Annotated in this window: 107 protein-coding genes, 6 pseudogenes and 2 CRISPR repeat arrays; of the genes and pseudogenes, 55 read left to right on the forward strand and 58 right to left on the reverse strand. The window is 57.3% G+C overall.

Features of this window, described 5'->3' with window-relative positions; translation table 11 throughout:
* The first annotated feature begins 328 nt into the window (after positions 1-328).
* The 3 genes from tnpA to VI123_RS17765 all read left to right on the forward strand — a co-directional run bounded on the left by tnpA (position 329) and on the right by VI123_RS17765 (position 2607).
* Complete coding sequence (gene tnpA, locus VI123_RS17755; RefSeq protein ID WP_336339516.1) at positions 329-721, forward strand: IS200/IS605 family transposase; 393 nt, start codon at positions 329-331, stop codon at positions 719-721.
* A gap of 1 nt (position 722) precedes the next feature.
* Positions 723-1976: a transposase gene (locus VI123_RS17760; protein ID WP_336339407.1), complete on the forward strand. Its 1254-nt coding sequence runs from the start codon at positions 723-725 to the stop codon at positions 1974-1976.
* Between the two features lie 484 nt (positions 1977-2460).
* On the forward strand, positions 2461-2607 hold the full coding sequence (locus tag VI123_RS17765; RefSeq protein WP_336339408.1) for a hypothetical protein: 147 nt from the start codon (positions 2461-2463) through the stop codon (positions 2605-2607).
* 26 nt (positions 2608-2633) lie between these two features.
* Here the strand turns inward: VI123_RS17765 and VI123_RS17770 are convergent, their stop codons facing one another.
* Positions 2634-3626, reverse strand: a complete 993-nt coding sequence (locus tag VI123_RS17770; protein WP_336339517.1) for a hypothetical protein — start codon at positions 3624-3626, stop codon at positions 2634-2636.
* Positions 3627-4151: 525 nt separating this feature from the next.
* Here VI123_RS17770 and VI123_RS17775 point away from each other — a divergent pair.
* Complete coding sequence (locus tag VI123_RS17775) at positions 4152-4991, forward strand: hypothetical protein (protein WP_336339409.1); 840 nt, start codon at positions 4152-4154, stop codon at positions 4989-4991.
* 495 nt (positions 4992-5486) lie between these two features.
* Here VI123_RS17775 and VI123_RS17780 read toward each other — a convergent pair whose 3' ends face one another.
* The 3 genes from VI123_RS17780 to VI123_RS17790 form a co-directional block, all read right to left on the reverse strand.
* Entirely contained in the window at positions 5487-5786 is a 300-nt protein-coding gene (locus tag VI123_RS17780; protein ID WP_336339410.1) for a hypothetical protein, read from the reverse strand.
* A gap of 983 nt (positions 5787-6769) precedes the next feature.
* On the reverse strand, positions 6770-7129 hold the full coding sequence (locus tag VI123_RS17785; RefSeq protein ID WP_336339411.1) for a DUF7344 domain-containing protein: 360 nt from the start codon (positions 7127-7129) through the stop codon (positions 6770-6772).
* 86 nt (positions 7130-7215) lie between these two features.
* Positions 7216-7872: a helix-turn-helix domain-containing protein gene (locus VI123_RS17790; protein ID WP_336339412.1), complete on the reverse strand. Its 657-nt coding sequence runs from the start codon at positions 7870-7872 to the stop codon at positions 7216-7218.
* A gap of 97 nt (positions 7873-7969) precedes the next feature.
* Between VI123_RS17790 and VI123_RS17795 the strand changes: the two genes are divergently transcribed.
* From VI123_RS17795 to VI123_RS17805, 3 genes and pseudogenes are all read left to right on the forward strand, one after another.
* Complete coding sequence (locus tag VI123_RS17795; protein ID WP_336339413.1) at positions 7970-9547, forward strand: primase-associated protein; 1578 nt, start codon at positions 7970-7972, stop codon at positions 9545-9547.
* Positions 9548-11509: 1962 nt separating this feature from the next.
* Positions 11510-11746, forward strand: a complete 237-nt coding sequence (locus tag VI123_RS17800) for a hypothetical protein (protein WP_336339414.1) — start codon at positions 11510-11512, stop codon at positions 11744-11746.
* Between the two features lie 157 nt (positions 11747-11903).
* Positions 11904-12753: pseudogene (locus tag VI123_RS17805) on the forward strand (DUF955 domain-containing protein).
* Positions 12754-12772: 19 nt separating this feature from the next.
* Here VI123_RS17805 and VI123_RS17810 read toward each other — a convergent pair.
* Positions 12773-14071, reverse strand: a complete 1299-nt coding sequence (locus VI123_RS17810; protein WP_336339415.1) for an HNH endonuclease — start codon at positions 14069-14071, stop codon at positions 12773-12775.
* A 231-nt stretch (positions 14072-14302) separates the two neighbouring features.
* Here VI123_RS17810 and VI123_RS17815 point away from each other — a divergent pair.
* The 3 genes and pseudogenes from VI123_RS17815 to VI123_RS17825 form a co-directional block, all read left to right on the forward strand.
* Positions 14303-14722: pseudogene (locus tag VI123_RS17815) on the forward strand (hypothetical protein); the annotation flags it as partial.
* A gap of 170 nt (positions 14723-14892) precedes the next feature.
* The gene (locus VI123_RS17820) at positions 14893-16233 is read left to right on the forward strand and encodes an RNA-guided endonuclease InsQ/TnpB family protein (protein ID WP_336339417.1); all 1341 of its coding nucleotides are present in this window, start codon (positions 14893-14895) and stop codon (positions 16231-16233) included.
* A 47-nt stretch (positions 16234-16280) separates the two neighbouring features.
* Positions 16281-16688: pseudogene (locus VI123_RS17825) on the forward strand (hypothetical protein); the annotation flags it as partial.
* A gap of 72 nt (positions 16689-16760) precedes the next feature.
* Here the strand turns inward: VI123_RS17825 and VI123_RS17830 are convergent.
* On the reverse strand, positions 16761-17309 hold the full coding sequence (locus VI123_RS17830) for a hypothetical protein (protein WP_336339418.1): 549 nt from the start codon (positions 17307-17309) through the stop codon (positions 16761-16763).
* Positions 17310-17437: 128 nt separating this feature from the next.
* Here VI123_RS17830 and VI123_RS17835 point away from each other — a divergent pair, with 128 nt between their 5' ends.
* Positions 17438-17851: a MarR family transcriptional regulator gene (locus tag VI123_RS17835; protein WP_336339419.1), complete on the forward strand. Its 414-nt coding sequence runs from the start codon at positions 17438-17440 to the stop codon at positions 17849-17851.
* 31 nt (positions 17852-17882) lie between these two features.
* Here the strand turns inward: VI123_RS17835 and VI123_RS17840 are convergent, their stop codons facing one another.
* On the reverse strand, positions 17883-18803 hold the full coding sequence (locus tag VI123_RS17840) for a helix-turn-helix transcriptional regulator (protein ID WP_336339420.1): 921 nt from the start codon (positions 18801-18803) through the stop codon (positions 17883-17885).
* A gap of 138 nt (positions 18804-18941) precedes the next feature.
* On the opposite strand from VI123_RS17840, the gene VI123_RS17845 reads away from it, so the two are divergent.
* Complete coding sequence (locus VI123_RS17845; RefSeq protein ID WP_336339421.1) at positions 18942-19265, forward strand: hypothetical protein; 324 nt, start codon at positions 18942-18944, stop codon at positions 19263-19265.
* 629 nt (positions 19266-19894) lie between these two features.
* Positions 19895-21127 carry a DNA replication protein Orc4 gene (orc4, locus tag VI123_RS17850; RefSeq protein WP_336339422.1) on the forward strand — a complete coding sequence of 411 codons (1233 nt, stop codon included), beginning with the start codon at positions 19895-19897 and terminating at the stop codon, positions 21125-21127.
* Positions 21128-21266: 139 nt separating this feature from the next.
* Here the strand turns inward: orc4 and VI123_RS17855 are convergent, their stop codons facing one another.
* From VI123_RS17855 to VI123_RS17875, 5 genes are all read right to left on the reverse strand, one after another.
* A complete protein-coding gene (locus VI123_RS17855; protein WP_336339423.1) occupies positions 21267-23435 on the reverse strand; it encodes a type B DNA-directed DNA polymerase in 2169 nt (722 codons plus the stop codon).
* 8 nt (positions 23436-23443) lie between these two features.
* Complete coding sequence (locus VI123_RS17860; RefSeq protein WP_336339424.1) at positions 23444-24094, reverse strand: hypothetical protein; 651 nt, start codon at positions 24092-24094, stop codon at positions 23444-23446.
* Entirely contained in the window at positions 24091-24393 is a 303-nt protein-coding gene (locus VI123_RS17865) for a hypothetical protein (RefSeq protein ID WP_336339425.1), read from the reverse strand. The genes VI123_RS17860 and VI123_RS17865 overlap by 4 nt, the downstream gene beginning before the upstream one ends.
* 2 nt (positions 24394-24395) lie before the next feature.
* Entirely contained in the window at positions 24396-25337 is a 942-nt protein-coding gene (locus tag VI123_RS17870; protein WP_407067017.1) for a hypothetical protein, read from the reverse strand.
* Between the two features lie 756 nt (positions 25338-26093).
* Positions 26094-26519: a hypothetical protein gene (locus VI123_RS17875; RefSeq protein WP_336339426.1), complete on the reverse strand. Its 426-nt coding sequence runs from the start codon at positions 26517-26519 to the stop codon at positions 26094-26096.
* A 47-nt stretch (positions 26520-26566) separates the two neighbouring features.
* Between VI123_RS17875 and VI123_RS17880 the strand changes: the two genes are divergently transcribed.
* Positions 26567-26950, forward strand: a complete 384-nt coding sequence (locus VI123_RS17880) for a hypothetical protein (protein WP_336339427.1) — start codon at positions 26567-26569, stop codon at positions 26948-26950.
* Positions 26951-27068: 118 nt separating this feature from the next.
* On the opposite strand, the gene VI123_RS17885 is transcribed toward VI123_RS17880, so the two are convergent.
* Entirely contained in the window at positions 27069-28097 is a 1029-nt protein-coding gene (locus VI123_RS17885; RefSeq protein WP_336339428.1) for a Cdc6/Cdc18 family protein, read from the reverse strand.
* 212 nt (positions 28098-28309) lie between these two features.
* A complete protein-coding gene (locus VI123_RS17890; protein ID WP_336339429.1) occupies positions 28310-28543 on the reverse strand; it encodes a hypothetical protein in 234 nt (77 codons plus the stop codon).
* A 295-nt stretch (positions 28544-28838) separates the two neighbouring features.
* Between VI123_RS17890 and VI123_RS17895 the strand changes: the two genes are divergently transcribed.
* Positions 28839-29255, forward strand: coding sequence for a TRAM domain-containing protein (locus VI123_RS17895; protein WP_336339430.1), 417 nt, complete (start codon positions 28839-28841; stop codon positions 29253-29255).
* Positions 29256-29355: 100 nt separating this feature from the next.
* On the opposite strand, the gene VI123_RS17900 is transcribed toward VI123_RS17895, so the two are convergent.
* Complete coding sequence (locus VI123_RS17900) at positions 29356-30462, reverse strand: tubulin/FtsZ family protein (protein WP_336339431.1); 1107 nt, start codon at positions 30460-30462, stop codon at positions 29356-29358.
* A 534-nt stretch (positions 30463-30996) separates the two neighbouring features.
* Here VI123_RS17900 and VI123_RS17905 point away from each other — a divergent pair.
* Complete coding sequence (locus tag VI123_RS17905) at positions 30997-31833, forward strand: hypothetical protein (RefSeq protein WP_336339432.1); 837 nt, start codon at positions 30997-30999, stop codon at positions 31831-31833.
* 537 nt (positions 31834-32370) lie between these two features.
* Complete coding sequence (locus VI123_RS17910; RefSeq protein ID WP_336339433.1) at positions 32371-33561, forward strand: hypothetical protein; 1191 nt, start codon at positions 32371-32373, stop codon at positions 33559-33561.
* 373 nt (positions 33562-33934) lie between these two features.
* On the opposite strand, the gene VI123_RS17915 is transcribed toward VI123_RS17910, so the two are convergent.
* Entirely contained in the window at positions 33935-34336 is a 402-nt protein-coding gene (locus VI123_RS17915) for a VOC family protein (RefSeq protein ID WP_336339434.1), read from the reverse strand.
* 162 nt (positions 34337-34498) lie between these two features.
* Complete coding sequence (locus tag VI123_RS17920; RefSeq protein ID WP_336339435.1) at positions 34499-35845, reverse strand: cytochrome P450; 1347 nt, start codon at positions 35843-35845, stop codon at positions 34499-34501.
* Positions 35846-36064: 219 nt separating this feature from the next.
* Between VI123_RS17920 and VI123_RS17925 the strand changes: the two genes are divergently transcribed.
* Positions 36065-36661, forward strand: a complete 597-nt coding sequence (locus tag VI123_RS17925) for a hypothetical protein (RefSeq protein ID WP_336339436.1) — start codon at positions 36065-36067, stop codon at positions 36659-36661.
* Positions 36662-36951: 290 nt separating this feature from the next.
* Here the strand turns inward: VI123_RS17925 and VI123_RS17930 are convergent, their stop codons facing one another.
* On the reverse strand, positions 36952-37866 hold the full coding sequence (locus VI123_RS17930) for an amidohydrolase family protein (protein ID WP_336339437.1): 915 nt from the start codon (positions 37864-37866) through the stop codon (positions 36952-36954).
* A 369-nt stretch (positions 37867-38235) separates the two neighbouring features.
* Positions 38236-38901 (reverse strand): PHP domain-containing protein, encoded by a 666-nt coding sequence (locus VI123_RS17935; RefSeq protein WP_336339438.1) that lies wholly within the window; start codon positions 38899-38901, stop codon positions 38236-38238.
* An 83-nt stretch (positions 38902-38984) separates the two neighbouring features.
* On the opposite strand from VI123_RS17935, the gene VI123_RS17940 reads away from it, so the two are divergent.
* On the forward strand, positions 38985-39905 hold the full coding sequence (locus VI123_RS17940) for a diacylglycerol/lipid kinase family protein (RefSeq protein ID WP_336339439.1): 921 nt from the start codon (positions 38985-38987) through the stop codon (positions 39903-39905).
* Positions 39906-40059: 154 nt separating this feature from the next.
* Here the strand turns inward: VI123_RS17940 and VI123_RS17945 are convergent, their stop codons facing one another.
* The 12 genes from VI123_RS17945 to VI123_RS18000 form a co-directional block, all read right to left on the reverse strand.
* Entirely contained in the window at positions 40060-40503 is a 444-nt protein-coding gene (locus VI123_RS17945) for a hypothetical protein (RefSeq protein ID WP_336339440.1), read from the reverse strand.
* Positions 40476-41063 (reverse strand): hypothetical protein, encoded by a 588-nt coding sequence (locus VI123_RS17950; protein ID WP_407067020.1) that lies wholly within the window; start codon positions 41061-41063, stop codon positions 40476-40478. Before VI123_RS17950 ends, VI123_RS17945 begins: the two co-directional genes overlap by 28 nt.
* A 155-nt stretch (positions 41064-41218) precedes the next feature.
* Entirely contained in the window at positions 41219-42637 is a 1419-nt protein-coding gene (pyk, locus tag VI123_RS17955) for a pyruvate kinase (protein ID WP_336339442.1), read from the reverse strand.
* Between the two features lie 336 nt (positions 42638-42973).
* A CRISPR array of direct repeats spans positions 42974-47014; the repeat unit is 30 nt; unit sequence GCTTCAACCCCACGAGGGTTCGTCTGAAAC.
* Positions 47015-47119: 105 nt separating this feature from the next.
* Positions 47120-47380, reverse strand: a complete 261-nt coding sequence (gene cas2, locus VI123_RS17960; protein ID WP_336339443.1) for a CRISPR-associated endonuclease Cas2 — start codon at positions 47378-47380, stop codon at positions 47120-47122.
* Position 47381: 1 nt separating this feature from the next.
* Positions 47382-48377 (reverse strand): type I-B CRISPR-associated endonuclease Cas1b, encoded by a 996-nt coding sequence (gene cas1b / locus VI123_RS17965; protein WP_336339444.1) that lies wholly within the window; start codon positions 48375-48377, stop codon positions 47382-47384.
* Positions 48378-48379: 2 nt separating this feature from the next.
* The gene (gene cas4 / locus VI123_RS17970; RefSeq protein WP_336339445.1) at positions 48380-48928 is read right to left on the reverse strand and encodes a CRISPR-associated protein Cas4; all 549 of its coding nucleotides are present in this window, start codon (positions 48926-48928) and stop codon (positions 48380-48382) included.
* Positions 48925-51642 carry a CRISPR-associated endonuclease Cas3'' gene (locus tag VI123_RS17975; RefSeq protein ID WP_336339446.1) on the reverse strand — a complete coding sequence of 906 codons (2718 nt, stop codon included), beginning with the start codon at positions 51640-51642 and terminating at the stop codon, positions 48925-48927. Before VI123_RS17975 ends, cas4 begins: the two co-directional genes overlap by 4 nt.
* Positions 51639-52469, reverse strand: coding sequence for a type I-B CRISPR-associated protein Cas5b (cas5b, locus tag VI123_RS17980; RefSeq protein WP_407067018.1), 831 nt, complete (start codon positions 52467-52469; stop codon positions 51639-51641). The genes VI123_RS17975 and cas5b overlap by 4 nt, the downstream gene beginning before the upstream one ends.
* 14 nt (positions 52470-52483) lie before the next feature.
* On the reverse strand, positions 52484-53503 hold the full coding sequence (gene cas7b, locus VI123_RS17985; RefSeq protein WP_336339447.1) for a type I-B CRISPR-associated protein Cas7/Csh2: 1020 nt from the start codon (positions 53501-53503) through the stop codon (positions 52484-52486).
* Positions 53496-55532 carry a type I-B CRISPR-associated protein Cas8b/Csh1 gene (cas8b, locus tag VI123_RS17990; protein WP_336339448.1) on the reverse strand — a complete coding sequence of 679 codons (2037 nt, stop codon included), beginning with the start codon at positions 55530-55532 and terminating at the stop codon, positions 53496-53498. Before cas8b ends, cas7b begins: the two co-directional genes overlap by 8 nt.
* Positions 55532-56296, reverse strand: a complete 765-nt coding sequence (cas6, locus tag VI123_RS17995; RefSeq protein WP_336339449.1) for a CRISPR-associated endoribonuclease Cas6 — start codon at positions 56294-56296, stop codon at positions 55532-55534. Before cas6 ends, cas8b begins: the two co-directional genes overlap by 1 nt.
* Before the next feature lie 311 nt (positions 56297-56607).
* Positions 56608-56952 (reverse strand): hypothetical protein, encoded by a 345-nt coding sequence (locus VI123_RS18000; RefSeq protein WP_336339450.1) that lies wholly within the window; start codon positions 56950-56952, stop codon positions 56608-56610.
* A 372-nt stretch (positions 56953-57324) separates the two neighbouring features.
* Here VI123_RS18000 and VI123_RS18005 point away from each other — a divergent pair, with 372 nt between their 5' ends.
* The 4 genes from VI123_RS18005 to VI123_RS18010 all read left to right on the forward strand — a co-directional run bounded on the left by VI123_RS18005 (position 57325) and on the right by VI123_RS18010 (position 61202).
* Positions 57325-58152, forward strand: a complete 828-nt coding sequence (locus VI123_RS18005) for an IS5 family transposase (RefSeq protein ID WP_336339451.1) — start codon at positions 57325-57327, stop codon at positions 58150-58152.
* Between the two features lie 211 nt (positions 58153-58363).
* Positions 58364-58924, forward strand: a complete 561-nt coding sequence (locus VI123_RS19405; protein WP_455429077.1) for a DUF7260 family protein — start codon at positions 58364-58366, stop codon at positions 58922-58924.
* A 636-nt stretch (positions 58925-59560) separates the two neighbouring features.
* Complete coding sequence (locus VI123_RS19335) at positions 59561-60082, forward strand: CPBP family glutamic-type intramembrane protease (RefSeq protein ID WP_407067021.1); 522 nt, start codon at positions 59561-59563, stop codon at positions 60080-60082.
* A 409-nt stretch (positions 60083-60491) separates the two neighbouring features.
* Complete coding sequence (locus VI123_RS18010; RefSeq protein WP_336339452.1) at positions 60492-61202, forward strand: hypothetical protein; 711 nt, start codon at positions 60492-60494, stop codon at positions 61200-61202.
* Between the two features lie 5 nt (positions 61203-61207).
* Here the strand turns inward: VI123_RS18010 and VI123_RS18015 are convergent, their stop codons facing one another.
* Positions 61208-61861 carry a hypothetical protein gene (locus VI123_RS18015; protein WP_336339453.1) on the reverse strand — a complete coding sequence of 218 codons (654 nt, stop codon included), beginning with the start codon at positions 61859-61861 and terminating at the stop codon, positions 61208-61210.
* A gap of 247 nt (positions 61862-62108) precedes the next feature.
* Here VI123_RS18015 and VI123_RS18020 point away from each other — a divergent pair, with 247 nt between their 5' ends.
* From VI123_RS18020 to VI123_RS18085, 14 genes are all read left to right on the forward strand, one after another.
* The gene (locus VI123_RS18020) at positions 62109-63668 is read left to right on the forward strand and encodes an ABC transporter substrate-binding protein (RefSeq protein WP_336339454.1); all 1560 of its coding nucleotides are present in this window, start codon (positions 62109-62111) and stop codon (positions 63666-63668) included.
* An 88-nt stretch (positions 63669-63756) separates the two neighbouring features.
* The gene (locus tag VI123_RS18025; protein WP_336339455.1) at positions 63757-64725 is read left to right on the forward strand and encodes a carbohydrate ABC transporter permease; all 969 of its coding nucleotides are present in this window, start codon (positions 63757-63759) and stop codon (positions 64723-64725) included.
* 43 nt (positions 64726-64768) lie between these two features.
* On the forward strand, positions 64769-65650 hold the full coding sequence (locus VI123_RS18030) for a carbohydrate ABC transporter permease (protein ID WP_336339456.1): 882 nt from the start codon (positions 64769-64771) through the stop codon (positions 65648-65650).
* A gap of 112 nt (positions 65651-65762) precedes the next feature.
* The gene (locus tag VI123_RS18035; RefSeq protein ID WP_336339457.1) at positions 65763-66743 is read left to right on the forward strand and encodes an alpha/beta hydrolase; all 981 of its coding nucleotides are present in this window, start codon (positions 65763-65765) and stop codon (positions 66741-66743) included.
* Between the two features lie 76 nt (positions 66744-66819).
* Positions 66820-67986 (forward strand): ABC transporter ATP-binding protein, encoded by a 1167-nt coding sequence (locus VI123_RS18040; RefSeq protein WP_336339458.1) that lies wholly within the window; start codon positions 66820-66822, stop codon positions 67984-67986.
* Positions 67987-68052: 66 nt separating this feature from the next.
* Complete coding sequence (locus tag VI123_RS18045; protein WP_336339459.1) at positions 68053-68304, forward strand: hypothetical protein; 252 nt, start codon at positions 68053-68055, stop codon at positions 68302-68304.
* Between the two features lie 44 nt (positions 68305-68348).
* Positions 68349-71612: a family 78 glycoside hydrolase catalytic domain gene (locus VI123_RS18050; protein ID WP_336339460.1), complete on the forward strand. Its 3264-nt coding sequence runs from the start codon at positions 68349-68351 to the stop codon at positions 71610-71612.
* A 95-nt stretch (positions 71613-71707) separates the two neighbouring features.
* Positions 71708-71974 (forward strand): aldo-keto reductase family protein, encoded by a 267-nt coding sequence (locus VI123_RS18055; protein ID WP_336339461.1) that lies wholly within the window; start codon positions 71708-71710, stop codon positions 71972-71974.
* Between the two features lie 213 nt (positions 71975-72187).
* Entirely contained in the window at positions 72188-73222 is a 1035-nt protein-coding gene (locus VI123_RS18060) for a zinc-dependent alcohol dehydrogenase (RefSeq protein WP_336339462.1), read from the forward strand.
* Positions 73223-73295: 73 nt separating this feature from the next.
* The gene (gene rhcD / locus VI123_RS18065) at positions 73296-74501 is read left to right on the forward strand and encodes an L-rhamnonate dehydratase (RefSeq protein WP_336339463.1); all 1206 of its coding nucleotides are present in this window, start codon (positions 73296-73298) and stop codon (positions 74499-74501) included.
* Positions 74502-74504: 3 nt separating this feature from the next.
* Positions 74505-75536 (forward strand): LLM class flavin-dependent oxidoreductase, encoded by a 1032-nt coding sequence (locus tag VI123_RS18070; protein ID WP_336339464.1) that lies wholly within the window; start codon positions 74505-74507, stop codon positions 75534-75536.
* Positions 75537-75619: 83 nt separating this feature from the next.
* On the forward strand, positions 75620-76378 hold the full coding sequence (locus VI123_RS18075) for an IclR family transcriptional regulator (RefSeq protein ID WP_336339465.1): 759 nt from the start codon (positions 75620-75622) through the stop codon (positions 76376-76378).
* Between the two features lie 61 nt (positions 76379-76439).
* Positions 76440-77282, forward strand: coding sequence for a fumarylacetoacetate hydrolase family protein (locus tag VI123_RS18080; protein WP_336339466.1), 843 nt, complete (start codon positions 76440-76442; stop codon positions 77280-77282).
* Between the two features lie 2 nt (positions 77283-77284).
* Positions 77285-78082 carry an SDR family NAD(P)-dependent oxidoreductase gene (locus VI123_RS18085; RefSeq protein WP_336339467.1) on the forward strand — a complete coding sequence of 266 codons (798 nt, stop codon included), beginning with the start codon at positions 77285-77287 and terminating at the stop codon, positions 78080-78082.
* Positions 78083-78128: 46 nt separating this feature from the next.
* On the opposite strand, the gene VI123_RS18090 is transcribed toward VI123_RS18085, so the two are convergent.
* Complete coding sequence (locus VI123_RS18090) at positions 78129-79094, reverse strand: aldo/keto reductase (RefSeq protein ID WP_336339468.1); 966 nt, start codon at positions 79092-79094, stop codon at positions 78129-78131.
* Positions 79095-79178: 84 nt separating this feature from the next.
* On the opposite strand from VI123_RS18090, the gene VI123_RS18095 reads away from it, so the two are divergent.
* From VI123_RS18095 to VI123_RS18105, 3 genes are all read left to right on the forward strand, one after another.
* On the forward strand, positions 79179-80051 hold the full coding sequence (locus VI123_RS18095) for an amidohydrolase family protein (protein WP_336339469.1): 873 nt from the start codon (positions 79179-79181) through the stop codon (positions 80049-80051).
* A 518-nt stretch (positions 80052-80569) separates the two neighbouring features.
* On the forward strand, positions 80570-80734 hold the full coding sequence (locus VI123_RS18100) for a hypothetical protein (RefSeq protein ID WP_336339470.1): 165 nt from the start codon (positions 80570-80572) through the stop codon (positions 80732-80734).
* 58 nt (positions 80735-80792) lie between these two features.
* The gene (locus tag VI123_RS18105; RefSeq protein WP_336339471.1) at positions 80793-80999 is read left to right on the forward strand and encodes a hypothetical protein; all 207 of its coding nucleotides are present in this window, start codon (positions 80793-80795) and stop codon (positions 80997-80999) included.
* Between the two features lie 265 nt (positions 81000-81264).
* On the opposite strand, the gene VI123_RS18110 is transcribed toward VI123_RS18105, so the two are convergent.
* The 6 genes from VI123_RS18110 to VI123_RS18135 form a co-directional block, all read right to left on the reverse strand.
* The gene (locus tag VI123_RS18110) at positions 81265-81774 is read right to left on the reverse strand and encodes a hypothetical protein (protein WP_336339472.1); all 510 of its coding nucleotides are present in this window, start codon (positions 81772-81774) and stop codon (positions 81265-81267) included.
* Positions 81771-82370, reverse strand: a complete 600-nt coding sequence (locus VI123_RS18115) for a DUF7437 domain-containing protein (protein WP_336339473.1) — start codon at positions 82368-82370, stop codon at positions 81771-81773. The genes VI123_RS18110 and VI123_RS18115 overlap by 4 nt, the downstream gene beginning before the upstream one ends.
* Before the next feature lie 49 nt (positions 82371-82419).
* Positions 82420-82755: a DUF7558 family protein gene (locus tag VI123_RS18120; RefSeq protein ID WP_336339474.1), complete on the reverse strand. Its 336-nt coding sequence runs from the start codon at positions 82753-82755 to the stop codon at positions 82420-82422.
* Positions 82755-83048 carry a hypothetical protein gene (locus VI123_RS18125; RefSeq protein WP_336339475.1) on the reverse strand — a complete coding sequence of 98 codons (294 nt, stop codon included), beginning with the start codon at positions 83046-83048 and terminating at the stop codon, positions 82755-82757. The genes VI123_RS18120 and VI123_RS18125 overlap by 1 nt, the downstream gene beginning before the upstream one ends.
* 402 nt (positions 83049-83450) lie before the next feature.
* Positions 83451-84827 carry an IS66 family transposase gene (gene tnpC / locus VI123_RS18130; RefSeq protein WP_336339520.1) on the reverse strand — a complete coding sequence of 459 codons (1377 nt, stop codon included), beginning with the start codon at positions 84825-84827 and terminating at the stop codon, positions 83451-83453.
* 142 nt (positions 84828-84969) lie between these two features.
* A complete protein-coding gene (locus VI123_RS18135) occupies positions 84970-86745 on the reverse strand; it encodes a PAS domain-containing protein (RefSeq protein ID WP_336339476.1) in 1776 nt (591 codons plus the stop codon).
* 292 nt (positions 86746-87037) lie between these two features.
* On the opposite strand from VI123_RS18135, the gene VI123_RS18140 reads away from it, so the two are divergent.
* Both VI123_RS18140 and VI123_RS18145 read left to right on the forward strand, forming a co-directional pair.
* The gene (locus tag VI123_RS18140) at positions 87038-87304 is read left to right on the forward strand and encodes an AbrB/MazE/SpoVT family DNA-binding domain-containing protein (protein WP_407067022.1); all 267 of its coding nucleotides are present in this window, start codon (positions 87038-87040) and stop codon (positions 87302-87304) included.
* 3 nt (positions 87305-87307) lie between these two features.
* Positions 87308-87709, forward strand: a complete 402-nt coding sequence (locus VI123_RS18145; RefSeq protein WP_336339478.1) for a PIN domain-containing protein — start codon at positions 87308-87310, stop codon at positions 87707-87709.
* A 309-nt stretch (positions 87710-88018) separates the two neighbouring features.
* Here VI123_RS18145 and VI123_RS18150 read toward each other — a convergent pair whose 3' ends face one another.
* From VI123_RS18150 to VI123_RS18165, 4 genes are all read right to left on the reverse strand, one after another.
* Positions 88019-88900 (reverse strand): hypothetical protein, encoded by an 882-nt coding sequence (locus tag VI123_RS18150; RefSeq protein ID WP_336339479.1) that lies wholly within the window; start codon positions 88898-88900, stop codon positions 88019-88021.
* 280 nt (positions 88901-89180) lie between these two features.
* Positions 89181-89390, reverse strand: coding sequence for a hypothetical protein (locus VI123_RS18155; RefSeq protein ID WP_336339480.1), 210 nt, complete (start codon positions 89388-89390; stop codon positions 89181-89183).
* Positions 89390-89695, reverse strand: coding sequence for a hypothetical protein (locus VI123_RS18160; protein WP_336339481.1), 306 nt, complete (start codon positions 89693-89695; stop codon positions 89390-89392). The genes VI123_RS18155 and VI123_RS18160 overlap by 1 nt, the downstream gene beginning before the upstream one ends.
* 505 nt (positions 89696-90200) lie before the next feature.
* A complete protein-coding gene (locus tag VI123_RS18165; protein WP_336339482.1) occupies positions 90201-90518 on the reverse strand; it encodes a PadR family transcriptional regulator in 318 nt (105 codons plus the stop codon).
* Between the two features lie 433 nt (positions 90519-90951).
* Between VI123_RS18165 and VI123_RS18170 the strand changes: the two genes are divergently transcribed.
* Entirely contained in the window at positions 90952-91200 is a 249-nt protein-coding gene (locus VI123_RS18170; RefSeq protein ID WP_336339483.1) for a winged helix-turn-helix transcriptional regulator, read from the forward strand.
* On the opposite strand, the gene VI123_RS18175 is transcribed toward VI123_RS18170, so the two are convergent.
* Complete coding sequence (locus VI123_RS18175) at positions 91197-91424, reverse strand: winged helix-turn-helix domain-containing protein (protein ID WP_336339484.1); 228 nt, start codon at positions 91422-91424, stop codon at positions 91197-91199. The genes VI123_RS18170 and VI123_RS18175 overlap by 4 nt on opposite strands.
* A gap of 147 nt (positions 91425-91571) precedes the next feature.
* Between VI123_RS18175 and VI123_RS18180 the strand changes: the two genes are divergently transcribed.
* Entirely contained in the window at positions 91572-91868 is a 297-nt protein-coding gene (locus VI123_RS18180; RefSeq protein WP_336339485.1) for a hypothetical protein, read from the forward strand.
* Positions 91865-92131, forward strand: a complete 267-nt coding sequence (locus VI123_RS18185; protein ID WP_336339486.1) for a hypothetical protein — start codon at positions 91865-91867, stop codon at positions 92129-92131. Before VI123_RS18180 ends, VI123_RS18185 begins: the two co-directional genes overlap by 4 nt.
* 116 nt (positions 92132-92247) lie before the next feature.
* Positions 92248-93916: direct repeats of the CRISPR family, unit length 30 nt; unit sequence GTTACAGACGGACCCTTGGGCGGTTGAAGC.
* A gap of 354 nt (positions 93917-94270) precedes the next feature.
* On the opposite strand, the gene VI123_RS18190 is transcribed toward VI123_RS18185, so the two are convergent.
* The 3 genes from VI123_RS18190 to VI123_RS18200 form a co-directional block, all read right to left on the reverse strand.
* Positions 94271-96178 carry a lamin tail domain-containing protein gene (locus VI123_RS18190; RefSeq protein WP_336339487.1) on the reverse strand — a complete coding sequence of 636 codons (1908 nt, stop codon included), beginning with the start codon at positions 96176-96178 and terminating at the stop codon, positions 94271-94273.
* Between the two features lie 651 nt (positions 96179-96829).
* Entirely contained in the window at positions 96830-98047 is a 1218-nt protein-coding gene (locus VI123_RS18195) for a hypothetical protein (RefSeq protein ID WP_336339488.1), read from the reverse strand.
* Between the two features lie 141 nt (positions 98048-98188).
* Entirely contained in the window at positions 98189-98362 is a 174-nt protein-coding gene (locus VI123_RS18200) for a hypothetical protein (protein ID WP_336339489.1), read from the reverse strand.
* Between the two features lie 310 nt (positions 98363-98672).
* Between VI123_RS18200 and VI123_RS18205 the strand changes: the two genes are divergently transcribed.
* Entirely contained in the window at positions 98673-99437 is a 765-nt protein-coding gene (locus VI123_RS18205; protein WP_336339490.1) for a hypothetical protein, read from the forward strand.
* A gap of 132 nt (positions 99438-99569) precedes the next feature.
* Here the strand turns inward: VI123_RS18205 and VI123_RS18210 are convergent, their stop codons facing one another.
* Together VI123_RS18210 and VI123_RS18215 are read right to left on the reverse strand one after the other, a co-directional pair.
* Positions 99570-100739 (reverse strand): three-Cys-motif partner protein TcmP, encoded by a 1170-nt coding sequence (locus VI123_RS18210; RefSeq protein ID WP_336339491.1) that lies wholly within the window; start codon positions 100737-100739, stop codon positions 99570-99572.
* A 107-nt stretch (positions 100740-100846) separates the two neighbouring features.
* Positions 100847-101893 carry an SPL family radical SAM protein gene (locus VI123_RS18215; protein WP_336339492.1) on the reverse strand — a complete coding sequence of 349 codons (1047 nt, stop codon included), beginning with the start codon at positions 101891-101893 and terminating at the stop codon, positions 100847-100849.
* Between the two features lie 133 nt (positions 101894-102026).
* Here VI123_RS18215 and VI123_RS18220 point away from each other — a divergent pair, with 133 nt between their 5' ends.
* Together VI123_RS18220 and VI123_RS18225 are read left to right on the forward strand one after the other, a co-directional pair.
* Positions 102027-103370 carry an SPL family radical SAM protein gene (locus tag VI123_RS18220; RefSeq protein WP_407067019.1) on the forward strand — a complete coding sequence of 448 codons (1344 nt, stop codon included), beginning with the start codon at positions 102027-102029 and terminating at the stop codon, positions 103368-103370.
* A gap of 272 nt (positions 103371-103642) precedes the next feature.
* Positions 103643-103897: a hypothetical protein gene (locus VI123_RS18225; RefSeq protein ID WP_336339493.1), complete on the forward strand. Its 255-nt coding sequence runs from the start codon at positions 103643-103645 to the stop codon at positions 103895-103897.
* A gap of 140 nt (positions 103898-104037) precedes the next feature.
* On the opposite strand, the gene VI123_RS18230 is transcribed toward VI123_RS18225, so the two are convergent.
* Entirely contained in the window at positions 104038-104358 is a 321-nt protein-coding gene (locus VI123_RS18230; RefSeq protein ID WP_336339494.1) for a hypothetical protein, read from the reverse strand.
* A 6-nt stretch (positions 104359-104364) separates the two neighbouring features.
* The gene (locus VI123_RS18235) at positions 104365-104631 is read right to left on the reverse strand and encodes a hypothetical protein (protein ID WP_336339495.1); all 267 of its coding nucleotides are present in this window, start codon (positions 104629-104631) and stop codon (positions 104365-104367) included.
* Positions 104632-104781: 150 nt separating this feature from the next.
* On the opposite strand from VI123_RS18235, the gene VI123_RS18240 reads away from it, so the two are divergent.
* The 7 genes and pseudogenes from VI123_RS18240 (at position 104782) to VI123_RS18265 (ending at position 110901) form a co-directional block, all read left to right on the forward strand.
* Positions 104782-105345: an HTH domain-containing protein gene (locus VI123_RS18240; RefSeq protein ID WP_336339496.1), complete on the forward strand. Its 564-nt coding sequence runs from the start codon at positions 104782-104784 to the stop codon at positions 105343-105345.
* Positions 105346-105458: 113 nt separating this feature from the next.
* Positions 105459-105706 (forward strand): annotated as a pseudogene (locus VI123_RS18245) (hypothetical protein); the annotation flags it as partial.
* Between the two features lie 273 nt (positions 105707-105979).
* Complete coding sequence (locus VI123_RS18250; RefSeq protein WP_336339497.1) at positions 105980-107572, forward strand: Hsp70 family protein; 1593 nt, start codon at positions 105980-105982, stop codon at positions 107570-107572.
* A gap of 9 nt (positions 107573-107581) precedes the next feature.
* A pseudogene (locus tag VI123_RS19340) lies at positions 107582-107761 on the forward strand (DnaJ domain-containing protein); the annotation flags it as partial.
* A 780-nt stretch (positions 107762-108541) separates the two neighbouring features.
* Positions 108542-109249, forward strand: a complete 708-nt coding sequence (locus VI123_RS18255) for a hypothetical protein (RefSeq protein WP_336339498.1) — start codon at positions 108542-108544, stop codon at positions 109247-109249.
* A 406-nt stretch (positions 109250-109655) separates the two neighbouring features.
* Positions 109656-110522, forward strand: coding sequence for a ParA family protein (locus VI123_RS18260; RefSeq protein ID WP_336339499.1), 867 nt, complete (start codon positions 109656-109658; stop codon positions 110520-110522).
* Positions 110515-110901, forward strand: coding sequence for a hypothetical protein (locus VI123_RS18265; protein ID WP_336339500.1), 387 nt, complete (start codon positions 110515-110517; stop codon positions 110899-110901). Before VI123_RS18260 ends, VI123_RS18265 begins: the two co-directional genes overlap by 8 nt.
* Positions 110902-111293: 392 nt before the next feature.
* On the opposite strand, the gene VI123_RS18270 is transcribed toward VI123_RS18265, so the two are convergent.
* The 7 genes and pseudogenes from VI123_RS18270 to VI123_RS18295 form a co-directional block, all read right to left on the reverse strand.
* Positions 111294-111968, reverse strand: coding sequence for a hypothetical protein (locus VI123_RS18270; RefSeq protein WP_336339501.1), 675 nt, complete (start codon positions 111966-111968; stop codon positions 111294-111296).
* Positions 111968-112231: a hypothetical protein gene (locus tag VI123_RS18275; RefSeq protein ID WP_336339502.1), complete on the reverse strand. Its 264-nt coding sequence runs from the start codon at positions 112229-112231 to the stop codon at positions 111968-111970. Before VI123_RS18275 ends, VI123_RS18270 begins: the two co-directional genes overlap by 1 nt.
* A 275-nt stretch (positions 112232-112506) precedes the next feature.
* Positions 112507-112914, reverse strand: a complete 408-nt coding sequence (locus tag VI123_RS18280) for an HVO_A0114 family putative DNA-binding protein (RefSeq protein ID WP_407067023.1) — start codon at positions 112912-112914, stop codon at positions 112507-112509.
* A gap of 27 nt (positions 112915-112941) precedes the next feature.
* Positions 112942-113234, reverse strand: a pseudogene (locus tag VI123_RS19345) (toxin-antitoxin system TumE family protein); the annotation flags it as partial.
* 139 nt (positions 113235-113373) lie between these two features.
* Positions 113374-114012 (reverse strand): hypothetical protein, encoded by a 639-nt coding sequence (locus VI123_RS18285; RefSeq protein WP_336339504.1) that lies wholly within the window; start codon positions 114010-114012, stop codon positions 113374-113376.
* 2 nt (positions 114013-114014) lie between these two features.
* Complete coding sequence (locus tag VI123_RS18290) at positions 114015-114365, reverse strand: putative ATP-dependent zinc protease (protein WP_336339505.1); 351 nt, start codon at positions 114363-114365, stop codon at positions 114015-114017.
* Positions 114362-115300 (reverse strand): poly-gamma-glutamate hydrolase family protein, encoded by a 939-nt coding sequence (locus VI123_RS18295; RefSeq protein WP_336339506.1) that lies wholly within the window; start codon positions 115298-115300, stop codon positions 114362-114364. The genes VI123_RS18290 and VI123_RS18295 overlap by 4 nt, the downstream gene beginning before the upstream one ends.
* Between the last annotated feature and the right edge of the window lie 43 nt (positions 115301-115343).

Genomic DNA, 115343 nt, shown 5'->3' on the forward strand with positions numbered 1-115343 from the left:
CGCACGAACAGAAGTGTTCCTCGCGCTGTGTCTCCGACTCGTCATTGCCATCACCAACTACGAGCGAGGAAACGAACCGGGCTGTGAGAAACTATGAGATGGATTCTATGACACGCTCTAGCGGGCAAAGTGACGCGAGAATCGCCCTCACCTAGCCTCTCGAAACCGTGGTCGCGGAAGCTATCTTGAATCAGCGAGAGAACCCCGCCGTTCACGGCGGGCGTGAATCGCGTAAGCCCGGTGCCACCGTCCACGCGGGTCTACCTGACCGAATACCCACCGGCACAAGAATTATGCAACTTGGGTGTATGGTTTTTGGCAAGGCCAAATAGAGTACCACCTGCAATCCGGGTCGCACACGGTCTACGCGCTCCAATATCACTTTGTGACCGTCACGAAGTACCGAGCCGACATTCTCACCGATGAGCGGCTGGAGCGCGTAGCCGAAGTCGCCCACGAGATTGCAGAGGACTTCGAGGCCGACATTCAGAACGTGGACGGTGGTACCGACCACGTTCACATCCTGTTCACGACCAAACCCACCACAAACCTCACGAAGTTCATCAACTCCCTGAAGGGCGTCACCTCGCGCCGGATTCGGAAGGAGTACCCCGAGGTGAAAGACCGCCTCGAAGATGCCTTCTGGCAACCGGGGTACTTCCTCACCACGACCGGGCAGGTCAGCATCGACGTGTTGATGGACTACGTTGAAAACCAGTAGCATGACCACCACGACTACGAAAACGCTGGAGGCCACGCTCGCCCCACCGACAGCCCACAAAGAGCGCAAACTGTGTGACTTGCTCGACACCTACCGGGCAGGACTCCACGAAGCGTTCGACGCCGGGTGCAAGACGATGACCGCCACCAGCGACGTGGTGACGCCCTACGACCTGCCGTATCAGGCGAAGGCAGCCCTGTGTAACTACGTCCCGCAACTGCACGGCACCTACGACGCTCAGGAGTTAGACGACGACCATCCGATTCGACTCACCAACCAAGCCGCCGAGTTCGACCACTCGCCGGAGCGAGACTACGAGTTTACGTGGTGGGTGCCACAGCCGGGTCGTGGGACGAACTTCTGGATTCCGCTTCGCATCAATCCCGCCCAAGAGGAACTGTGGCACGACCTCGTTGACGGTGAGGCGTCGGCAGGGCAACTTCGCCTGCAACGCCACCGCACGTCGTGGACACTCCACGTCACCGTCGAGTACCCGGTCGAAGAACCTGACTACGACGCGACAGACGACGTGACACCAGTCGGCTTCGATATTGGCGAAGCACACCTGCTCGCGGGCTGTGCCTGCGAGCAGGGCACTCCGACTGACCCACTACTCATCAACGGCGGTCAAGCGCGACACCTCCGCAAAGAGATGTTCACGACGCTCTGCCGCCTGCAAGAGCGTGACGCCGCCCAGTGGCGGATTGACGAGCGATTTGACCACTACCAGAACGCGCTCACGGACATTATCGAGAAGGCCAGCCGGGAAGCCGTCGAGTACGCCCGTCGCTTCGAGAAGCCGGTTATCGTCCTCGAAGATTTGGCCTACATCCGCGAGTCGCTGGACTACGGCGAGTGGATGAACCGACGCCTCCACGCATGGGCGTTCGCTCGCGTTCAACAGCGCATCGAGGACAAAGCACGAGAGACTGGTATCCCGGTCAGATACGTCCGACCGGACTACACGAGTCAGACGTGCCACGAGTGCGGTCACATCGGGTATCGGAATGGCGACGAGTTCCGATGCCAAAACGAGGAGTGTTGGGTCACGGAGTATCACGCAGACATTAACGCGGCGGTCAACATCGCTGACCGCCACGACCCGTGGGGTGAGAGCCTGCCGCTGAAACCGGCGGGCGATGACATTTCACGGGATGGGAGCGCCTGTGACAGCGCCGCGACCCCCACCGAGCAGAGCCAACCTCGGCAGATGACGCTCGGAGAGGTCGGGTCGGAACCCTCTGCCGGTCGGTAGCCGGTATTCCCATGCAGGGAAGCCGCGCCGTTCACGGCGCGGAGGATGTCACGGGCCTGTTCAGTACGAGGCACTGCGCGCGTATTGGCAGGGTGCGGTACTCCTGTTCCCGCTCGGCTTTGGTATGTACCTGCTCGGTCAGGCTGTTGGATTCTTTCCCACTGGAAACGCAGATGTCATCGGACACCTCGTTGGACTCGTGTTGGGTGCTGGGTATGCAGTGGGCCGGGGGTGTGTACAATAAGGACACTCGATATATTCCAGCGTGTCGTCCTTGGTATGCAGTCCTTCTGGCGGTAGAGGCGCAGACATTGGGTCACAGCACTCGCTTCGACAGCCGACAGGCTGGGCCCTCTCAGTCACGAACCGCTCGCTCTCTCTGTCACTGAATGGACTGACTCTCCTCTACGGGTATGTCCCACAAAGTGAACTCGAACCGCAAGGGACCCTCAGATATTTTTGATTGTTGGTTGATCGATAATGCATGAAAGTGACAAACAGAGTGAAAGAAGCGATTAAACAGACCCGACTTGCCAAGCAGGAAGTGGACGACTCCACCGTGTCTAAGGAGCTTGAGCACGCTTTGGAAGCGCTAGAGGACGCGTTGGAGACACTCGAAGACGACGATTGATATAACCGTTGTAGGCGGTGGTTACGCTACCCACCAGCCGAAGAGTCGTGGAATGACCGGCCGGATCGAAATTCGGTCAGTTCAGCGATCCGGTCTTCCAGTTCTTCAATTTCGGTGCGGAGTTCGTCAGCTTCGTCGCCCTCGGTCGCCGCAAGTCGGTCTTTCAGCCCCTGCAGGCGTGTTTCTTTCTCTTGTTCGGCCACATCGGCCTTGCGAACGTACTCGCTCGATTCGATGTCGTAGACATCGGACTCGGAAAGATCGGTCACGTCGAGTGCGTCGTCGACTTTGCTGGAGTCGACCGTCGTCAACCGTTCGCGTTCGATGCCAGCGGACTCGAACGCGTTTAACACTAACTCGTCATCTTTGAGCGACCGGTTCCGACGCGTGGTCCGCTGGACGGACCCAAACTGCCCAGAGACCGGCTGGTCGTGATGAAGTCGGTCAAGCAAGACGCTGCGAACGTCTTTCCGGAGGTCGTCTGCGTTGCGCTGCACGTCCGAGAGCAGGGTGTAGATGTTCACGAGTGCGGGCGTGTCGACAGCATCGAGCGAAGCTATGTCGTGGCGCTCAAGCGCGTCAATCAGCAATAGCGCGTCTGCATATACATCCAGGTCCGGTTCTTCGCGCCCGGTCTCGTCGGATTCCCCACTACGGCTTTGGGCTTCTACCAGCGGCGATCCCGTCGACTGATCGCTTTCGGTCAGTGTTCCAGCTCGGTCGTCCACCTCGAAGCGCGGATGGAGAGATAACACAGTCGCGTACGGTTCCGCGTCCGGCGGCAAGCGGTCAACGTCGAATTCGCCACGAGCGTCGCTCACACGCTGGTATAGCGTCTCAAATTGGTCTTTCTGGAGCGGAATCGTCTCGTCGTCGTCCCGATACTGAATCAGCACTCGATGTTCCTGTACATCCACGATGCTGAAGGCTTTACGCGATAGCGGGGTGACGAGGATTGCATCAGACTGCAGTGCTTCAATGTTCTCAAGTAGGTTGTTCCATGTCGGCCCAAAGGTCATGATCAAGGATATGTGGTGATCGGTGAAAACCATAGGGCAGAGCGGTTGAATCAGATGACTACCGCTTGGCGATATGGAATGAAGACCAATCTTGACTTCTGAGAGACTCTCCTTCCCGAGTCGCGTGGCGTTGTATTTTTGTGTTCCAGGCAGAGTGAGGAGAGTCAGTCGCAGTTGCTCCAGCGTGCATGCTTGATACTGCGCTTGCTGGGATCGGCTCTTCTCGAGGAGAACCATGACACGAGACATCGCATCACCGTTGAGTCGCACTGATACGAAACTAAAGACCGTTCTCGTTCTGTCTTTTGAGAAAACTACTGATAGCCAGGTTCGGCGTGTCCGATACCTTGCCTGTCGTGGGGAAGAAACGATGTGGCGGATCGAAGAGCGTCGTTGCGGTGCTGACTGGCAAATCATCGATACAGAACCCATCACGGACCTCCAGTCAAGCCTCTCCGATCAGGCTCCGAAGGCAGAGCGGCATACGGACGTAGGCGTATGACCAGGCCTTCACCGACAGACGGTTTGGATGATCTCGTCGACAGGACTGCCCTGACGCATTCGGCTGAACAACCGTATGGCGACCATGCACAGGTCTTGTCGCAAGTTGACGATCAATCCGCGCTGCTGGATGTGCCCGTCGCAATCTGTTGTCCGAACTGTGGCGAGGTAGTCACGCTGTACGAACGGGGCCTACCAAGCGATGTCCCGTACTTCGATACTGCATGCACACAATGTGACGTCGACTTACGGACGTGGTGTGCTGTTGGCGTTGACGCAGCCTATCTCCAGATTGTCGAACCCGAACCACTCACGACGATGGTTCAGCAATTCTGGGACGAGTGGCTCTGGAGTGGAATCACCAACAGCAAGGGTGAACCACGTACCGACGAGTATACCGAACGGTTCGCGACGAAAACTGTAGCTTTCGGGTGGGACTGGGAGGTTACCTGTCCACTGTGTCGACGCACACGTACTGATCTTGAACGTGACTCAGCACTCGTCGGCGGGAATCTAGACTATCACCACTGGTCGGACAACCCTGATCAAGGGGTCTGTCTCTGTCGCGAGTGCCACGATATCATCGGCTTCGACACCTATGATACAGAACTTGAGGAGCGAGCGGAATCATGGGGATTTGACTCTCGTCACGACCTGCAGGTCATTCGCCTTGCGCTTCGAGATGCTGCAGTAACCGGTCGGCCAGTTGGAACTCGATCTGCAACTGCTCTCGTCGATCGATATAATCTCCTGCACTCTCCCGAGTGCGTTCGCCAACTCCTCGGAAGTATCAGTACCGATGAGTCGCTCCGAGAACGGTTCCTTGATAAACGCATAGTGGCTGGTATCGAAGCAACCTGCTGACGAGTAACAGATCAGACCGACACAATCGCGTTCCCAACTCACTAAGAGTGTAGCGACCAAGCGATGGAGATTAGACTCTTACCAGCAACGTTGCGTGAACCGCCGCGGGGTCAAGCCCCGAGGCACTCGGCCTGCCCCGCCTGTAGACCAGTGGCCACTGGCTGAGGAGGAATTGCGTCCCAAAATAGGTGGCATAGGACGGTAGTGTTGTGTGCATTCAATAGCGACTGGTTTGCTGGTAAATATGTACACACACCCGCTCTTTCTGCGAGATACTGCCACACTTGTGATGGCTACCGTGCTAATCACCGCTTCATTTTCAGAGTATATCGCCTTCGAAACTGGAGTCGTCTGTCCAATCCGCCGAGTAACTAAAGTTGCTGGCTCTGGATGACAGTGTATAGTTGATTGAGTAGAGCTATGAAGCACACTGGCCAACCGCCTCTCCCAGATTGGATCCAAAGTGCCTATCAGACACTCGAGAGAGCGTATGGTTCAGACACCGACGAACTTTCGAGGACTGACGCACATGAGTTCCTTCTGGCTGAAGCCGAGCATATTGAGGAGCACGCTGATGCAGTATATGCGGTTGATCGACTTCTTGACCGTGGCTGGCTCTACGAGGTCAATGGCCAACTTCGCAAAACCGAATAAACTGTACGTATCCACAGCGACGGTCTCTAACTCTGTATCACCTTTTTGTATTGTAATGGTTGTGATACCCGATTTGTCCGGGAAACGGGGTTCCATGTACAAGGGGTGGAACCCGGAGCGTGTGACAAAGCCGAGTTCCATACTGTTTTCCGAAAGCTGGCAGTATAATAGCTACTAATTGAGTACCAGATTCTATCATCGATACAGTACGTCAGATAGACAACGGCAAACGGTAGATACGCCACCCACACAACTTCGCTACGACCGTCTTTGTCTCATTGCCCGTCGGTTGTGGGAGTCGTCGTTCCCTTCATTGCAACTGTTCGCGGCGTTGGACAGTCACACTCTGTTCTAAGTAGTGCCTTGTGTCCAGGTGCGGTCTGTAAGAGTGCTTCTAAGTCGTCTGTATACACGCCCCGCTCGGTCTCAACGGTCAATACAACCTGTTCGCCACACCGCCGACACGCGCGTCCGAGTGGGATCGCTTCTCCCATATTGTTTCTTTTGGGCGATGGAACCTAGAATGTATCGCCACCGGAGTGAAACTGAAACTGTCGGGTTGTCCGTGCTCACGCAGGCGGTTAACCAACAGCCTCACGAGTACTGGTCGATTGTTGGTTAATGTATGTAAACTATAAGTAAGTGACAATACATACAAGACCGTGCTTTCAGACAGTATTTCTATGCAGACGTCTCTCGGGTGGTCACACCAATCTCCAGCCCAGACTTCGACTACCGAGAGGAAGCCAAGCCACAGTTCCTGACTGACACTGACGCGCCGCTGAGAGACTCACAGTAGCCCCAAACCAATGCAAGTTGACTCGTACAAGAAGGCGTGGGAAGTGCTCGCCTTCGCCGACGAACACTCGAACAGCGAACTTAAACAAGTCCGGCTCTGTTGAAATCCTCAGCCACTGATAGTTTGCTGAGGCCGTGGTGAATACAGCGCGCGTATCGGTCACCAGCGGGTAGCCGAAAACGAGCCGAATGAATCGTTCGATAGAGTCTGTTTTACTCAATCTACGCTGCCTCAGCCGGGTGTACGAATGTGTATTGTTCGTCGTCTTCGTCTTCTCGATGGAGCGATTTTGTACTGAGCGAGAATGGGGAGCGGTTGATCGACGCTATTCGAGTACTGGTTCGAGTGTGGGGTCGGCACCGAGAACCGTAGACAATGTCGACTGCACCCGATCGAGTTGCTCGGTTGGTTCCACGAACTGTCGCTCTGGATCATACGTTATGAGTCCCCCCGAGGCCAACTTCGGGAGGTGGACGTGATGGAGTGAGAGGCGAACATCGGTTAGTACGTCCTTAGACGCCTCTGGAATTGTCGTATGGTGATTGTACTTGAGGACGGCCTCGGTAAGGTCGTCGATCGTGACAGACCGCCGGTCTTCAACGAGCGTCCCGAGGACGATCCGCCGGTACCGATGCTGACATAGGTTGAGTACCGAGTCGAAGGTGAGAGACCCCTTATTCGTCATATTCACATACAGACGACCGACGACAATCATCTTGCCTTTTTCATATACAACCCTTTTTCATACACAACCCGGGCTTACATACCCACTCAGGGTTGGACTGTAAGGGCTGAGAGTGTGCTCCCGAGGACGTGTTTGATTCCCCCACGGAGACGGGAGCCGACGGCCTGCTGTGAGATGCCGAGTTCCTCGCCGAGGGCTTCCAACGTGACCTGGCGGGGCGACTCGTAGTACCCACGTTGGTAGGCAAGCACCAGCGCCTCTAGCTGGGTGTCAGTGAGGTCGGCTTCGGTTGCCGTCTCAACCGGCGTGAGTGCGTGCAGTGCCGTCATCGTTATCGGGATGTCCAGCTCTCGACAGCGTCGTTGAAACTCAACGAGGTCACGTCGGTCATCACAGCGAACCTCGAATGTCCACCATTGGCTTGTCCCGATGGCCTCGATCAGTGTAACACCTGTCTCCGCCAGTACGGTTAGCACGCCTTCGTAGTCTAGCGGCCACTCGACGCGTAACAAGTACTCGTCATCGACAGAGTCGACGAGCCGAATGCTCTTCACGCCCAGGTGCTCGGTGAACGCGCTCTCGATGTCGGTGACTTCGGTTCCCCGCACCCAGAAGTAGGGAATCACCACGCCCTCTGTGGGGATGAGTCGCTCCAGTTCGACCCTCACGTTCGGCAGTTGGTCGAACACTGTCCCCAAGGGGAACTGGTCTGACGGAACCGTGAACCTCGCCTCAGTAGCCATTGTTCATACCGTTTGCGTCCAGCTTGTAAAGGTCTGCCGCGGATTGCACCGTGCTTACGACGCCACACACAATACCGGCTGATTCAGTCGAATCAACGTGGAACCAACATACAACCGGTGCTGCATCCAGCCTCTATATTCAGCAAGCCACTCCTGTCAATTTCAGAGGGTTTCAACAGAGCTACAAGTCCTTGATCGAGGCTTCAAAGAGTACGCCGAAGGGGGCGGCGAAGAAGACCTCATCGAAGACGTCGACACAATTTGCGAGTGGGCATTCGACTCCACAATTCGAACCAAACGATTCGATGAACCCAAGCTCAAAGTCCCAGGCGTCCTTGCAGTCTTGAGCACACTGGCCAGTTGCGCTATCCGCAAACACGAATATCTCGAAAATGCTCCCCCTGAAAAAATCCAGCTGATTCAGCATGTTCAGTACATGCATACGAATTTATTAATGACGATGATGGGGCAATTTGATCCAGACTGGTTCCTTCATATTGGTGATAGACTATACGAAAAAGAGTTGGACCAGGCGCGACCTCACCCCGCCTGTGGAGCCACTGCAATTGTCTTGCACGAAGATGCCGACCCCGAGTTCGACAAGTTCTTCGAGATTCCAATGGTCGCCGCAACCGAGCGCTGCAAGGCCCGCTTCCATGGGGGGAGTTGGGGCGGGCGGTATGGGCCCGAAGACAACGAAGCCGTCGGTGAAACGCACTATCATATTCGTGATAATAACATCTACGTCCTCATCGAACACGCCGAAGCCCTCCTCTGGGAGCGACAAAGTGAGGCGTTCAATGCACTCATCGAGTTCGGGTGGGAAGCCATCCACGAAGACGAAATCCAGACTGTCTTCAACGAGAGTGAGATCATCAAACCGGAGATTGAAGACTTGTTGAAACACGGAGATAAAGACCAACTCTGGACCGACTGGGACCCCCAAGAAAATCTGCTTCGACTCGTCCGAAATGCGGCCAAACAGGTCGACGACCTGGACCCAACCGAGTACAATCAGGCCGGGGACTACTTCGATGCCATAGATAATTACGAGGCCGATGGGTTTGGAGAAAGCAGCGCAAAAACCAAGATAAAGAACACAAAATCCCTGGCAGTAAAACTAACATCTATCTCTGAGTCTGAAGATTTCCCCTCCGTGGATATCAAACGCCACGACCGGGGTCGTGCAGATTATACAGTCGGGTCAGGGGGTGGGAGTGGCAAAGAAATCACCCTCGAATCGCTGGATGATATCTTCGAATTACCGTGTTTCAAAAACATGGTTGAGGCATTAAAATTAGAGAATAGTGGGCCGGTGAGAAAGGACCTGTATAACTTTGTTCGAATGGTGTATTGGCTGGAAGGATATCACGATTTACCGGAGCAAAAACGAGAAGATGCGGTGGTTGATGACATCCACGATCTCTTTGAAAGTAAGTGGGACTGGTACGACCGCGAGACCACCGATTATCAGGCTCGTTATGAATTGCGGAACGGCGATATCAATGGGAACACCCCGTTGCCGATGCACTGCGACAACCCCGATATGCAATCTCACTGCATCGGGAAGCATGCTTGTCCCTACTCGATCTACGGGAGCCTTCCCTTCCCCCAAGAGATGTACGACCAGCTCGAAGACAATGAACGGGGCGGGCAGCAGCGATTGTTTGATTGAGGATTAGCGGATTAATTTTTGAATAGGGGGGACTAATATTATATTTGCCGGTTGTCCAGAGCACCAGGGTTTCAGGATTTGTTTGAATGCAGTGTGAGAAAATAGATTAGATTTATTATAAATTGGAGTCCACCTGTTTCTAAAGAAAGTTCTGGCAACTCAATCCCCATACTCCGGATAAACTGCCTTTTTGCTATATCGGTCACTTCCTCGACCCCTTCTCGGACCATCAAAGTACCGTATTCGGCCGTGTACACTCTTCTATGGTGTGATGAACCCCATTTGTCCCGTTTCTTGCTAATTAGACAATAGAAGCGATTGACACTAATTCTAAAACGCTGAAATTCGCACGTGTACACTCTTCTGAGGCATGTACACTCTTTTCGCCTCAAATTTGTCATGGTGGCCAGTATATTGGACTGGCCAAATTCCTGAATCCTCGTTTTTTGTACGTGTACACTCTTCTGAGGCATGTACACTCTTTTTGCCGGTCACAATAGCCATGCTGAGACCGCTCTAATGCCCAATTTCTCGGTATAGAGGTATAATACGTCCATAATTCCTTCGTGGGAGAACCGGCAAAACGTGGTACACACTCTTTTACCGGATTAGAGCGGATTATAGGCCCTATAAAATCCTTAAAAGAATGTACACTCTGTGTATTCCTAGCCGATTTGTCCAAAGAAAGAGGGGGGAATACGGGAATACGGAGGTGAAGCCGGGCACCGCCGGCAGCGGGCTTCAAACGAGCGCGGATCTGGTGGCCCCCCAGGGGTGGCGATATATCAGGAAGATAAGATAGAATGAAGCCGGTGGGCAGTCGGAGAGAGGGGACCCGCACATGGCCCACAAGAGAGTCTCGATGGTGGGCCAACCCAGACGGCCGGTAGGTGGGATGAGACAACGTCGACGACACTGGGTGGACGCAGAGATCGGTGATGGTGGAACGACAGTGAGTCGAGACAGTGACATGGGTGGAGACAAGGGAGGTGGTGACAGGAGTGACAGACTACCAGTGGGGATAGTGGGAGGTCCATGGGGACAAGCGTGGGTTTGGCAATGGTTCGCGACGTGTGGTTTTTCTCACGATTCTGATACAGGCGAAACGTAGCTCGCAGCCGACGAAAGCCCCTCGGGTGAAGCCGGGGGAACGCCCCTCGATGAACGACCACTGTCGCCCCCTGGAGACACGCCGTGCCCGGGAGGGTGTTCGTGACTGCGATGACGGTGGCCCAGACCTCGAAAGCCCTCGTTCGCTCGACCGACCATTCCGGGGCCCACGCTGCGCTCCTCACTCGCAAGCTCGTTGCGGTGCTTGCGGGGCCCGGGACGGACCGAGCGACCTCGCCCTTTCAGTCCAGCCCAGGCGGACCGCACCCGCTACCGCACCCGCTACCGCAACGGCACTGCAACCGCGACAGCACCACCACCGCGACAGCACTGCAACCGCCACCGCGACGGCGACCACAACAGCACCGCAACAGCACCCGCTACTCCCACCGCAACCAGCTCTGTAGTGCAAGCCTACGATATGTAGATGAAAAACAAGAAAAACGCAAAAAAGTTTGAGCCGGCAGAAACAGAACCCGGACTGAAAATATATACGAAACCTGATGCGTGACCGGTCAAGCAAGTCGCGCTGATTCTGCAAGACGGGTTATACACAGCCCTCACTCAACTGAAGGGTTCAACCGATGACCAGAACAGAATCAGCAGGCAGTCGCACCGGAAGTCAAACTGGACAGTCGCGATATTCAGCAGAGTCGCTGGAGTAGACACATATGAGAAGTAACCTGTTCAAATACGTGATTGTCGCTTGCATCGGCCTCATCTGGATAACCTGGACCGGCGCGGTCCTCGGGGGACTACTGGCATGAGTGACCAAATCGTCGCTGGCATCACGGCCTTCTACGACTCGCTTCTCACGGGAGTGCAGGAACTCATCTGTGGAGGGACCCTCGCATGACGCACCCATCGCCACTGCACACGCTTCGGGGCTACGTCGAGGTCGTCCACTCCCCAACCGGAGAACTGGGAGTCGGGGGCTACTCCACCACCAACGTCGACGAGCTCAAGCAGCGAAGCACCGGGGTCGTTACCAACATGAAGCGAGTCCGCGATATTGCACGTCGCTTCCACAACTGGGACGTGCCGAGCGAAGCCGACCTCCGCCGCGAAGCAATGCGAGGTGGCCGGTGATGGCTGGCCGTCCGGAGCGGTGTCTGCGCGACGACTGCGATGCCGAGGTCACCGACATCTCGCTGGGGACCTCCTCGAGGGTCGGCAGTCGGTCGCGACCAGAGCCGGTCGCCGACTGCAGTGCCGGGCACTCGAAACCAGTGGGGGCAAACTGACGATGGTTCGAGAAGCCCCGACCAGTTGTCTGCGCGACGACTGCGAAGCCAGCGAAGAGTCCCAGGAGTGGCTCGACGTCCAGAGTCGCTTCCACGACTACACCTACCGGAATACGCTCCTCAAAGCGGCAGTGTCCCGAGGCGAGCCGGGTTGCGGGCTACCGGACGTGGCAGGAGAAGTTCGATCGCCACGTCACGGAGGGCGAGTCGGCCATCTGGATCTGGGCGCCGATTATCACGAAGCAGTGCCCGGAGTGCGAGAACTCGCCGAACTACCACGAGGACAGTGACTGTGAGTACGACGAGACGCCGCCCGAGGAGTGGTCCGAGGGTCTGGTCGGGTTCAAGCCCGCGCCGGTGTTCGATGTCTCCCAGACCGAGGGCGAGCCGCTTCCCGACCTGGACACGGAAGCGACCGGCGACGCCGGCGACCTCGTCGACCAGTTGACTGCCGCCGGTGACGACCTTGGCGTGACGGTGCGGATCGTTCCAGCCGAGGAGTGGACGCACGGTGAGGCGAAGGGGATCTGCGAGCAGCTGAGTCTCGTCGATGTCCAACCGCTCGTCGAGGTGCGTGATCGGGCGAACGAGGCCGACCTCGCGCGGACGCTGATTCACGAGTATGCACACGCCCTGCTCCACTTCGATGTCGACGACGACACCGAGCGGGCGAAACGTGAAGTCGAGGCCGAAGCCGTCGCGTACGTCGTCGGGCGCTACTGTGGGTTAGATACCAGCGGGTCGGCGTTCTACCTCGCTGCGTGGGAGTCGGACGATCCTGAGGTCGTTCGCGAGCGCCTCGGCCGGATTAGTCGAACGGCAGAAGAACTCATCGACGTTCTGGAGGACTAGACCTATTTGTTAGTTGAGATTATTTCAGCAGCCCAGACAGGAAGGAAGAAGAGCCGCCAAGGACCCGATCCAGCCGCCAGGTAAACAGTCCACGTGCAGCTGAAACAAGGAGGACAGTTCCAATAACCCAGAGCAATACGCTTCCGAGAACATAGCTTCCAATCAAGATACCGACTTGGCCAATCGCTACGGCTCCAAGGAGTCGTTTTTTCTCTCGTTCGTATATTTCTGAGAGCTTGTTGAACTCATCCAAATCCTCTGGTAAGGAGAAGCCCTTGTTAGCCCCCCGTTTCCAGACAGTCGGGGCCATTGATACGCCCACCAAACCTTCTGGACCACTAGAGACGGTGAGATTTTGCAGATCTATAGTCCATTCAGTATCACATTCCGTACATCGAAGCAACGTGTAAGAATGGTTGGTTACCTCAATAGAACGCCGGATAACGGTCGTCTCTCCGGTGCAGACTGGACAGCTGTCCGGGGTAATCGGTGTTATAGAGGTCGTGTTTGAGTCGATTCGATCCAATTCACTTGCTATCTCCCCGTAGAGTCGATTAATCAGCGCCTCCGACTTCTCCGTATAATCCTCAAGTGCGGCATCGAGATCATCTGCGAGTAGTTTTAAATCTACTAGCGTGGCACGAAGATCCTCATCCTTTGGGCCAGCGGAGAGGTTCTCAAGGGTAGCGCGATACTCTTCGACCACTACTTGTAGTTCTACGCCAGCCTTCTGGAAATCATTATATCTGGAGATCGTACTCTTCGAGTCGGTCCACGAAATCTCCTCATCAAATGTACTAAGTTCAGAATACAGGCTCTGAAGATGGTCATCAAGTTCAGTAACCGTTTCGTCTATCTTCCGCGAGAGTCGATCGGATTCTTTGTCCGCGGGCAGTGACTGAGCAGTCTCAAAGAGCTCGTTCAATTCCTCGATGGCCTCAATAACCCCGTTCACTAATTCATAGGTATTCGCTATCTGATTCCCACACGATATCTCATCGGCGACTGAATAGGGGAATCTGCTCTCGTTCAGGGGGAATTGTAGCTGTGCTTGAGACGAGGTCTCGGAGGGGCGAGCGCTATCGGCTGTCGGAGCCACAGAATTCCCGTGAATAGCATCGTGACAATCTTTACAGAGGGTTTTCAGATTGCTCGTGTTATGGGTTCCACCCTTACTCTTTGGGACAATATGGTGGGCATGAAGCTCTGCATCGCCACGAGGACCACCGACTGCACCGCAGTTCTGACAGGTAAAATCATCTCTGCGGTAAACCTCTTTACGGCGTGATCCCCAATCGCTGGGATACCCCTCACTCATTACCAAATAAATCTTAGACGTAGCGAATAGTGGTTTTGGTGTGGTATTGGCCAAGACTCGCCACCTTCTGAGTTGAGGATGTTTGATTGCCACTGATGTCAGAGGGTCCCAGAAGTATGTATTGGGGGAATGTCGTGTTAACCAACAAATAGCGGACCCTCAGTCGTATCGTTGGTTAACTTTTTCTGCGCCCGCCGAGGGGCGGAGGCGCGTTCTGACCTCCGTCGAATGATGACTGAACCCGATCTCACGACGGTCTTCGAGGAAGCCGAGCACGTTGCCGAGCAGCATGACCAGATCGCACGTACGACAGACAACCAAGCCCACGAGTACCTCCGATACGCCGTTCTTCGGGTGCTCGAAGGCGAGGCGGACCACCTCCCAACAGACTGGACCCCAATCGACGGCGTGACCGTCGGCTACGGGAGCGACGACGCGATGTTCGATAGCTGGGGCTCCAGCGAAGACTGGTGGGAAACTGTCCCGCCCCAGGAGGCGTGTACCCGCTTCCGGGTGTTCTTCCCGGACGACCACCAGACGGTCCCCCGCGACATCGTCGACGTGATGGCCGCGCTCGGTGCCTGGCGAGTGTGGACCGGGAGCGCAGCGGCGTGCGGCTCCTACGACCATCGAGAGCGCCGCGAGGTCCACCTTTGACAGCGAGAGAGTCCTGCCGTTCACGGCGTGCGTGAATCACGTAAGCTCCGATGAGAATCACTGCATCAATGCTGGTCTTGAGCCTCCAACGAGATGATTGGGTTCTACTTTCACCGTGGTTGGCTGACGTTCAAGTTCCAAACGAACATATCTGGAAATGGCTGATGAAGCGCACCAACACGTTCGCCGTGCGTCCCCTCTCCGATACGAGAGAGCTACTGCTACGGGACCTGTTGGACGCTTCCGCCGCTCTCTGGAACGAGGTCAATTATCAGCGCCTCATGCGCTACAACGACGAAGACGGCTTTGAGGACGAGGACGTGTGGAACGCTGACACCGGCAGTCTCGAAGGCAAGTACAAAGGTGTGCTTGGCGCGTCCACCGCCCAACAGGTAATACGCAAAAACAGCGAAGCGTGGCGCGGGTTCTTCGATACAAAGAAGACGTATCACGACGGATCGAACACATCCGTTACGGAACACCCGGAACCGCCGGGCTTCCGTGGTAACAAAGACGATGGGCGTGTCCTCAAAGGCGTCATTCGCAACGACGCATACACTGTTGAGTGGGGCGAGCGATCCCGGCTTGAGATCCTGGTCGAGAGCGAGTTGAAAGACCGATACGATCACACCGGGCGTCTCCGACTCGAAATCGCTGGCGACCCGAATTGGCCCGACTACGAGAAACAAGGACGATTGGACCTGTGGTATGACGAGACTGACAGCATCTTCCGAGCTTCCCAACCCGTGACTGTTACAGATACACGGGAGACTCCACTGGCCGACGAGAAGGCCGCTCTGGATATTGGTGCGAACAATCTCGTCGCCTGTACCACCACGACCGGCGACCAATACCTGTACGAAGGTCGGGACCTGTTCAACCGCTTCCGTGAGACAACGCGAGAAATCGCCCGGTTACAGTCCAAGCTACAGGAAGACCAATACAGTAGCGAGCGTATCCGGCGGCTGTATCGGAAGCGAACCCGCCGCCGCGACCACGCACAGGAAGCGTTGTGTCGTGACCTAATCGAATGGCTGTACGAGGACGGCGTAGACACGGTGTATATCGGTGGACTGACCGACGTGCTGGACACGCATTGGTCGGTCGAAACCAATGCCAAGACCCACAACTTCTGGGCGTTCAAGCAGTTTACTGAGCGGCTAGCATGTACTGCTGAGGAATACGGTATCTCGGTGGAAGTCCAGTCGGAAGCGTGGACAAGCCAGGAGTGCCCGCAGTGCGGTTCAACAGACCGAACGAAACGACATCAGGACACACTAACGTGTCCGTGTGGATTCGAGGGGCATGCCGACCTCACAGCGTCAGAGACGTTCTTGAAGCGGCACACAGAGAAGGCAGTCAGGTCGATGGCACGGCCCGTGCGGTTCGAGTGGGACGACCACAACTGGTCGGGGACACCACACCCTCACGAAAGTCCCAAAGAACAGCGCACAGACCCGAGTACCGTCCACCGTGACGGGAATGTTGCCTCCGGCGAGTCCTAGACCGGCTGAGATTCCCACGGAGGAAACCCCGGCGTAAACGCCGGGGAGGATGTCATCTGTGGCCGGAAGGCCATCCGGTGGAGGAAGTACTTCACGAGCGGCTCAGTGGCCCTGCAGAAACCGTCGCTCCCGACGGTGGCCGAACGGGCGACGTTCGCGACCGACTGGTCGTCGACGAGAACGCACAGTCGAAGGACGATCTCGAGCCCCGCACGAAGCGTGCCGTCGCCGAAGCGATGGACGTCTCACTCCTCTCGAAAGGTTGCCGCTACGAGGTACAGTCCGCGTCCGGCAACAGGTACGAAGTCGACGTCATCGACGAATCGTGTACCTGTCCGGACTGGCAGCAGCGCTCACCCGAAGGTGGCTGCAAGCACCTGCGTCGCGTCGATCACGAAATCAAGCGAGGCCGAGTCCCGCGACCGGATGGTCGTCTCCCGGCTAACGCGGACTGATCTTGATTAACCAACTGACCGGCCTATTCAATTCTGTCGTTGGTTAAGAATGAGTCGCGATCTCACCCGCCGTCACGGGAGTTCTTCTGTCACGTCAGCGAGTTCCTCCTCGGTCTGCCAGCGATACAGGCGTCCCTCTCGATCGAACAGCTCGAAGATGCCGTCCTGCATCCAGCCGAAATGGTGCTCTTCGTCCTCGTACACCCGCTTGAGAACGTGGCTTTTCGCGAAGAACTCCGTCGTGCCGACGAGCAGCCCCTGCTCGACGAGGAAGTCACTCGGCTCCTTCTCGGCGACACCGACGAGATAGGTCACGATGTCGGCGATCAGGCAGAATTTCTGGATGCTGTTGTCCCACTCCCCGCGGATATCGACCATCCGGAAGGCGTAGGCGTCCTGCCGGCGGTTGAGCCGGTCGACAACGAGGTTCAGCCGGCGAATCGGCTCCCGGTCGTAGTTCCCGAGCACGAAGTACGAGCGTTCGTTTTCGTAAACGGGGGTCAGTTCGCTCAGGGCGTGAAGAATCTCCTCGTTGTCGGCCAGCGAGATCTCCTCGTCGTCGAGTTGATCCTTCGCACTCGTGAGGACCTCCTCGGGGACGGGCGGCTCCTCGTCGGACATACTCGACTCCTCTCAGCGTTGTGCGATATGGTTTACGGAGTAAATCACCTACTCAATCGGTCGTGGTTTACTCCAGAGTGATTTACTCAAGGGTAAACTACTTGCCGCCAGGCCGTGTATCGTCTCGTATGAGCACCGACCTGGGAACTGCTGAGGGGATGGAATCTCGTGAACTCGTCCACTTCGTCACTCAGCAGACGCGGTTCGCGCTGATCAACAACATCCTCCAGCACCCCGAGCAGCTCCCCTCGATGTACGAACTCGAGGAGCTCAATCCCAGCGTGAGCGATGCCACCGTCTACAAGCACATCCAGAATCTCATCGACGCCGGTATCGTCAAGGAGGTTGCTCTGGATGACGACCAGCGCCGGCAGGGCTACCCCTGGAAGTTCTACGGCCTCACGTCGGAGGGGCGGGAGTTCCTAGAGGAGCACAACTTGCTCGCCGCAGAGGAGACCCTCCAGCAGATCTACGACACCATCTCAGACAAGCCCGAAAAGATGGTCAAGTACGAGAAGGCTCCCCGTCCCGAAGAAGCGTAACTCCCGAAATTCGTTCCAAATTAGCAGTCGATCACTGTTCGATTTCGTAGTCAGCAGCCAGCTCCTGGAACTCGTCCCACGCCGGGAGCCGGGCATCGTCGACCTCGCCGTGCGTCTCGAGGTAACGAAGCAAGGCGTCGATTTCGTCTTCGAGGCCATACTTCGCCGCCTGCTCTCGGAGATCCGCCTCGTCGACGTCGACGTGGCTGAGGAGAAGGAGACAGTACGAGCGGTGGCGGCTTCCGTCGTCGATCAACAGCGTGTGACAACACAACTCCGCCGGCGAGACTACGTCGAGGTCCTCGGAGTAGACGTAGTAGCGGTGGCCGGTAAGCAGGAACTGGAGGTCGAAGGCTGCGAATCGAGCGAGGCCGGTTTCGTGGAACGCCTCCACGTTGATCTCCGTCTCGGCCTGCGCGAGGAATTCGTCGTAGTCCTCCCAGAGAATCGTGCCCTTCGGGGCGACGGCTTCGAGGCGTTGGCGATGCAGATGGTGTGCGAGTTCACGGGCGAACTCGTGGAGGCGGTCGAAGTCGGCGTTGAACTCGTAGCGGCCATCGGCTGTCCCCACGAGCCCACGGTCGCGAAACCGCTTGAGGATACGGTTGACCGTGTTGCGGTAGTTGTCGCTCCGGTCGGCGATCTCGGAGACGGTTCGCGGCTGATCGAGGTAGTACAGCACCTCGAGTGCCTTCCCGGTCAGCAGTTCGGGGAACTCGATGTGGGAGTGCTGGCGGACGAGGTCTCGATAGAGTTCGACGGCGCGAGCATCCGACGGGACGACTCGTTTTCGCCGGCCATCGCGTTCCGTGTAGACGAGCCCCTTCTCGACGCGGTCGGCGACGGCACGAGAGAGGTAACTCTCGCTGTGGTCGAGCTTCGCCGCGAGCTCGGAGATCGTGTCGCCGCGGTCGACCGTGGCGAGGACCTCGAGTTCGATGCGCCGGAGCACGGTGTAACATAGTACGAAACTTGTATATAAAGAAGTTTCGAGTAGTGTTACAGTCAGCAGGCACGAGAGTCGTCTCCATCGTCTTAACCAACAAAACTATGGATTCGTGGGACGTGTTGGTTAACACGAGAGCAGCCGATGTCCTACGAACCCCCGACCCCACCGGCGAACCTCCCGACGGAAATCGTCAACACGCTCAACGAGTCGGACCCGGAGCAGCTCCAAGACGTTGCTTCGTACGCTGAAGCGCTCGCCGAGCACAAGGAACGAGAGGCCCGTCTCGAGGAGTCGGCAGATCAAGAAGAGGTCAAAGAACGACCAGACGATCTTCCGGACGACGTCCCGGCCAAAGCAACGATCACGATCAAGGAAATCAACGACAATCGCTACTACTACTGGCAGTGGCGGGAGGGAGAGAAGATTCGTTCTCAGTACAAGGGTCCGGTCAACCCGGACGAGTAAAACTCGATGATGGAGGATACCCACCCCACGTTTCCGTCGTAACTGGATGTTGGTGGAGGGGGTGACGCTGATTTCGAAGGGACCACACCCCCCGCGTTTCCGTCGTTTCTCCACGACGGCGTAGGGAGAGGCTACGATAGTGCTATACAGCCACTAATTCTGTTGACCTAGAATCAATCTAGAGATGAACTAACTTCTGCAACACATAGATTAAAGTGGTATAGCTGAGAAACGCTCATTAAGTGTGCTTCGGTCAAAGAGGGGCGAAGTACTTCGCCCCCTCAGCTGAAACAATCCTTTCCAGCTGATTCTGTAGACGGCCAGTATTGGACGGCTAGACCGCTCTCGTCTTTGGTATCTCGTCGTGGACGTCCTCTTCGAGTCCCCTCCCCACCTGTTCGGTGATTACGACGGAAACGTGGGGTGTGTGGGTTTGGGGTTCGACAACAACGCGCCGCTTCCGTCTACGAGTTTCCTCTCTCACGTCGGAAACGCGGCTATATTGTCAGCAATCCAATTCCACCGAATGACGGCATTTTCCCGCTGATATCGGACAAGGAACGTCGGAAACGTGGGGTGGCGTTCTCCACTAGATTTATACTCCCCCCGCTCACACCGTGTGATATTCAATGACGCCCGACTCTTCACCCAGTTCTGTCGACGATCCACTCTTTGAATCCGGGCATCGTATCTTCGCGAACAAGGATCTCCTGAAAATCGGTCACGTGCCGGAGGCTGACCGGATCGTCGGTCGCGACGAGGAAATCTCGAAGCTCGCGAAACGTCTCAACGGTGCTGTCCACGGGTACTCCCCGGAAAACGTGATGATCTACGGGAAAACTGGGACCGGTAAATCTCTCGTTTCAAAACACGTCTGCCAACGAGCTCAGAATGCCGCTCAGGATGGCGTCGAGATTGGAACCGCGTATATCGACTGTGCTGAAGACAACACGGAGACTCAAGCAATCTCCTCACTGGCCGCGAAGCTGAACGATGAATCTTCGACTGGAATCTCCGTCCCACATACCGGCCTCAGTACGTCGAAATACTACAAACTCCTCTGGAAGACGCTCGACACTCAATTCGATTCTGTGATCATCATCCTCGACGAGATCGATCTGATGAACGACGACAGCGTGTTGATGAAACTCTCGCGCGCTGAGGAGGCGGGAAAAATCGACTGTAGCGTCGGTGTCATCGCGATCAGCAACAAGATCCAGTACGTCGACAACGTGAACGAGCGCGTGAAAAGCAGCTTCCAGCACAAGGAGCTGTTCTTCAAGCCATACGACGCCAACCAGCTTCGGGAGATCATGTTCAACCGTGAGGACGCCTTCCAGGACGGCGTCCTTTCCGAGGATGTGATTCCGCTCTCGGCGGCCTTCGCCGCGCAGGAACACGGCGATGCTCGGAAGGCAATCGACATTCTTCGCCACGCCGGCGAGGTCGCCTACGAGGCCGGAGCAGAGCAGGTGACGGAGGAACACGTCCGCCAGGCACAGCAGCACGCCGAAAAGGACCGGTTCAGAGAACTCGTGAACGGCGCACCCACGCAGGCGAAGGCGGCGTTGCTGGCGCTCACAGAACTGAGTGTCAACAGCAACGACGATGCGTTCCTCACGAGCCGGGTGTACGACCAGTACGAACGCATCTGCAACCATCTCGATATGGATATCCTCTCCGTCCGTCGGTTCCGCGACATCCTGAAAGAGCAGGCTTTCCTCGGGGTTGCCGAAATCGAGAAGATCAACAAGGGAAGTGCGGGCGGGATCCACCTCCAGAACCGACTCATCGAAGATCCCCAGGTCGTCCGCGAAACGATCCTTGAGGACAGCCGGATGCAGGACTGGACTCGCGAGTAGTGACCCCCTACTACTGAGTGGGTGCGGACGACGGAAATCCGGGGTGGGGCGTGAGGAAACGACGGAAACGAGGGGGGTCGAAAATTACGTCGGAAACGTGGGGTTGGATCGAAACGACGGAAACCAGGGGTGGGGTCCACTACGACAGTTCGTTGGTGGCTCCGAACGAGCTCAAAACGGCGTCCCTCTCACCGGAGAGCTCCCGGCGAATGTCGGATCGGTCCCATCCGAGCGGTGAAAGCACGCTCTCGACTGCTCTGACCAGCAGCGTTTCGTAGTACGAGGCGTCGTAGGTCTCGCTCGCTTCGTGGGCGAGGGCGACCCGATCTCGCGACGATTTCTCGTCGTCGACGACCACGTACTCGATATCTTGTCCCGGGTGGATTGCCAGATCTTGGTCGCGAGCCCGTTTCAAGGCGGCCACGTTCTGAGTATTCTGTGAGTAGCTTTCCAGGGGCTTGGAGACACGGTTCCGCTCGACGAGCCGCTCTACTGCTACGTTGCCCGCCTGTAGTTCGCCGATTGCTCGTTCGAGACGTCCGAGTACTGCGTCCGGTGACCGCGTGGCATTGAGCCGGTCGAGACAATCCCGCTGGACATCCTCAATGAACGGCGGGGTTGAGCGTTGCCGGGCTTCGATACCTCTGATCTTGAAGTCGTCGTCGCCGTCGACCTTCCCGAAGTACTTCGTCAGCGCGCCGGCGTCGCTCTCGCGCTGCGGCACGAACGCCACCCAGTCGTAGTGGGCTTCGTGTTCGAGCCGAATCTGGACACGTTCCGTGATCTCCGTCGCGAGCGTCTCGAGGTCCTCGCGGTCATCGTCGTCGACGTCGGGGTCCGGCGTCACCCAGATGGAGTCGACGATGCCGTGGACGACGCGCCAGCCGCCAGCTTCCAGTCGCTGTTTCGCCGTCAGCAGAATCTCGCGAGCAAACGCGTTGATCGCCTCGTGGCACTCGATCCGGCCGAATTTCGCATTACTGAACCCTTGATACCCGAAGCAGGCGACGAGAATCCACTTCAGCGCTCCCGACCGCCCCTCGAGCTCCGCCAGTCGGTCCTCGTCGGGATCGTCCCGTTCCTTCTCGCGACGGATGGCCGCCTTGATCTCGTCGCGAGCGTCGATGATCGGCTGCAGCACGTCGACGAGGTAGCCCCGGTCGTCACAGATCGAGTACCCGAGGCCGGGGACGTCGTCGCGGTCGCTGTGGCAGTCACACCGGATAACGTCCGGCGAGACGTTCCGGGTACAGATGATGTTCGGATACAACGAGGAGAAGTCGAGTTCGTGGACGTTCTCGTGGAGGTCGACCTCGGGCGCGAAAATGAAGCCGCCGCGGTCGGCGTCGTGGAGCGTTCCCATCGGCTTGTAGAACTCGTGACGCCAGGAGTTCCACGGGACGAGGACGCCGCGGTCGTGGGCCTCGCAGATTTGGATCGCCGTGAGCACGTTCCCGATCGACGCCCACGCGAGTTCCTGGACGGGCTTTTTCGAGCGCGACACGAGGTCGAGAACGCCGTCGAGGTTCGTCTCCCCGTAGAAGAACGTGTTCGACTCGTCGATGATCGCCCGCCCGGGGACGTTGTACCGCGCTGGCGAATGCCCGACCTGCCCGTAGCTCGTGTACGTCGATTCGCCGGCGAGTTGCTGGTAGTCGACCTCGGGCCACCGACTCAGCGAGAAGTCGTCCACGCCGGCGTCTGTCGCCATCTCGTACAGCGTCGGAATAATCCCGCCCGTCGAGCAGACCAGGATATCCGGGTCGTGGTTTTCGAGCGCTGCTTGCACGGCACTCAGGAGCTCTATCGGTGAGCCAGTAACTGTGTCACCGGCCACCGTTAACTCCCCATAGACGTCGTTGCTCGTTTCGGTCACCGGAACGCTGAGTTGGAGCGGCGACAGTTCCGTCGCCGGCGTTGGGCTGATATCGTTTTCCAGACAGTAGCGGAACTCTCGCGAGAAGTCGACGTTAAAACAGGCGAGGTCCCCGACTGGATACGACGATAGCTGCCGTGCTTGACGTGCGAGCGACGTGACACGGTCGATGTGGCCGACGTCGACGGCGAGAACGGGTTCGTCGTCGCGACGAAAGCCGGGTCGTTGGGTGACGACTTCGGTCCTCACGACATCCGGGTGCCGCTCGTACTGTGTCCGAAGTTCCGCAAGGTCTAGGTCGTCCTCAGGAGACCGTGTCGCTACGTAGAATCGCGGCGTGTAGTCGTTGTGCTCGGTCCGTAGGGCGCCATCAGCCGTGGCTTCCCACTCTAATACACGACCATCGTCCAAGAAATCGATTGTAAACGGCATCGTTGGGGTTAGTTGACTACCGGATCCAGTGATTTCATCGAGAAGTCTGATTTCGAACAGTACCGCTCTGCCAGTTCCATCAGCGCTCGAGTCCGGCGAATATCCGCAACATTGTGCAAAACCAGTGGTTCGAAATTTCCGTTTTCCCAGGCGGTGACCGCTGCTGCACTGTCGGTGAACGGATCCACGTCGCCGAGACCAGCCCCGATGAGTTCCTCGTAGACGCCGTCCAGCGTATCCGCTGTCGTGTTGAACCGTGATTCGAAGACATCCAGTACTTCGACGTACGGAAGGTCGGCGAATGGCCACCCGAGATTGTGGGCGGTCAGCCGCGTTCGGAGGAAGGGCAGGTCGAAGCCACCGTTCCAGGTGTCGCCGTTGTACGCGACTAGTTTGACCTCCTGATCGGCGAGCGTTGAGCCGACAAATTCCGTCATCGCTTCGAGAAGCGCCGCCTCGCTATCGTGAAGTGAGAGTGTTATCGGCGTCTCCAGTTCCTCATTGAGGCGCTGTTCGAGCTTGGGCGGGGACGTCCGTCCGCCGGTATTGAGAAACACGCGAGAGCTAATTGCTGCATCGAATCCGACGACAGTCAGCTGGTCTGTCGTTGCGAACCCCGTCGTCTCGATGTCGAACGCGACAGTCTTGAGGTCCGTCATCGGTCGGTTTCCTCGCGCTGCTGTCGGTCTCGCTGCGTTTCCAGGGTCGCTTCCAGCTCCTCGATTCGCTCCTCGTGGGTATCGAGTCTGGCCTCCTGTTCGAGATCGATGCTAAACAGTGCAGGTACGAGCGGATTCTGGTGGTTCAACAGGCCACTCGCGTCGGCATGCTCGCGAGCGTACTCGAACAGCTGGTCGAAGTGCGGTTGGTCGCGACGGCGGAGTGCCCGCCGAAAATCGGCCCAGCGCTCTTCAATGGCTCGCAGGGCATCACGATACGTTGGATTCGTGCGCCCCATTGCTATTGCCCCCCGGCGCCGGCAGCGGTCCACGCGTCAAGCAGGGGATTGCCCGCGACTGTGACAGTCTCTCCCTCCGTTGTGACGGCCGTACCGACGCCGTCGGAGGTCGTTTGGGGTGAGGTGGTCGTCGGTTCCACCTCGACTTGCGTTGCGCGGGCTTCGATTACCTGCCGCCAATACGCGAACGTCGTCTGATAGTACGCGCCGTCGTCGACAGGGTAGACGAGCGTTTCGAAGTCATCGCCCACGAATCGTGGTCCCATCCGAGTTTGCTTGCACTTCAGATGATGGTCGGCGGCCGTCGCGACCGGCGCCGTGAATTCGTCGCACTCGCACCGAGTGACGAGGACGGGAATATCGTAGCCATCGGCGTATGTCGCTAACCGAGCGAGTGTCCGTGCCTGGAGGGTCTGGGCGTGCTGGTCGCTGAGGGTATCGTCGGCGCGATACTGGGCGTCGACCGCTGGTGCAACGATGAGCGAGGGCGTATGCGGCGACGAGTCGTCTTCCTGCCTGGATGGCTGATGGCTACTTGACTGGGTTGGTTCGGTCGATTGCTGGATGAACTGGTTCACAGCTGTTGAGAGCTCGTCGACGGCGCCGTAGTGCTGGTAGGCTGTGAAGCCACGGGCGACGTGGATGCGGTCTAGCAGCCGCTGACTCGGGGCTATCTGTGCGAGCTTGGTCGTGGTCGCATGCCCGTTGGCGTCAACCCAGAAGGCGGGGCCATCGTGCATGAGGAGATGATCGAGGACGAGCGACTGCAAAATCGGAACACCCCGACTGCCGTCGACGTCCAGCAACGTGATACCGTCGTCAAGAGACGGAAGCAAGATGTCGTCCGTTGCTGGGTTGGCCTGGTCAGCAATAGACTGATTGCGATCAGCGCCACGGGTAGGCTGATCGACCGCCAATCGATTCGATGGTGAGTGGTCTGGCATACTCAACTAAATGTTCACAGTTCCGATAAGGCACGGCGTGTCACTTCCACGTTTCAGGGAATCCTTTGTATCAGTCTGTACCTCCCTGTCATGTCCGGGTTTTCGATTCTTCAGCCCGTTTCCGCGAATCTCTCCGGAATGGTCTGGCAGGCTGTTAACCAACAAACACAGCCGAAGCAGTCCGCCTGTTGGTTAATAACACGGGCTTCTGAGTACTCTGATAAAACAACATTCAGACTACTGATATTGTCACCAGTTATCGTGCAAGACTTAGAGGGTGCATCTCTCACAGACTCCTCGTTTATTCCGTCTTACTGACGTCGAAATAAGTGCTCAGTAACCGTGCTTACCGTTCACGATACCATTCGAACACGTGTATACTGATTCCGAGAGCGAGGCCGCCAAACGTCAGCATCCCAGCCACCGTTGAGGTGAAGCTACTACCGACGGAGAGTTGCCACCCAATGACGATAGCGGTCAGAAATAGGCTCAAAGCCCAATCAGTTGATTTGAGAGACGTGTATGATTCCATCGTTCCTAATTGCGTAGTTGATGTTATGCCGTCAAGTCCGTTAGGTTCATTGTCTGTACGTGGCGATACGCTCTGACCGTATTGAGTGACGAACCGATGACCGATACGCGCCCTGTATTCAGCAACGCCGTTTCAACTTACTCAGAGCCTGTCAGTAACGGTTTGACCGATACAGAGGGTGTAGTCAGCATGACTCTATCGTCAATAAGATAGGTGGTTTCCACCTATTTCCCACCCAGCACATTGGTTGTGTTATATTCGATAGAAATTTGATACGCTAGCTTTCTTTCACCTTCATTTGCAAACTCGTCACCCATAGCTTCTGGCGGATTATTAAGAGTTTTTATCCGTTCGATATCTATTATATTATATTCATCTTTACGATGAGTGGTAAGAACGTCAAAACCCTTGAAATCAATCGGTCGCTGGAAAGTAAACGGATTCCTCGCTCGCCTTTGTATTTCCTGAAATAGCCCATCTTCACCAGAGCTAGTCTTTCCTACATAATAGTACGGATCTTCGTGGTCTTCACGCTCAAATTCCAGCACGTAAAGATAATGTTCGTATCCTGCCTCAAAACCAGGATATTTTTTCAACTGCTCTCTCAATGCAGCCTTCGAACGAACCCAATCGGGCAGCCTCTCGCCCATACTTTATCTGTGAGGTCAATCAAAATATATATGTGGGTAGTTGTCTCATGACAAGAAATATATCAGAGGTTGAAAATAATGCACAGAAAATCAATCAACTATATAGTCTTAGAGAAATGGCAACAATGTATCACGATGTCATATCTACGATTTTTGGAAAGGATGTCCGATCTCCGGATATCGATGGTGCGATCAGATCACAAACAAAAGACTTTCTAGCGGAATCAATAGCTTTAGTTCGAAATGAGGATGCTGAGAAAATTTCAATATACCTTCAAAAAAGCAAAGATGAACTTCGAGAAGAGTTGCATTCTGCACTAAGAGAGTATGGTATTGAACAACCGGAAGTGACTACCAATATCGGACCTACAGTCCCTCATCTTTTGGCAATTGCTTATTATGAATATGATTCAGTAAATTCGCCTGTATGACTGAGAGATATGCGCTGTGTATTCATCACGAAGCGTTCTGTTAGTCTGCATAGAGGACTGCTTCACTGAATTCGGCAAGAGCCACGACAGAATATCCCATCGAATCGTTGTTCAACCCTCACTTCGTCGGTGAACTAATCGACTCGGTGGCTAACGAATACTGTCGATCACGGCTCGTACCTTCGGCTACCAGCAGGTTGTACTGAACCATCTTCGACAAATAGGTTCGGACAGTCCGTTTCGTTCGGGGGTCATCGACGGCATCGCCGTAGCGGTCGTGAATCTTGCTGGGCCCTATTGGTCCGTGTTCGCGTACGATATCGTAGACGGCTTGCTGGTGGGGTGTGAGTGAATCGAGACTCGTCTGTCTGATTTCTGCGCGAGCATCGTCCGCTGCGTCTCGCAACATCTCATCGGTAATGGTCTCGCGGTCTTCTCTGTCGGCTGTACTGGCTGCGATACGGAGAATCCCTATCGCGAGGCGGGCGTCGCCGGCGGCGGCGTCGGCGATGTGGTACAGCTGGTTGTCGGTGATAACATCCTTGTCGAGGCCCCATCTCGCGCGGGCGCTCAGGATGTCGTAGAGCTGCTCGTTGTGGTATTTGTCCATCCGGACGTGTTCGCTGGAGCGGAGTCGGCTTACGAGCCGGTCGTCGACGCGGCTGAACAGTTCCTCTTCCTTGTTAGCAATACAGACCAGCGCGAACTGCTCCAAACTGTGTAGGTCGTAGAGGATGCCCGGGTCTTCCAGTTGATCGACTTCGTCGAGAATGATTACCGTTCGCGGTCCGTCGTACTGTTGGAGTCTGTCGACGAGTTCGTCGTGGGGGGTGGACTGTCGGTGGATATCGATCGTCTGGTCAAGCTCGTCGAGAATCTGGTAGAGCGTTCGGAAGCGAGTGTAGTTGCGCCAGCAGTTGACGTAGGTTGTTTCGACATCCAGCACCTCCTCGCGGAGCCGTTCGGTGACGAACTTCGAGATGCACGTCTTTCCGGCGCCACTGGGGCCGGTGACGATGGCAGTGTCGGCGGGTTCGCCGCTCGTGATGGGTTCCAGAACGCTAGAGAGGTGGTTCACTTCGGCGTCGCGATGCTCTATTTCCTTCGGAATGAACCCCGCCCGAAGTACACGAGCATCGCGAATCATTTGATATCATCAGACCTGTTTTCCGTCGAAGCGTAAAAGGATAGCTGGGCCGTTTCCGGAAAGCGCTCAATTTACTGTTCCTCGCACCCGTTTCCCGGCCGTAGTCTATCGATATTTCCTTCGTGAACAGCGACGTTTCCGGAAACTTCCGGAATTGGTCCCATTCCCGGATAACCGATTACGTTTGCGAGCCTGTGCTGGGATTTCCAAAGTCACTCGGTTTTTCGAAGTCGATCGTTGACTTCGTAGAGCCACCCACGGTCAAGCAAGCGGTCGATGGCATACACAGCATCGGCCTCCTCTTCGATATTCCCGTCTTCTGCAAGAAGGATCTCCTCGGCGTCGGTGCGGGAGAGTTCGTCAATCCCAGACGCGTACTCGGCTTCGAGCGTTTCATACGCTTCCCTGATCCACGTGGGGAGGTCGGGTTCGTCTATATGTCTCATCCTCGGCAACCTGTTTCCCTATCGTCTAGAGGTGATAGGTGGCTATTTCTTCGGCTTGGCAAGTCGGACAGTGATTGCGCTTCGTCTGGAGCGTCCGCCCGCAGTGGCGACACTCGTACCATGAGTCAGGACCAGTCTCGGAGAGGACTGCTCGCAGACGCCCAAGCATGTGTTGCCCTATGAGACCGATTCAGAAATAGCTGGGCTCCAACTGTGTCTGACAAAGTCTGCATACCTCGTTAAGCAAACCATAGAATCAAGTGTACCCACTGGGGAACACTTACAGAAGTTTCTAATGGAGATTCCGACTGAACTACGCACTCTTTTCTCAGCTGAGATTGACCAGCACGAGGGTAGCTTTGTTATCGAGATCCCACAGCAAGAGGTTGATATTGGCGCTATCCAACGCAACGAAACCTATCGGGTAGCGATACTCCCCAGAATGGGCAGTGAAGAGAGTACTGACCATAGCGATGTCGTTTCAGGTGGGAGCCTTGACAATCCGGGCCCGCCTGTTGAAGAGGGTGAACGGCGAACAGTGGAAATAGAACATCTTGGCGACCAAGGTGACGGTATCACGCGCGTCGAGCGTGGATTCGTTGTCATTGTGAGTGCTGCCTCTCCGGGCGAAGAAGTCACCGTCGAAATCACACATGTTCAAGAGAATGTAGCGTTCGCCGACGTAGTGGACCGTCCGGACCAATCCGAGTAATCGGTATCGGGAATCCAGGTTTTGTGAAATACTCTAATCAAAAGCGTTGACGACTCTTTGGGCTGATTCTAATCCCGGCAATAATATCTGCCAAGTTGTCTTACTGCGCTTCTTCGACCAGTGTTTCGAGTTCTGTTAGCCGCGGCATTTCTGTGATGCCGCTGAACAAGACGAGTACTGACAACTTGGACTGATCTGGTGTCGGCATATCACCACTCCGTATCTCAGGTGACTGCAGTTCGTCTGCGAGCCACCGCTGGCCATCGGTAACCGCATCTCGGAGTAACCACGCGGGTGGCCCGGCAAACACGGTCAGGGCACTATCGGCCGAGTCCAGCGTACATTCGGCCGTCAGTTTATCACGCACCGCACGGCGAAGTGTTGTCTCGACGGCATCGTATGCTTCAATTTCATCAATATCGTCAGATTCATCGGCGAAAAACCGGCTTCGGAGTCGGTCGATGACGTTGCTTTCACCGGTGCCTTCGTCGGTTCCCAGTTCCTGACTGGCGTAGCCAAGCGTTGCGAAACGCGAGTCCGAGAGGGTATTAATTATTTCGCTGGCGTCGACGACACTCTGGCCGACAGACTTGGACTCTGTCGCCTCACCTGCCGCAAAGAGTGTCCCGAGTCGAGTCACAAGCGTCCCATTCAGCGATTCGGCAGCTTCATCAACAGTCTGCCCGCTGGTGAGCCAGGCTTCATTATCGAACAAAATTTGTCCATCGACAGTTGCTTCGAGCGTCTTAAGTGCTCGCATCGCGTCCACAGCTTCTTTTTCATCCCACCCGGCAGGCAAGACTGACACACAGTAGATTGGAATCGTGTAGATCTCCGCGAGTGCGTCAGCAATTTGGGCTGTGGCCCCACCACCTGTCCCGCCCGCCAGCCCAGTGACGAGGATAATTGCGTCGATATCGCTGGTTACCAGTGGGTCTATCGCCCGGCGAACTTCGCGCCGTTCGTCTTCGATAGCGGCGATAGCGCTCGTGCGATCGCGGTCGGTCCCATCCCCATCTGTTTCGAGGAGTCCGAAGCTATGGCGCTGGTCACCCGGGAGAGTGTTGAGTCGATTGAGCGCTTGGGTGTCCGTGTCGACTGCACAGGCCGTGCCGAGATACGCCGTCTCGCGACGTTCATAGTCTCGCCACAGCCGATCGACAATCCGGCCCCCAGCACCACCGATTCCAATTGCCGCAACTCGCATACTCTACATCGGGTGCCGACTGATATTAATAATCCGACATCAGTTCACTTACACGCGTTCAGTCGGTATTACGGCGATAATCACGACCAACTTCCTGGAGAGAGCTGATACCGGGAATCATCGTGAGACCGGAAATCGAACAGGAAGATATGGAGTCAACAAACCGTTCTCACAGCGGTGAGTTCAGGACTGGTTGGACGAACCAACTGCTCAGTATATCTACTTACTGACAGCGTGTCATAGAACCGTTCTCAAGTCTCGATACGGTCAACTGTGAATGCTCAGTACAGATGCGAATGGACTACTTTAGATCTTTCCAAATTTCGATGACTCAGAGGGGGGCGTGCTGAAAACACAGCGCGTATGTGGAGCGGGGGTCGGAAGCAAAGTCCACACAAACCACACTACCGGTGGGACAGCCGCTCACCCCATCGACGGAACGGCCAGTCTCACCACCGAGCCACCGTTTCAGCGACCCACTGATTGCAACGGGGCCACCCAAATCGCTTTGTAGCCTCTGAGTGAGCAGTCGGTGTGGTCGATAACGAGCCTGGCGAACGTCGCACTGACGCCACGAATCCGGATCGAACAGTCGAGGAGATCGACAGCTTCAGTGATCATCCGGTGTTGTTTGGCCTCATCACCGGTGGCTACGTGCTCGGGCTCGTCGGCGGCCTCATCGCTGCGTGGGCCGTTCCGTACCTGCTCGGCTACCAACTCGACTGGACGCGACAAGCGACCGGGGTGTTCGCCGCCGACGGAGCGGTAGTTCGGAGTCTCTTCCGGGTTGCGTTTACCTCGTTTCCGATCGTGTTTGCGGTGTGTACCGTTGCAGTTGACCTCATCGCTCTCCGGTCGCTGACCGACCGCTCGATACCGAACAGCCGCGGACTGGCCGCTTGGACGCTTCTCGCGGTGTTCGGACTCGGGACCATGCTATCGGTTATAAACCCGATTTTGCCGCCCTATGGGCTCGTGCAACTGCTCTCAGCCCCTGTCTTCGGGTTTGTTGCGGTTGTCATAGTCACCATCGCCGGTGCCGTTGCTGGCGTGGCAGGACGCTCGATACCGGTGGATCTCGCTCGTGGGCGGATGTCGTTCGTTGCTGCTGGTAAGCGAGCAGTAGCCGAGTTCCGAGCTAGACCGATCGCGGTACTGGGATCGAGTCGGCCCATCGTTGTCGGATGGGGAGTCGGAAGTGGGCTGCTATTCGTCGGCATTGGGTTCCTCGGCCTTGCGCTCGGAATCCCATTCATCGGAATTCTGTTGTTGCCAGTCGTCCCCGTGATATTGGGGATCGCTGCTATCGCCTTCGCTGGCGGTCACCTTCGCTATCGACTCATTACCGTCTCGAACGCCGGCCACGGATGAGGGTCGTGATGGCTGCTGCCGACGTCACGTTCTGTCTCTCACACAGCGCTACTGACATACTGTGGTGATTTTGGCGTCTAGCACTACTACGTGAGTCTCCTGTACTGAATAATTGAGTGTCTCACTTTTTGCTGAAAGCCCGATGACCGATATGCGCCCTGTATGCAGCACGGTCGTAGAAACCTCACCAGTCCCTGTCAGAAGTGTCGTGCGAGATACAGAGCGTGAGTCGGCCACGAGTGAACCAGTTGCCCCGAGTGATAGGGACAGCGAACTGCCGTGTCATATCGAGTCCGAAGCTACCCAGGTCCTGTCAGAATCCGCATGCTGAATACAGGGCGTGATTCGCGCACTCCAACGAACCCAGGACGGGAGAGTAGGCCAGTCTCAATTGGTATCAAACAGCGCCAGACAAAGCCGTCCTGACCGTCAGAATAGGCTGGATTTTATTCCTAACCTTGAGTATTGTATCTTCTCTCAATATCCACCTTCCGACTCTCCTATGGTTTTAATCCGTATGATTGACGATTTCTTATTATGGAATATCAAGAGGGATGGGAAGATCTATTCCCCAAACGATACGGTCACTTTCTAACACTTCATCACAACGATCTAGAAAAAGCCTCATTTGAGGATTATCCTCCATTTGACAAAACTCCTGATCAGACTAGAAGTACGCCGTTCCAAGCAGGTCCTGGCGTCGGTTTTCTAAATTTAGGTGAAGGTCTGGAACTCCCTTTAGAAGCACAGCGGGTACTCCCACGTTATCTTTTATCAATGACTTTGATGACTGATTGGAATGTCGTTGACTCTGGACATTACGAATATTGGAGAGTGACTGGTGCAGCCGCCAGCCTCTATTCGGACTTAATGGATTCTCGACGGGAATCCTTAGAACTCCATGGAGATAACGCCGAATGTTCTGAAAGCCAGATAGCAAAATCATTCGGTTGGTGTATGAAGCAACTAGTATATACATCCGATCTACAAGACTTGATGGTATTGATTCAGATTGGTTTACTAGGGGAGAGACAGAGAGGAAACCCGCCTCTTGATATCGATCGTACTATTCACAAAATCATTACTCATTCTTTCCAAATTGCTAATAGATATGGTTTTCCAGTATTGGAGGCTCTCGCTGATCGAATTAATGACGGAAATCACCGGACATTCCAACCCAGAATCAAAAATTGGTTTCAAGACTCTCCTAATGCCAGTACTCGGAAGACACTTCTCGAATTCCATCGACTTGAAGATGTTAACCCGGAGTACGAGACTCCAAATCACGATCTCGAGGATTTGGAAGATCTTGAGGCTCCTTTGGGCGTGACCGAAGAGAGCCTCACAGAATTTCTAAGTCGGTTCGATGAATTGACAGAACCTGAAGAAATTGAGAATCCTGAAGGAGAATTAAATCCAAACAATGGGCTAGTTCGAGAATTAAAAGAACACCGCAATCCTTCTCAGCATGGGTATGGGGATTATCGAGGAGAGACAATTCACGGGGTCTACAGAGTACCGGCTGTTACAGTAATCACTCTCTCGTGCTTAGCGTTCTGGGATGCGATAACGGTTGATCAGTACCAAGAGCTTCGTGAACTCCTTGGATTGGAAGGAAAGCATTACCCGGATTTCCAGAAAGAGACTCGGCTTATGAAGTGGACGCCCGAGGACTTCTATCCTAAAGAGGTGCTGTCTGAATTAGATGAATATCATCCAGACGATTGAACGCTCCTTTGTGGGTTAGTCTTCTTCACTACGCCAAATTACTATACCGACTAAACAAATTGCCATTACTACCGCAAAGATGTAGACAGAAGCATTTATAATGAGGTCAACTATGAATCAAGTAATATTAGAGAGTGTATTTTGAATATTGGCTGGTAGACAATATCCGGATACGTGTGACTGATATGCGCTGTGTATGCAGCAGTGCCTTCTCGAACTACACAGAGTGTGTCAGTACCGTCGTGACCGATACAGAGGATAGATACAGTATATCTCCGTCGTTTCTTCTAGCCTATTTCTGCGGAATTACCCGAACAGTAGATTTGCGTATCTATGGCCTCCGTGGACGCTGATAGAGACCGACCAATAGCTGCTACTCAGTAGTGAGAGCAGGATATGCCACTTCCCAGAGATGATCGTCAGGGTCAGCAAAATACCCTGAATATCCGCCCCAAAAGGTGTCCTGGGCCGGTTTAACAATACGACCACCTGCTGCTTCGGCTTCCGCAAGCACTGTATCCACTTCCGCTTCACTTGACACGTTGTGTGCTAATGTCACTCCGGAAAATCCGCTTCCGTCGTCGGGGACGTTGGCATCTTCGGCGAGTTTCTCCCTGGGATAGACCGAAAGCCACGTTCCCTCAAGTGTGAAAAAGGCGACGTCACTGTTGGCGTCACGGTCTTGCATTGGGAAGTTGAGTCCGTCTCGATAGAACGTAATGGACTCGTCGATGTCTTCAACGCCAATCGTAACGAGCGTGATTTTCGGATCCATAGCTGTAGAACTCAGCATCAACTGTTAATTGTGTCCTCTATACTGACCGATTCGAGTCGGTGGAATTGTGTTCCGAACCGATGGCCGATATGCGCTGTGTATTCAGCAAGACTGTTGAAACCTATCACTTATTGAGGGTTTCAACAAGGCCAGTTTACTGTATCACTCTCGGACAGTTGGTTTGACGATGATTGGATCCTCGGCTTTTGTCGTCACCGACGGCTTGAGAGTTAGTTCCCTGTTCGACAGCAACTCGAATCGGTACCGCTGTGCTATCGTTGCTACGACAAGCGTCGCCTCCAACATCGCAAAACGCTCACCGACACACCGGCGCGGACCGCCACCGAAGGGGAAATGAGCGAACTGGGGGAGCTCTGCCTCGAAAGCGGATGACCACCTGTCTGGAACGAAGGCCTTTGGGTCCTCGAAGAAGCGCGGATCGCGGTGGACCACAATCTGATTCATTGCGACAGTCGATCCTGCGGGGATGGTGTACCCCCCTATCTCGTCATCCTCGATTGGTTCCCGGAGGATACCGAACACGGGTGGATAGAGCCGCAGCGACTCTTTGAGCACCTTTCGGGTATACGACAGCTTCGGAACGTCACTCAACGTCGGTCGGTCCTCGCCGAGCACCTCGTCCACCTCCGCGTACAGAGTCTCAAACACTGTCGGATGAGTGGCGAGAAGGTACCACGTGAAGGTAAGGGCGACTGCTGTCGTTTCATGGCCAGCGAACAGTAGCGTCATTGCCTCATCGCGGAGCTGTGACGTGTCCAGCTCTTGATTGCTGTCCGACCCGGCTCGGAGTAATGCGGACACGACGTCGTCGCTTGGGTCGGTCCGCCGTTGGGCAATGATCTCGTAGATGAACTCGTCTAACCGGTCGAGAGCTCGTTGGTACCGGCGATTCCGAGGGGTAGGGACCCAGGGTGGAAACGAGACGGGTCTGGCGGTTCGCTTCCGGAACTCGTCGGTGACTGCTTGGAAGTCCTGCCGAATCTGTGGCGCATCGGTCCGAATATCGATGTCGAACAGCGCGGCAGCCACAATCTCAAGCGTGAGTTCTGTCATGTCGGCCCCGATGTCCCGTGGCTCGCCCGGCGTCCAGGTCTCCAGGAGTCGGTCCGTCACCCTCGTCATCATCTCCGCGTAGCCAGCGATACGGTCGGGGTCGAACGCTGGCTCGACGAGGTGGCGCTGTCGTCGCCAGTCATCCCCCTCGTTCAGCAGCAGTCCCTTGCCGAGGAATTCCCCAAACTGGCGTGTGAGAAAAGACCCCTTCGTGTAATTCGTGTTGTTGTCGATGAGCACGTGGCGGATCTGGTCTGGATGGTTCAGCTGATAGAACGGCTGCCCAAGCACCTCAATGGCGACTACATCACCATAATCACGGCGACAGGACTGGAGAAAGTCGAAGGTGTGACGACCAAAGTCGAGGGTGTTTCCCAGTAGTGGCAGTCCGCTGGGGCCGGGCGGTGGTTGCCGGGGCAATTCAGCGTTTTCCATAGGAGATAAAGACATTCAGATTACATAAATGGGTATGCGTACTTGATCAGTATAACCGTCGCGCGGGACTCATTTCCGACTGCCGAAACCTGTTCATTCATACCCGTACTCAAAGAGTATGAGTGTGTAGACCTCCACGTTTAAGATGGCAACTCGTTTACGTTAACATATGTCGAAACGGATGTCACCAAAAGGTCGTCCGCGTGGAGTGTGGTGAGAATGGCACCTGATAGGGACGAACAGGCCCAGACGAGACACTCTGAGACGGCAGGAATTGGGCGCTGGCAGCGTGCGAGTATCCTGAGCGAGATCGTCGGTGGAGCCCTTGTGGGGTTGTCAGGACTAGCACTGTTCTCCGTGCTGAATGAGCGGGAGTTCGAGATTCTCACGCCATTTGCCGTGACCGGCTTCTTCCTGCTCGTCTTCGGGCTGTGGGCCTATTACAAGCGTGAGCATAACTGGTTCGGCCGTCTTGCGAAACCGGCTTTCTGGGCTATGGCTGTCGGCACTGTCGTTACAGCTATCTCGCTTCCGATAGCCGAATATGGGCCCGGCGTCGCGTTTATCGGCTTTCTGCTCGGCCTACTGGTGGCGATGCTCGGTGCACTCGGATTCGGGGTTGCGATGATCCGGGCCGATGTCACCCCACGGAGCGCTGCCTGGCTCCTCATACTGGCTCTTCCAGTGGGGGTGCCGCTCACGATCGCGTTCACCACCTACGTGATGGGCGAAGGCGCTGATCCCTGGGGCGGACCCATGGCCTTCTACGGGTTTGCGTGGGTCCTCTTGGGCTCTCATCTTCGTAGAGGGAAATGAACACCGACACTCTCGGAGTTCTATACGGTAGACGGAGAGCCCAACTCCTGACCGACTCGCGCTCTGTATGCAGCAGCGTCTTTTCGATCTACCCTGGGTCTGTCAGTAACGGTGTGACCGATACAGAGCCTGTATGCAGCACGGAGACAACAACTGTTACACCGAATAATAGGTCTGAATTATTCATGAAGCCTGCGCATTGACCACCGAGTTGACTTCTCAAGCGGGTGTGGAGACTGTCCTCGGCCTCTCGATGGCTGGCGGTGCGGTCTCGGTCGTAATCGAGAACGTCACTCCCAAAGCGACTCGAACGTCCGATAGGAGAGCCATGACAGATCCCGGGCCGAGAGGTACTCAACGGCTTCCGGCCAGGAGAGACACTCTCGATAGGATGCGCAGTTGTCCAGCCAGGGATAATCCGAGCCGAGCATGAGCCGCTCGGGTCCGAACCACGCTAGGAGTTTCCGGACGAACATCCCGGCTGTCTCGTAGGGCCAATCGTCTCCCGACGCCCTCGGAACCGAGCTTACTTTCACGTAGACGTTCTCGTGCTCTGCCAGCGTCTCGATATCGGCCCAGGGCGCTTCGTCAGACTCCATTCCCTCGTCAGGCCAGCCCATATGTTCGAGGACGAACGTGACATGGGGATTGGCCGCTGCGAGCGTGGCGAGCATTGAGTACTGTCCGGGTTTCGCAAGGACAAACACGGCTGCATCCTGCGTGGCGATCTCGTCGTACAGCGGGTCAAGCGCATCGTCGGCGATCCAGTCCGTCTGTCGATCCATCTGACCGGGCGTCTCCCCGTACTCAAAGGCAGCATGGAACCGAATACCGAGCATCCGTTCGTGACCGGTCACGCGGCGAACAGCCTGTCGGAGGTCGGGTTCGTCTTGGAAGTATTCCATAACGCCGACGCCCCACAGACGCTCAGGATGGGCTTCGATCGCCCGGAGTGTGTACTCGTTGGCTCGTTCGTCGCGGCCGTAGATCGTCGTCGGCTGCAACACTCCTTCGTCGACTTCAGCCGCATCCATATCGGCAACAAGGTCAGTGTGGGAATACGGGCCAGACCACTCTGGCGGGAGGTTGGCACCGTACCAAGGCAAGTCGGCGGTATCGGGCCCCCAAACGTGAGTATGTGTATCAACCAGTCGCATACGACCGCAGTGAGCGGTCAGCTTTGTATAGTTGTGGTAAGGTATCATTGCACGGTTAGAAGGAGTCTGCAAGATACAACGCGTGTATCTTGCAGCATTTTCCAGAGTTGCCGGCCAACTTTCAGTATTGGTATGACCGATACAGAGGGTGGCTTCAGCACGGTCGGCGACAATTCGGCCTGGTCGGTCAGCACGAATTCCCGGATCAACAGGACCACATAACGCGACGCGACCGCGTAGACCCACGGACCGGCGTTCCCGGTGACTATCCTGATAGCCCCAGAGCCACTCGTCGGGGAAGTTCGTCGGCGTGGTTGACCATCAGCTCGGGGAGCGGCCGGATCTCCTCGAACCGGGGCCCCTTCAGGATCACCGCCACTACTGTCTGCCGTATCCACTCGACAGGTCGAGTGCGGATTAATCCTCGTGTGAGGACGTATGCCCCTTTATCTCGTGGATGTACGAATAGACTGTTCCGAGAGCTCTGAGTAGTGGTCCATCGCGGAAGACGGGTTCGACCCGTCCGTCTCGAATGGCTGCCGCGACTGTCTCCGGCGTCAGTCGGTCCACGTCGATGCGCGTCGAGATACGGCCAGCCTCGAACGGGAGGTGTGCATCGCTTCCGCCGACCATCGGAAGGTCTCGTTCCCGAGCGATCGTTTCGATCCGACGACGATACTCGGGGTGTTTCCCGTTGACTTCGATCGCGTCGAAATCTGCGTCACACGTCCGGAGGGTGCTGTTGCGAAACGGATGGGCAATGATCGCGGCACAATCGTGGGCGTGTGCTAGCTCTACAGCAGCCTGTGGGGAGAGTTTCCCCCGCTCGGTTCTGGTGGGTGGATCCGGTCCGACAACGAGCAGATGGCCCCGTGTCGTCGATATCTCGATCCCGGGGAGGCAGGCATCACTGACGATCGTATCCGGACGGTAGAAGTCGTGGTTGGTGACAGCGATACCATCGAGTCCCCGGAACGCTGCCATTCGGAGCGTCGCCAGCACCCCGTACGGATCGTACCCCGCCGCGACCTCTGGCTTCCAGTGGAAGAACCGACTGTGGGTGTGGAGGTCGCAGTCGAACATAGCCTTTCTACGGGCAGCGATAGTTAAATCCCCGGACATCACCCACCCGTACAGTTTTCAGTAGCGATGTAGAGTATGTAGCAATGGGTCCGACCCGGGTCGTCGTCAGGAATCCCAACAGCGGCGATGGCAAACGAACAAAGCGTGCGAAAACGATCGCGACCAACCGGGGCTGGGACGTACTCGACAGTCAGGGCGGTGAGCATACCATCGAACTGGCGGCCCAGGCCGCACGACGGGCCGACACGGTCGTCGCCTGTGGCGGTGACGGGACGCTCAACAAGACGGTCCAGGGTGTCCAGAACGCCGGCCTGCTCGACGACGTGTCGCTGGGCGTCCTCCCGGCAGGGACTGGCAACGACTTCGCCGACAACGTCGGTATCCGGGGGATCGACCACGCCTTCGAGGTCATCGAATCCGGCGAGTGCCGACGGCTCGATCTCGGTACGGCCAACGAGAGGCCGTTCCTGAACTCCTGTGTCGGGGGCCTGACCGCCGAGTCGAGTGCGAAGACGTCCCGCCCGCTCAAGCGACGACTGGGCGTCCTCGCGTATGTCCTGACGACGCTGTCTATGGCGCGCGAATTCGAACCGCTCTCCCTGTGGGTGTCCGTGGGTCCGGATCGTGACCCGGCGTGGGTTGGCGAGGCACTGATGTTACTCGTCGGGAACGGTCGACGGTTCCCCGGCGAACAGATGCGACAGGCCAACATGGAGGACGGGATGGTCAACGCCGTCATCATCGAGGACGCGCCAGCCATCGACTATCTCTCGAAAGGCGCAGCCGACAGACTCCTCCGTCGGCGAGCCAGCCACCTCACACGGCTCAAGGCCTCTCACCTCCACGTCACGCACGATGGCGACCCCGTTCAGTTCAGCCTCGACGGTGAGATGATCGAAACGAACGAACTGACGATCGACAGTATTCCGAGCGCGATGCAGTTCTTCGTCGGCGACGACTACGATCCTGATCCGGAAGAATGGGGCAAACCCGTCCAGCAGTGACCTCGTTTCGAACGTGAATTCCACAAGCCGTTCCGTGTTATCGCCTTCGGCCATCTAGCCCTGGCTCTCGGACCGTGAGGCAACAAACGGAGTCTCGGTCGACGATACCCAGCAACAGGGGTCTGCCCAGATTCGAGGGTGCCCTACTCGCCTGTCAGAGCGTGTCATCGATTCGCTCGGTCGTCGTCTCGTTCACGAAGTATGTTGCTTCGTATGGGCGACCGTCGGCGATCCCTGTCGGTTCGCCGGACCCGTCATCGCCGAAGGTCCAGTAGAACCCCACACTTACCACGACCTCGTACCCGTCGTTCCGTTCACGCACCGAGACGACGCCTGCGCCGACTACGATTTCCTGTATCGTTTCCGTCTCTTCGTCGACGATTACGTTGTGACGGTACACCTCCTCGTATGCGGCGACGTACGGCCCAGCAGTCTGTTCGTCCAGCGTCGGTGGTCGATCCGGATACGCTTTCTTGCCGACCGACTCACCCGTCCCGAAACCACCGAGACACCCGCCGAGGCAGACGAGCACGGCGACCGTAAGAGCTGGGAGTGTGCGCGAGGCCATTCTCACTCCAGTAGTATCGTGAATCCCCACAGTGCGGACGCTTCCGACTCTGCGTCGGGCGAGACAATCGAGACAGTGGTTTCGAAGCGGTACTCGCCGACCGGGAGGCACCCGTCCACGTCGGGCGTCGCGTAGAGGTCGACGAGGCGACTCCGTGAACTGCCAGCCTCGATTTCGACCGTCTGGTATTCCTCGGAAACCGGGACCCCCTCTGTGAGCCGCCAGCAGTCTGGTTCTGCGGGGTACTCACGGTCGTTTTCACCTGGGAGGAGCACGAGTGAGCCGGAGTCGTCAGTGACGTACTCGAAGTGAACGGCTCGTCCTTCGCCAACTCGCACCGGGTCGTCGCTGGTATTAGTGAGGGTCGTCCGGAGCCGTGGTGGATACTCGGGCGTGGCCGCCTCTCGGACGATCTCCATCGCGGGTCGAACGGGGAGGTCTGGCTCGTCGTCGGTCGAGACGACGGTGACGCCAGGCCCGCCCGTTCCCGACGGCCGGGTACCGCCAGACTCGCCACTCAAACACCCGGAGTGGAGACCCACCAGCGCGAGTCCGACTCCACTGAGCCAATGACGTCGTGTCGGGGCCATAATCGCTATAGAACCGACAGGGTTGTAATATTGTCTATTAAAGTTAATTATCATTCCGATATAATAAGTGCTGGACGGTCCGGACGATTGCCCGCCAGAAGTCGATCGAACACACGAACCAGTCAGCGGTTGGTGTACCGCGTGTATCCGCGCTCTCAGTCGCGTTCGATCGCAGTGTGGATCTTGAGGACGTTCGAGGTTCCAGTCCCCGCCTCGTCGTTTCGAGGGCCAGAGAGAACGATGATCCGGTCACCCTGCGAGACGACATCGGTATCGAGTGCCGACCCGACAGCGATATAGATTACTTCGTCGGTACTGGTCGCTGTGGCGGTCGGTGGACCAGTAACGATGCCACCAGAGAGCGCGAGGCGACGACAGACGGACCGAGAGGGTGTCGCTGCGATAACCGGAATCGACGGACGGAACTTCGCCACTCGAACTGCTGTCTTCCCCGATGCAGTCGCGACGACGAGCGCGGCTGCATCGGTATCGTGTCCGAGAAGCCCCGCCGAGTGTGCGAGGGCGTCTGACTGTGACCCGGGAGCGGGGACGTGCTGTTTGCGGCTGTCGTCGTAATCAGTCGTCTCTTCGACGCGTCGGATGATCCGGTCCATCGTCTCGACGACGCGGACCGGATGGTCACCCACTGCCGTCTCACCAGATAGCATCACGGCGTCAGTCCCATCCAGGACAGCGTTGGCAACATCGGAGGCTTCTGCACGCGTCGGGCGGCGGGCCCGAATCATCGATTCGAGCATCTCCGTGGCGGTGATGACTGGCGTCCCTGTCTCCCGGCACAGTCGGATGATGTGTTTCTGGACGACTGGCACCGACTCCAGTGGAATCTCGACCCCTAGGTCACCCCGAGCGACCATGATTCCCGAGGCAGTATCGACGATGTCCGTCAGATTCCGAACTGCGACCCCGCGCTCGATTTTTGCGACGAGCGGAATCGTCGCACCACGGTCGGCTAACGCACGCTCGATCGTCCGGATAGAGTCTCCGTCCCGGACGAAACTCGCCGCGACGAAATCGACGCCGTTCTCTGCCGCGATTGTCAGTTCACGCTGGTCACGATCCGTGATCGTCGGTAGGCCGAGTTCGATGCCCGGGACGATCACACCTTTCCGGCCACGAAGCTCTGCGCTGTTCTTGACCCTGGCTGTCACAACGTCACCGTCGACAGCCGTGACTGTCGTCTCGATCCGCCCATCGTCGAGGAGTATCCTGTCACCGGGTTCGACGGCCGTAAGGTCGTGTGAGAGACCGATTCGCTGGGCTGTCGTCGTCGTCCCCTCGACGTACTCGACCGTCGACCCTGCCGCCAGTGTGACTGTCCCGTCCATGGCCGCAGTCCGGACTTTGGGACCGGCGATATCGTGGAGGATCGCTATCGGCCTGTCGAGCGACTGCTCGACAGTCCGGATCGTCTCGATCAAATTCCGTCGGTCCTCGGGCGAACCGTGACTCGAATTCAACCGGGCGACCGACATCCCCGCCTCGGCGAGTCGTCGAATTGATTCCCGTGTGTCAGACGCTGGCCCGATCGTACAGACGATCTTCGTATTTCTCATCGGTGTTCACGTCACTCCGGCTATCCCATCGCGGGGGGAATCGTCGCTGTTCATACAGAGACCACTCGGGGGATCAACAATAGGCTTGGTAACGGTCTAACCTCGGTGACACCTCTCGGAAGGTTGAGTGGGATAGCTTCGGGCCGATATGGTGTGCGTGGTAATTCGATATTACGTACAGATGTCAGCAACGTCAATAATCACCCCGAACTACAGCGGTAAGCCACGACTACACTTATCTACAGCCAGGATGAGAGGGACGGTAACGGAATGTCTCTCATCGACCCGGTTCGTCTGAAACTCCAGGTCAGAGGATGCTCCTCGAGCACGCGCCCAGCTTCAACCCCACGAGGGTTCGTCTGAAACCGGCTCTTGCCAACTGGCGATGGTGGGTGGATAGGGCTTCAACCCCACGAGGGTTCGTCTGAAACGAATGTTGAGGATGTCCGCCGGCGGCGTCTCTCCGCTTCAACCCCACGAGGGTTCGTCTGAAACCGTCAGTCGGGCGTCTCGCCGCTGCCCTGCACGTCGCTTCAACCCCACGAGGGTTCGTCTGAAACTTGCATAATTACCATTTCTCGACCAGGTCAGCGACCAGCTTCAACCCCACGAGGGTTCGTCTGAAACTAGCCGTTGCATACGTGTCTAAACTATACGATGTCCGAGCTTCAACCCCACGAGGGTTCGTCTGAAACTCCTGAATGTCGAGCGTGACCTGCGCGTTGTGGTCGCTTCAACCCCACGAGGGTTCGTCTGAAACCAACTTTGAGGGGTGGATATATTGCGATACCAAAGTGCTTCAACCCCACGAGGGTTCGTCTGAAACCAGCACTGAAAGACAGCTCCGACTGGAACCACGCGATGCTTCAACCCCACGAGGGTTCGTCTGAAACCGGTATCGCATCGCTGGTGAACGAGCATCTACGCGGCTTCAACCCCACGAGGGTTCGTCTGAAACAGGACCTCCACGTCGGTATCTTGGTCCGGCCGTGGGCTTCAACCCCACGAGGGTTCGTCTGAAACCTATCGCCACAAGTTGATGGACCTTCGCTTGTTTGCTTCAACCCCACGAGGGTTCGTCTGAAACGGGCGACGACCAAGAACTTACCCGCGGCTATCAAGGTGCTTCAACCCCACGAGGGTTCGTCTGAAACTGGTCGTTGATTCGCCGTTCAAAGTCGATGATAACCGGCTTCAACCCCACGAGGGTTCGTCTGAAACCTGGAGGACGAGGTCGACGCCGCCAGAGACGAAAAGCTTCAACCCCACGAGGGTTCGTCTGAAACCTGGAGGACGAGGTCGACGCCGCCAGAGACGAAAAGCTTCAACCCCACGAGGGTTCGTCTGAAACCACGCTGCAAGAGGCAGCAGCAGCGGCGAAAAGCGCTTCAACCCCACGAGGGTTCGTCTGAAACACACTTACGGCGGCGCGGCCATCGGATCGATAGCCGCTTCAACCCCACGAGGGTTCGTCTGAAACTCTCTCATCGTAACGGTGTTGAGCCCTGCGACTCGGTGGCTTCAACCCCACGAGGGTTCGTCTGAAACTTGGACCTCCCGGAACCCGAGGACGACGAGGTGGGCGCTTCAACCCCACGAGGGTTCGTCTGAAACGAGTTCTTCGCCGGCCGTGACCGTCTCGCTGACGGGCTTCAACCCCACGAGGGTTCGTCTGAAACTCGGCCGACCGTCCGCTCGACGGAGAGGCCCGCCGTCGGCTTCAACCCCACGAGGGTTCGTCTGAAACCTCGCCTTGGAGGCCCTTCGGGTTGCCGTAGGACAGGCTTCAACCCCACGAGGGTTCGTCTGAAACGGTATTCGTCCTTGCTCGCGCCGGGCTTCATGACGGGGCTTCAACCCCACGAGGGTTCGTCTGAAACGCGTCGGAATCGGGCCGCTCGCCACCGAATGGCAGCCGCTTCAACCCCACGAGGGTTCGTCTGAAACTCGCGTTGAGTCCTGCCATCCTACTGCGCCCCCTCGCTTCAACCCCACGAGGGTTCGTCTGAAACGACCTCGGGGATGTACTCGTCGGCGGCCGTGCCGCCGGCTTCAACCCCACGAGGGTTCGTCTGAAACGCGGCCTCTGCGGGAGCTGTAAACAAGCCGTGAGACAGCTTCAACCCCACGAGGGTTCGTCTGAAACCGGCGCGGGATAAGCGCTCGGCCTTGTCCGCGTCCGCTTCAACCCCACGAGGGTTCGTCTGAAACCATATCTCAGTGGACCTCGGCGTCGAGATGAGCGCCAAGCTTCAACCCCACGAGGGTTCGTCTGAAACCGGAGGTCGTACACGTCGGCGGTAATGTCTGGGTTGCTTCAACCCCACGAGGGTTCGTCTGAAACTCGAGCGCCAGATTCAGGACGTGGGTCGCCGCGTCGAGCTTCAACCCCACGAGGGTTCGTCTGAAACCGTTAGTGATGGACGCCACGGGAAAAACAGCAAGCGCTTCAACCCCACGAGGGTTCGTCTGAAACGTCCACTTCGATAGCCGTACTGACCTCGTTCTTGCCGCTTCAACCCCACGAGGGTTCGTCTGAAACGACATCGGCCCTGGAGACGACGTGGGTGTTCCCCCTGCTTCAACCCCACGAGGGTTCGTCTGAAACCGGCCTCGCCGGCGACCTCGAACACCGGCGGGCCCAGGCTTCAACCCCACGAGGGTTCGTCTGAAACGCCCACACTCTCGGTCGCTGGTCAGCCCGGTGATTGCTTCAACCCCACGAGGGTTCGTCTGAAACCGACCTTATCCTCGAAGCGGAACAGGAGTATCAAGAGCTTCAACCCCACGAGGGTTCGTCTGAAACGCCCAGTTTGCGATAAGGCCCTCGTCACAGACGACGCTTCAACCCCACGAGGGTTCGTCTGAAACGTTTCGCGTCGGGATGATGGGCCGGCGCTTCGGCAAGCTTCAACCCCACGAGGGTTCGTCTGAAACAAATATTTCTTGGTCATGCTCGACATTCATTGACGGCTTCAACCCCACGAGGGTTCGTCTGAAACTGTCAACAATCAGATGTGACGAGTCGGTGGTACGCACTGCTTCAACCCCACGAGGGTTCGTCTGAAACTGCGTTCGCGTTCAAGCAACTCGGGGCTCGGCAGACGCTTCAACCCCACGAGGGTTCGTCTGAAACGCGAGGTCCGTCTCTTCGTCGGTGTCCTCGTCCGGTCGCTTCAACCCCACGAGGGTTCGTCTGAAACGTTCCGCGATAGCGTCAAGCGATACGAGCATGACGTGCTTCAACCCCACGAGGGTTCGTCTGAAACCTGGAGGACGACGCCGATAGTGTCGGAGGCTCGGACGCTTCAACCCCACGAGGGTTCGTCTGAAACCCTCGCTTGACGTTAAGACCCAGCCAGTGCGAGCAGCTTCAACCCCACGAGGGTTCGTCTGAAACCGTAGCGGATCGGGTCTGTCGGACTGACGTTATCCGGGCTTCAACCCCACGAGGGTTCGTCTGAAACCGTTCCGCGATAGCGTCAAACGCTACGAGCATGACGTGCTTCAACCCCACGAGGGTTCGTCTGAAACTCGGGGAATTGTCTGATTATCGTCTCTATGTTGCTGCTTCAACCCCACGAGGGTTCGTCTGAAACTTCCACATTTTCCACGAGATAGACGCGACGAACGCCGGCTTCAACCCCACGAGGGTTCGTCTGAAACACGGTAACGACGGGGCAAACCTTCGGCGGGGAGCGCTTCAACCCCACGAGGGTTCGTCTGAAACGTGAACTGTGTCCCACTTTCGGCCCCGAGGCCAGCGCTTCAACCCCACGAGGGTTCGTCTGAAACGCGACGGACTGGTGGGACCCGGACGGTGGCGGGCTTCAACCCCACGAGGGTTCGTCTGAAACCCGTTGGTTCGATAAGGTAGTCGCCATCTTGGTCGGTGCTTCAACCCCACGAGGGTTCGTCTGAAACTCTTCTTTATCTGTGTCGGTGGGGTCGTATCCAGATGGCTTCAACCCCACGAGGGTTCGTCTGAAACATTGTAAAGTAGCCGCGAGGGCGTAAGGCCCGTTCGGCTTCAACCCCACGAGGGTTCGTCTGAAACGCACGTGGACCGACGGCGACCCGCCGCCAGATCGGGCTTCAACCCCACGAGGGTTCGTCTGAAACAAGAGAAGGCCGAGCGGCAGTGGCAGGGCACGACGGCTTCAACCCCACGAGGGTTCGTCTGAAACGTGTTCGGTCCGGTGTCGACGGCGTTACCCTGGGCTTCAACCCCACGAGGGTTCGTCTGAAACTCCAGCGTAAAGTCGTCTTGGCCCAGTTGGTCCTTGCTTCAACCCCACGAGGGTTCGTCTGAAACACGTGACTGGGTCACGGTCGTTGGACACCGTCGCTTCAACCCCACGAGGGTTCGTCTGAAACCATGCCCGATATACGGGCCATAAGGCTGCTAACGGCGGGTCACAGTAAAGACCTTCCGTCGACCATCAATAGGGTGCTTCCCCCCGGGGGGTCGACGGAAACCGACTATAGAAACCGCTGATCCTCAGTTGGATCGTCGCCGTAGACTGTCCGGTTGAGCAGTGTATCAGAAGACAGCTCGTAGATGATTGCCGATTCACCTGGTTTCAGCAAATCATCAATCTCGTTTTTGAGCTTGGAGAGATCTCCCTCAGAGATTTCGCCTTCAAGAACTGAGTTCTGTACGTGAGTCAGATATCGACGACCAATTTTGAGCGCTTTCTGTGTTCGATCCGCTTCCAAATCGTATACCATCACCACGTACATTTTACCACCACCGTTGGAACGAGTCGTATGCTTCTCCGGTGAGGAGATGCTTTTTCAGTTTGTATGCTTCCAGCCGCATCAGGTACTGATAACTAACTTTTCGGTTGAGCGTCGGGTGTTCAACAGTACGTTCAAGCATTTCTTCGAACGCCTTCGTGTACGTTTTCCGACCAGCTTCGTTCAACAGACAGGAGCCGAGCTCGGTCTCGAAATCACTTTCAGAAATTTGATTCCGATTCACTAACCGGAATAGTACCCGGTCAGCGAGCACAGGTTTGAATAAGTCAGCGATATCAAGAGATAGCGAGTACCGCCGCTCACCGGGCTCGTGTAGGTAGCTAATCGTCGGGTCGAGTGCAGTGGCTCGAATTGCTGAGACGCAGTTGGCGTAGACCAGCGAGTTGCCGAACGAAATGAGGCTATTAATCTCATTCGGTGGTGGGTTGTATTCCCGTTGGGTGAGTTGGAACTCGCTCGGAAGAATTTGGTTGAAGCTGCGGTAGTAGGCCTTTTTTGCGGTCGCCTCGATACCCATCAGTTCGTCAATCGGGAGACTCTCGTCAACGCGTGCTGCTGCGGCTTCCAAGTCCTCAATTACACTGTCGAGATCGTGATCTCGGCCGTTGTAGTAGACCACATTGGTTCGCATATTGTGGATACTCCCCTTCACAATCGCGGCGGCCAGTTGTCGTCGATGTTGACTGTCCTCATATGCTCGAACTTGGTTGACTACAGTTTTCCCAGAAGTTTGGCCACGTTTCGGCATCACCGAGCCAGCGTAGTAATCCTCCCAGCCGAAGACGTGTAGCGCGACCGTTCGATCGTTGAGGAACGACATCAGTCGCGTGTTAAAATCGATCTGGCCGTGTAAGAAGAATGCCTCAGCGTTCTCGATTGGAATATATTGCTTGTCCCCATCATCGTCAGGAACAAGTCTGAGCGTGTCGTCACTGCGTTCGAGTCGACCGTCGGAAAAGACGTGGTAGTTCCTATCCATTGTTAACACCAACAGAAGTCGTGGTACGCACAGGAGTCACAGAACGGTTTCTCCTCGGCCGGCGGTGGCGAAGACTGACTGACGATATCGTGGATTCCGCGGATCGCAGTTTCGACTTTTTCGCTCCGCTCCGTGGTAAGTTCGACCGGCTCTCGCTTTCGTTCCCGTGGATGAGCTAAGACTCCGTCCCGCTGAATATCGGCCACACGGTCAAGATACCATAGGTAGTACGACAACTGCATCTCGGCCGGTTCAGTCAATGTCGAGGACGGTTTGACCTCAACGACACGGCCGTCGTCAAGCAGATCCAGTGAGATCATTCCGAGATGGAGGTTCTCGCGTTTGTCGCTGTAGGCTGTCTCGTCAACACGGGTGCCACGGACGACGGTCGCGTTCTCACGGTCAATTTCGAGGTTCCGGCTTTCGAACCAGAGTTCTCGTTTGCACACGTAGTAGTACTGCACCATCACGCCGGTCACGCGGAACGGCTCGTTGACTGGCTCACCGCGGGCCGTGGCCAGGAGCCGGTCAACAGGATCAGCGACCGTCAAAAGAATCGATCCTCCACACCGTATTCGCTCGGTTGCACGCCATATTCTGGGTCGAATATTGAATTCGATGCAGGGAGAATCCGTTCTGGGTCGTGCCGCTTCTCCTCTTCATCGAGTAACGGCTCCAGACTAAGGATACCGCTCGCTGCATCCGTATTTGCTCTTGGGACCGGAATCGAAACTCGAATCGATGCCAATTCATCCCGTTTTGAATCTACCTTATCGAACTTCCGTTCTTTCATAAGTGATTCAATGGCCGTTGCGGAGTCGTGTTCCTCCTTAGTCCGACACACGTATACCTCAACGGACTGCCGACGTTCGATGAGTGATGCTTCGCGCAGTGTCTTCCCGTCTGCCTGCTCGAATGCAGTCACGAGATCATTGCTCTCGGAGACGCTGTGAACACGTTCTCCAACAGTATCATGGTAGCGTTCGATAGCATCCTTTGCCAGAACCTCGTCAGCAAACGCGGTTCCGTGTTCGTCCCGTACGGTTTCGAGAACGGATCGAGTGTGCATCAGGAGATCAGTCTCCCCTCGGTTTCGGTTCGGTGCGTACACCGCGGTTGATGGAGGTGTGTTGCCTTCGCCGGGAGGTTCGAGCTGCCAGACAGTGGTAACACCAGTTTCCGGTGCGCGTTCGTAGGAGCGGTTACACCGACCCGCCGCCTGTACTATCGAATCTAGGGGGGCGAAGTCGCGGTAGACAGTGTCGAAGCTGATGTCGACCCCAGCTTCAACGAGTTGTGTCGAGATGAGTGCGAATAGAATATCCATCCCGGCGAGGTCGTTCGCAACAGCAAGGAGAAACTGCCTGTCGCACGGGCGCACACGCGTTGTCAAGTGTAGATATGCTGCTGTCTCTTTTGTTCGAAGCTCCTCGACAACAGCGCGAACGAGCCGCCCGCGCTCAATACTCGGTCGTGGCTTGCCGTCGTACTCCTTTGTCGCTGACAGCCCACCGATTTCGTCTTCATCAAGCTGCTCTTCATACAATTCAGAGACAGTGACCGGATCAGTCTTGGATTCTGAGATACTATCCACAAATTCTCTCGTAAGCGTTCGAGTGCTTTCTATCGTGTTGCAGATCGCTAACGTCGTATCTCCGCTTACGATGGTTTCTGCGAGCAGGTTTGCTCCATCTGGGTGGGATAATCGATCCTCGTTTTCGGTGACTAGTGCTGTCGGATGGAGTTGATACTGTACTCTCGATGGTGGGTCACCAGTGAAAGCGGATTGTTCGATCTCGAGCAATTGTTCAGATGGAATAAGTTCGAACGAACCCTCAACGAGAGAGGGTTGGGTAGCGGTCATAAGCAACACCTGCGCATCGAACTGCTCAGTCAGCATATTGATGAGCTTCCGAACGATGGGCCACCAGTGCTGTGGGATCGCCTGTGGCTCATCGATAATAACAGTGCTACCCTGAAGCGCGGACAGTTTGAGCGACTGTCCGTTTCGTGGGCCAGCGAGACTCTCAAACAACTGTACAAAGGTCGTTAGCGTCAGCCCGGTTCGCCAACTCTCTGCCAGTAGCACCTCGTGTGAAGCGTGTTCGTCCGTTTCGTCTTCCTCTTCGTTTTCGGTATCGGTTCTTGTTTCTGCGAGGTGGTGATGTACCGTCAGCAGATTACCGGATGTATCTGTCTCGAAAACTTCCTGTAGGGTTCCCGATGTCTGGTCGATGATCGACGTAAACGGAAGTGCATACACGAGTCGTCCATCGTGGTCATCACAGAGTGTAAGGCCCGCAAGCAGGCCAGCGAATGTTTTTCCGTACCCTGTTGGAAGCGTTAACGTGGCCACCGATTGATTGCTTTCAAGAAATTCGTGTGTCTGTGCCGGGATCTCGTCTTGGACCTCGGTTCTGACCTCGTTTAGCTGATTTTCAATATCGTTTTGCGGTTCTCCTCCAAGCTCATTTAGATGTGTTTCAAGTTTATCGAGTGACGGATACTTACCCCATAGTCGGTTATCATCGGAGCCGATTCCTGCAGCATCCGTCTTATCTGCAAACGTTAGCGCGCCAAACAGGATCAAATGCGTTGTGTATATTGACTCATTGAACCGGGTACCTTTCACTTCCAGTTCCCCAGCGAACCCCCCTTTCTTACCTGCATCTTCCACGATATCTGTAAGAATGGGTGAGTCAGAGACGTATCCGATTTTTTCTAGAAAATCGTTCCAAGCACCTTCACCGACTGCTTCCCTGAACAGATCACGGGCGAACGTCTCGGCATGTTCTTCGATTGTTTTGGCTTGCTCAATTGCCTGAATGGTTTGATTGCTCCCCACAGGATCGATTCGAGGTTCATCGAACGTCTTTCGGATATAGCTCGCTGCATCCGGGACATCGCCGTGGTGTTTAGCAACGGCGAGCATTCCGGCTAACCGAGTTTCTCGCTCATATCCGTTCTGTTCAAGAAAGAAGTAGGCAACCAAACTACCGAGTCTTGCATGGTGTTTTGGAGGGTCATAGAACTCATCTCGGATGTATCGTTGAAATGCCGGTGTAGCCTTCGCAAAATCGTGAGCTAGACCGAGAAGCCGAGCTTTATTACTGAGTGGACTCTCAGTCTGTGATCGTGAGTTCTCGGACACAGCAGCAGCTCGGTCACTTACTCCAGTCAAGTGATCCCAGAGCGGTTTTTGTTCACGATTCGTCTCCGACGGATGGGAAATGATTTCCTGCCCCGAGTCAAGCGTCCACGTCATCTGAACACCACAGTTCGATTGTCAACGCTTGCCGTCGTTGTATCTGAAACGGTGAGTGAATTTCCATCCGGACTATACGTATAGGTCAGGTAGCTCGTCGTTCGCCGTCCCGAGAATTCTCCGGACGCTGTTGTCCGTTCCATGAACGCCGGTGATCGTTCCGTTCCATAGTTGACGTTTGGTTCCGGTATCACGCCATCAGGGTCTGGAACCGCAGAATCGACAGCGTGTGGTTCAGATTGTGCTACCGCTGTTACCTCGTATTCGCCGAGGTATTCGATGTCAGCCAAGTATTCGGAGAGACCAAGCGACGGCGTGTAGTATGCCTTTCCTTCCGCGAGATATTCTCGAAGTTCGTCGTACCGTTCGCCATCAGCAAGCCAAAGATCGATTCGATACTCGGGCTCAACGAGGACTTCGTAATTCGTTCGCTGTCTATCCTCTGTCGGATCTGGATAGTAGACACTGACTTTTCCGTATGTATTGACTCCTTTCAGCCCTTCTTGTGATGTAGTGAGGTTGTTTACTGGGAGATTTATTGTCCGCAGTTCGCTCACCGGCTCAATAGCCATCGCAGATGACTCGGGGCCGAACAGGTCGTAATACTGGTTACGCCCGATACCCAAAACTGCGGCCAAGAGCCCAGCGACGGTTGTTCTTGGGATTATTCGGTACGTGGTTTTCACTGTGTTCCCCTCAACGCGGCGGAAATGCCCCCACGGCCCGGATAGCCGAAACGACAGGCACCGATCTGGAAGAGAACGGGAAGTTGCCTCAGTGTCTTGGCTCGTACTCTCGTCGATGTGGTCGTCCAGTTCTGATTGCATCCCTGTATGATCCGTTAGTGATCGTAGACATCGATTTCGTGGACTGATTCGAAGCGATCTTCGAGCGCACTAACGAATCCGTCGTCAAGTGTCTCGCCTTCAAGTGCTATGTCTAGCGCATCGTCAGCAACGACATGCACGGTCTGAATGCGATCCTCATGGGAATTGAGACGGGAGACGAGGTCCGTCGCATCGACTGTTACGTCTTGGACTGTCCGGTAGGAGCGGGCGTCTTCGTCGTCGCCGACAACATCGAGTTCGTGCGTGAGGCCACCAATATGGAAACTGTCAGTGTCGTACTCGACACGAACGTAGAGCCGTGGCTCCTGTCCGACCTTACTACGGGTGATTGTTTGGTTTTTGATCGCACGCCAACAGGTTGAATCCAGTCGCTCAATATCCTCTGTTTTGAGGTTGGTATCCTCTGCGCCGTGTTCATCAACCAATCCATGGAACCCGATCAGGCCGTATTTGATCCGGTGATCATCCAGATCGAATCCGCCCTGTTCTTTTTCGTCGTCGGTTCCGATAACACTAGTGAGGCTATTGTACTCCTCGTTTACCTCGACAGGGTGGAGCGTCTTTCCGGGTGAGAACTGGACCGGACCCGTAAGATGATCAGGCAGATGCGTTTCCAGGGCTTCTATAAGTTCATCAGCATCGGTGTCAATGCTGAACGTTGCACCGAACAATCGAGCGTCGATTGCATTGTCGAGGAATCTGTCGAAGCCATCGAATCCCTCGTCTTCGATTTCCTCAACGGTCGTCACACCAAACGTATCTTTGAGTAACTCCTCTCGCTCTTTGGCGTATTCTCCGCGTTCGCTCGTAATGTAGACACCCTCACCGTCTGCCTCAAACTGATCGCGGAGGTAGCGTTTCAGCCGAACGTCAGTGACGATTGCCTCGTTGGTTACAGGATCGATTCGCGGTCTGTTCGCTCCACTGAGCGGATTACCGTTTGGGTTCGCATCAACGGCATCGTACAGGAAGACGATTTCCGAACGGTTCTCGACGATATTATCGTTACTCATTGTTAGTCTCCGAAGTGCTGGAATCGTTTTGTCCGTAGGCGATGCCCATCGCGTAGTGGAAGCGAAGATCTTGCGTCGATAGCTCCCAGTCGGTTGGTTCGGCTGTTTCAAGGCCGTCACACACAGTATCCATTAATTCTCCGTACATCGTCCCTGCATATTCATCAGAATAGACGATGTTGCTATCAACAACCTCCGTCGCAATTCGCCTGATATTGTGTTTGGTGAGGTTGTCTATCGGATACTGTTTGACCGCCGTCATGCTCTTACCTTCTCTACTTTGGTACCGGGAAATGCGGCCGACAAGTGCGCCGAGAGCAAATACTCCCTCCCTCGTTTTATCGCTCAATGCTGGGTGGTCTTCGATGAACTGCTCGAACTGTTCTTGACGATTATTTGCCGTCGTCTGTGATGTCTGATCGCTCATGTGTTGTGGCTGTGTTACGAGTCGCTCATCATCTGCGGTGAGCAAGTCACACGCTCTAAGCGCATTAAGCTGCACGTACTGCTGTGCGAGAGTCGCTATCGGGAACGGATATTGGCTGTCCGGATCGAATCGGTCTACCAACTTTGCGACGTACTCTTCAAGTAACTCCTCAACGCGAAGCTGTTTTCCACTGGCAATCGTCGCCGTCCCTCGGAATCGGAAATCGTCACTACTTGGATCATCGGCGTCATCACCGAGACAAGTCTCTCCAAGATATGCGACACTGGAGATAACATTTGAGAGAGGTTCCGGTTCCGTAATACTGAGCAGAGGGAACTTCTCGCGTTTCGGGAATATTTCTTTTTTCTCAACCCATCGGCTATTTTGTACAGTCCGGTGTTGCTGGGTTATTTCTTCAATGATGTGAATTGATGCTGTTGGGGTCGCCGCAAGAACCCGCCACCGATCTTTTTGATATTTGTTAACAATGATGAGCGAGAACCGGATCGTATCTAGTCTATCAAGCTTCTTGAGCCGACGATACTTGTTTCCGACAGGAGATTCTTCATCGTCCGCCTCAACTTGTTCGCTCAGTAGTTCATATACTGCTCTTGCGCTGTCCGCGTCAATCTTCCCCGTCGGATACGGGAGATAGAACGCTGACGTCCCGGGAGCTGGGATAGCACACGCATCAAGGAACGTGTCCGCGTTCTGTGCCCGAATCGCCGCATCACGACCGAGGCCTTGCGTCTGCCACGACTGATCAGCATTGAGAGCGGGGAACTTCTCCATCTGTTTTGAGAGATAGTGCTTCATCGGGTCGTCAACGACACCGTAGACCGTTTCGTCAGTGTCGAAAACGAAGCACGTCCCGTCGCCGGAGGCGTCTTCGGCTTCGTTTTTCGCTCGAAATTTACCCGTCTTGCGAGCCGCCATTGCTTCTTGAAGAACTTCGATTTCACCGGGATAATGCCACATTTCGTCGGGCTGGAACTGCGCCGTTGTGGTCAACACATCATCGTCGAATGCAATAGCGACTGTATGGAGGAGTTGTCCTTCTTTGGAAACGAGTGACTCGACTTCCTCTCGAATTTTTGTTTCGACTGAATCATCTTCTCCCAACTCCGCTAACGTCTCAATTAGCCAGCCGTCATCGTGTTCTGATGCCGCTTCGATTACAGCATCTTCTGTAGGCCAGCGCTCCAATCGCTCGAAAGCATGGTCGCTATGCTTTTCCGGTCCGTTGGTCTGTCCAGACTGATGAGTGATGCTGTGATCAACGCCCATCGCAGCACTGAATTTTGAATGGGCTACACGTGACACCAGATCCTCAGGGAACATTTCGAGCCTGACTGGTGGGTCTCCGAGTGTTGCTTTTTCACCTCTGAGATCGACACGAACGACAACTAGTGTCTCGTTTCCAATCTGATCGGCAGCAGCGTCCGGAGTCAGGTATGCGCCATATGGCCCCGTCAATCCTCGACCGAGCGTATACAGGGCCCCGTAGAGCACCTCGATGTCACGGAGCGATGCGACCGGACGACGTGGAATCGTCGATTCAATCGTTTTGTCAGCCACGTCCTCAAGGGCTTCCGTGTTCATCAGTTTGCCTCCTTGAGATTCACAAATCCGAGCCCCAGCGAGTTCCGTTCACCGAGCCCACAATCCAACGCGAGGTTCAAGTGTCGACGGTGATGATCGTCCCGAACCGTGTACTCGAACTGCCATTTGCTCAGGACGTAGGTCATCTCTTGGCCCTCAGTGACAGTCACTGGGATGGCGAACGTCTTGAGTAGTTCGTAGCCGTCGAACAGGTCGCCGTCGACATCGCTCGGCCCCGGTAAGTAGTCGTGGGCGAAGCGGTCATGTTTCTGATCGAGGTTGTCCTCCAACTGCCTCCGGAGCGGCTCCATCGAATGTTCCGGCCGCCAGAAGACGGCGGTGTCGCCGCCGGGATGGTCGATACCGTACTCGTCGCATCGCCACGGTGGAATCCGAACCAGTAGACCAGTTCCGGTTTCAATTGTCCCGCGCGTGCCCGGCTCGCCGACATCGGGCGACAGCGACGTGACATCGTCAACGCGAAACGGCATTTCGCCGATGTTCAGTTCCGGTTCCTCCAGCAAGTCAGCAGCGACGTGTGCCAGTAACTCCTCCTCTGGCGAGGCGACCAATAGCTTCCGGTCATCACCTGCCTCCATATCGTGGGGAGGGAACGGGTTGGAGTAGGCGAACCCCGGCGGCTGGCCGTCGTCATGGCGTTGATCGTACTTGGTATCGTCAAGCGCGTCCCAGAGCCGGCCACGGAGCTTGTGGTGATAATCGTTCTGATAAGCTGCATCCGTGCGTGCCGACAAATGAGCCATTACACGCACTCGGATGACTCACCGTTACCAATCATACAATCTGTAATATATATTGGCACAATAAAAAAACACAGGTGGTATTGAAAAATATTATACACCAATAATATCAATTTGAGAGAAGATAGCTCTATTGGTCGTGATTACCGCCGCATGCTCCACCGACCAGACTGACGGTCAGTACAAATAGCGGCTCTGTTGAAATCCTATTGTTTCGATAGCTTTCCCGATGAATCTGCCGTTAGATAGGACTGCGTATCTCCCAACGTTCTCGTACCCGCTATTGAATTAAGAAACCGCGCTACGGATCACCGTTAGGCGAGGGAAGTATTTCGTCTATTGTGTACTTGGGAAAGCAAACCGATGACTCCACCAAGAACGAAGACGCCCGCAAGGAGAGTCCACTCTCCATCAAGATATTGCAGGACACCAATTGCGATGAGGGCCCCGTAGAAGATTGGTTGGTAGAGTGGATGATCTCGGACGCCTTCAACCGTTGCTGAGAGCACTAATGGAACAACGATAATCCAGATGAGCACCGAGAATATATTTGGCTGACCAAGATAAACGAACTCAAGGTACGTAGCAATCGCTACAATCGCCAGCATAACCAACAACGCTTTCGGACGGATTCGTTCTCGAAAAGTGGAGGAGGACATTATGCTACTTGCTTCCATATTCTGGTCAATATACTTATGTGGCTCTGTTGAAATCCTATTGGTTCGACACGCCTCCCTGAAACAGCCGTTCGGTAGGACTGCGTATTTATTGATTCACAGGTCTACTATCCGGTGACCTGTTCAAGGATGCGACGGTCGATTCTCCAAGCTACTCCTGCACTTAGTACAGCCATAGCTGCTCCGAGTGTGGCGAGCGGAGCGTATCCGCTCAGTGCAAGTGGAACTCCGAGACCGAGGAGACCATACTGAATCGCCATTCGTTTGTTCCCATTAGGCTCTGGTGAATCGCTGTACGGCGTCGGCTTCGACCGTCAGAACTAGGAAGGTGAAGCGGGAAACCGCAGATGGTTCATGTCTAAGATTTCCCGCTTCACTAGCAAAGCGGTCCAGTTAGCTAAAAATGCTGTTGGAGACCGAGGCGAAGTCGCCGCCCCCGAAGGGGGTGGCGGCTTCGCCGAGTATGCGGTGCTGTCGCTGCACTGTCTGCGGGTTTACTTGGAGAAATCCTACCGAGAATCACTTGATTTGCTGAGCGAGATGCCACATATTCTTGGGGAGATCGGCCTCGAGGCGGCCGATCTCCCACATCACTCGACGCTAGTGAAGTGGTTTGACAGGATCAAGACAGCACTCTGGCGAGTGCTGCTGCGCCTCTCGGCGCAGTTGCACGACCCGAGCGGACACGCTGCTATCGACGCGACGTTCTTCGACCGCGAAAACGCTAGCAATCACTACTGCCGGCGGACGAATTACCGGGTGCAGACGCTCAAAACAACCGCTCTCGTGGACACAGAAAGCCACGCGATTCTGGACGTTCACTGTACGACTGAGAAAACGCACGACACACAGCTCGGCTGGCAGGTCGCCCGCCGCAACGCGGGCGACCTTGCCAGCCTCGCCGCCGACAAGGGCTACGATTGGATGGAGTTACGCGAAAAACTCCGCGAAGAAGGCGTGAGACCACTGATAAAGCATCGTGAGTTCCGGCCCATCGATCCGCGCGTTATGCGCGTGATCGATGGGCCTCGCTACCGGCAACGAGCGCTGTGTGAGACCGTCTTCTCGACGATCAAGCGCACGCTCGGCGACGCCGTGCGTGCGCGAACTTGGTATGGCGAGTTTCGAGAACTCGTGTTGATGTGTGCAGTTTACAACATCAAGCAGGCTGTGAAACCGTGAAATCAAGCACCGTCTGGCGATTCACCACGGCCCATCCAACAGCTACCAGCCCTGTCACTTCCGCTAGTCGCGCTAATTGCACGTACTGACTCTATGACTTCGACATCGTGGCGTTGCACGTAGATAGCGCGGACCGTCCGGACCGCACGCCATGGAACCACTCACCACGTGGCGGAGAGGTGCCATAGAAGTATGGTCTATGTTGACCAGAATGGTGAGCGGTCAAGCAGTTGCTACAGTGCTGTTTCCAGTGAAAGACATAGAGCCAGCGACAGATGGTTGTCGAGGGCTCTCTTGTGAGTTCGCTGGGTTCGTAATCGACCCAAGCGTCGTCGCTGGAATCGTATTCATTGGAGTGGGAGTACTGGTAGGACTGGGACATGTGCGTTCCGCAAGTGAAGCATGTCAGTGTGAACGCCATCGGGTTCTGAACGAATGCGACGCATTCAAAGAGTTTGCGGACCGCGTAGCGGCACTCAATCCTGTCTCTGTGGTGTCAGCAATCGCAACAGCAGGTGGATCGTCTACTAAACACCACCAGACAATACGCTCGGGAAACGCGACGGACAGCACGCTGCGGCGGGTGGTATTGATATACAAGGAGACGGTGATGTCGGTGCCACACTACGAGGCGGGCTATGACGAGACGGTTCCCGAAAGCATGGCGGCCGAGCTGAGCCCGGATACAGCGGCATCGCTGGCAACGAACTCTAGAACATCGTCTTGGTATGCATCACGACGTCGCTCGAGAAACCATATCGCACAACGCTGAGAGGAGTCAAGCTTGTCCGACGAGGAGCCGTCGGTCCCTGAAGAGGTTCTTACCAGTGCGAAGGACCAACTCGATGGCGAAGAGTTCTCGGTGGTCGACAAGCTCGTCGATCCACTGTTCGATGTATGTGTAATTAGCCGGTGAAAGGGTATAGAATATCCGTAGATAGATCTGTATAGGGAAATAGAGCTGTAAGAAAATCTCGGAAAGGGTGGTATCGACAATAAATCTCTTCGGAATGAATACATAGGTTTAGAGAGGGGCGAAATTAGTATGAGATCTACGATTGATATGATGAGTACGGTAGATAGGTTAACATATTTCGATGCCAGGCACAATTATCGGATAGAATTGTCCTTAAACTGGACTGATTTGTGATCGAAGTCGATTGTCTGCCGGTAGGACTTGCCAAGCTCGTACCGGACCGCAAGGAGAGCAAGCCTCACTCATTCGGCTGACTACCGCCGGTATCCACGTGGCAGTCGGGGAGACGCTCGCCACTAGGATGATCCCAGAGAAACTGATCGCGCTCCCCTTTCAATTCGTGTTCGTCGCCCTCGTCGGGGCCGGACTTGACGAAGAGTGGGCTGCGCGGATTCGCTCTCCCGCGGTTACAGGATCGGGTATGATGCCGTGGTGGCCAATCTCGTGTTGGGCGTTCTCTGGCCGTGCTGGCACTATCCGCTGTTTTTCGTCGGCAGCGATATTTTCGCTCAGTCTCCGTTCGAACTGTACCTCTTCGAAACGACAGCCATCTCGTTTGTGCTGGGCTGGATCTACAGTAGCACCGGCGGCAGTCTCCTATTCGCCGTCCTCGCACATACCGCACAGAACCTCACCACGAGCACAGTAGAGAACCTCGTATTCAACCCGTTTCTGGGAGCGCTCTCTTCGTTACAAGACGAACTCATCGAAGCCGGGGTGTGGACCGATGTCGAGTGTGGGGCTGGTCAGCAACTCCGGGACTGTCACCGGGTCGCCGGCTTGGCTGTGCTCTATCGCCGCGCGACTTGGCGAGGTCGTCTGTTAACTCTTCGCGCCGGGGCGTCGAGATACCGAGCTACCTCCCGGTCACCTCCCGTTTTTGCCACCGATCGACGCTGGTGGTGGTCAAATCTGACAACTCTCTTCCGACAATACCGGAATATCACGATCTAGATGGAGCGGGGACAGTGGAGCTATTCTCTACCCCGTCGGTTTCGGCGGATCAGCGGAATTTCGTCCGACGCACGCAGATAGTAATAGTGGTACACTTGTTATTCTAACTGGCCGCCTCGTTAGTTCCCAGTTGGAAGGTTGCTCCCTTTCCGTGTGGTCTCGACAGACAAATATCCGGTATTACCGGACCAAATTCTTGCCTCGGCAGTGGATTGATTACAAATCAGAGCTCTGGTATCGGTTTCACAGGTCGGTATTGACGACAAATTGGCCGAAGTCCGAGACACACCGGACCAGGGACACCGACGCGATTCGGATGAGAATTTTCCGGTGATAGCGGACAAGATCCAACGTACGTTGGATTGGCTGGGACCGCAGGAGTATTGGACGTGGCTCGTCCAGTGTGGGTATGACATACGCCAGCGCAGTCGTCCGCAGTGCGCGGTTGACGGTCCGCAATCCGTTCGCCGTCCTGCTGGTGAGCGTCGGTGTGACGGTCTCATTGCTTCCATTCGTCACCGGAATTCTGGTGGCCGGTGGGGCGGGTGCCCTGATCGGGCTCTGGACGTCGTCGTTCCTGCTAGGGTTCGTCTGGGCGGCCGGTGCCCGATTGATGACGGTCATCCTCGAGCGGGAGGTGTCGCTCGGGACGGATTATTTCTGGGCAGGCTTGCGCGAGGCCAAGTACGTCGGGCCGGTGGTGGGTATCGGGACGTTTCTTGCCTCGGCGCTCGCGATAACGCTACTCTCGATTCCCGGAGGTGACGTTCTAACGCTCAGTCTCGGACTCGTCGGCGTCTACGTGCTGATCGGCTGGTTCGTCCTCGTGACGTACGCACTGACGCTCTGGGCGGCCCTCGAGAATCCGCGGGAAGTCCGTTCGGCGTTTGGCGATGCTATCACGTTGATCCTTGAGGAACCGGTGGCGGCCGGCTGGCTCGTCGTCCAGTCGGCCGGATGGACGCTCCTGGCGATCCCGTTGATCATTGCGCCAGTCCTCGTCCTGCCAGGGTTCGTCCAGCTTGTCGGCACCGAAATCGTCAGGATCGCCGCAACTGAGAGTGAGGGACACGAGCCCATCGGCTCGTCGGACGATACCAGCGGGGAGGAGACCACATGAATGGATCAGCCTGCGGAGTGATCAGCGTCCACGCCTAGTGTGACGTGGGCAGCCAGTAGACAGAGCGTCCCCGGCAGGAACAGTCCGATCGTGATAACTGTCACGCCCGCGAGCAGAACGAACAAGAACGAGGCGGTGAGGAAGACTGCGGCCGCACGCGGTGCGTCGAGCAGTCGGGCGAGGCCAGTCCGGAGTGAGGCGCTGAGCGGCTGGCCAGCGCCCAGTTCGGGCACCGAGAACGCGACGAGCAGGTACCACTCGATCGGAAAGGTCACTGCGATTCCGACGGCAAACGCCCCATACGCTGGCGGTATCACCGAGACGAGTACGAGGCTCCCGGTGGTGATCAGAAACGTGAGCCCACCGAGGGCGAGCCCGGTCATCGGTGTGCCCAGCGTGGCGCGGATCGGCGGAAGAACGGCGATCGGTACGCCTCGTTCCGCGACGGTCGTCGCAAACCGGAACCCGGCAATCAGTGTGATACCAAGCAGGAGGCAACTCGTCCACAGACCACCCAGAACCGCGGGAACCGTCCCAACGGTAGTCGTTGCGGCCAGCGGTAACATCGACAGCGAGACCAGCAGGCTCACAACGACGGTTCCGACCAGGTTCCGATAGCCGTTTCGGAGCGTCGAGCGGAGGCTCTCGACGACGGTCATCTCGCGGTCACCCCCTCGAGCCGATTCGGGGTCGTCCCGTCATTCATAGCCGATACTCACCGGCCGCGGACTTGAGAGCGGCGGTTCGCCCGTCCGTAACAGACTATCAAACGAGTACTGGACTTATGCAAACGTTTATATTCGTTAATTACGTTCACCGATTTGTATGACAGATAGTGACGAAAGCCGTTCCACAGAGCCGAACGTTCGTTCAAAGCGCCATGTGACGCGACGGAATTGGCTCCAGATGGCCACCGCGACTGGCGTCGCTGCTCTTGCCGGCTGTTCCGGCGGCGGTGGCGACGGCGGTGGCGGTGGCGATGGTGAGAACGGAACGACGAACGGCGACTCGGATCAAGTAACCACCATCGAGTACTGGCGGTGGCCCCACTCGACGGACCCCTCGAACGCGGGCGAAGACGAAATCGTCCAAGCCTTCAACGAAGGACCGGGTGCAGAGAAGGGGATCCGGGTCGAGCAGGTAACGAATCCGTACGGCGACCACGGGCAGGCTGTCCGGACGGCGATCGGGTCGGACGACGCACCGGACGTCGCGTGGACGTTCACCCGTCAGTACTACGACCCAGTCGGGAAGGACCGGTCGACGATTGAGGAAGAGTCGCCGTTCTCCTACATCGACAACTACGTCGACGAGGATATCTTGGGGCAGTTCTACGAGCCCTACATGGAACTCCAGCGGTCGTACTTCGGAGGTGTCATCGGTCTTCCGTTTATTTCGGGCGTTCGACCGGGCCTGATGTACGTCAACGTCGACGCCTGGAACGAAGCGGGGCTCGGTGACCTCCCCGAGGGCAGCTGGAGCTGGGAAGAGTACCTCAACGCCGCAGAGCAGATGGATGGGACGGAAGTCAACGGAAGTACCGTCAACGGCGTCGGCCTCGGCCTCTCGGACGCCGCGTCGAACCAGGAGTGGGACAACTTTTGGGGCACGATGTCGCGGACGGCCGGGAGCCTGATCGGGAACGGTTACCAGAACCAGGACAGCCAGACCGTGCTGACGACCGCGTCCGATCCCGAAGTCGAAGCGTGGAACGCGCTCTACGGGACTCCGATCGAGAACGGCTGGACGAACAACCCCGGCGCGTACGAGTGGATCGAGATGCAGGACCCCTTCATGTCGGGCCAGATCGGCCTCCTCAGCCACGCGACTTACTCCCGGGTCCAGTTCTCCAGCGAGGCCGAAATCGAGTGGGACACTATTCCATACCCGACCAAGAACGGCGCAGAGAACTACGGTGTGTACGAGCCCCACACCGGCGTCGCGCTCATCCTCCACACGACGTTCAAGGAGGAGGTGGGTGCGAACCCCGAGGCGGCTGCCGAGTTCATCAAGTACCGCAATAACGCCCAGAACCAGTACAACTGGTTCAACACGTCGTCCCAGACCGTTCCGAACCGCGAGGCGTACCAGCTGATGCAGGACGAGGGCGTCTCCGACTTCGTCGAGCAGTCCAACGGGCTGGACGTCCAGAGGCGTGTCCACCAGAGCATGCAGGACTGGGCATCCATGCAGGAGGCGATACTGAATCGCTACCCTGACATCGCGACGAACGCGGCCGGCAATCCGATTACGACCACTCCCACGAACATCGCCAGTGGACGCGTCCACGATACTATGGGCGGCGCACTGCAGCGACTGGCTCAGAGCAACAATAACGATCCGCAGGGACAGCTCACCCAAGCAGAAGAGCAGTGGGCACAGTACATCCAGCAGTCCGAGGACAACACGGTCGACGAGTCCAGTGTCGGGTACAACGCACCCGAACCGCAGGCTGGCCCGCTGTAATCCACCGTATCACGATTCACACGACGCTCACCGCGCGCTGATCCACCAGAAGCAAAACAACTTTCATGTACAACGCTGAACATCGATTATGGCCTCTGAAACAGAAGAACAGTCGATAGAGCTACCCGAGGACAAGTCGTCCGGGGCCCGCTCCCTCTTCGATAACCTGTCGCTACAGCGTCAGGAAACGATCGAGGGATGGTTATTCGTGGCCCCGAAGGTCGCTATCATCCTCTTCGTGCTCGGCTTCCCGCTCGCCTTCGGGATCTACTTGAGCTTCACCAGTTCGAGCCTGCTCAACCTCCCTGGCGAGTTCGTCGGGCTTGAGAACTACAGGTGGCTAATCAACTACGACGTCTGGTGGACAGCGGTCAAGAACGTCCTGCTCATCGGCGCCGTGAAGATTCCGACCAACATCATCTTCTCGTTCACGGCAGCGCTGATCCTCCGGGAGAAGATCCGTGGGAGCACGCTGTATCGCATCGCGTTCATCATCCCGGTCGCCGGACCGCCGGTCATCTGGGGCATCGTCTGGCGGCTCATGCTGTTCCCCAACGAAGGCGGTATCGTGAACTCGCTGCTGCTTGCAATCGGTGCTGTCGGCGAGTACATTCCCTTCCTGTCGAGCCAGGCCCTGGCGGTCCCGTCGGTCATCATGTCGGTGATCTGGTCGTTCGGTCTCTCGATGCTGATCTACATGGCGGCCCTCTCTGGACTGCCGGCTTCGGTTATGGAGTCCGCGGCGATGGACGGCGCTAACAAGTACCAGCGCGTGCGTCACATCATCTGGCCGCTGATGAAGCCGACGACGCTGTTCCTGGTCGTCATCCAACTGGTCATGGTGACTCGACTCGGGTTCGCGACCGTGTTCGTCATGACCCAGGGCGGACCACTGAACGCCTCGATGGTGCCGTCGTATCTCGTCTACAACCTCGCCTTCACCTACAACGAGTTCGGCCGCGCTTCGACGGTCGCGATCGGGATGTTCATCATCACCGCCCTCCTGGCGCTACTGCTGTACAAACCGCTGCAGGGTAACACGGAGTACTACCAATGACAGGAATCACCACTGACGCACACGCCGGCGAGGTGACCAGTCGATGACGTCTGAACACGAGCGGCTGTTTGAGAGTCCCGACACGCTACAGGGCCGTATCGAGCGCCTCGGCGCACACGTTTACTTGTTGGCCCTGGCACTCCTGACTGCCGGCCCCTACGTCACGATGTTGCTGATCTCGCTCATGGGAGAGGGATGGCAGCCCGTGACGCCCCCGAAGCTAATCCCCGAAGTTTGGTCGTTTATCAACTACACCAACGTCTGGACCGGGAACACGGCGCTGCTCGACGAGCCCTTCATCGGCTTCTTCGTGAATTCCCTCATCTACGCTGTCGGGGCGACCCTCGTTATCCTTGCCATCGACACGCTCGCAGGCTACGCGTTCGCCCGACTGGAGTTCCGGGGACGAGATCTCACATTCCTCGCTATCGTCTCGACACTGATGATCACCCCGATGATCCTGTTCATCCCAGTGTATACGTGGTTCAACCAGTTCGGGCTCGTCAACACGCGCCTGGGGATCATCCTGCCACACACGTACAGCGCCTTCGGGGTATTCCTGATGCGTCAGTTCATCAAGACACTCCCCTCGGACCTAGAGGACGCGGCACTCATCGACGGCTGTTCGCGATTCGGGGTGTTCTGGCGCATCGTCGTCCCGATGCTCAAGCCAGCGCTCGTGACGCTGGGGATCGTCACGTTCATCACGGTCTGGAACTCCTTCCTCTGGCCGCTCATCCTGGCGCGCGACTCGGCGCTGTTCAACCTTCCGGTCGCGCTCGGGTTCTTCCAGGGCCAGACGAACACGCTCTGGGCACCGCTGATGGCGGCGACGGCCATCACCCTCGTGCCGATGATCATCCTGTTCGTCTCGATGCAGAAGTACTACGTCCGCGGGTTCGTCGTCGGCGGCCTCAAGGGCTAACTCGCGACCCAGACGTCCGCTTCTCTCGACGCTTCTCTCCTCACCGCTGCCGTGGATCCGTCGTTTTTTGGCCCGTAGCTTTATCCGACTCCCCCACCCCTTCCAGACCGAGATGAACGACGTCACGGTCCACGAGGGAATCACGTACGCCGACCGCGCGGCCGGCCAACTGAAGCTTGACCTGTACCTCCCGGACAGCGACGCCCCGCCGCTGGTGGTCTACGTCCACGGCGGGGGGTGGGTCGCGGAGACCCGTTCGAACGTCCCGGAGCCGGAGCGGTACGCCGCCGAGTGGGACTGCGCGATCGCTAGCGTCAGTTACCGTCTCCAGAATGTCCCGGACGACTCACCCGTCGAAGAGATGTGCGACCCGTCAAACCCCACGCCCAGGGGCACCTTCCCCGACCACTTCGTGGACGTGAAGGCCGCGATCCGATGGCTCCGTGCCAACGCCGGCGAGTATGGATACGACGCTGAGGCCGTCGCCGCGTGGGGCTCCTCGGCCGGTGGGCACATTGCCCTGCTCGTAGGGGTTGTCGACGACGTGACCGATCTCGGGGACGCATTCTCCGACGAGATTGAGAAGACCGTTGCGCCTGAACAGTCCGGCGCCGTTCAAGCGGTCATCAGCTGGTACGGACTCGCGGACTTCACGCTTACTGAGGACTCTGACGGTATCGTTCCGGTACTGCTCAGCGGGAACCAGTCCGAGCGCCCGAAGCGGTACCGGCAGGCCAGTCCCGTCACCCACGTCACGAGTGAGAGCCCACCCACGCTGCTGATGCACGGCCGGGAAGACGAGGTCGTCGACGTTGAGCAGAGTCGGCGCTTCTTTGCGGCCTTGGACGACGCGGGTGTGAACGCAGTCCGTTACGAGTTACACGATCTGAACCACGTCTGGGCCGAGCACGTCGAGGCCACAGAGTCCGAGCGCGTCGGGATGGACCTGCTCGCGGCGGAGCCGACCCACGCGCAGTCAGTCTACGAGGCTACGCACATGAGGAGGGGAGAGTCGCCGGCCCCGTTGGTCCCTGACCTTGTACCGGCCGGACCAGGGGCTATTCGGCAGTTCCTCGACCGGACGATCCGGTAGGAGTCCCTTTCCGCGGGACGGAGGCCCCCGGGTGATAGAAAAACCTTAATGGTTACGAACTGAAGGACGGATAACGATGGGAGAGCTAAATCTGGAGACCCTTCGGAAGGAGTTCGGAGAAGAGGGCGGCGAACACGTCGTCGCGGTCAACGACCTCGACATCGACATCGAAGACGGTGAGTTCCTGATCCTCGTCGGTCCTTCGGGCTGTGGTAAGTCGACGACGCTGCGCTGTATCGCCGGCCTCGAACAGCCCACGAGCGGCGAAATCGTCCTCGACGGCCAGCCCGTCACCCAGCGCAAGCCCAAGGACCGCAACATGGCGATGGTGTTCCAGAATTACGCGCTGTACCCACACATGACCGCCCGCGAGAACATGGCCTTCGGGCTCCGGATGACGACCGAGATGTCCAACGAGGAAATCGACGAACGGGTCGTCGATGCCGCGGAACTGATGGGGATTGAGGACCTCCTCGAGAAAAAGCCCGGTGAGCTCTCCGGCGGCCAGCAACAGCGCGTCGCGCTCGGGCGGGCAATCGTCCGGGACCCCGAGGTGTTCCTGATGGACGAACCCCTCTCGAATCTGGACGCGAAGCTCCGAACCCAGATGCGGACCGAACTCCAGGACCTCCAGCAGGACCTGGACGTGACGACGATCTACGTCACCCACGACCAGACTGAGGCGATGACGATGGGTGACCGCATCGCCATCCTCAACCACGGCGAACTCCAGCAAATCGGGACACCTAAGGAGTGTTACCAGGAACCGAACAACCAGTTCGTCGCCGGTTTCATCGGCTCTCCCAGCATGAACTTCTTCGACGTCGAACTCGCTGACGACGCGCTCGTCAACGAGGACTTCCGTGTACAGATTCCGAACAGCATTCGGGAAGAGCTCGCCGGGCGGGGTTCCGAGTTTGTCATGGGCATCCGACCGGAGGAGGTCCTGAGCGAAGGGGACGCGACTGGCCACGAGGACGCGTTCGGCATTGACGTCAATGTGGTCGAGCCACTGGGAGACGTCACGTACCTCTACACCGACATCGCCGGCAGCGAATCGACGATCAGCGTCAATCGCAACACCGACATCGAGCCCGGCGACCGAATCCAGATCGCGTTCCCGCAGAGCGAGATCCACGTCTTCGACAGCATGACCGGCGACGCGCTGATCACGCGGGGTGAACCCGCCGGCGAGGACCTAGTTGATGACTCCGAGACTGGCTCGGAAGCTTCGGAAGCCTGACCACGCGCCGACTGGCGCCCGATCGCCCCTGTCAACGTTTTTCACCCGCGGCTCACACGAGGGGCCATGCACACCATCGGTCCGATCTGCGTCGGCTACATCGGGACGGATTTCCTTGATCGACTGCGAGCGGCCGACCCCGACGTGGTCGTCTTCGATATCGCCGGCGAGGCGGTGGCTTGTGCGACCGACCGTGGTGCCTCGGCCGCCGACAACCCTTCGACGGTGGCCGAGCGGACCCACGCCTGCAAGGACCACGCGGCCGCGTTGCTCCGATACTGGAGGACGCTTAACGCGGCCGAGGTCCGCTTCGAGTGAGGCCGGTGGAAAGATTTAACCCGACCGCAGAAGTCCGTTAGGCCATGTCTGCACCTGCCGACGAACAGTCGCAGCGACCGGTGGATTTGCGGGTCGAATTCGAGGACGATCCGATCAACGTCGATCCGACGCGAGCGCCGCGCTTCGGTTGGCGCGTCGAGACGGACGACCGAAACTGCGTCCAGACGGCCTACCGGATCGTCGTCGGCCGCGACCCCGACGCCGTCGCCGACGGTGAGGGAACGATGTGGGACTCGGGTCGAGTCGAATCCGGCGAGGCGACCGACGTCTCATACGGCGGACCGGACCTGGCGGCCGACGCGACCTACTACTGGTCGGTGAAGGTCTGGACGCCCGAGGAGGAAAGTGATTGGGCGGAACCGGCGCGGTTCGGGACCGCACTCGGTCCCGAAGACTGGCACGGTGAGTGGATCGCTCACCAGCCCGGCGAAGGGGATACGAACGGCTGGCGAAGCCGGTGGCACGATCCCGACGAGGACGCCACGGAGTGGGTCCAGGTCGACCTCGGGGAATCGACCGAGATTGCCGAGATCACGCTCCACCCCGCATCGCCGGTCGACGTGGTGCGGACGCCCGACGACACGGCCGTGACGATCTCGTGGGACGCGAACCCCATCGAGGGCTTCGGCTTCCCCGAATCCTACCGGGTCGAGGTCTCCGACGAGCCCGACTTCGCAGACGCGACACTCGTGACGGAGCAGACCGTCGAGCGTGAGGATCCAGACGTCGAAGACATCGACGGCCAGCCCGACGAGGCCGTCGATTCCCAGACTCACGTCACCGACGAGACGACCGCCAGGTACGTTCGCGTGACTGCGACGGACCTTTTCGAGGTCGACCCCGCGACACAGTCTTCACACGTCCGCAGCGCCGATCGCACGGTCGAGCAGGTCCGCACCTGGCAGTGCTTCGCACTTGCCGGCCTCTCGGTAGAGGACGACGACGGGACGGACCTCGCGACTGGCGCAACGGTCGCTGCTTCGTCGTCCGTCGAGTCCGACACCTGGGGCCGCAATCAGCTGGTTAACGACTGCGACGAGTCGACCATGGCGTCGTCGTCGCCACTACTGCGCAACGAGTTCGATCTCGAGGGAACCGTCCGGTCGGCGCGGATCCACGTGGCCGCCGTCGGTTACGGCGAGCTGTACGTCAACGGCAAACGGGTTGGCGACGGCCGGCTCGATCCCGCTTGGACGGACTACGAGAAGCGCGTCCTCTACGCGAGCCACGACGTGACCGATGCGTTGACCGAGGGTGAGAACGCGGTCGGCCTGTGGCTCGGCCGGGGCTGGTACGCCAAGCACAGCTCCTACTGGGTCGGTGACGGCTCGCCGCGGGCACGGGCGACAATGACCGTTGAGTTCGAGGACGGGACCACGCGGACCGTTTCGACAGACGGCGACTGGCGGGCGACCGACAGCCCGATTACAGCCAACGACATCTACGTCGGCGAGCGCTACGACGCGCGCCGTGAACAGGACGGCTGGAGCGAGCCGGACTTCGACGACAGCCACTGGGACGGTGCGACGGCCGTCGACGCTCCCGGTGGCACTCTGCGTCCCCAACGGATCCAATCGATGGGCGTCGTCGACACCTTCGACGTGGAGACCGTCCACGAGCACCCGGAGGGGCCGATACTTGACTTCGGGCAGAACCTCACCGGCTGGCTCGAGATCGAGATCGACGGGGCCAACGAGGGCGACGAGGTCACGTTGCGCCACGCCGAGGCCCTCACCGAGGACGGCGACCTCTCGACGGAGGACCTCCGCAGCGCCGACGCCACCGACACCTACGTCGCAAGCGGTGACGGTGCCGAGACGTACGAACCGCGCTTCACCTACCACGGCTTCCGCTACGCACAGGTTTCGGATTATCCCGGCGAGTTCGAACCTGAGAGTGTGACGGCGAAAGTCGTCCACACTGCCATGGACCGGCGCGGTGAGTTCAGTTGCTCGAACGAGGACCTCAATCAGCTCCAGCACAACTCCGTGTGGGGGCTGCGAAGCAACACCCACTCGATCCCGGAAGACTGTCCTCAGCGCGACGAGCGGTTCGGCTGGACGGGCGACGCTCACATCTCGACGCGGGCGCTGCTGTTCAACTTCGACGCCGCCCGCTTTGACGAGAAGTGGGCGCGCGACCACGACGACGCGGCAAGCGAGATGGGCTACGTCCCCGACGTGATTCCGAACAAAGCCTTCGAGGACCCTGCCGACCCGACGTGGTCGATCACACGCGTGATGATCCCGTGGTACCTCTATCGCCACGACGGCGACGACGGCATCCTCCACGAGCAGTACGAAGACATGCGCGAGTACGTCGACTACTGGTATTCCGTGACGGAGGACGGAATCCTCGGCGACGACTACGGGAAGTTCGGCGACTGGCTCGCCTTCGAGAACACGGATGGTCGGCGGGGACTGCCCCACGACCTGTACAACACGGCCTTCCTCTACCAGGTCGTGGATACCTTCTCGAAGATCGCTCTGGTGGTCGGCAATGAGACCGACGCCGCGAATTACCGCGAGCTGGCTGAGCAGATCGCCACCGCGTTCAACGACGAGTACTTCGATCCCGAGACCGCCGAGTACGGGCCAGGTACGCAGTCTTCGTACTCGGTCCCGCTGTTCCTCGGGCTGGTGCCCGAAGACCACGTAGACGCGGTCGCTGCGAACCTCGCGGAGAAGGTCCGGGCCGACGGCGGGAAGCTCCAGACGGGCTTCCTCGGAACGCGGCCGCTGATCCACACCCTCGCGGATCACGGCTACGAAGAACTGGCCTACGAGGTCGTCACCCAGCCCGAACAGCCCGGCTGGATGTACATGGCCCGCAACGGCGCGACGACGATGTGGGAGCGCTGGGACAGCGACACCCGTGTCGGTGATGGGATGAACTCGCTGAACCACTCGCCGTTCACGCACATCTCCGAGTTTTTCTACGAGGTGTTGGCGGGCATCCGACTGGGTGACGAACCGGTGACCGAACACGTCACAATCGCCCCGGCACTGGTCGACGACCTCGAATGGGTCGACGCCAGCCTCGAGACGCAGGCGGGCGACCTCGAGGTCGTCTGGGAGCGCAACCGGCAGGGGTACGACTGCGGGGTGATGATCCCCTGGAACGGCCAGGCGACGGTCCGACTCCCCGACGCCGCCGACGCTACAGTTTCCGAGTCCGGCGTCCCGCTGTCCGAGGGTGCACCCGACGGCGTTCTCTCGGTCGAGACCGACGGCGACGACCTCGTCCTCGAGGTCGGTTCCGGCGAGTTCGCGTTCTCCGTCGAGTGAGTGACCGCTCGTCCTTCGTTGGGACGACGGTTTAGTCCCGGCCACCGCTCGCCTCGGGCATAGAGATACCATCGCCCGGCACGACCGGCGAACGCGTGAGCGAACTCGCACTGGGCACCATCTACTTCGGCAACACGATCGACTACGAGACCGTCTTCGAGATCCTTGATATACTACGAGGCGGTGGTCGGCTCCTTGACACGGTGAACAACGACGCGGCCTGGCCGGAGGGTTACGACGAGCCACAGAGCGAGTCCTTGCTTGGCGAGTGGTTGGAGGAGCGGGGCGTCCGCGGTTTCTCTGATACCCATCAATCCGGTATCGCCGGACCACCAATACAACAGATGTACTTTTGTTATTGATGGTGTGTCTCACCATGATACCAGCTAACCGGTAGGATATTCGGAGGTGATGTCGAACAAACGAGCTGGCATATTCCGGTATAACCGGAAATATACTCATAGATCGGCGGCGAACCGGCCGGTTTGCGGCCAATGGCCCGGTTTTGCACAAGGGTTATATATTGATCACTGCAACATATTTCCATTCAGGTCGAGCCTGAGGACTCACCAGCTATGAAAGCCATCGTGCAGACTGGTCCCAGAGCAGTCGAGGTACAGGAACGAAAGCAGCCGGAACCGGGGCCCGACGAGATTCTCGTCGAAGTCCACTCGGCGGGGCTCTGTGGCAGTGACGCCGGTGCCTACAGCTACGAGGGCGGGTACGAGTGGATTCCGGTGCCGCGGATAATGGGCCACGAGTACTCCGGTCGGGTCGCGGAAGTCGGCGACGACGTGGAGACGTTCGAGGTCGGGCAGAAGGTCGTCGAGGAGCCGATACACGACTGTGGCCACTGCTTCCAGTGTAAGAACGGTCAGGAGAACGTCTGTCAGAATTTCTCGATTACTGGGATGCACGGCGATGGCGCGTACGCGAACTACACGCTCGTCGAGGAACGCCACCTCCACGCCGTCCCGGAGGGCGTCCCGCTTCGGGAGGCGGCGATAACCGAGCCGACCAGCATCGCGACGCGAGCGGTCCTCGACCAGTCCCGGCTCACGTCGGGCGACAACGTCCTGGTCGAAGGCCCGGGACCAATCGGCGTGCTCACGGCCATCGTCGCCGACTCCGTCGGCGCGAACGTCGTCGTCTCCGGCCTAGAGAAGGACGCGACGTACCGCCTCCCGCTGCTGGAGGAGCAGGGCATCGACACCGTCAACGTTCAGTCGCGGGACCTCGAAGCGGTCCGCGAGGAGCGGACAGACGGCCTGGGTTTCGACCTCGTGTTCGATACGACTGGACACCACACCGGTGTCGAGGAAGCCGTGGATTACGTCCGCAAGGGCGGCCAGATAGTGGTCGTGGGCATCCCCGGAGAGGAGAGCGACATCTTCCTGCCGCCGGTCGTCCGCGGCGAGGTCGATATCAACACCTCGTACGGCTCCAAGTGGCGGAACTTCGAACAGGCACTCAGACTGATGGAGAGCGGCGGAATCGACATCGACGCTATCCTCGACACGTCCTACAGTATCGACGAGGCGGGCGCGGCCTTCGAAGCCTTCCTGGCCTCCGAGACCTGCAAACCGGTGTTTACCTTCTCGGACGGATGACTCGCTGGACAGGTAGCTGGGACCGAAAGCTCAAAGCATAATTACGACGATTCGAAACACACCTTCAGGACACATGGAAATCACAAACGTATCAGCCACGAAAGTCAGCAACGAGTCGTGGGGCGAGTTCATCGAGTTCCCCCTCGTCACAATCATGTCGAAGTACGACGAGTACCGCAACGTCGACGGCGAGAACCCGCAGGCCCGCCGGAAGTGGATGGGGCCGGTCGGCGACGTAGTGGTCGAGGTCGAGACGGACGCCGGCATCACGGGCGTCGGCGTCGGCAACTGGGGCACCGGTGCTATCGCCACCGTCGTCGAGGAGACGCTCTCGAAAATCGTCCTCGGCGAGGACCCGATGCGCCGGGAGCACCTCTGGGAGCAGATGTACCGCGCGACGCTTCCCTTCGGCCGGAAGGGCGTCGCCGTGATGGCCATCAGCGCCGTCGACCAGGCGCTGTGGGACATCGCCGGCAAGGAGGCCGGTAAGCCGGTTTACGAACTGCTCGGCGGGCCGACCAAAGACGAGATTCCCGCCTACGCCTCGAACCTCCACCCGGTCGACATGGAGAAACTGGAGCGCGAGGCCATCGAGTACGCCGAGGCGGGCTTCGACGCGATGAAACTGCGCTTCCTCCACGGGCCGGAGGACGGCCGCTCGGGCATGGAGAAAAACGAGGAAATCGTCAGGACCGTCCGCGACGCCGTCGGCCACGAGATAGACATCGCGGGCGACGCCTACATGGGCTGGTCCGTGAAGTACGCGAAGAAGATGACCCAGCGGCTGGCGAAATACGACATGGCGTGGGTCGAGGAGCCGGTCATCGCCGACGATATCTCCGGATACGCCGAGGTCCGGGAGGCTGCGCCGATGCCCATCTCCGGCGGCGAACACGAGTTCACCCGCTGGGGCCACGAGGACCTGCTCGAACGTGGAGCCGTCGACATCCTCCAGCCCGACGTAGGCCGCGTGGGCGGCATCACGGAGCTCCAGAAGGTCGCGGACATGGCGGAGGTCCACGACGTGCCCGTCATCCCGCACGCCGGCACGAACCCGACGCTGCACGCCATCGCGGGGCACACCAACATGCCGATGGCGGAGTACTTCCCGACGCCGGAGTGGTTCCAGGAACGCCAGGAGGAACAGGAGTCCACATACGCCGACGCCATCTTCGAGAACCCGCCCTCGCCGGAGAACGGCTCGATTCCGCTGCCCGACGAACCCGGTATCAGTACCCAGCTGAACCACGAGGCGCTGGAACACTTCGCCGTGGAGTGAGCCATGACGGACATCAAATTCGAGTACAACGTGCCGGTCTTCGCCGGTGCGCCGGAGACCGGCGACGACGAGCCCGTCCACCGCGACACCCCCGAGTACGAGGCGCTGGACTGGGAGACGACCAGAGCGGGCATCGAGAAAGCCGAAGAGCTGGGCTTCGACGCCGCGTGGGCCCCCGACCACCTGATGCTCGGCCGAGACCACGCGGAATACGAATGCTGGACCCTGCTGTCGGCGATGGCCGGATTCACCGAGGACATCGACGTCGGCTCGCTCGTCCTCTGTAACGACTACCGCAACCCGGCGCTCGTGGCGAAGATGGCCGCGACGCTGGACGTCGTCTCGGAGGGACGGCTCCAGCTCGGCCTCGGCGCGGGCTGGCACGAACCGGAGTACGACGTCTACGGTTGGGAGTACCGCGACGGCTTCGAGCGGCTGATGCGCCTCGACGAGTCGATTCGGCTGATGAAGCGCATGTGGGACGCCGGGAGCGAGGGCGCGAGCTTCGACGGCGACCACTACCAGATTGCGGACGCCTACTGCGCCCCAGAGCCAGTCCAGGACCCGCACCCGGAGATTCTCGTCGGCGGCCAGGGCGAGCAGGTGACGCTGAAGCTCGTCGCCAAGCACGCCGACGTGTGGAACACGGACGTGTTCAACGGCGACGTGGAGACGCTGGAACACAAAATCGGCGTCATCGAAGACCACTGCGAGACGGTCGGGCGCGACCCCGACGACGTCGAGTACTCCTGGGACGGCCACGTCATCTGTACGCGCGACGAGGAGAAACTGGACCGGCTGCTGGACCTGATGCTTCCGATACAGTTCGAGGAAGAGTACCAGGACCAGGCCCCCATCGAGACGGAGGCAGACGCCCGCGAGTACTTCGTCATGGGGACGCCCGAGGAGTGTGCCGAGGCCATCGAGCGCCGCATCGACGCCGGCGTCACGAAGTTCCAGGGCTGGTTCATCGACTTCCCCGACACCGGCGGGATGGAACTGTTCGCCGACGAGGTCATGCCGCAGTTCTCCTGAACCGCCGTCTTCCCCGTTTTCCGCCCCGAACCACTGTTCGAACAGCCGCAACGTCTATACATCCCCCGCCCATCCGTCCGGCTATGACGGACAACGTTCCGGTCAAGGCGGCACAGACCTCCTTTCAGATAATCAACGAGCTCCGGCGGATGGAGGGGGCCGGCGTCTCGGAACTCGCGGCGGCGCTGGACAAGCCGACCAGTACGATTCACGACCACCTGCGCACACTCGAAGAGGAGGAGTACCTCGTCAAGTCGGACGGGGAGTACTACATCGGGACCCGCTTCCTCGGCATCGGCGAACAGGCCCGGGCACGCCAGAAGGTGTACAGCATCGCGCGGCAGGAGGTCGACGACCTCGCCAAGGAGACCGGCGAGCACACGAACCTCATGATAGAGGAGCACGGCCGGGGCGTGTTCCTCTACAAGTCCCGCGGCCCCGACGCCGTGCAACTGGACACCCACGCGGGGATGCGCGTCCCGCTCCAGACGACGGCGCTGGGCAAGTCGATGCTCGCGTTCCGCCCCCGCGAAGAGGTCGACGACATCATCGACCGCCACGGCCTGCCACAGGTCACCGACAAGACGATTACGGACCGCGAGGAGCTGTACGAGAAACTCGACGAGATTCACGAGCGGGGGTACGCCTACGACGACGAGGAGCGCGTCAAGGGGATGCGCTGTGTCGCCGCCCCCATCACGAACGACGAGATGCGCGCCATCGCGGCGATAAGCGTCTCCGGTCCCAAGAGCCGCATGCGCGGCAAGGAGTTCCAAGAGGACATCCCGGACAAGATTCTCTCGAGCGCCAACGTCATCGAAGTGAACCTCACGTACTCGTAGCGCGGGGGCAGCGTCCCCCGAAGGGAAACAGTTAGGATGCTCCCCCGTCCAGAGGTCGGTGATGCAATTCGTTCGATACACCACCGGAGGCCCGGAGCAATGGGGCGTTCGCCGCGACGACGAAATCGTCCCGCTCACGGGCATGCGCGAGGACGTGACGTACCAGCAACTGACCGACGACGGCTTCCTGACGGTCGCCGCGGACGCAGCCGACGCCGCGGCCGACCGGGCAGTCCCGGTCGAGGAGACGCGCCTGCTCGCGCCCGTGCCACGGCCCGGGAAGATAGTCTGTGTGGGCCTGAACTACCACGACCACGCCGAGGAACAGGACGAGGAGGTCCCCGAGCGCCCGCTGCTGTTCGGGAAGGCTCCCACGAGCGTCACCAACCCCGGCGACCCCATCATGAACCCGGCCGAAATCGAGGAACTCGACTACGAGGTCGAACTCGGCGTCGTCATCGGCCGCACCGCGAAAGACGTCCAGGCCGACCAGGCACGTGATTACATCACGGGCTACACCGCTATCAACGACGTGAGCGCCCGCGACGCGCAGTTCGAGGACGAGCAGTTCCTCCGCGGGAAGAGCTACGACACGTTCGCGCCGATGGGGCCGACGCTGGTCCCGGACTCCCACATCGACCCCGGCAGCCTCGACGTCGCCTGCCGGGTCAACGGCGAGACCCTCCAGGAGTCGAACACGGAGCAGTTCATCTTCGGGGTCGAAGAGCTCGTCGAGTACATCAGCGGGGTCATGACGCTCCGGCCGGGCGACGTGATTTCGACCGGGACGCCGGGCGGTGTCGGCATCTTCCGTGACCCGCCGGAACTGCTGGAGGCTGGCGACGAGGTCGACGTGGAGATAGAGGGCGTCGGCACGCTGACCAACCACGTCGTCGACGAGTGAGGATGGACGGAGGCACAGACCGGCGGTTGGCGGGCGACCACGTCGTCGTCACCGGCGGCGCGCGCGGCATCGGTCGCGGCATCGCCGTCCGGTGCGCCCGGGCGGGCGCTGACGTGTCGCTGTTTGACTTGCGGTCCGACGCGGCGAAGGAGACCGCGGCGGCCGTCCGCGAGGAGGGGGGCGACGCCGCCGTCTACGATGTGGACGTGACCGACGAGGCGGCCGTCGAAGCGGCCGTCGCCGAGGCCCGCGACGAACTGGGGCCCATCGACGGGCTGGTCAACAACGCGGGCGTCCAGGAGGCCATCCCCCTGTTGGAGACCAGCGAGGCCGACTGGGACCGCCACATGGACGTCAACGCGAAAGGGACGTTCTTCGTCGCCAAACACGTCGCCACCAGCATGATACGGGACGCGGTGGCGGGCAGCGTGGTCAACGTCTCCTCCGTCGGGGCGGAGCGGCCCTTCGCCGGACAGGGGGCCTACGGCGCGTCCAAGGCCGCGGTGCTGGCCTTTACGACCGTGCTGGCGAAGGAACTGGTCGAACACGACATCACGGTCAACGCCATCAAGCCGGCGACCGTGGACACGCCGATGGTCGAGCAGTGGCTCGAAGAGCGCGCCGGCCAGTACGACAAGACCGAGGACGAACTGCTGGCCGAGGCTGTCGACGAGCACATCCTCGACCGCATCGGCCAGCCGGAGGACGTCGGCCACGTGGCAGTCCTGTTGCTCTCCGAGGAAGGCAACTGGATTACCGGCGAGGCCGTCGCAGTCGACGGTGGATACCTGAAACGGTGACGGAACCGCGGAGCTCGCCCCGAACTGAGCGGTGTCCCCCGGAGCGCTACTCGTGGCCCGAGACCGCAATCGGCTCGTACGGTTCTTCGAGGTACTCCAGGTCAGAGTCCGACAGCGAGATGTCCAGGGCCTCGACGGCGTCTTCGAGGTGTTCGACGCTCGTCGTCCCGACGATGGGGGCGTCGACCCAGTCCTTGTGCAACAGCCACGACAGGCCGATTTGGGCCATCGTGGCACCCTTGTCCGCGGCTAGCTCCTCGACCCGGTTGTTGATTTCTTGGCCGCCGTTCTCGTGGTAGCCGTGGCCGTAGCCTTCGACTTCCTCGCCGCGGGTCGTCGTCTCCAGTTCCTCGTGGGGCCGGGCGAGATAGCCGCCCGCCAGCGGGCTCCACGGGAGGACGCCGACGTTCTCCCGGTCACACAGCGGCAGCATCTCGCGCTCCTCCTCGCGGTAGACGAGGTTGTAGTGGTTCTGCATGGTGACGAACCGCTCCAGGGCCAGGTGCTCGCTCGTGTGGAGCGCGTCGGCGAACTGGTGGGCCCACATCGAGGACGCGCCGATGTACCGTACCTGGTTGCGCCGGACGGCGTCGTCGAGCGCGCGCAAGGTGGTCTCGATAGGGGTGTCGTAGTCCCACCGGTGGGTCTGGTAGAGGTCGACGGTGTCCATCCCCAGCCGGTCCAGCGAATTCGACAGCTCCTGCTCGATGGCCTTCCGCGAGAGCCCTTGGCGGTTGGGGTCATCGCCCATCTCGCCGAACACCTTCGTGGCGACGACCTGCTCGTCGCGGTCGTACCCGTCGAGGGCCGCGCCGAGTATCTCCTCGCTCTCGCCGGTCGAGTAGACGTTGGCCGTATCGAAGAAGTTGATGCCGAGGTCGACGGCGCGGTCGATTATCTCCTGGCTCTCGTCTTCGGACAGCATCCACTCCCTGCCGCTGCCGAAGCTCATGCAGCCGAGACAGAGCCGGCTGACTGTCATACCGGTAGTACCCAGTGTGGTGTACTCCATACTCGACCCTCAAGCGGCTGGGGCTTATACCTGTGTGACGGGTCCCAAGGAAAGATTAAGTAACGCGGTCGGAGTGGGTTCGATATGGTACTGGACTCGCACACACATGCATGGGCAGCGCCGAGCGCGGAGCACCCGTGGACGAACGGGCCACTGCTGGACGTCGTCGACACCTTCGACGTACACACGGTGTACACGGCCGAGCGACTCGTCGCCGACATGGACGAACACGGCGTCGACGAGGCGGTCGTCGTCGGCTACCCCATCTGCGACTGGACCGACAACCACTACACCGTCGAGGTCGCCCGCGAGCACGACCGTCTCTACGGTATCGTGATGCTCGACCAGTTCGCGGACGACGCTGCCACGCAGTTGCGGGAGTCCATGGCCATCGACGGCGTGCTGGGCGTCCGACTGGGTGCAGCCTGCCCCTACGACGAGATGTGGGAGCGGTTCGACCCGAGCGTCGACTGGCTCCGGGACGCTATCGACGAGACCGAGTTCTGGGAGACGGCGGTCGAAACCGACGCCGCGGTCCAGATACTCTGTGACCACACACAGCTGGACCAGGCCCTCGAACTGGTCGAGACCTACCCCGAACTGACGTACCTGTTCGACCACTTCGCCCACGCCGGCCCGGAGACGCCGACCGACGAGGGGTCGTTCGCGCAGTTCGCCGACCTGGCCGAGTACGACAACGTCGCGGTGAAGGTCTCGGAACTCCCCCACATGTCGGAGGAGCCGTTCCCCTACGCCGACATGCACGACCACGTCCGGTGGTTCCTCGACCAGTTCGGCCGGGAGCGCGTTATCTGGGGGTCGGACTACCCGAACGTCAGCGACGTCGCCGGCTACGCGGCGGCGCGCCACTGGCTGGACCACGTGGACGGCCTCTCGGACGCGGACCGGGAGTGGCTCACCGGCCGCGCGTTTCGCGAACACGTCGGTATCGAGTGACGGCCGGCACCGGGAGCCGACACCGACCAACGGCTACGGCGGCACCGACAGCTAGCGTCCGGCTCGCCGGGAGCGACATCTCGCTGACAGACACGGACGGCAACACCCGATTCCCAGCCCGTGAGCATGGCCGCCGGCGAGGCCTTGCAAGACCGGCGCACCGACGCCGAAGCCGCCGACCGCACGGTCGTCGCCGGCGGCACCCGTGTCTCGAACAGCTCGATGACCTGCTGGAACGCCCGACCAGACACCCGGCCGGGATGCTGGCGAGCGACGACTGACCGGGCCGCTCGTCGGCAACGCCGTCGGGACCGCAGCCTCTCGTCAGCCAGTGGCCGCCTTCGCGGACGGTACCGGATGTCTCCGCAGGTGATAGACATACAACCCTTCCGGGAATAGAGATACCATGTACCGCCGTGCTCTCCTCGGAACCGCGGCTGCGCTGTGTGGCCCTCGCCGGGTGTGGTCGGTCGAGCAACGACCAGTCCGGCGCTCGGGCCCCTCGGGCGAGCTTCCGTATGGAATCAGTCACGGACGGCAACATCGCCAGACGGGTGTATGGGACCGTAGCATCCGACGACACGGACGCGGCGCGGGTTCTCGAACAGGCTCGAACGAACGACGCCGCAACGGTGCAGGGGCTCGCGCCCCCACTCCGACGGCCGTCGTATCGTCTACGATGACGCAGTCTACGAGGTGTCGTTGACAGTTACGGACGAAACACCGGTGGTCGTGTTCCCAGTGACTCTCGCGGACCTGGCAGCCGAGCGCGTCACCGTCCGAGGGGACGACAGCCGGGTTCGGTTCGAGACGCTCCCGACCGTCGACCGTGCGGCACTTGTCGCAGCGGGGCTCGGAGACGGCGAGCCGCTGGGAACCCGGACGGAGCTCGTCTACACCGACAGCGAGCGTCTCACTGCCCGAGGAGGCGTTCGCCTACTACAATGAAACCAGCGGCGCGAGCCGTTCGAGACACACCGGACAGCTGATGTCGTCGATGAGGAAGCAGGCCGCTACCTGGCGGACTCAGAAAGGGCGAGGCCGCCTCGGTCGTCCCCCGACCCCGCAAGCACCGCAGGCACGAGGCGCGCAGCGGGGTTCCCGTGAGCGAAGCGAACGGGAGCAAGCGAGACTGCGTCTCGCGTGGTCGCGGGACGTCGAGCGGCCGAGGGCTTTCGAATGTCCTCTCCCGCCGAATCAGACTAGTAATTAGTCAGCTGTTGCCGGCGACCAGGTCCTCTATGAACCGGAAGCCGTTCACGAACGTCACCGAGTCCCCGTATCCTTCACTCGCGAGCACGGTCTCGGCCCCCTCGCCGGCCGCGATATCCGTCGTGTAGATGTACACCTCGGTCGCCGTCCCCGCACTGAGGCGCTGGGCAGCCAGGGCGGCCAGGGCGGCGTCGGCACGCTCTACCTCGTCGGCGGGCCGGTCGTCGGCGTTCGCGATGTACCGCTGGACGCCGTCCATCACCCGCGAGACGATAGGCTCTGAAAACTCCAGCGGCGGCGCGACCGTCGCCCAGCTCTCGTCGATCGCGGTGTCAACTGGCACGTCCTCGACGTCCGGATCGTCGACGGTCAGCTCCTCGTACACTCGTTCGGGGAGGACGAAGGTGATGTCGTTCCGGCCAGCGAACCCCCGAACGGCCTGGTACCGACTATTTGACGGTTCCCCCATCGCGACGAACAGGCCGGTGTCGGCGATGTGGAACGCGCTCACGCGTCGTAGATCGTGTCGCCGTCGCCGACGTTCACCTCATCTAGAGATGCCCCAGCCTCCTTGATGTCGTAGTGTTCGAGGACGACGGGCCGCAGCGCCTGCAGAATCATCTCCGCGGCCAGCGGCGAAATATCGAGGTCCTCGGCCATCAGCCGGTGGGTCACCTCGCCGCGATCCCGAGCGACGGCGTAGGTGAGCGCCGTCGCGAGTCCGGCGACGCCGTGGCGGTCGATGTAGGTGTCGATGTCCGCATTCGTCTCGCGGCGGCCGACGGCGTCGATGAGCGCTGGCGTGATCGTGTACTCGCGGTCGCCCGCGGCCGTCGTCACGGTCAGGTCGATCGGGCGGGCGGCGTACCGACGTGGCTGCCCGTCGTCGGTGACGTCGACGACGCCGGCGTCGACGAGCCGGTTGACGTAGCTGTAGGCGGTCCCCTGGGCAAGTTCGAGGTCGTCCATCACGTCCTGGACCGTCGCCTCGCCTTCCCGAGCGAGGTACGCGTACAGCTGAGCCAGCTGTGGCTCCTCGAGGAGGTCCGCGACCGAGAGGAAGTCGCGGACGATGTCGCCGTCAGCGCGATTTGAAGTGCGTGACACGGATCGTTCTTGATTACAGTTTACAGCGAATCAGTAAAGAGTGTTTGGGTCACTTCGCCGGCGCCGCGACGAGATGCTCCTCGAGGTCGCGCGTCCAGTACGTCGCGAGCCCGCCCGGACTACAGCGGGCGCACAGCTGCAACGGGCCTTCGAGGTGCCCCAGTTCCACGCGGAACCGGGTGAGCGCCGCAAGCGAGTCGACGACCAGCCCACAGCCGTCACAGGCGACGTGATCGCGCTCGTAGGGATCCGGATCCGCCTGAATCGCACAGTCGACGCAGATCGGGTGAGTGACCCGTTCGTCTTGTCCCCAAGTGTGGGCCTCGCCAGTCTCGGTACCGGGCGGAGCGTCGCAGAACGCACAGCCGACAAGCGTTTGCTGCATCACTCTTCCTCCGCATCGGCGTTGTGGCCGGCCGTCCAGTCACGATGGAAGACGGCCAGCTGCGTCAATGAGTCGAATGCGAAGCCGCTCGGCTCGTGAACCAGAACGTGGTCCTCGGGAACCTGCATGACTACGTCCGCGTCGACAGGCTCGTTGATCCACTGTTCGATGTATGTGTAATTAGTCAGCGAACAGGTATAGAACACCCATAGATTGCTCTGTATAGGAAAATATGGACTGTAAGAAAACTTCAAAAGTGTGGAATAGATAATATACACCTTTGAAAGGAACATATGAATCTAGAAAGAGACAAAATTAGTGTAAAATTTGGCATTAATACAGTAAATCTGGCGGGACAGCTAATATATTCCCATATTTGGAACAAACACGGGGCAGAAAGGTCCTAGAACCGAGCTAATATCCGGTCAAAGTCGATTGTCTGGCGGTAGAACTGCCAAACTCGTACCGGATTGCCTGGAGAGCAAGCCTCACTCATTCGGCGAACCCGCCATCCCCTTCGAGGTAGGCGGGTTCGTCTAGATTCTAGGCAACTAATTTCGTCTTGGCAACTGTGACACGAGTGAAGAGGCCAAAATACGATATCGTACCAATCCGTCCGTTCGCTTTCTACGGAGATTATCGCAGTTGCGTCTAGCGATACTACAGAACAAATTCGCTTAAGGTCGCGTACGTGTTTACCCCGAAGGTTCGACGGCAGGCACGGTCTGAGCGGGTGGAGTCATCTCGTTGTTTCGGACGACTCGCCTGAGTTCGTCGTAGGAATTGCGTCCCTGCTGGCGACGTGGCGCCAGCAGGGACAGCACCGTTTCGTGAACGAACATTCCGCGGTCATTGCGGAGTGTGCCGATGATTTTCCGGAGAACGACTGATTCACGAAGTGCGTTCTCGGCGGCGTTGTTCGTTGGTGAGACCGCTGGCTCACCGACGAAGGTGAGCCAGTGGTCGATCCCGCCGTCGATCTTGCCGAGCAGTGTTGCCACTGGTCCGTCGGCATCTGACCGTTCAACGAGTGTTTCAAGCCCGCTCTGGGCGACACGGTGCATCTCGGCTCGTTCTCGATCCGTCGGGTCGGTCTCCAGCCAGGACTGGAGACCGACGAACATCTGCTTGAGATACCGGTAGATCGGCTCAGCCTCGTCATGGTCGGCAGCGACATCCTCGGCCTCACGAAGAATGTGTGCCCAGCACCGCTGGAGATTGTTGCTGAAGGCTGGATACGCCGTCCACCCGTCACAGACAACCGTTCCCGCGAAGTCCTCCCCGAGGACTTCCGCGGGAACATCGTGACCACGACTCTCTCTGACTGCATAGAGCGTGTGCTCGTCGGTTCTGAACGTCCAGATCCATGCTTGCTCACCGTCTCGTTTGACGCCGGTTTCGTCAACGTGGACGAACTCAGCGGTCTGGATCTGGCGGCGGATCTGCTCGTACTCACAGCGACCGGCGCGCGCAGCGCGCTCGGTCGCGTGCCATGCGGATGCACCCGAGAGATTCAGGTCGTGAAGCTGGTCGAGTCGGTCGGCGATCTTCCGGTAGGGAAGGCGGTACTCGTAGCGAGAAATCGCAGCGTTTGCGATGACGTTCACCCCGAACTGCCCCTCATCGGGGCAGTCGGGGTGTGAAGCAACCGTCTGCGTTCCACAAGAGTCGCATTCGTAGTGGTGGCAGTTGTACTGGGTGATCTCTGCCGCCTGTGGATCAGGAATTTCCTCGACGAGTCGAGGGCTGACGCCCTCGGACTCGTCAAAGTGTTCGCCGCATTCAGGACAACACTTGCAGGTAACCTCGATTTCCTCGTCAGGGTCGGCAACAGAGCGCCACTCTGGTTCGTGACCGTCTCTCCGGCCAGGTGTCCCACCATCAGTGCGAAGATCATCGTCATCGTCGTCTTGCTCGGTCGGCGACTCGTCAGTCGCCGACCGTCGCTTGCTGGGTGGAGTGTGTGGATTCTCGTACTTCCGTAGGCGTGTTTCGAGTTCTTCGATCCGCTCGTCCTTCTGGTCGAGTTTCTCCTCCAACTCATCGATCCCACCTCGGAACGGCGACAGCAGGGCCGACGGGATGGTCTCCGCTGCTCGGAGACCATCCCTGAGAAGGCAAACCCGATCCCTGCTGACGCACCATACGTCCCTCGCGTGTCGCTATCTACGAGACAGTGACGAAATCAGCTGGGGCTAAACACGTACCAGAGCTCTATTCAGCAGCGAATTCAACGCCGGTAATCTCGAACCGTGCGCCACCCTCGTCACTCTCGGTTACACGAATATCCCAGCCATGGCCAGTACAGATTCTGGTGACGATTTGAAGCCCGTATCCAGTTCCTTTGGTACTTGTCGAGTATCCTGACTCGAATACCTGCTCGCGGTTGCCTTCAGGGATTCCTGGCCCGTCGTCAGCCACATAGAAGCCGTTCTCTATATCCCCAACCGTCACTGTCACATCGTCTCCTCCGTGTTCGACCGCGTTTCGGTAAAGGTTTTCCAGGAGTTGCTGGAGCTGACTCTGATCGGCGTGAATCGTCCGTTCGGTTTCTACTGTGAGCGTTGCCTCGGTGGTTTCAACATTACCCCAACAATTCTCGGCAGTGAAACTGAAATTCACTGGCTCAATGCTAGCCACATCATTCCCTTCTCGTGATAACGTCAATAGATGGTCAATCAGTGTTTGACTGCGAGCAAGTGCATCCTCAATACTGTCGAGATGCTCGCTGTCACACTCCGCTGATGCCAACCGCAATCGTCCTTGAGCAACGCTCAAGGGATTGCGGAGGTCGTGAGAGACGATACTGGCGAACTGCTCCAACTGGTCATTCTGATGTTCAAGATCGCGCTCCCGACGGCGCTTGTCGGTGATATCGTGGGCAATAAAAAAGCCCCCGATGATCACTCCATCACCATCTCGGATCGGGACAGACCGGAGTTCGAATATTTGATTCTCATGGGTGACCTCGAACGCTTCCTCGTTCCCTGCAAGGGTCGATTTCATGAGCGATTCGAGCCTGCCAACCACCTCTGCCGGGTACACTTCCACCTCGTAGATAGTCTTCCCCGTTAGGTCCTCGGGTGATAAATCGAGGTCATCGAAGCCTCCTCCAGCGACATACTGGTACCGCAGGTCCTCATCGAAGTAATGCACGCCCCCGTTTGGGAAGTTCTCTGCCAGCGCCTGAAACCGCGCTTCAGTCTGTTCGAGTTTTCGTTCACGGTCCTTGCGTTCAGTGATGTCTCGGAAGTACACGGACAGCCCCGTCTCGGATGGGTAGGCTCGGACTTCGAACCACGCATCCAGCGGTTCGGGATAATACTCCTCGAAAGAGACTGTCTCCTGGTTGTACATCGCCCGTTCGTACTTCGGCTTGAACTTTCGCTCAGTTGCGGCCGGAAACTCCTCCCAGACATGCTTTCCTTCAAGATCTCGCCCATCCGAATTGATGATCTCGTGGGCTTGGTTGTTGAGATGGGTAAACTGCCAATTCTTATCGAGTGCAAAAAACGCATCCGAAATCCGGCCGTAGATTTCTTCCAGCCGGTCATTTTGCTGTTTGAGTTCCTGTTTGTACTCCTTGCGGTCGGTAACATCACGCATGACACAGCGTGTGTTGACGAACGCGCCGTCTTCCCGGTTCACGCTTGTGGTGATCAGAACGTGTCGGATGGAGCCGTCCTTACTCACCATCCGTGCCTCGTGCTCTCGGACCTCCTCACCCGACCGTAACCGTTCCAGAATGTCGTCGATCACGTCTTGGTCGGCGTGAAAGTCGGCGATATGATGACCAACATATTCCTCACGAGAGTATCCGAGTGCCTCCAACTCAGCTGTATTCGCGTTTAGAATGGTCCCATCCGGCCCGACCCAGTGCATCGGTATTCCGGCGTTCTCAAAGAAATCGACATACTGTTGATAATCATCAGACTGGGGATCGTCCGCAGTCTTGCGGTTGGAGTCATCGTTAGAGTCCTGCGATCCCATCGTTCTAGTTGACAACTATCTTGGATTGTCATAGACCCTCTGGTGACACTTGAACACTACAGAAGAACGCTATATCAGTCGTTGTGAATACGGTTTCTTTATCCAGATGAGACTCTGAAACTGATACGGCTGTACCGGTTAGTACAGGCGCTACCTTGTATAGCGCTTTGATCGGAGCAAGTCAGTAAATGAGCTTGAGAATTGGTTGGACTGGACGACTCAATATAGACGGGAAATATACTATATTTACGGGAATATTTTTACTCTTTCCCACACTATGGGTGAATACATCATGTCGAAGACAACAGACGAACGAGGACGGATCTACCTCCCGAAGGATGTCCGAGACCGGTTCGGTGACCAGTATCGTATCGTTGAGCTCCCGAGCCACGTCGCACTCTTCCCAGTTGACGAGGACCCGCTAGAGGGCCTTCGAGCGGCCGTTGGTGATGCCTTTGCAGAGGCAGAGGCCGACAAGTTGAAAACTGAATCGCGGAAGGCGATCTCACGAGAGGTTCAAGAGGAAGCGAAAGATCGGACACAGGATGGCGAGGCGTAAGTCGTGTACGTTGAAACTGACTTTCTCACCGCACTGTTGAAGGACGACGACTGGCTTCAGGACGCTGCAATCCGTGCCCTCGAAGAGCACGATGACATACATACCTCGATACTCGCGTACGCCGAGGTTCTGGTGCTGTTCTACGACCGTGAGGCGGCCGAGTACGAGATCGATGCGCCGCGGGCGATTACCAACCTACTCGAACTGGTTCCAATCGTGCCCGAAAAGCACGAGGAGGCGGTTCTGGCCGCCGCAGCGTTCCTCGACGAGTACGATCTTACCCCGTTCGATGCACTCCATGCTGGACTCGTCACAACCGGCGAAGAGCGAGTTCTTTCGACCGAGCAGGACTACGACACTGTCGGCCTCGACCGCACATCGCTGGAACCTGCGCCCTCAGAATGAATCTGGTGGATACACCTGTACTGACCAGAAGGTTCACGAATCGTTGCTTGAAGCCAGAACCCGAGCGATGTCGTTTGAAACGAATACCACAGAACGACGCCCGACCCGTCACAGCCGTTGTGAACGACTGAATCGCTCTGGTCGCTCCGTTCGTGTTACGACCACTCACTACACTCCTGAAACAATGGGGTCGCTCCCGGTTCCTGCAGCTAGCAGACAGCAGCGTCGGCAGCAGCAGGGCACGTGCCACCGCGTCCAACAGCGTTGGTTCAGCGCCGATGCACGTCGTAGCCGGTGCGTGTCACAGGGTTAGGGTGAAGACTCCACCACAACGGGTGTGACGCCACCCGTCGCGGCTTTGTGGTCGCTGCTCTCCAGGAGGTCGAGGCCGACGTAGCGCTTCTCAAGCAGTCCCTCGGCGGTCCCCATATCCATCGCGAGGATTTCCGTTTGCGTTTGCTCCCGTCCGACCTGACGGGTCTTCTCGACGATGTCGTCGCCCCCGATCTCAACCAGTTTCTCCCAGACGCGTTTGATGGTCTGGCGATGTGGCTCCTTTCCGAGTTCGGCGGTCAGGGCTGTCTCCAGGTCGGCCTTGGTCATGAACACGCCGCTGCCGTCGGTTCGCTTCGTGGCAAACTCCGGCCAGCGCTTGGCGATGGTGATGGCGCGGTAGGTGTTCTGGCGGTTCGACCGCTCGACGAACATCGTCTTGACCTTCGACTGGCGACAGTTGGCGAAGAAATCCAGTGGCGAACTACTGGGTTCGATTCCGTCGGGCAGTCCCTCGGCGTCTTCCTGCTGGCCGGGGTCGGCTTCGAGTTGCTGGGCCTTGGCGATGGCACTTTTGGCAACGTCGTGGGTGGCCTCCTGCTGGTCTTCGACCTCGTCAAGCCGCTGTTCGTTCGTGGCGGCGTTGCCGACCGCCGTGGTGGCCACGTCATGCGTCTGTTCGAGGTCTCCTTCGAGAGCCTCGACGCGCTCCTGGAGGTCGTCGATGGTCTCGACCAGTAGCCCAAGAACACTCGAAACGGGGGGTGACACCTCGTCGTCGAGCTGGGCGACGAGTGCCTGCAGGTCGTCGGTGTCCAGGCTTTCGTGCCCGATATCCATGCCGAGTTCATCGGCGAGTGCTTGGTCGGTGGCTGTGCTGTCGGTCCCGCTGTCGGTGGGGGTCGGTTCTCGTGGCATCGTGACCACACTGCCCGTGCCCGGAATCGAACCGGGCAGCGCCGACCACGGCACGGGCTCTCGATGAGGCGGTCGGCGTTATCTGCGGGCCGTTAGTACGGTTGCCTCGTGGCAACGCTGGGCTGAGTGGCGCTGCTTCGTGGCAACTCCGGGGCGACCAGCACCTCTCATGGGTCAGCCCCCACTGTCTGGTGCGTGCCAGCCCACTCACACCGAAGCGAATCTTCGTCGACGCGACTCTCGTCGAGGTCGACGCCGTAGTGATTCCCGTGGCCCACCATCACCCCAGCACCTCCCGGCGCTCAATGGCGACATCGTGGGCGCAGTCACCGCGGCGGTACTGCTCGTAGTAGTTCTCGACGGTCGGGAAGTCGGCCGTCCACTCGGTGTAATGGACGAGACCACCGACCTTGTAGCGGAGTCGCCATTCGTCGGCCTGTGCCGGCGCTGTGTCGCTCCCGGCTGAGTCGGGGGTATCGGCTTTGGCCATCACCGCTCACCTCCTGTGAGTGCCTCGCTGCCCTGTGTGGCCGGGCTGTCACGCTGGCGGAGTTCGGTCACCGGGACACGAAACGTCATGAGGTCCTCGGCTCGGCGGATGGCCGTCGTCAACTCCCGGCGGCGCTGGCGGTTGCCGGCCGTGGCGTCGAGGCGCTGGATGGTTTCAGCGGCCAGGTCAGCCAGCAGGACGCCTGTGACTTCGTCGGCGGCCTCGTAGACGGCGGTGACGAGCAGGTGTGGCTCACTGTCGAGTTCGGTCAGGGTGACAACGTCGCCGACAGTCGGGGTGGTCATGCCGACGCACCTCCTCGTGACTGGGCGGCTGCGGGCCTGAACGAGCAGGGCACTTCAGAAACCGCCCCACCGCTGTCGAATGGGGTCCGGTCCTCGTCATCGAAGCGCCGCACGCGCTCTCTGAGCCCCCTCTCTCCTTTCCCTGAGTCCGGGCCCCAGTTTTCGGGGTAGCGCGTGATGTATTCAGTCTCTAACTCGTAGCGAAAATTACAATAAGAGGGGCTAATTACGGCAGTAGTACCAGCACAAAGTTGACTCCTTTGTACTGGGAAATTGTCAGAGGCACATGATACAGTCGCCCGCCGAAACCGGCGGGCGACTATATTGTGAGTGATCCCGAATTGAGTTCCCTGATAGCAACTGTTATCAAAGAGTTCTGTGTCCATTCTTGGAGGGTACCAGTCGGTACTCACTTGCCCAGTGAGTGCGTGCCTCTGACAGCAGCGACCGACTGTGCCCCTAGTTCTGACCGCTGAGCAACGGCGCTGTGCGGGGCGGTGCGCCATTACTGTGTCCCTCCATCGGCGACGGGCCGAGCTTGCGAAGACAGGCCTGCGAGTGTGTCGGCCTGGCGCTGGAGCAACTGTCTGCCAGCGTCAGTCAGCGTATACACGTTCGTACGAGCATCGAGTTCGTCGCGGTTGACGAGGTCCTGGTCGGCGAGCTGGTCGAGGTTCTGGTAGAGACGGCTGTGGTTGATCGGGTCGGCGTAGCGCTCGTCGAGGTAGTCTTTGAGTGCGAGACCATAGGGGTCGTCGTCGACGGCGGCGATGGCTTCCAACAGATCGCGCTGGAAGCCCGTCAAGTCGTAGTAGGTCGTCATCGGTTGCCTCCAATGGAATGCATCTGGCCAAGGCTGGGAGGTGACTTGGTAAGAGTCTGGGGCGCGCGTGACCGGAAGTGGATTTTCGCGGGTCCATTTTCGTCTCCGGCCCGCTGTGGCGTGGTCGTGGGCCGCTCAGCCGATGAACGGAAAGTGAACGGAAGTGAGCGGAAGTACCGCCGTCTGGTGGTTTCCGAATGAACGGAAGTGCTGGTCGGTGGCGAGCGATGCGACTCTTCGTGGGTGGGCTGGTCTGCTGTCATGGATTCAGTGCGACGTGTTATCAGGTACCAGGATTGGCGAGCCTGATGACTGTCACATGTAGATTTGGTGTACCCTCACCACTTAGTTGTTCCGCAACAACGGTTAATGCGAGACAAACAGAGTTAATCCAACCTTTCTTTGTAACTGCTCCCGGAAAAGAGAACCATCCGTGAGCGATCTAAGTGATGAAGGGGCTGAGACGCTCCTAGTAATCGGCCTTCATGCCGATCCCGTTGTGACTGCTCCAGAATTAGCAGAACAACTCAATATTTCGCCTCAGGCAGTCAATAAGCGACTGGATACTCTGGAACAAGATCAATTTGTAACCTCAAAAAAAGTCGGTGCATCAGCAAAGGTTTACTGGCTTACTGAGGCGGGAGAGCATGAGGTGTCAAATATCGGCCTGAGATGGCTCTAATGCCGAGGAGTCCAGTAGACGACCGCTGCGCCTCCAACCCTTTTTCGCCGAAGCTCATTTCGATCCACGAGCTTCTTGAGTCGGTAATTTGCAGCTTGGGTTGAAACGTCAAAAACATCTGCAACCTCGGGTGCTGTTAAAACTGGATCGTCTGTTTTTCGGAACAATGAGAGAATATTTTCGTAGCTTAGATTCTCCTCAATATCAGCGGATATCATACTCATTGTTTAGTCTTTAGTTGTTCCGGAGCAAAAATCTTATGGAGGAGCCGTTACAACGTATTAGATAGGAACACACGCGCCGCTGGTCGATTTCTCACGAAATCGCCCCGGTGCTGAGACACCGAGGCGCGTGGTTCCAGGTAAGAACCAATGGCAACTACGCAATCCAATCCACAAGAACGTACCGCACGCGAACTACTCACCCAGGGCCGCCCGCTGTTTCTCGGCGTCGACGGAGAGGGTGCCGCGCATTACTGGGACAGCTACGAATTCGCTGTGGCTATCGTTGAGACTGATGGGGCCGCTGAGAAAGTGGAATTGTCGGAGACACCCTTTGAAACGCTCTCGGAGTGGTGTGAGTACACTCGTGGCGAGCGTGGCTGGGACGTTGGTCCGCACGTCGGCGGCTCGCTCGTCGGCGATCTTGTCCGAGGTGTTGAGGCGTGAGCAAACCGAGTGTCAGCTGTACGGTTGAAAACCGCCAGCGAGTCCAGCGCGCTGCGCGTGCGCTCCGGGAGACCGTCCCGACAGTTTTGGTCGAAACGACGCCGCCGGTCCGCTCCGAATACGACGCCTGGACGCTCGATGCCGTGCTTCGGGACTGTGAAGGTGTGCCGCCAGAGGTAATGAGCGAGCTGGCGCTGGCTGGACTAACGTTACAGCCCACGCCGTCGCAGGCTGAGCATCAGCACGTCGTGGCGACGGCATAGGATAATAGAACCATATTTTCGTCGACCCCCCGGGGGTTGCAGGGGTATTGCTGGTCGACGAAAACAGTGAAGTGAAACCGGGCTCGAGATAGGCTGTGTCCCGGAAATCGGGCATGGTTACAGACGGACCCTTGGGCGGTTGAAGCCTTCGTGACGAAGCCGTCCCAGTAGGCGCTGGCGCTGTTACAGACGGACCCTTGGGCGGTTGAAGCCGCGCTCGCTGCCTCTCTAAGTGCCACTCGGCGTGTTACAGACGGACCCTTGGGCGGTTGAAGCCGCTCATGCATCCTCAAACACCTCCACGCCGATGCTTGTTACAGACGGACCCTTGGGCGGTTGAAGCCTGAAACACGACGCCGTCCAAGAGGCGGTCGAGCGGTTACAGACGGACCCTTGGGCGGTTGAAGCCTGAAACACGACGCCGTCCAAGAGGCGGTCGAGCGGTTACAGACGGACCCTTGGGCGGTTGAAGCAAAAACATCACGACGACGCCAGTCCATCTCAACAATAGTTACAGACGGACCCTTGGGCGGTTGAAGCATGCGATTTGTGGCCCTGGGGGGTCAGGTCGTCCCGGTTACAGACGGACCCTTGGGCGGTTGAAGCACCCGCCGCGTCGGAACCCACGCGATACAGTCCTTGTTACAGACGGACCCTTGGGCGGTTGAAGCCTTTGCCGAACGCCAGGTTGCCGCTACCCGCACCCGGGTTACAGACGGACCCTTGGGCGGTTGAAGCTCGGTATTGTCGATTGTCTCTACCGTAGGCATACGGTTACAGACGGACCCTTGGGCGGTTGAAGCAAGCGTAGACTGGCCGGAGCGGCCTCAACAGACGAGAGTTACAGACGGACCCTTGGGCGGTTGAAGCTGTTGCAGAAAGCCACCAACAAGCGGTATTACCACTGTTACAGACGGACCCTTGGGCGGTTGAAGCCAGTTGCGAAGGCACTCAAAGAAAACGAGGACAATCGTTACAGACGGACCCTTGGGCGGTTGAAGCGTCTGAGTCGGATTGAAACGGCTGTAACGTAGGTGTTACAGACGGACCCTTGGGCGGTTGAAGCTTCAGACGACCTGAACGACACAGACGTGGAAATTCTGTTACAGACGGACCCTTGGGCGGTTGAAGCTCCTGTCGGACGTGCATCGACGAGGGCGAGTATCCGTTACAGACGGACCCTTGGGCGGTTGAAGCAAGAACGGCACGCGGATTAACGACGCCGCTGACGCGTTACAGACGGACCCTTGGGCGGTTGAAGCTTTTTTGCACGCAACCGCGTAGCCACGCCCATATGCCGTTACAGACGGACCCTTGGGCGGTTGAAGCGCGGTCATGGAGAGGCTCATGTTGACCCACTCGTGTTACAGACGGACCCTTGGGCGGTTGAAGCCCACCCATCCCCGAGCACGAGCATCTGATACGGGTGTTACAGACGGACCCTTGAGCGGTTGAAGCCCCAACGACTGGTATCACGTCGAAAAGTTAGAAGAGTTACAGACGGACCCTTGGGCGGTTGAAGCGGAGAACGAGAGCTTATCATCCGCTACCTCCGAAAGTTTCAGACGGACCCTTGGGCGGTTGAAGCTTGACAAGCGTGTCCGCGGTCGCCGGAATTAGCTGGGTTTCAGACGGACCCTTGGGCGGTTGAAGCTCTTTGACCATCGACCAGTCGTCGCTGAGGACTGTCGTTTCAGATGGACTCTTGGGCGGTTGAAGTCTCGGTGTCGGGATTCCGCAGAACCTGAAGATTATGTTTCAGACGGACCCTTGAGCGGTTGAAGCCCGATGGCGGCGGCGTAAGCCCGGTATCTACTGCCGGTTTCAGACGGACTTTCGGGTAGCTGAAGCTACTCGTCGGTGATCTCGTTCAGGCGGTTGAAGCATGAGATGCACTGTAGAAGAACGACCAACATATAGGGTGTGGTACTGGTGAGATCAGTCTTTCATCTCCTGCTGAATGTGTGTCTCTCCCTGCTGAATGTGTGTCTCTCTCCGGCTGAAAAGGAGGTGTATAGTGAGTATCCAACGAACACAGTCCCGGTTGTTCCAGACAATCCTTCCGTACCAAGAATTGCCATTTGAAAACTAAGCACATGATTGAGACTGTTTTGTTGACTGCAGAACTCCTTCCTAGGACTACGGATACTCGTGCTCAATCACTTGCGCTCCACTCGCATTGCGGACATAGATGGTGTCACCATTATTATTCCAGATGGCCGCATCTGAACCCCAGTAGAGTTCTGTCTCTGAGTCTGTGCCTGAGCCAGTGTAGAGTGTGATTGTCGCTCCCGAAGCTACTGTTACGTCGCTGGGGACCGTATAGACGTGATCTGCATCATCTTCCACTTCCCAATCCGAAATATCAATAGAGTCTTCATTCGTATTCTTGAACACAATATACTCGTCATTCTCATTCTCATGATCGTTCCCATCGGCATCAGCATGGACTTCCTCTACGACTAGGCCACTCTCTGACTGCCCCGTTGATGGGGTCTCCTGCTCGAACGACCAGACCCCTACATCCGCATCCTGCGCATCTGTTTCAGCGCCACTAAACTGGTCCCGTTTGCTGAATTCTGATTCATATAATCGTGCGTATCCCTGCTCGAGCAGCTCACGGTTGAACAGAGACCCATCGTCATAGACATAGACCAATAGCCGGCCGTAACTACCGCGCCTATCGGCTTTTTCATCGACAACGACACGTATCTCTTCCCCGTACGTGAGTTCGGTACGCGCGAATTCACTCGCCTTGTGGCCCCAATCACGAAGGTGATCCCTGCCGTTGTCAGAATCGGGTATTTCCTCCCACTCATCAGGATCTGTTTCAGTATGTACTTCGGGTGTATCAACGCCAAGTAAACGAATTGTGTCGGTGTCCCCGTTCTGATATCGGATATCTATGGTATCACCATCAATGATTTCCGTAACTGTAACCTCAAACTCAGTTTGATTGGCTCGGTCTGGTGTCGGTGTTGGAGTGGGTGTCGGCGTCGGCGTTGGCGTTGGTGTCGGCGTTGGGGTGGGCGTCGGCGTCGGTGTCGGCGTCGGTGTCGGTGTTGGAGTTGGAGTGGGTGTCGGAGTTGGGGTGGGTGTTGGTGCCGGTGTCGGTGTTGGAGTTGGAGTGGGTGTCGGAGTTGGGGTGGGTGTTGGTGCCGGTGTCGGCGTTGAAGTTGGAGTGGGGGTCGGCGTTGGCGTGGGTGTTGGAGTTGGTGTTGGAGTGGATGCCGGCGTTGGCGTGGGTGTTGGAGTTGGTGTTGGAGTGGATGCCGGCGTTGGAGTTGGTGTCGGGGCCTTTGTTGATCTGGGCTCGGATTTTGGCGGTGGAGTTGACGCTGATGTTGGCTCAGATGTAGCTGTTGGAGATGTGCTCACAGGGGAGCCAGATACTGGAGTTTCTGTCTGTGTTGATCTATACATCTGAGCCTGTTCTGAACTTTGAGCTGGTGCCTGCTCGCCTGACTGCGTGGACGCTGATTCCGAACTGACTGTCGATTCGGGGGTCTGTGTAAGTGCCCCACCATACCGAGAGCCAGAAGAGATGTCCTGAGTACTTGATGATTCAGAGACAGTAATCAATGGTGTTGTGCCAATCATGAGAACCATAGATATCAAAATAAGATACCCAAACGAAGCAAAGGTCGGTTTTATACGTGTGTGGGCCTGAAACCCCGGAACCGCTTTCAAATGCGTATTAACCGTATCACGTATCCCAGAGAGGTTAATCAACACAGCCAGTGGGAAAATAAAAGCACATCCAAAGATGGCTATCCCTAGCATAAAAATGACGCCTGCAACTCCACTAACTAGGAGACCTGTAGATAAATATACAATTATGAAATAAACTGCTACAATAACAAAAAACGCTGATATGGACGCGAATATTCGGCTGTCTGACCTTACACCAGGGATATTTCGTTCCTGGAGGTATGTGTGTAGCCCCAATCCATTCAAAAGTATAACTACTGGCAGCGTTATCGAGAGAATCGTAAAAAGGATACCGAGTAAACCAATGATGGCGGCCCACACAGATTGAATCGCCATTACAGTCCATGGTGTATTGTAAGTGTTTTGTAATATACGGCTTACCGAACTGTAGAAGGTAAGCCACTCCTATTGAAATTACCTCTCGGTTCGGATACTGTCACAACATCTGTATCCCGCAGAACTGGGACATACCGAGCAAAAGATTACACAGGGGCGAAGACGGTTTTACTCCCGAAGAATTTCTCCGTCACTAGGGGCGGGGGCTGCCTCCAAGTCACCAAGCAGTACCATCACTTCATCATGTAGACGCCTTGCGTTAGCTGGAATTGGCCCGAGCGCGAGTCAGTACGACGCCTGGACGCTCGACGCCGTGCTTCGGGATGCTGATGGGGTGCCGCCCGAAGTGCTCAGGGAGCTGGCGCTCGCCGGGTTGACGTTACAGCCGACGCCGTCACAAGCCGAGTATCAGCACGTGGCGGCGACGGTGTAGCGAAAATCGCTAACCAACAAACGTAGGCACTACTGCTTGTTTGTAAGTTAGCCAATTCCCGATCCGCTTTCTGACCGTCGTTTGTTGCTCGGGAGTTCTTCTGAAACAACTTCTCGGTAAGCGTGCGTCTCGCCCAGATGAGAGTCTAGAATACGTATCCAATCTGACTGGCCGTCTGATGTTATAGACGGTAAAAAGCTCACCATCGCCCCACTCGATTATTTCAGGTCGTATACTTTGATAGCGACCTTGACTGGTGCACCTGAATCGATATTGAATCGGTACACTTCGTGATCGTCGTATCCCGGTAACTCTGTCTCAAATTGCTTGTGACTCTTCGTCGCCTCCTCCGCCTTCCCACGTATCTCATCGAACCTCGCTCTCCTAGAGAACATCATCAAACACGCATGCGAATCTCGGACCGTTAGATTCCCCAAGAGCTGGTCGATAGCGTCCACAAACTGAGCCGGTCCAGACCAGAACTTGCACTCTGCAACGAACAGATTCCGGTTTTCGTACGGAAGCAGAATGTCAGTCTTCCCACTTCGGTTGAAAGACTCGCCCTGTGCAATCCCGGCGTAGTGAGAGTTGATCCCTGCGAGAAAAATATCACGGAGGGACTCCTCATCCAGATCTCGAACCCTTTCAGCAGATTGTTCGATATTTACTCCCAGATCATCGATAATCCCTAGAATCTCCAAATAATGTTTATCTGGAACAATATCCGGAGAACTGCTGTCCTCAAGCTTCGGAAGCTCAATACTCCGCTTCTTTTCAGGGACTACGAACCCTTGACTTGTAGAACTGCCTGTGTCAACACCGAGGTCCTCCAGAACCTTCGTCTTGGTTTCAACTTCGCCTTGCCGCCTTTCAATCGCCGAGCGAGCCTTACTTTCAGATTTCTCCCGCATCTGCCTAATGTCGGAATTGAGGTTCTCAACCCACGAGCGGACATCATTCTTCCAATCCTCGATATCAGAATGAAGTTCCTCTTTCACCTCTTCCGCATCCCGGTTCTGCGTCCGGAAATCAAAGTATCTCACAACCTCGCTATTCCTGAGGCTGTCGTACAATGGAGGACTGAAATTGTAGCTGCTAGGCTTGTAGCGGAATAATTTTTTATCTCCATCAAACTGGAACTTTACCTTCAGCCTCTCGTACTTTCTAGTCGATGTACCTCGACCTGGGGTTGGAATCCCATTTCGGTTTTGAACTTCTTTCTCAACCTGTCCTCCGTCCTTTTTGATAACGTCGTGAAGTTCGATCTGAGAAGGAGTATATTTTGAAGAGAAAATTATCGCTAGAGAGTCCGTACTGTTTTCATCTAACTCTTCTGAGGTAAGCGATAAGATCTCGTCCATCATCTCTTCCTGCTTCTCTCTTTTCAGGTCGCGGAAATTATAATCGCAGAATAGAGCATTTCGATTCCTTGCCATTACAGAGACTCACTGATGCAACATATTGGTACTTTCCCCATGCTAAGAACTGCTGACCGATACCGATGATTAGTCGACCCTCTGTACTACTCAGCTCTTAATTCGGGTCACAGTAGGTTCTAAGTTGTGTTGTATTAGTATTCAGGTCCGAATCCGCTTGGCTCGATCCCCAGCATGCGTCATCACTGCGAACGCACAGACGACAATCCCTGAAACCATCATTCGAAACATCGACGTTGGCTCAATATTGACGCCGGCAGTGTGATAGGCGGCAATAGCAGTGCCGGTGACCCCGGCGGCGACGAGATCGATCATTATAGCGGAGTCGTCACAGACACTGAGGAGTTCGAAGCACAGAAACCACCAAATCTTCAACCGGTAAAGAACACTCTGTAGGTGCATGGCCAACGTCATTCTTGGTATCCTATCTTGGTTGCAGGAATGGTCCGCTGTTATCTCTGGCATAGGTACACTCATACTCACATCCTTTCTGGTGATCTTGTACTATCGCCAGAATTCGATACAGGAAGATCAACAAGACCTTCTAAGACGTGAGCTTAACCGAGAGGTTCGGCAAGAGCACTCAGAAACTCTGAAGAAACGAATCCGTGCTTGGCATGGAGATATGGATGAGGTTAGTGTGCCCGAGACAGGGTGGTTCTCTGATGAAACTAATCTTCCGAAGGTTCAAGCTGCGACTGTAGACCCCGCTCCACCGATTATTCAGGTTGTTGGTGAAGATCCAGAATTTCGCGTGGTTCCTGAAGCAATTGAGGATGATCGGTATCTGCAGGATCTTCTGAATAACCATGCATCCGACCTCTATAAACTGAAAGAAGAAATTGAGAGCCAGTATTCTGATTTCGTCAAGGCAAAAGAGGCCTTCGTCACGGCGTACCCTGAAGCGACAGCTATCGAGACAGATAACTACGCTATTCGACCGAGATCTGAGTTTGCGAAGTGGGTGTTCGAGCGAGCAGTCATGCTCAATCGCACTCAGATTGCAAGAGAAAAAGAAAAATTGAAAGATGTCGCCGAAAGTCGGATTCGGGGTACGAATTCCGCGAATTCGGAGAAGGCAATGAAGTTCTACAGCCCCACCGGGATAGATGGTGCAGGTCCATCCACCTACGAAGTTGAGATGGCATCTGATAACTTCAAAGAACTTGACGACCACGAAGATGAGATTATCGAAAAAATCGTGAAGATTCATTGGACGGCTATTGATAACATCGGAGATGACGACCTCTATGACCATGCGGTTGAAGCGGCCGATATGCTGGACTCAATGGCGGGGAACGTTGAGGAGCTAAAAGCAAAATTGGTGGAACACGAGGGCCATCCGATCTATCTTGAAGACTGTGAATACTTAGAAGAGGTCACGGTCTGAGGTACAAGAGATCTCGACATTAACTACTCGTCCACCCCTTCATCGATCCCTTGTCGTCAACACCGATGACTAAATTACACCCGCCAATCTAATTATTGAAACTATTATCAGAGTCTTCCCAATACCCTCGTGTTATCCAGCAAACTTATCCGAATTGTGGAAATCAACTAAGTCGCTTCCTTGAATTCCCGTTTTTTCTGAAGTAATCCGCTGAATGTCAACTTCGCCTTCATCTTCTAACTCATGCAGTGCTTCTCTGTAGTCTGATACTGTCGCATCACTGTACTTTCGTTCTTCGGAGCAAACTTCCACGAGTTTAGAGAAAGTAACAATATACTCTTCGAACCGATCTTGGAGGAACTCCTTTGTCTGGTTATTCCCTATCGGTAGCTGTGCTTGATTTCGATTATATTCTGGCTTCTTAGGGGCGTATGCGAACTTACCGGTTCCACAGTAACTCATCACTTCACGCATGGTTTGAAGCCCAGCAGAGCTGTTGGTTCCGAAAACCAAATAGTAGACCGTTTGCGTCGTCTCAGGTTCGGTAATCATGTATTCGAAGGTCTGACTGGGTCCGTTGGCTTCTAACCGATCAGTATAGTATTCCACTAATGGTACCCAGTTTGAAGCGTCATAGCTGTCAATCTTGGATTGCCATTCATCTTCTCCAAAGACTGTATTCAGGGCTTCTTGGTGGTCTTCAGATCCCAAAAATCTGTTCATATCGCGCGACATAAATGTGATAAGAAATTCAAACTGTGGAGTTGAGCCCAATTCAGTGACAACGTCGTAATCCAAGCTCTGGAACCCAAACGGATCGATAAAAAAGAATGTAGGGCAGTCATTCCCGTCTGTGGACTCAATCACGTTCAAAACCGTGTTCTGAAACTCTCCATGCTTACAGTTGACCGAAATGTCTTGATCGTATCCGCTGGTTCTTTCAATATTCTCTTCTAGGATCTCGTAGTTAGTCAGGTCAGCTTCAATGAAAGTACACTCTGCAGAATCGAACTGATCTGACCGCTCAGTGAGTCGATCAAGAATCAACTGTGGCGAACCAGGGAATTCAGCTGGTGTAGATATGTGTTCCAGGCTGAGCGGGTCAGTATCCTCTGTATCAACATATGAACCACGCCCAGCAAAACAATCTACCACCCGGACTTTATTTTGATCTCCGGACTTAAGATTATATGTCGTGAGTTTGTTTGTCCAAGGCTTGAGGTATTTCCGGAGGACTTCGTGCTTGGCAGCAGTGTGCGAGCGGTAGACCCACTTCCTATCATCATCGTCATCCAGAGGCATAGACAATTATGATTACATTATTACTTTGTACCATTTTATTCTGCCGGCACCTAGAAAGTCTGAAACGGAAGAGTGGCTGTAAATCCTGGAACTGGTGGTGATTTGGCTCAACTCGGTTGAGGGCACTTTGGCGGAGACTTCGACGGCACATCCCGATCCGCAAATTCCTCGGGCGACTGCCGATCTCGCCAAGACTGCAACCACGCTGCTGTCTCTTCGTCGACATGCTTGATCAGTTGCTTGTCGGGCCACAGGTGCACAGGCAGGTCCAACTCCCGTCCAATCTCTTGGACCCACCGTAGATGATTCGTCGCATACTCGACCCACTGCTCACGAGACCGGAGCGCATCCAACTCCTCGGCTAACTCCGTTTCACCAGCATCCCGCGCTGCTTCAACAGTCATCTCGAAGTTCCCACCACGGGGATTGATCGGTTCGTGGAACACCACAGCCGGGTCACATGCAGCGACCCGCTCTAACTGTTCCCGAAGGTCAGCCTTGTCCTGCGTGGGATAGGTCGGACTCATACTGACAAACGTCTGAACGCCATGCTCGTTGAATTCCTTCAGCCCCTTCAACCGCAGCTCCGGTGCTGGAGCACTCGGTTCAATCGCTCCAACTTGCTCAGCGTCCATACACGGAATCGATGAACCAATCGTCACATACTCGCCAGCATCCTGAAAGACATCCAGATCTTGTAGGGCCAGAATCGGGTTCCGCGTCAACACCCGGACATACTCTTCATGGCTTGCGATAGCGTCGACGACATCGCGGGTAATCTTCCCAGCGCGACCGTCCATGTAGCAATCCGTCGAAAAGGACACTCCAACGACGCCCTGCCCACGCTCTGTTTCCCGCCACGTTCGTTTTCGATCCAAATGCCCGTCCAGTCTCTCGCCTAGATCATCCCGATAGAGCACATAGTTCCCCCACTCTTTCTGGCCGTTGTCAACGTCGGCTTCTTCTTTGAGCATGTCCGGCCGCGTCCGAATGTTTGGCGTCGAGGGGACATAGCAGAATTTACAGCCATGCCGACAGCCTGTCGCCACGTTGACAACGTAGTCACACAGATGCTTGCTGTTGAGGCCCGACTCACTGAGAATCGCCTTTGTAGGGTCTTTGCCCGTCCGTACGTCTTCGTGGTCGTCTGTCATATGTTATCTTGTCTTTCTCGTCTACTACTAGATATAACTGTGTGCAACAAATTCTGCGTTCAGTTTCACTTTCACTCCGCGTGGCTGACTTCTAATGGGGTCCAGTATAAAAAAACAGGTAGGAGAGAGACGCATGGAACTCACCTGGGACACCGGCGATAGCTGGTTCGAGCGGACCTACGCCGTCGAACACGCCGGGGAGACGGTCGCTACGTTCGACGACGAGCCAACGCTCGACGAACTTCGTGCACTCTCACGAGACTACGGTGCCCCGACCGAACGACTCGATCTCTGGCAAGCCGGTTTGCTGTGTACCCAGTGCAACGACGAAATCAACGACCGCTTTGCCGCCAACCCACAGGGTGACCTGCTGTGCTGGGACTGTGCCACTGACACCGAGAGCCATGACGAGCAGGGTATCACTGTCAATACTGACCCAACGAAGTCGGTGATGAGCGAGTCCCATCTCCATACCAAGAGCCTCTGCGATCACGTCATCAACGTCGCTACCGGTTGCCGCCACGGCTGTGAATTCTGCTACGTCCCAACCACGCCGGCTATCGATAGTCGTGATGCGATGCTTGCCGAGCAAGCCGACGTTGACGATCCACAAACCGACTGGGGGAGCTATCTACTGTACCGGGACGACCTCCCAGAGCGACTGGGGAACATCCTCGAAGAACGTGACCCCAGCGAGCGCAAGCTGACTGACCGTGGCCGCGGTGTTGTGATGCTATCCAGCGGCACTGACTGTTACCAGGACCGCCGGACCGCTCAGATTACCCGTGGTGCTGTCGCCGAACTCATCACCCACGATATTCCTGTCCGTATCCTCACCCGAAGCCCTGCTGTGACGCGGGATCTTGATCTCTTCCAAGCTGCCGGCGACAGGATTACCGTCGGCTCGTCGATTCCATCCTTCGATGCCACGCTCGTGAAAGCGATGGAACCGAACGCCCCGCCACCGATGACTCGCTGGCAGGCGCTGGATACGCTCCAGCAGGCCGGTGTGTCGGTGTTCGTCTCGATGTCACCCACATACCCGACGATGGGCGAGGACGACTTTCACGAGCTACTCAGCTACTTTAGAGCGCTCGGTGAGGTTGTTGTCTTCCACGAGCCGATCAACCCCCGCGGCGCGAACTTCCAGCAGTGTCTCGACGCCGCCAAGGAAGCCGGCTATGATGACGTTGTCGACGAACTCCAGCAGATGCAGGACAGCCACCAGTACTGGGTCGAATACGCCCTCGAACAATTGAATACGGTCCAGCAGGTCGCAACGCGCTTCGACGGACTCGAAGTGCATTCTTGGCCCGACGATGAGCTGGTGCGTTCGACGAGTGGCCAACTTCGGTCGAAACTCAAAGCGATGCAACAGGCTGTGTCACCGGAGTCGTTCTCCGAACGGACGCCAGATGCATCGCCAGAGCAATCCGAATTAGCTCGCGACGGCGAGTCCGTCGAGCATCTCATCTAACGACCAGCAGTTGTCGGGATGAGACTCATCTTCGCTCTGTCAAAAGCCGGCTTGGACGGTTATTCAGCGCGGCTAACCAACAACTGGAACGGCATTGCCCCAGTGTTAGGTTCGGAGAGTCGTGCCAAGAAGAGGGCGCATATCCCCGCTAGAATATCGTTCTGGCATAAACCTGAAATCTATAATCTACAAGACCAGCAACTGAATGTATGAAAATTATACCAACCGACGCCAGGGACGTTCGGACTCGCGTTCACCTCCGAGCCGGTAGTATGGATGGTGCTGATGTTGTTGCTTATGGAGACGTGGGTATCCTCCCGGAGAACGTAGAACAAGAGCTACGTCAGATTCTCAGCGATCATCCTATTAAACGATATCCTGAGGGAACATATCTCGGTGTGTTTGCCTCGTCCGATTTAGAGAGTAGAGACATCCGTGACCCAGATGCTGTCTTATCAGACCCATACCCACGCAATATCGAGTTGAGCGAATTTCCACCTGAGCAAAACCAACTCTACAAATGGTAACTCCTTTGCGAACGCCTCACCTCGGGCTAGCTGAACTGTGGCGTCGACTCCGGCATTGATCCAGTCTGGCAGCGATGCCACAGTTTGATTGGTATCGTGCGGACCAAGCCACCTCGTCACGCCGAGTCGCTACCAACGGCTCACACCCAGCCGTCCGGGAGGCGTTCGCTGTGGGTCTGGATCAACTCGATAAACGGCTCGATTTCCGCGAACTGTGGGCCCTGACTGACCTCATGGGTCTGTTCGTCCCACACAATGTAGCCAGCCGCGGCCAACCTTGGGAGATGGTTATGAACGTACTCGGCGTGGATCGGTGTCCCCGGTGCTGATTCGTCGGCCCGAAGTTCAGTGAAATGGACCGTCTCAGTGGGCTGGCAAGCAGCGAGCCCGGTCAGCAGCCGGCGGCGAGGCTGTGCCTGCAAGCACTCGAAGAGTGTGTTCCAGGTATTTTCCTCACTCATACGCATCTACTCAATCCCCAGCGCTGCCGCCACTATCACGCTGACAATCAATAGCGCAATGAAACTAGCAGACAGCCACGAGAACCCGGGTACAGCAGCCAGGCTCGATTGTATATCGATGGCTGCCGTCGCCAGGGGGCCTGCGATGACAACGACAACGAAAGCTCCGAGTATGAACCGGCCGTCACTCTGTCCGCGCTGCAGGTTCTGATCAGTGTTCAATACATGTTCTGACGATGTGCAACGTCGTGCACTGTCTTCGTCATCAACCATCGACACCGCAACGGACACTCGCCGGGGGCTAAAACCGGGTAGACCGTTTAGAGAGTCGCTACTGGGGGTTGACGGCCATCAAGGGGCCCCTGTTTCATCGTCAACCCTCTAGCTCATCCCTTTATTTGTCCGGTTATTCAACCGGATGGCATGGCGCAGGTGCCGTCAGAGTTTGAGGAAGAATTCGAAGCGAAGAAGGAGACCTTCTTCGGCATCGCTGAGTTGCTCTACGCCAACCCCGGCCGGCAATACACCCAGCAGGAACTCGCCGAGCGATTCGACTGTTCGACGACGACGATCAGCAACCACACCCAGGAGATGAACGAGTGGCTTGACCGTCGCGACGGCCAGACCACCTATGGCTGGAACGTCGATGTTTACGATCCCGGCCACACGGAGACAACGATGGCAGTGCGTCGATTCTACGCGGACCTCTGGAAGTTATTGAAGAAGCACTCACGGACCGGCCCAAGCGCGCTTGCGCTCTTTGGGTTCATCATGCTGCTCACCGGCACCGTCATGTTCTCGATCTATGTGGGATTCGCGCTCGAACTCTTCGCGGAATCGGCCCTCCCGGCCGGCATCTACCTGGGGATTGCCATTGGGTGTCTGGTCACCGGCGTCATTGTGACACTCTGTGCGCCGTATATGGCCTGGGTCAGTGGAATTCTCTGGCCTCGACTGCCGGGGAATTCGTTTGAGAAAGAAGAGTGAGAGCTTCGCTCAGAACAAGTGTTCTCAGGTCTATACTCCCTCGATAACACTCCGAAACTCGGCCCTGATATCGGCGGGTCCTTGGTCAGTAATCTGGTCCGAGGTGTTGGGGCATGAGTTGTATCGTTGAAGAACGACGGCGGGTCTGGCGTGCCGCTCGGGTGATTCGAGCCGAGGTTCCAATCGAGTCGGTGGACGTGCTTTCGCCAAGCACGAGTTAGTACGGTGAATGAACGCTCGATGCCGTTCTTCGGGACGCTGAGGGTGTGCCGCCAGAGGTACTGCGTGAGCTGGCGTTGGCTGAGTTGACGTTGCAGCCGACGGCGTGAAGATGGGGTATGAGCACGTGGCCGCGACGGTGCAGAGAGTAAATGCTAACCAACGAATAATGTGGACCCGCCCACTGTTGGTTAGCCAACACGCGACCTGCTTTCTGACGGTCATTCATTCTTTATTCGTCCGCCTGAAGCAATGACTTAGTAAACGTATCTGCTGATTGACCTGAGAGGGCTGCAGTTCCAACCATGTAGAGAAAGTATCTACCACGTGGTTATTGGGATGCTGATTATAGAATAAAATATTTTACCGAGTATTCAGTAGGTTACACTATCATAGACATCCAATTTGTATTCTTATGACTGATACTTCACTTCCAATCGGTATCGACCTTGGAACATCGAACAGTGTCATCGCCACCGCAACCAGCGGCGATTTCACCGTCCTCGAAAACAAGCGGGGAGACCGCAAAACGCCCTCTGTCGTAAGCTACGACTGGGAGTCGAACGAGGTCTTCGTCGGGAGACAAGCAGAGAACCGAGCGGTGAGCAACCCCGAAGACACTATCCAGTCGATTAAGCGCCACATGGGGGAGGACGAGACGTTCCCTCTCGGGAACGAGACTCATCGCCCTGAAAGCATCAGTGCCCTCATTCTCCAAAAGCTCATTCAAGACGCAGAAGCCCAGTTGAACCAGTCTCTCGAAAATGCAGTCATCACGGTTCCTGCCTACTTCTCGGAGAAACAACGGAAGGCTACAAAGAAGGCCGGTGAAATTGCCGGAATCACAGTTGACCGAATAATTTCCGAACCGACCGCAGCGTGTCTGGCATACGGTCTCCAATCCAGCTCTTCAAAGACCGTATTCGTCTACGACCTCGGCGGCGGAACGTTCGATTGCTCTGTTGTAAATATCACCGACGGTGTCGTCGAGGTTCAGGGCGTCGACGGTGACGCCGACCTCGGCGGAGACGATTACGACGGGTTGGTCGTTTCGTGGCTCATCGACCAGATTGAACAAAGTCACGGAAGCAAGCCAGACGTAGCCGACCCGACTGTAGAATCTCGCCTATTTGAAGCCGCAAAGAAAGCGAAACACGAGTTGACCTCCCTGAAATCGACTACATTTTCGCTCCCGTACGTCGAATTAGAAGATGGGAGTACAGCAAACTTCGAAGAAACGCTCACCAGGGATACGTTCAAACAGATAACTGCAGGTCCAACGCAAGAGACGCTGGACATCACGAAAGACTTTCTCAGAGATACCGGCGTCTCGCCAGCGGATATCGACGATGTGATTCTGGTTGGTGGGTCGACTCGAATGCCTGCCATACGGAATGCAGTAGAGCAACTATTCGGTCAAAAACCCAGAGTTGGAATCAACCCTGACACTATCGTCGCACTCGGGGCTACAGCACAGGCCTGTATCAGCCAGGAAATACCAGTTCCATCGTCTACTCCGACTGCTATCACCCCCAAATCAGAATCCTCGTCAGAAGAATCTGTGCTTGGAAACGGGTCACAGCCCGTGTTAGTAGATGTTCTCCCGCAGACCGTCGGAGTGAAGCTCGGTGACGCTCAAACGAAGGAGTTCTATTTCCAGCCCCTCATCATGAAAGACGAGTCTATTCCAGCCGAGACAGAAGTGTCTACGACCCCGCTCGAAGACTACCAGACTCACTCTACATTCGAGATATATCAAGGGAACTCCGGGACGCTTGAAGAGAATGAATTGGTTGACCAGTTCACTCTCGGCCCATATCCTCCGAAGGAACGCGAAGAAGCCAGTCACCGGATTAGCATTCACATCGACGCTGAGGGCATTATCCACGTCGAGGCTGTGGACGAACAACACGACATCCGAGAAGGTATTGAGATCGATGCTGAATTTGAACTCAGCGATAGTGAAGTGCAGGAGATGAAGGACGATCTGCCAGCTCTCCACGATTGAGAAGCTAATATGGATAGTAGTACCGCAGCCGACATCCTCGGGGTCTCAAAGGGTGCAAGCGAGGATGAGATTGAAGAGGCCTACCGAGCGGCCGTCAAATCTCACCACCCGGATATTTCTGACGACCCTGACGCGACCGAGAAGTTTCTCCAGGTGAAAGAAGCGAAAGAGATACTGTTAAAGTTCGCTCAGCGCCGCCAACAGTCGACGCAGACGGGACACAAAAAGTCGAACCAAGACTCGGGTTCGGGCACTCGACGTCGCAGCCAACGCTCGTATCATCAACAACATACTAGGAAGACATATCGAAAACCGAGCGAGGAACGAACCGAGAACACCAACGAGTCGTCCGAAAGGTCAAACGCATCGGACTGGCGTTCAGAGCGTCAGCGCCGGAAGGGCGGCAAACGACAGTCGCGAACTACGTCGAGGTCACAGTCTACATCGAAATCTAAGACTCGAACGCAATCTCACGGTACGTCTCAATCAAACGACGACACCCAGTCTGACGACCAGTCCCAGTCCAGCGGCCAAAATCACCCACAATCACAATCGAAACCACTGAACTGGGAGGGCGTGGTGACCTGTGCGAGAATTCTGTTTTGGGGTGACCGGCCAGACCATCGGAACCCGTTCAAGGGGCGGACCATCCCGAAAACCATTCTATACACGACGATTACGCTCCTTGCTGGAGTTATCCACGCTGTTTGTGATGGGTTCTTCAGACCTGGGAAGGTTCGAGAATCGCGAGTGAAAGGTTACTCGTTAGGATTAGCGCCCTTCCAGCTACTGAATGCTATCTCGTATTCGGGAGAGAGGTTCACCGCTGTACTCCGACAGTGGCAGAGTCCGACTGCGTTCATCGCGAGCATAATTGGCTTGACCCCTGCTGCCTTGGTGAATGGGCTATCTCATCCGATTTCTTGGCTTCAAGGTGCTGGCCTCATCACTGGTGTAACGTGCCTGTATGTGGGGGTAGCCCTCTACGACTTCAATTTAGACGAGGGGAGTGTAGACAATACAGGGAACTCCCCTACAGAGAACCTTGACGAAGAGCGTTGGTCCCCATTAGGAGACCTCCTACTGTTGACGCTCTTTACCGTGTCATACGCCATCGCCACCACAGTCGCACCAAGCCTGTTCTACACGTCAGCACTGTTTTTCCCAATCTTGTTTGTCTACTCACTTCCTGTGGCTTACGTCCTTGAGCGTGGGTACAAACGAACAACAGGGAATAGTCCGGACACTGTCTTTGGATACAAAGGGCAGGTGGGAACACTCGCGGTCAGTATGGTGCTCGTCGGCGTGGTCGTTCACACCGAGCCGCTGCTGATACTATCACCTGCCTCAGTGCTCGGAGTTGACATCGGCCAACTTCCCTTTACTACACAATCAGCGAACGGCATCTTGGTGTCTGTCTGGAGCGCTTCTTGGTACGCGTTCCTGGTACCCGCTCTCGGGATTCTCGACATCGGATGGGTGCGCTGTCTAGAAGATTGGAAAGAAAATATCGCGGCGAAAATCGCGTGGAATGGGATAGTAAGCAGTTGCGTCGGTGTCCTGCTTTGGACTGCCCTCCCATTCACGACTTCCCCACTACAGCCTCACGTGGGATTCAAGCACCTTCTCATCGCGAGTATTGTGTTCATATACGCATACGGGATTACGACCGACTAACTGTGGACAAATCAACAACCGGACGCCGTATAATCACAAGGACACTCCGCCGTATCAGTACTCGTGCTGGCACTGTGGACGCAGCTTTTGACATTGTCACCGAAGAGGTTCTGTAGATTTTTTGTAGGGGCCCTTCTCCCGCAGACGGAGAACCGGTGATGACTCACAGTGCTCTGGATGATACCCACGAGCAGCGGTTAGGATGTAACCGATGCCAGGTCACCGTGGCATCGTTAGCGGACGGTCACGGGTCTGCCTGTCTGGCCTGTGACGGTGAACTCGGACCGCCTATCACGCACAAACAGCCCTATATGAAAGGCTATAGAATTTACTATAGTCTATCTTCAACGGATGTCTGACGTAGATTTATGCCTACAGAGTATCCTATAGGTACTACTATAGCCACATGACCGAGACACTACGCGCCGCCGCGTTCCTCGACAAAGGCGGCACCGGCAAGACAACCACAACGGCCCACCTTGGCGTCGCTCTCAGCGAACAGGGCCACGATGTTCTCCTGATTGACCTCGCTGGGAAACAGGGCGACCTCGCTAAACACTTCGGAGTCTGGAGCCACTACCGAGATCAGATTGACAGCGACGAAGCATGGCCGAACATCAGCACGGTCTTCGATGATGCCTGGGACACCATCGCCGGGAAGCTTGGTGACGATGCGGTCGCTGATTTAGTCGTCGCGACTGATGAGGGACCAGACCTCATCCCCGCCCACCCAGGGTTAGATACGCTGGACGCTGAACTCGGCAACATCGACGACGCCCGCGAGCGGTACAGTCGCCTCGAGCAGTTCCTCGATGAATACGTCGATCCGCTCTCGTACGATGTCGTCCTCATCGACCTGCCGGGTATGACCAATAACGTCTCCTACAACGGCCTGTGGGCCGCTCGACATGTCATCACGCCTGTTGAGATGGGGCCATTCGAGGCTGAGCAGGCGAACGCTCTTCGCGAGGACCTCGAGAAAATCGCGGAGAACTTCGCGGTTGACATCGATCTCTCGCTCGTTCTCCCAAACAAGGTCGATACGCGGACCAATCTCGCCGAAGAATATCTTGAGTCGTTCCAGACGGCATATCCTGATGCGATTGCGCCTGCATACGTCCCGTACTCGCAGGACATCCGCAACGCGGCCGAGAGCGGTGAGACTGCCTTCGCGATAGCTGAACCCTCGACGACAGCAGACCGAGCTCGTGAGGCCTATCTCGAAGCCGCAGGAGCCCTCGTCGAACAACTGGAGAGTGAGACCGATGAGTGACGACCCCGATCTCGAGGACCTCAAAGCTCAGACCTCACAGGGCGACCGGCTGGACTCCGCAGCGAAGGAAATAGACCGGCAAAACCTCGTCGATGATATCGTCAATGAACTCGAGGCGATTGACGCCGGCGACCAGCAGAAAACGGTCAGCGTGTGGGATGGTCAACTTGCGGCGTTCATCCGGGCGCTCGAGGCCAACCCCGAACATCTGGATGCAGTCGGTGATGGCCTCCAGGAACAACTCGATATCGAGGAGACTGAGATTGATCGAAGCTCGGTCCTTCGGCTGGCACTGCGAGTGGGCTTCCAAGAAGCAGCCCCAGAGCAGTTCGAAGCCGTCCGGGAAGCGGTGCGAAGGCAAGCGACGAAGGGCCTATAGAATCCCCTATAGGATACGCTGTAGACTTGACTTTAGAATTTGCTATAGGAAAATAGCTATTTTAGACGGCAGAACAATCACTCGCGCATGGGACGGAATCCCAAATGCCCTCGCTGTGGTAGCTTCAACGTGACCCGAACACACGGAATGAAGAACTGCAAGGACTGTGGGAAAAGTTGGGAATAAAACTCCGGCTATCGGTGTGGTGGCGGCTGCTATAGCAACCGATAAATATTGACGGCGGCCAGTAGAATCTCGCTAAAATAGGGGACCGCCCCATATAGGATAAGCTATAGGATTTACTATAGCAATTTCTGTAGGCAGGGTAGAGATTCTATATCGTCATATGAGGTTTATCTGGTGACAGACCATGTCAGGCTGGTCAGCCACAATCAGTGCTCGAAGGAAACCCCAGCTGTGCCCTCAAACCCACACCGTGGACAGGAAATCGACAGGCCCTCAATAGCCGCCGACTCGACGCGCTGGAGGACACCCTGGCAGATGAACTTCGAGCACGCTGGACACTCGACAGACTGCAGCGCAACTGGTTTCGCGTGGCGTAGGCAGTCCTTGCACCCGGAATAGGCGGGCACGACCGAATTGCACCGGGTAATCCGGTACGTCGACCCCTGGTTTCCAGCGCCACAAGCGGGTTCGGCTTCGCCGTAGGCGGCTGCCTGCGGATCTGGGAAATGGTACTTCTTGGCCTTGCCGCCGCTGACGACCACCCACGGGACCCGCTGGTTCAGCACCTCTATCTCGTCGACATCGAAGGCTTGCCCGTCTTCAGTCCAGTCCGGCGACTCGAGGGCGTGGAGCGACGTTTCGTAGTGCTCACCGTAGCTCACCAGTTTCAACCCGAACACCGAGGACCTGCTGTTCAGGCGTAGCACGCGCTTGGACTCGCGGGCGTCGGCCGGGTCGTCGATGGTCCGCTCGACGACATCTGTCACGTCCCACGTTCGTGTGTCGTCGTTGACCACGAGCACATCACCCTCCTCGATTCCCTGGAGTGTCTCCACCAGCGCCGGGTCGGTGCTGGCGTCGGGGGTCTCAGTGACACCCATCAGTCGTCACCCGGCACCGTGTCGGGATGGGCGTTCCAGAGCCGGCGGGCGGGGCCGTTCTTCGGCGGCGTTTCGTAGTCGATATCGTGGCGGTCCAGCACCCGGTAGATTGAGCGCTTCGAGACATCGTGTGCGGTGGCGAGGTCGACGACATCGAAGCCAGCCTCGAGGGCTGCTTCGAGATACGACGCCGACGTGTAGGCGTCCGGCGAGAAGTCATCCAAATCGAGCGCAGCGACCAGTTCGGCCTGGCACTCGTGCATCGTAGTCTGTGAATCGTGGTTAGTCATAGCCGTATATGTCAAGTTAACTAGCCGGATTTCCTAGAGTGTTTCGGGGGAAACGACGCGAGTGAGCACCAGCGAAATAGCGGCAAGGAATGTCCGTACCATCCCCCTCCCCCCTTCACTCTATTTAATACCCGCGCGTGCAGGGGGCGCAATTGGGAGCCAGCAGTTCGAAGCCGCTACCGGCGGATTCTGAGACCGCCGATATATTCGAATACTGAAAATGAGGTGCTGCAGTGCGAGGGCTAATCTTACGGGGCAATTGGCGTATCACTGCCGGTGTCAAGTCCCAGCAGTGGGACGTCACCGGAAAACTCGAATTCATCGTACCAGACGGTGGGCCGTTTCGCTCGTCCCTCATCCGTGAGTTCGATCAGGCCATAGTCAGCAAGTTCGTGGACGTTCTCAGTCACTTCGGGAGGATGTCGGTCGACGATGCGGGCGAGTTCACGGATGCTGTCCGGTTCGTGTTCCACGATCGCCTCTAAGAGTTTCAGATTCGTCGGTCGGAAGAGACGGCCGAACGTCGCGAGGCTTTCGATACTCAGTCGAGACGGGTTTGCTTCAACGTCTTCCCCCGCGTCGATAGCCGAAAGGGTCTCCTCAAGGCCGCTACGGTCGGGGCGCGTACCAATCGTGATGTGGAGTGTTCGGGTCATGGGTTCGTGTGTGAGTGTGGGTTGATACCAGTCGATGCGTTTCTCGGGCGGGAGTGCAGCACGCCACGCTTGATACAGTGGCTGGAGTCCATCGAACTCGAGTTCGAAGACTTGTCCCGCGATGTGCAGTTCATGTGGCCCGTGGTGGTTGTCGAACCGGATGATGGGGTCCGCCGCACCAGCCTCACCGTAGTGGAATGCGTACTTCACGCCGTCTGGGTACTGGTTAGACTCGGGAACCTCGAGGACCGTACGCGAGCGACAGTTCCGTCATCGTAGGCCTGAATCTCATCTTCCAGCACCACGACATCATCGCCCATCGATAACTGTTAGTTTGTACCCTAACAATAAGAACGTTAGGGTCTAAGCTAACAATGAGGCAATGCCGACTCATCACCTGAGTGTCTATATCAGCTAACCCACTGCAACCGATACGTATCTGCTGAATACAGGGAGATTTCACCAGGGAATATACGCATCAAGTGCCTGATCCAGCGACTGACCAATATAGACGCGCCGCTCACGGAGGAGACCGTCCGCATACAGATGGCTACAGAAGCCGATAAGAAACGAACCAGCAAACACACCTGAAACTAGTAGAGGGTACGGCGCTCTCGCAGCAGCAAGAAGCGTCACACCGGCACTGTAGAGGCCTACGGAGACAACAACGCCGGTCGGAATCTGGTGACAGAGCCCTCTATGGTCCATTTTTTGCAAGAGTTCTGGAAGTAGTAGGTACGTCCCACACCCCAGAAGCAAGGGAAGTACGACGGCAGCTTCTCCGGCGAGTGGACCTGCCAGCGGCGATGAGACGAACCGGTTGGTGAGAGTGACGAGATGTCGGAGATTCACATGTAGAACAACAAAGGAGACACCGATCACCAGCCACGTCACGGTGGGCAAAAAATACCGATAGGGCTTGGAATTCGGCTCATCGAGGTCAGGAGCTGCCGCTCCAATCAATGTCGCTGGCAGACTTCCACCGGCAGCGCCGAGAATAACGACCGGAGGGAGCCCTGCTTGGGTACTGAGGCCAAACACTACTACAGCGACAGCGTGGGCAGCAACACCAATCCGCATGTGTTTCTCGTATCTCATGGCTACTGCTCTACGTCAACGAGGTACCCCCGCAACACGTCCCGACCGAGTCGGAGCGGTGCCGAAAAGTTCGCTCTGTCAGTGACGCTGGCTTTGATTTCGTGCTTTTGGTTTTTGACCACCACTGTGAGATGGATGATCTCGCGCGTATCGCTATCGTCTGTACTCGACCGGAACACCGCCTCATCGATTGGTTGTAGAATACCGATTGACTCGGCTAGCGAACGGTCGACACACGTCCGTTTGGCACCGGTATCGATTCGGGCATCGACCTCGGCGGAGTCCGTGGCTCCGAATAGAGTGGCCGTCTCCACCGCGCCGAGAACGGGTTTCGCTGTATGGAGTGCTGTCATGGGCTCTCCCCTCCGAGATATGCGAGTACCGCCAATGCGACCTCTCGGCCGACCGTCTTCCGGTGGATCTGCGAAATTCGGGGCGTGACTTCTATCTGGAGACCACTCGCTCCGTCCCGAGTCATCCAGTTGACGATGTTTTCGTGGCTCGCCCCCATCATCGAATGCTGGCTCAGATCAGTGATGTAGTCATATTTCGACGGGAGCGCATCATCGAGCCGGCCGGCGACTCGGTTACGTAGGTCCGACCCAGCCCGTCCACCGACGAGTACCTTCGGACTCTCGTCATTGTTTGGGACATCGTGAAGGTGGAAGGAAACGGCTAGGTCGTAGTGACGGGCAGCAACCTCCCGGAGCTTTGGGAACGAACGTAGATGCATGGACGAGGATCCGACGTGCCAGCGGCCGAAGTTTTCCTTCCCGTAGCCACGAGCTGTGTAGACATCGGTGGGGATGCCGTACTCCTTGCACTTTTTGTGAAACCAGTCGGCACTCTCAGTGGTGTTTGCCTCGATGTCGCCGCCGTGGTACGCCATCACCAGAATGTCGCTGGTGTAGTCGTCGATATGGAGCGTCTCGGTGAACTCGTTGCGCCGGCGAGCCTCCGGGAGTGTAAGAGTGTTATCGGGCACCTGGTCACGGAGTTCAGCCTCGAAGTCGCCCTCGTCGCTGATGTATTGCCGGCCATTGGGGCCCAGTTCGACGCGTTCGTCGTCTGAGTCGGTAATCGCGGCCACGTGGTACGCGGCGATGTAGCGACCAGTAGCGACACGCTGTGGTGAAGCGTTCGGCTTCGCGAGGGCGACTTGCTGGCCTTCGACAATCTCCAGTTCCGAAGCAATACTCTGGCTAATCGTGATGCTGTTCTTGGTATCGTGTAACAGTGACGAACCGTCTGCGTCACGGGCGAGGACGTGTGTCGTGTTGTGGGTCATAATTGATCTTATAGACAAGTGGTTTGGTCAGCAGCATCTCCGC

The sequence above is a fragment of the Haloarcula sp. DT43 genome (assembly GCF_037078405.1).
Taxonomy (GTDB): domain Archaea; phylum Halobacteriota; class Halobacteria; order Halobacteriales; family Haloarculaceae; genus Haloarcula; species Haloarcula brevis.

Coding starts and splice junctions, on each gene's coding strand:
- VI123_RS18200 (WP_336339489.1), bottom strand. CDS start 98,362: ATGATCGATCTCGTCGCCGCCGGGGTCACCGGCACTGCTATTGCCGCC.
- VI123_RS18045 (WP_336339459.1), top strand. CDS start 68,053: ATGCACACCATCGGTCCGATCTGCGTCGGCTACATCGGGACGGATTTC.
- VI123_RS18040 (WP_336339458.1), top strand. CDS start 66,820: ATGGGAGAGCTAAATCTGGAGACCCTTCGGAAGGAGTTCGGAGAAGAG.
- VI123_RS18135 (WP_336339476.1), bottom strand. CDS start 86,745: ATGGGATCGCAGGACTCTAACGATGACTCCAACCGCAAGACTGCGGAC.
- VI123_RS17770 (WP_336339517.1), bottom strand. CDS start 3,626: ATGACCTTTGGGCCGACATGGAACAACCTACTTGAGAACATTGAAGCA.
- VI123_RS18030 (WP_336339456.1), top strand. CDS start 64,769: ATGACGTCTGAACACGAGCGGCTGTTTGAGAGTCCCGACACGCTACAG.
- VI123_RS17880 (WP_336339427.1), top strand. CDS start 26,567: ATGACAAGAAATATATCAGAGGTTGAAAATAATGCACAGAAAATCAAT.
- VI123_RS17765 (WP_336339408.1), top strand. CDS start 2,461: ATGAAAGTGACAAACAGAGTGAAAGAAGCGATTAAACAGACCCGACTT.
- VI123_RS18190 (WP_336339487.1), bottom strand. CDS start 96,178: ATGGCGATTCAATCTGTGTGGGCCGCCATCATTGGTTTACTCGGTATC.
- VI123_RS17915 (WP_336339434.1), bottom strand. CDS start 34,336: ATGGATCCGAAAATCACGCTCGTTACGATTGGCGTTGAAGACATCGAC.
- VI123_RS17930 (WP_336339437.1), bottom strand. CDS start 37,866: ATGATACCTTACCACAACTATACAAAGCTGACCGCTCACTGCGGTCGT.
- VI123_RS17895 (WP_336339430.1), top strand. CDS start 28,839: ATGGAGATTCCGACTGAACTACGCACTCTTTTCTCAGCTGAGATTGAC.
- VI123_RS18240 (WP_336339496.1), top strand. CDS start 104,782: ATGGCGCAGGTGCCGTCAGAGTTTGAGGAAGAATTCGAAGCGAAGAAG.
- VI123_RS18225 (WP_336339493.1), top strand. CDS start 103,643: ATGGATGGTGCTGATGTTGTTGCTTATGGAGACGTGGGTATCCTCCCG.
- rhcD (WP_336339463.1), top strand. CDS start 73,296: ATGGAAATCACAAACGTATCAGCCACGAAAGTCAGCAACGAGTCGTGG.
- VI123_RS18285 (WP_336339504.1), bottom strand. CDS start 114,012: ATGAGATACGAGAAACACATGCGGATTGGTGTTGCTGCCCACGCTGTC.
- VI123_RS18075 (WP_336339465.1), top strand. CDS start 75,620: ATGACGGACAACGTTCCGGTCAAGGCGGCACAGACCTCCTTTCAGATA.
- VI123_RS18270 (WP_336339501.1), bottom strand. CDS start 111,968: ATGGGTGTCACTGAGACCCCCGACGCCAGCACCGACCCGGCGCTGGTG.
- VI123_RS18050 (WP_336339460.1), top strand. CDS start 68,349: ATGTCTGCACCTGCCGACGAACAGTCGCAGCGACCGGTGGATTTGCGG.
- VI123_RS17790 (WP_336339412.1), bottom strand. CDS start 7,872: ATGGCTACTGAGGCGAGGTTCACGGTTCCGTCAGACCAGTTCCCCTTG.
- VI123_RS17860 (WP_336339424.1), bottom strand. CDS start 24,094: ATGACGGACCTCAAGACTGTCGCGTTCGACATCGAGACGACGGGGTTC.
- VI123_RS18025 (WP_336339455.1), top strand. CDS start 63,757: ATGGCCTCTGAAACAGAAGAACAGTCGATAGAGCTACCCGAGGACAAG.
- VI123_RS17810 (WP_336339415.1), bottom strand. CDS start 14,071: ATGAGTGAGGGGTATCCCAGCGATTGGGGATCACGCCGTAAAGAGGTT.
- VI123_RS18100 (WP_336339470.1), top strand. CDS start 80,570: ATGGAATCAGTCACGGACGGCAACATCGCCAGACGGGTGTATGGGACC.
- VI123_RS18275 (WP_336339502.1), bottom strand. CDS start 112,231: ATGCACGAGTGCCAGGCCGAACTGGTCGCTGCGCTCGATTTGGATGAC.
- VI123_RS18060 (WP_336339462.1), top strand. CDS start 72,188: ATGAAAGCCATCGTGCAGACTGGTCCCAGAGCAGTCGAGGTACAGGAA.
- VI123_RS18070 (WP_336339464.1), top strand. CDS start 74,505: ATGACGGACATCAAATTCGAGTACAACGTGCCGGTCTTCGCCGGTGCG.
- VI123_RS18175 (WP_336339484.1), bottom strand. CDS start 91,424: ATGAGTATGATATCCGCTGATATTGAGGAGAATCTAAGCTACGAAAAT.
- VI123_RS18150 (WP_336339479.1), bottom strand. CDS start 88,900: ATGCCACGAGAACCGACCCCCACCGACAGCGGGACCGACAGCACAGCC.
- VI123_RS17885 (WP_336339428.1), bottom strand. CDS start 28,097: ATGATTCGCGATGCTCGTGTACTTCGGGCGGGGTTCATTCCGAAGGAA.
- VI123_RS17950 (WP_407067020.1), bottom strand. CDS start 41,063: ATGGCCCCGACACGACGTCATTGGCTCAGTGGAGTCGGACTCGCGCTG.
- VI123_RS18205 (WP_336339490.1), top strand. CDS start 98,673: ATGGATGAGGTTAGTGTGCCCGAGACAGGGTGGTTCTCTGATGAAACT.
- VI123_RS18235 (WP_336339495.1), bottom strand. CDS start 104,631: ATGGTTGATGACGAAGACAGTGCACGACGTTGCACATCGTCAGAACAT.
- VI123_RS17870 (WP_407067017.1), bottom strand. CDS start 25,337: ATGCCAGACCACTCACCATCGAATCGATTGGCGGTCGATCAGCCTACC.
- VI123_RS18090 (WP_336339468.1), bottom strand. CDS start 79,094: ATGGAGTACACCACACTGGGTACTACCGGTATGACAGTCAGCCGGCTC.
- VI123_RS18015 (WP_336339453.1), bottom strand. CDS start 61,861: ATGACCGTCGTCGAGAGCCTCCGCTCGACGCTCCGAAACGGCTATCGG.
- cas6 (WP_336339449.1), bottom strand. CDS start 56,296: ATGGCTCATTTGTCGGCACGCACGGATGCAGCTTATCAGAACGATTAT.
- VI123_RS18195 (WP_336339488.1), bottom strand. CDS start 98,047: ATGGCAAGGAATCGAAATGCTCTATTCTGCGATTATAATTTCCGCGAC.
- VI123_RS17800 (WP_336339414.1), top strand. CDS start 11,510: ATGACGCACCCATCGCCACTGCACACGCTTCGGGGCTACGTCGAGGTC.
- VI123_RS17890 (WP_336339429.1), bottom strand. CDS start 28,543: ATGAGACATATAGACGAACCCGACCTCCCCACGTGGATCAGGGAAGCG.
- VI123_RS18230 (WP_336339494.1), bottom strand. CDS start 104,358: ATGAGTGAGGAAAATACCTGGAACACACTCTTCGAGTGCTTGCAGGCA.
- VI123_RS18140 (WP_407067022.1), top strand. CDS start 87,038: ATGTCGAAGACAACAGACGAACGAGGACGGATCTACCTCCCGAAGGAT.
- VI123_RS17785 (WP_336339411.1), bottom strand. CDS start 7,129: ATGACGAATAAGGGGTCTCTCACCTTCGACTCGGTACTCAACCTATGT.
- VI123_RS17875 (WP_336339426.1), bottom strand. CDS start 26,519: ATGGGCGAGAGGCTGCCCGATTGGGTTCGTTCGAAGGCTGCATTGAGA.
- VI123_RS18265 (WP_336339500.1), top strand. CDS start 110,515: ATGAGTGACGACCCCGATCTCGAGGACCTCAAAGCTCAGACCTCACAG.
- VI123_RS18120 (WP_336339474.1), bottom strand. CDS start 82,755: ATGCAGCAAACGCTTGTCGGCTGTGCGTTCTGCGACGCTCCGCCCGGT.
- VI123_RS17900 (WP_336339431.1), bottom strand. CDS start 30,462: ATGCGAGTTGCGGCAATTGGAATCGGTGGTGCTGGGGGCCGGATTGTC.
- VI123_RS18010 (WP_336339452.1), top strand. CDS start 60,492: ATGACATACGCCAGCGCAGTCGTCCGCAGTGCGCGGTTGACGGTCCGC.
- VI123_RS18280 (WP_407067023.1), bottom strand. CDS start 112,914: ATGACCCGAACACTCCACATCACGATTGGTACGCGCCCCGACCGTAGC.
- VI123_RS17820 (WP_336339417.1), top strand. CDS start 14,893: ATGAAGCGCACCAACACGTTCGCCGTGCGTCCCCTCTCCGATACGAGA.
- cas7b (WP_336339447.1), bottom strand. CDS start 53,503: ATGAGTAACGATAATATCGTCGAGAACCGTTCGGAAATCGTCTTCCTG.
- VI123_RS17835 (WP_336339419.1), top strand. CDS start 17,438: ATGAGCACCGACCTGGGAACTGCTGAGGGGATGGAATCTCGTGAACTC.
- VI123_RS17940 (WP_336339439.1), top strand. CDS start 38,985: ATGGGTCCGACCCGGGTCGTCGTCAGGAATCCCAACAGCGGCGATGGC.
- VI123_RS18095 (WP_336339469.1), top strand. CDS start 79,179: ATGGTACTGGACTCGCACACACATGCATGGGCAGCGCCGAGCGCGGAG.
- VI123_RS18085 (WP_336339467.1), top strand. CDS start 77,285: ATGGACGGAGGCACAGACCGGCGGTTGGCGGGCGACCACGTCGTCGTC.
- VI123_RS17910 (WP_336339433.1), top strand. CDS start 32,371: ATGGAATATCAAGAGGGATGGGAAGATCTATTCCCCAAACGATACGGT.
- VI123_RS18005 (WP_336339451.1), top strand. CDS start 57,325: ATGTCTAAGATTTCCCGCTTCACTAGCAAAGCGGTCCAGTTAGCTAAA.
- VI123_RS17845 (WP_336339421.1), top strand. CDS start 18,942: ATGTCCTACGAACCCCCGACCCCACCGGCGAACCTCCCGACGGAAATC.
- VI123_RS18125 (WP_336339475.1), bottom strand. CDS start 83,048: ATGTTCCTTTCAAAGGTGTATATTATCTATTCCACACTTTTGAAGTTT.
- VI123_RS18260 (WP_336339499.1), top strand. CDS start 109,656: ATGACCGAGACACTACGCGCCGCCGCGTTCCTCGACAAAGGCGGCACC.
- VI123_RS18020 (WP_336339454.1), top strand. CDS start 62,109: ATGGCCACCGCGACTGGCGTCGCTGCTCTTGCCGGCTGTTCCGGCGGC.
- VI123_RS18295 (WP_336339506.1), bottom strand. CDS start 115,300: ATGACCCACAACACGACACACGTCCTCGCCCGTGACGCAGACGGTTCG.
- cas5b (WP_407067018.1), bottom strand. CDS start 52,469: ATGCAATCAGAACTGGACGACCACATCGACGAGAGTACGAGCCAAGAC.
- VI123_RS18220 (WP_407067019.1), top strand. CDS start 102,027: ATGGAACTCACCTGGGACACCGGCGATAGCTGGTTCGAGCGGACCTAC.
- cas1b (WP_336339444.1), bottom strand. CDS start 48,377: ATGGATAGGAACTACCACGTCTTTTCCGACGGTCGACTCGAACGCAGT.
- cas2 (WP_336339443.1), bottom strand. CDS start 47,380: ATGTACGTGGTGATGGTATACGATTTGGAAGCGGATCGAACACAGAAA.
- VI123_RS18215 (WP_336339492.1), bottom strand. CDS start 101,893: ATGACAGACGACCACGAAGACGTACGGACGGGCAAAGACCCTACAAAG.
- VI123_RS18290 (WP_336339505.1), bottom strand. CDS start 114,365: ATGACAGCACTCCATACAGCGAAACCCGTTCTCGGCGCGGTGGAGACG.
- VI123_RS18155 (WP_336339480.1), bottom strand. CDS start 89,390: ATGGCCAAAGCCGATACCCCCGACTCAGCCGGGAGCGACACAGCGCCG.
- orc4 (WP_336339422.1), top strand. CDS start 19,895: ATGACGCCCGACTCTTCACCCAGTTCTGTCGACGATCCACTCTTTGAA.
- VI123_RS17865 (WP_336339425.1), bottom strand. CDS start 24,393: ATGGGGCGCACGAATCCAACGTATCGTGATGCCCTGCGAGCCATTGAA.
- VI123_RS17780 (WP_336339410.1), bottom strand. CDS start 5,786: ATGGAACTCGGCTTTGTCACACGCTCCGGGTTCCACCCCTTGTACATG.
- VI123_RS18000 (WP_336339450.1), bottom strand. CDS start 56,952: ATGTCCTCCTCCACTTTTCGAGAACGAATCCGTCCGAAAGCGTTGTTG.
- VI123_RS17925 (WP_336339436.1), top strand. CDS start 36,065: ATGGCACCTGATAGGGACGAACAGGCCCAGACGAGACACTCTGAGACG.
- VI123_RS18250 (WP_336339497.1), top strand. CDS start 105,980: ATGACTGATACTTCACTTCCAATCGGTATCGACCTTGGAACATCGAAC.
- VI123_RS19405 (WP_455429077.1), top strand. CDS start 58,364: ATGGTGAGCGGTCAAGCAGTTGCTACAGTGCTGTTTCCAGTGAAAGAC.
- VI123_RS17935 (WP_336339438.1), bottom strand. CDS start 38,901: ATGTTCGACTGCGACCTCCACACCCACAGTCGGTTCTTCCACTGGAAG.
- VI123_RS17975 (WP_336339446.1), bottom strand. CDS start 51,642: ATGACGTGGACGCTTGACTCGGGGCAGGAAATCATTTCCCATCCGTCG.
- VI123_RS17920 (WP_336339435.1), bottom strand. CDS start 35,845: ATGGAAAACGCTGAATTGCCCCGGCAACCACCGCCCGGCCCCAGCGGA.
- VI123_RS18165 (WP_336339482.1), bottom strand. CDS start 90,518: ATGACGACCTACTACGACTTGACGGGCTTCCAGCGCGATCTGTTGGAA.
- VI123_RS18160 (WP_336339481.1), bottom strand. CDS start 89,695: ATGACCACCCCGACTGTCGGCGACGTTGTCACCCTGACCGAACTCGAC.
- VI123_RS17760 (WP_336339407.1), top strand. CDS start 723: ATGACCACCACGACTACGAAAACGCTGGAGGCCACGCTCGCCCCACCG.
- VI123_RS17830 (WP_336339418.1), bottom strand. CDS start 17,309: ATGTCCGACGAGGAGCCGCCCGTCCCCGAGGAGGTCCTCACGAGTGCG.
- VI123_RS18180 (WP_336339485.1), top strand. CDS start 91,572: ATGGCAACTACGCAATCCAATCCACAAGAACGTACCGCACGCGAACTA.
- VI123_RS17855 (WP_336339423.1), bottom strand. CDS start 23,435: ATGCCGTTTACAATCGATTTCTTGGACGATGGTCGTGTATTAGAGTGG.
- VI123_RS18210 (WP_336339491.1), bottom strand. CDS start 100,739: ATGCCTCTGGATGACGATGATGATAGGAAGTGGGTCTACCGCTCGCAC.
- cas8b (WP_336339448.1), bottom strand. CDS start 55,532: ATGAACACGGAAGCCCTTGAGGACGTGGCTGACAAAACGATTGAATCG.
- VI123_RS18035 (WP_336339457.1), top strand. CDS start 65,763: ATGAACGACGTCACGGTCCACGAGGGAATCACGTACGCCGACCGCGCG.
- VI123_RS18080 (WP_336339466.1), top strand. CDS start 76,440: ATGCAATTCGTTCGATACACCACCGGAGGCCCGGAGCAATGGGGCGTT.
- pyk (WP_336339442.1), bottom strand. CDS start 42,637: ATGAGAAATACGAAGATCGTCTGTACGATCGGGCCAGCGTCTGACACA.